The sequence below is a fragment of the Leptolyngbya sp. GB1-A1 genome, assembly GCF_039962475.1.
In the GTDB taxonomy this organism is placed as follows: Bacteria; Cyanobacteriota; Cyanobacteriia; order Elainellales; family Elainellaceae; genus Leptolyngbya_A.
Genome location: NZ_JAMPLI010000023.1, coordinates 1 through 91658 on the forward strand (window position 1 = coordinate 1; position 91658 = coordinate 91658).

96 protein-coding genes, 1 tRNA gene and 3 pseudogenes are annotated in these 91658 nt (G+C 49.3%); 52 read left to right on the plus strand and 48 right to left on the minus strand.

What is annotated here, in order from left to right; genetic code table 11:
- Positions 1-316: 316 nt before the first annotated feature.
- Positions 317-844, minus strand: a complete 528-nt coding sequence (infC, locus tag NDI45_RS19170) for a translation initiation factor IF-3 (RefSeq protein WP_190794191.1) — start codon at positions 842-844, stop codon at positions 317-319.
- 396 nt (positions 845-1240) lie between these two features.
- Between infC and NDI45_RS19175 the strand changes: the two genes are divergently transcribed.
- Entirely contained in the window at positions 1241-1978 is a 738-nt protein-coding gene (locus NDI45_RS19175; protein ID WP_348248316.1) for a ComF family protein, read from the plus strand.
- On the opposite strand, the gene NDI45_RS19180 is transcribed toward NDI45_RS19175, so the two are convergent.
- Entirely contained in the window at positions 1937-2299 is a 363-nt protein-coding gene (locus NDI45_RS19180) for a hypothetical protein (protein ID WP_190794193.1), read from the minus strand. The genes NDI45_RS19175 and NDI45_RS19180 overlap by 42 nt on opposite strands.
- A 420-nt stretch (positions 2300-2719) precedes the next feature.
- On the opposite strand from NDI45_RS19180, the gene NDI45_RS19185 reads away from it, so the two are divergent.
- Positions 2720-3034, plus strand: a complete 315-nt coding sequence (locus tag NDI45_RS19185; RefSeq protein ID WP_190794194.1) for a DUF3067 family protein — start codon at positions 2720-2722, stop codon at positions 3032-3034.
- Between the two features lie 11 nt (positions 3035-3045).
- Here NDI45_RS19185 and tatC read toward each other — a convergent pair whose 3' ends face one another.
- Together tatC and hslO are read right to left on the minus strand one after the other, a co-directional pair.
- Positions 3046-3879, minus strand: a complete 834-nt coding sequence (tatC, locus tag NDI45_RS19190; protein WP_190794195.1) for a twin-arginine translocase subunit TatC — start codon at positions 3877-3879, stop codon at positions 3046-3048.
- A gap of 127 nt (positions 3880-4006) precedes the next feature.
- The gene (gene hslO / locus NDI45_RS19195) at positions 4007-4912 is read right to left on the minus strand and encodes an Hsp33 family molecular chaperone HslO (protein ID WP_348248317.1); all 906 of its coding nucleotides are present in this window, start codon (positions 4910-4912) and stop codon (positions 4007-4009) included.
- A 247-nt stretch (positions 4913-5159) separates the two neighbouring features.
- Here hslO and NDI45_RS19200 point away from each other — a divergent pair, with 247 nt between their 5' ends.
- Positions 5160-5567: a ChuX/HutX family heme-like substrate-binding protein gene (locus NDI45_RS19200; protein WP_190794197.1), complete on the plus strand. Its 408-nt coding sequence runs from the start codon at positions 5160-5162 to the stop codon at positions 5565-5567.
- Positions 5568-6440 (plus strand): DUF6816 family protein, encoded by an 873-nt coding sequence (locus tag NDI45_RS19205; RefSeq protein WP_348248318.1) that lies wholly within the window; start codon positions 5568-5570, stop codon positions 6438-6440. It abuts the gene before it with no gap.
- On the opposite strand, the gene NDI45_RS19210 is transcribed toward NDI45_RS19205, so the two are convergent.
- The 3 genes from NDI45_RS19210 to NDI45_RS19220 form a co-directional block, all read right to left on the minus strand.
- Positions 6404-7291 (minus strand): methyltransferase domain-containing protein, encoded by an 888-nt coding sequence (locus NDI45_RS19210; protein ID WP_348248319.1) that lies wholly within the window; start codon positions 7289-7291, stop codon positions 6404-6406. The genes NDI45_RS19205 and NDI45_RS19210 overlap by 37 nt on opposite strands.
- A gap of 166 nt (positions 7292-7457) precedes the next feature.
- Positions 7458-8441, minus strand: coding sequence for a protein-methionine-sulfoxide reductase catalytic subunit MsrP (gene msrP / locus NDI45_RS19215; protein WP_190794200.1), 984 nt, complete (start codon positions 8439-8441; stop codon positions 7458-7460).
- A gap of 577 nt (positions 8442-9018) precedes the next feature.
- Complete coding sequence (locus NDI45_RS19220) at positions 9019-9336, minus strand: DUF3155 domain-containing protein (protein ID WP_190794201.1); 318 nt, start codon at positions 9334-9336, stop codon at positions 9019-9021.
- A 494-nt stretch (positions 9337-9830) separates the two neighbouring features.
- Here NDI45_RS19220 and NDI45_RS19225 point away from each other — a divergent pair, with 494 nt between their 5' ends.
- Entirely contained in the window at positions 9831-11216 is a 1386-nt protein-coding gene (locus tag NDI45_RS19225) for an ATP-binding protein (protein WP_348248320.1), read from the plus strand.
- Positions 11217-11273: 57 nt separating this feature from the next.
- On the opposite strand, the gene NDI45_RS19230 is transcribed toward NDI45_RS19225, so the two are convergent.
- Positions 11274-11435, minus strand: a complete 162-nt coding sequence (locus NDI45_RS19230) for a GMC oxidoreductase (protein ID WP_348248321.1) — start codon at positions 11433-11435, stop codon at positions 11274-11276.
- A 76-nt stretch (positions 11436-11511) separates the two neighbouring features.
- The gene (locus NDI45_RS19235) at positions 11512-12276 is read right to left on the minus strand and encodes a hypothetical protein (protein ID WP_348248322.1); all 765 of its coding nucleotides are present in this window, start codon (positions 12274-12276) and stop codon (positions 11512-11514) included.
- A gap of 1013 nt (positions 12277-13289) precedes the next feature.
- Between NDI45_RS19235 and NDI45_RS19240 the strand changes: the two genes are divergently transcribed.
- A complete protein-coding gene (locus NDI45_RS19240; RefSeq protein ID WP_348248323.1) occupies positions 13290-14390 on the plus strand; it encodes an ABC transporter ATP-binding protein in 1101 nt (366 codons plus the stop codon).
- A gap of 24 nt (positions 14391-14414) precedes the next feature.
- On the opposite strand, the gene NDI45_RS19245 is transcribed toward NDI45_RS19240, so the two are convergent.
- On the minus strand, positions 14415-15191 hold the full coding sequence (locus NDI45_RS19245; protein WP_190794205.1) for a winged helix-turn-helix domain-containing protein: 777 nt from the start codon (positions 15189-15191) through the stop codon (positions 14415-14417).
- Positions 15192-15830: 639 nt separating this feature from the next.
- On the opposite strand from NDI45_RS19245, the gene NDI45_RS19250 reads away from it, so the two are divergent.
- Positions 15831-16073 (plus strand): DUF6761 family protein, encoded by a 243-nt coding sequence (locus tag NDI45_RS19250; protein WP_190794630.1) that lies wholly within the window; start codon positions 15831-15833, stop codon positions 16071-16073.
- Between the two features lie 81 nt (positions 16074-16154).
- On the opposite strand, the gene grxD is transcribed toward NDI45_RS19250, so the two are convergent.
- The 3 genes from grxD to NDI45_RS19265 form a co-directional block, all read right to left on the minus strand.
- A complete protein-coding gene (grxD, locus tag NDI45_RS19255; protein ID WP_190794631.1) occupies positions 16155-16478 on the minus strand; it encodes a Grx4 family monothiol glutaredoxin in 324 nt (107 codons plus the stop codon).
- A 103-nt stretch (positions 16479-16581) separates the two neighbouring features.
- Positions 16582-16839, minus strand: a complete 258-nt coding sequence (locus tag NDI45_RS19260) for a BolA/IbaG family iron-sulfur metabolism protein (protein WP_190794632.1) — start codon at positions 16837-16839, stop codon at positions 16582-16584.
- A gap of 60 nt (positions 16840-16899) precedes the next feature.
- Positions 16900-17523 (minus strand): hypothetical protein, encoded by a 624-nt coding sequence (locus tag NDI45_RS19265; RefSeq protein WP_190794633.1) that lies wholly within the window; start codon positions 17521-17523, stop codon positions 16900-16902.
- Between the two features lie 167 nt (positions 17524-17690).
- Here NDI45_RS19265 and NDI45_RS19270 point away from each other — a divergent pair, with 167 nt between their 5' ends.
- Positions 17691-19829, plus strand: coding sequence for a proprotein convertase P-domain-containing protein (locus NDI45_RS19270; RefSeq protein WP_348248324.1), 2139 nt, complete (start codon positions 17691-17693; stop codon positions 19827-19829).
- Here the strand turns inward: NDI45_RS19270 and NDI45_RS19275 are convergent.
- The 3 genes from NDI45_RS19275 to NDI45_RS19285 form a co-directional block, all read right to left on the minus strand.
- Complete coding sequence (locus tag NDI45_RS19275; RefSeq protein ID WP_348248325.1) at positions 19797-20300, minus strand: MogA/MoaB family molybdenum cofactor biosynthesis protein; 504 nt, start codon at positions 20298-20300, stop codon at positions 19797-19799. The genes NDI45_RS19270 and NDI45_RS19275 overlap by 33 nt on opposite strands.
- A gap of 187 nt (positions 20301-20487) precedes the next feature.
- The gene (psb28, locus tag NDI45_RS19280; RefSeq protein WP_348248326.1) at positions 20488-20823 is read right to left on the minus strand and encodes a photosystem II reaction center protein Psb28; all 336 of its coding nucleotides are present in this window, start codon (positions 20821-20823) and stop codon (positions 20488-20490) included.
- A 127-nt stretch (positions 20824-20950) separates the two neighbouring features.
- The gene (locus NDI45_RS19285; protein WP_190791034.1) at positions 20951-23215 is read right to left on the minus strand and encodes a DUF1565 domain-containing protein; all 2265 of its coding nucleotides are present in this window, start codon (positions 23213-23215) and stop codon (positions 20951-20953) included.
- 337 nt (positions 23216-23552) lie between these two features.
- On the opposite strand from NDI45_RS19285, the gene NDI45_RS19290 reads away from it, so the two are divergent.
- From NDI45_RS19290 to NDI45_RS19300, 3 genes and pseudogenes are all read left to right on the plus strand, one after another.
- Complete coding sequence (locus NDI45_RS19290; protein ID WP_190791035.1) at positions 23553-23924, plus strand: hypothetical protein; 372 nt, start codon at positions 23553-23555, stop codon at positions 23922-23924.
- A 102-nt stretch (positions 23925-24026) separates the two neighbouring features.
- Positions 24027-24386 (plus strand): YtxH domain-containing protein, encoded by a 360-nt coding sequence (locus NDI45_RS19295; RefSeq protein WP_190791036.1) that lies wholly within the window; start codon positions 24027-24029, stop codon positions 24384-24386.
- A 72-nt stretch (positions 24387-24458) separates the two neighbouring features.
- Positions 24459-24800, plus strand: a pseudogene (locus tag NDI45_RS19300) (DUF948 domain-containing protein); the annotation flags it as partial.
- A 488-nt stretch (positions 24801-25288) separates the two neighbouring features.
- Here the strand turns inward: NDI45_RS19300 and NDI45_RS19305 are convergent.
- On the minus strand, positions 25289-26701 hold the full coding sequence (locus NDI45_RS19305) for an amidohydrolase family protein (protein WP_190791038.1): 1413 nt from the start codon (positions 26699-26701) through the stop codon (positions 25289-25291).
- Between the two features lie 568 nt (positions 26702-27269).
- On the opposite strand from NDI45_RS19305, the gene NDI45_RS19310 reads away from it, so the two are divergent.
- Positions 27270-27659, plus strand: coding sequence for a RidA family protein (locus NDI45_RS19310; RefSeq protein WP_348248327.1), 390 nt, complete (start codon positions 27270-27272; stop codon positions 27657-27659).
- A 46-nt stretch (positions 27660-27705) separates the two neighbouring features.
- On the opposite strand, the gene NDI45_RS19315 is transcribed toward NDI45_RS19310, so the two are convergent.
- Together NDI45_RS19315 and NDI45_RS19320 are read right to left on the minus strand one after the other, a co-directional pair.
- Positions 27706-28923 carry a diguanylate cyclase gene (locus tag NDI45_RS19315; RefSeq protein ID WP_348248328.1) on the minus strand — a complete coding sequence of 406 codons (1218 nt, stop codon included), beginning with the start codon at positions 28921-28923 and terminating at the stop codon, positions 27706-27708.
- Between the two features lie 193 nt (positions 28924-29116).
- Positions 29117-29752, minus strand: coding sequence for a peroxiredoxin (locus NDI45_RS19320; protein ID WP_348248329.1), 636 nt, complete (start codon positions 29750-29752; stop codon positions 29117-29119).
- 685 nt (positions 29753-30437) lie between these two features.
- On the opposite strand from NDI45_RS19320, the gene NDI45_RS19325 reads away from it, so the two are divergent.
- From NDI45_RS19325 to NDI45_RS19335, 3 genes are all read left to right on the plus strand, one after another.
- Positions 30438-30758, plus strand: a complete 321-nt coding sequence (locus NDI45_RS19325; RefSeq protein WP_242067473.1) for a hypothetical protein — start codon at positions 30438-30440, stop codon at positions 30756-30758.
- A 44-nt stretch (positions 30759-30802) separates the two neighbouring features.
- Positions 30803-31180, plus strand: coding sequence for a cupin domain-containing protein (locus NDI45_RS19330; RefSeq protein ID WP_190793300.1), 378 nt, complete (start codon positions 30803-30805; stop codon positions 31178-31180).
- 504 nt (positions 31181-31684) lie between these two features.
- The gene (locus NDI45_RS19335; protein ID WP_199296703.1) at positions 31685-33280 is read left to right on the plus strand and encodes an ammonium transporter; all 1596 of its coding nucleotides are present in this window, start codon (positions 31685-31687) and stop codon (positions 33278-33280) included.
- Between the two features lie 25 nt (positions 33281-33305).
- Here the strand turns inward: NDI45_RS19335 and NDI45_RS19340 are convergent, their stop codons facing one another.
- Entirely contained in the window at positions 33306-33533 is a 228-nt protein-coding gene (locus NDI45_RS19340; RefSeq protein ID WP_190793298.1) for a hypothetical protein, read from the minus strand.
- 58 nt (positions 33534-33591) lie between these two features.
- Here NDI45_RS19340 and NDI45_RS19345 point away from each other — a divergent pair, with 58 nt between their 5' ends.
- Positions 33592-33741: a hypothetical protein gene (locus tag NDI45_RS19345; RefSeq protein ID WP_348248330.1), complete on the plus strand. Its 150-nt coding sequence runs from the start codon at positions 33592-33594 to the stop codon at positions 33739-33741.
- Positions 33742-34109: 368 nt separating this feature from the next.
- Here the strand turns inward: NDI45_RS19345 and NDI45_RS19350 are convergent, their stop codons facing one another.
- Positions 34110-34244, minus strand: coding sequence for a hypothetical protein (locus NDI45_RS19350; protein ID WP_348248331.1), 135 nt, complete (start codon positions 34242-34244; stop codon positions 34110-34112).
- A gap of 68 nt (positions 34245-34312) precedes the next feature.
- On the opposite strand from NDI45_RS19350, the gene NDI45_RS19355 reads away from it, so the two are divergent.
- Positions 34313-36730: a Tex family protein gene (locus NDI45_RS19355; RefSeq protein ID WP_348248387.1), complete on the plus strand. Its 2418-nt coding sequence runs from the start codon at positions 34313-34315 to the stop codon at positions 36728-36730.
- A gap of 356 nt (positions 36731-37086) precedes the next feature.
- The gene (locus tag NDI45_RS19360; RefSeq protein ID WP_348248332.1) at positions 37087-37239 is read left to right on the plus strand and encodes an isochorismate synthase; all 153 of its coding nucleotides are present in this window, start codon (positions 37087-37089) and stop codon (positions 37237-37239) included.
- 368 nt (positions 37240-37607) lie between these two features.
- Here NDI45_RS19360 and NDI45_RS19365 read toward each other — a convergent pair whose 3' ends face one another.
- Entirely contained in the window at positions 37608-38504 is an 897-nt protein-coding gene (locus tag NDI45_RS19365) for an SMP-30/gluconolactonase/LRE family protein (protein WP_348248333.1), read from the minus strand.
- Positions 38505-38628: 124 nt separating this feature from the next.
- On the opposite strand from NDI45_RS19365, the gene NDI45_RS19370 reads away from it, so the two are divergent.
- A tRNA-Val gene (locus tag NDI45_RS19370) sits at positions 38629-38700 on the plus strand.
- A gap of 273 nt (positions 38701-38973) precedes the next feature.
- On the opposite strand, the gene NDI45_RS19375 is transcribed toward NDI45_RS19370, so the two are convergent.
- Entirely contained in the window at positions 38974-39180 is a 207-nt protein-coding gene (locus NDI45_RS19375) for a hypothetical protein (protein WP_348248334.1), read from the minus strand.
- Between the two features lie 11 nt (positions 39181-39191).
- Entirely contained in the window at positions 39192-39509 is a 318-nt protein-coding gene (locus tag NDI45_RS19380; RefSeq protein WP_348248335.1) for a hypothetical protein, read from the minus strand.
- 232 nt (positions 39510-39741) lie between these two features.
- Here NDI45_RS19380 and NDI45_RS19385 point away from each other — a divergent pair, with 232 nt between their 5' ends.
- A complete protein-coding gene (locus tag NDI45_RS19385) occupies positions 39742-39978 on the plus strand; it encodes a helix-turn-helix transcriptional regulator (RefSeq protein ID WP_348248336.1) in 237 nt (78 codons plus the stop codon).
- 69 nt (positions 39979-40047) lie between these two features.
- On the opposite strand, the gene NDI45_RS19390 is transcribed toward NDI45_RS19385, so the two are convergent.
- A complete protein-coding gene (locus tag NDI45_RS19390) occupies positions 40048-43380 on the minus strand; it encodes a tetratricopeptide repeat protein (protein ID WP_348248337.1) in 3333 nt (1110 codons plus the stop codon).
- A 293-nt stretch (positions 43381-43673) separates the two neighbouring features.
- Between NDI45_RS19390 and NDI45_RS19395 the strand changes: the two genes are divergently transcribed.
- The 3 genes from NDI45_RS19395 (at position 43674) to NDI45_RS19405 (ending at position 45301) form a co-directional block, all read left to right on the plus strand.
- Complete coding sequence (locus NDI45_RS19395) at positions 43674-44048, plus strand: hypothetical protein (protein ID WP_348248338.1); 375 nt, start codon at positions 43674-43676, stop codon at positions 44046-44048.
- A 719-nt stretch (positions 44049-44767) separates the two neighbouring features.
- Positions 44768-45073 carry a hypothetical protein gene (locus tag NDI45_RS19400; RefSeq protein ID WP_190790980.1) on the plus strand — a complete coding sequence of 102 codons (306 nt, stop codon included), beginning with the start codon at positions 44768-44770 and terminating at the stop codon, positions 45071-45073.
- A 54-nt stretch (positions 45074-45127) separates the two neighbouring features.
- On the plus strand, positions 45128-45301 hold the full coding sequence (locus NDI45_RS19405) for a hypothetical protein (protein WP_190790979.1): 174 nt from the start codon (positions 45128-45130) through the stop codon (positions 45299-45301).
- A gap of 885 nt (positions 45302-46186) precedes the next feature.
- Here NDI45_RS19405 and NDI45_RS19410 read toward each other — a convergent pair.
- Complete coding sequence (locus NDI45_RS19410) at positions 46187-47125, minus strand: pentapeptide repeat-containing protein (RefSeq protein ID WP_348248339.1); 939 nt, start codon at positions 47123-47125, stop codon at positions 46187-46189.
- A 315-nt stretch (positions 47126-47440) separates the two neighbouring features.
- Here NDI45_RS19410 and NDI45_RS19415 point away from each other — a divergent pair, with 315 nt between their 5' ends.
- The 8 genes from NDI45_RS19415 to NDI45_RS19450 all read left to right on the plus strand — a co-directional run bounded on the left by NDI45_RS19415 (position 47441) and on the right by NDI45_RS19450 (position 53881).
- Entirely contained in the window at positions 47441-48064 is a 624-nt protein-coding gene (locus NDI45_RS19415; protein WP_348248340.1) for a hypothetical protein, read from the plus strand.
- A gap of 176 nt (positions 48065-48240) precedes the next feature.
- A complete protein-coding gene (locus NDI45_RS19420) occupies positions 48241-48474 on the plus strand; it encodes a hypothetical protein (RefSeq protein WP_348248341.1) in 234 nt (77 codons plus the stop codon).
- Between the two features lie 65 nt (positions 48475-48539).
- Positions 48540-49034, plus strand: a complete 495-nt coding sequence (locus NDI45_RS19425; protein WP_348248342.1) for a hypothetical protein — start codon at positions 48540-48542, stop codon at positions 49032-49034.
- Positions 49031-49843, plus strand: coding sequence for an ATP-binding protein (locus NDI45_RS19430; RefSeq protein WP_348248343.1), 813 nt, complete (start codon positions 49031-49033; stop codon positions 49841-49843). The genes NDI45_RS19425 and NDI45_RS19430 overlap by 4 nt, the downstream gene beginning before the upstream one ends.
- Entirely contained in the window at positions 49843-50874 is a 1032-nt protein-coding gene (locus tag NDI45_RS19435; RefSeq protein ID WP_348248344.1) for a metal-dependent hydrolase, read from the plus strand. The genes NDI45_RS19430 and NDI45_RS19435 overlap by 1 nt, the downstream gene beginning before the upstream one ends.
- A complete protein-coding gene (locus tag NDI45_RS19440; RefSeq protein ID WP_348248345.1) occupies positions 50864-51976 on the plus strand; it encodes an ATP-binding protein in 1113 nt (370 codons plus the stop codon). Before NDI45_RS19435 ends, NDI45_RS19440 begins: the two co-directional genes overlap by 11 nt.
- Positions 51973-52914, plus strand: a complete 942-nt coding sequence (locus NDI45_RS19445) for a hypothetical protein (RefSeq protein ID WP_348248346.1) — start codon at positions 51973-51975, stop codon at positions 52912-52914. Before NDI45_RS19440 ends, NDI45_RS19445 begins: the two co-directional genes overlap by 4 nt.
- On the plus strand, positions 52847-53881 hold the full coding sequence (locus NDI45_RS19450; RefSeq protein ID WP_348248347.1) for a hypothetical protein: 1035 nt from the start codon (positions 52847-52849) through the stop codon (positions 53879-53881). The genes NDI45_RS19445 and NDI45_RS19450 overlap by 68 nt, the downstream gene beginning before the upstream one ends.
- On the opposite strand, the gene NDI45_RS19455 is transcribed toward NDI45_RS19450, so the two are convergent.
- Positions 53855-54706, minus strand: a complete 852-nt coding sequence (locus tag NDI45_RS19455; RefSeq protein WP_348248388.1) for a glycosyltransferase family A protein — start codon at positions 54704-54706, stop codon at positions 53855-53857. The genes NDI45_RS19450 and NDI45_RS19455 overlap by 27 nt on opposite strands.
- Positions 54707-54786: 80 nt before the next feature.
- Positions 54787-55425 (minus strand): hypothetical protein, encoded by a 639-nt coding sequence (locus NDI45_RS19460; protein ID WP_348248348.1) that lies wholly within the window; start codon positions 55423-55425, stop codon positions 54787-54789.
- Between the two features lie 81 nt (positions 55426-55506).
- Here NDI45_RS19460 and NDI45_RS19465 point away from each other — a divergent pair, with 81 nt between their 5' ends.
- On the plus strand, positions 55507-56097 hold the full coding sequence (locus tag NDI45_RS19465; protein ID WP_348248349.1) for a thermonuclease family protein: 591 nt from the start codon (positions 55507-55509) through the stop codon (positions 56095-56097).
- A gap of 61 nt (positions 56098-56158) precedes the next feature.
- On the opposite strand, the gene NDI45_RS19470 is transcribed toward NDI45_RS19465, so the two are convergent.
- A complete protein-coding gene (locus NDI45_RS19470) occupies positions 56159-57295 on the minus strand; it encodes a hypothetical protein (protein WP_348248350.1) in 1137 nt (378 codons plus the stop codon).
- A 1022-nt stretch (positions 57296-58317) separates the two neighbouring features.
- Between NDI45_RS19470 and NDI45_RS19475 the strand changes: the two genes are divergently transcribed.
- From NDI45_RS19475 to NDI45_RS19485, 3 genes are all read left to right on the plus strand, one after another.
- Entirely contained in the window at positions 58318-58554 is a 237-nt protein-coding gene (locus tag NDI45_RS19475) for a helix-turn-helix transcriptional regulator (protein WP_348248351.1), read from the plus strand.
- 262 nt (positions 58555-58816) lie between these two features.
- Positions 58817-59878: a type IV pilin-like G/H family protein gene (locus NDI45_RS19480; RefSeq protein ID WP_348248352.1), complete on the plus strand. Its 1062-nt coding sequence runs from the start codon at positions 58817-58819 to the stop codon at positions 59876-59878.
- A gap of 329 nt (positions 59879-60207) precedes the next feature.
- Positions 60208-60630 carry a DUF6884 domain-containing protein gene (locus NDI45_RS19485; RefSeq protein WP_348248353.1) on the plus strand — a complete coding sequence of 141 codons (423 nt, stop codon included), beginning with the start codon at positions 60208-60210 and terminating at the stop codon, positions 60628-60630.
- 77 nt (positions 60631-60707) lie between these two features.
- On the opposite strand, the gene NDI45_RS19490 is transcribed toward NDI45_RS19485, so the two are convergent.
- The 7 genes from NDI45_RS19490 to NDI45_RS19520 all read right to left on the minus strand — a co-directional run bounded on the left by NDI45_RS19490 (position 60708) and on the right by NDI45_RS19520 (position 65953).
- Positions 60708-61688: an HNH endonuclease gene (locus NDI45_RS19490; protein WP_348248354.1), complete on the minus strand. Its 981-nt coding sequence runs from the start codon at positions 61686-61688 to the stop codon at positions 60708-60710.
- 162 nt (positions 61689-61850) lie between these two features.
- Positions 61851-63017 carry an HNH endonuclease domain-containing protein gene (locus NDI45_RS19495; protein WP_348248355.1) on the minus strand — a complete coding sequence of 389 codons (1167 nt, stop codon included), beginning with the start codon at positions 63015-63017 and terminating at the stop codon, positions 61851-61853.
- Positions 63018-63092: 75 nt separating this feature from the next.
- Positions 63093-63338, minus strand: a complete 246-nt coding sequence (locus tag NDI45_RS19500; RefSeq protein ID WP_348248356.1) for a hypothetical protein — start codon at positions 63336-63338, stop codon at positions 63093-63095.
- Between the two features lie 101 nt (positions 63339-63439).
- On the minus strand, positions 63440-63652 hold the full coding sequence (locus NDI45_RS19505) for a hypothetical protein (protein WP_348248357.1): 213 nt from the start codon (positions 63650-63652) through the stop codon (positions 63440-63442).
- A 25-nt stretch (positions 63653-63677) separates the two neighbouring features.
- A complete protein-coding gene (locus NDI45_RS19510; RefSeq protein WP_348248358.1) occupies positions 63678-65474 on the minus strand; it encodes a 3'-5' exonuclease in 1797 nt (598 codons plus the stop codon).
- A gap of 12 nt (positions 65475-65486) precedes the next feature.
- Entirely contained in the window at positions 65487-65723 is a 237-nt protein-coding gene (locus tag NDI45_RS19515; RefSeq protein WP_348248359.1) for a hypothetical protein, read from the minus strand.
- Positions 65724-65734: 11 nt separating this feature from the next.
- Complete coding sequence (locus tag NDI45_RS19520; protein WP_348248360.1) at positions 65735-65953, minus strand: ribbon-helix-helix protein, CopG family; 219 nt, start codon at positions 65951-65953, stop codon at positions 65735-65737.
- A 282-nt stretch (positions 65954-66235) separates the two neighbouring features.
- On the opposite strand from NDI45_RS19520, the gene NDI45_RS19525 reads away from it, so the two are divergent.
- Both NDI45_RS19525 and NDI45_RS19530 read left to right on the plus strand, forming a co-directional pair.
- A complete protein-coding gene (locus tag NDI45_RS19525) occupies positions 66236-66826 on the plus strand; it encodes a site-specific integrase (RefSeq protein WP_348248361.1) in 591 nt (196 codons plus the stop codon).
- A gap of 186 nt (positions 66827-67012) precedes the next feature.
- Positions 67013-67838, plus strand: a pseudogene (locus tag NDI45_RS19530) (IS5 family transposase).
- Positions 67839-67955: 117 nt separating this feature from the next.
- On the opposite strand, the gene NDI45_RS19535 reads toward NDI45_RS19530, so the two are convergent.
- From NDI45_RS19535 to NDI45_RS19565, 7 genes and pseudogenes are all read right to left on the minus strand, one after another.
- On the minus strand, positions 67956-68819 hold the full coding sequence (locus NDI45_RS19535; protein WP_348248362.1) for a hypothetical protein: 864 nt from the start codon (positions 68817-68819) through the stop codon (positions 67956-67958).
- Between the two features lie 654 nt (positions 68820-69473).
- Positions 69474-70115 (minus strand): annotated as a pseudogene (locus tag NDI45_RS19540) (IS1 family transposase); the annotation flags it as partial.
- 155 nt (positions 70116-70270) lie between these two features.
- Positions 70271-70513 carry a pentapeptide repeat-containing protein gene (locus NDI45_RS19545; RefSeq protein WP_348248389.1) on the minus strand — a complete coding sequence of 81 codons (243 nt, stop codon included), beginning with the start codon at positions 70511-70513 and terminating at the stop codon, positions 70271-70273.
- Positions 70514-70689: 176 nt separating this feature from the next.
- Entirely contained in the window at positions 70690-71220 is a 531-nt protein-coding gene (locus tag NDI45_RS19550) for a DUF2934 domain-containing protein (protein ID WP_348248363.1), read from the minus strand.
- 170 nt (positions 71221-71390) lie between these two features.
- Positions 71391-71960: a hypothetical protein gene (locus NDI45_RS19555; RefSeq protein ID WP_348248364.1), complete on the minus strand. Its 570-nt coding sequence runs from the start codon at positions 71958-71960 to the stop codon at positions 71391-71393.
- A gap of 71 nt (positions 71961-72031) precedes the next feature.
- The gene (locus NDI45_RS19560; protein ID WP_348248365.1) at positions 72032-72583 is read right to left on the minus strand and encodes a Uma2 family endonuclease; all 552 of its coding nucleotides are present in this window, start codon (positions 72581-72583) and stop codon (positions 72032-72034) included.
- Between the two features lie 156 nt (positions 72584-72739).
- Positions 72740-73021 (minus strand): hypothetical protein, encoded by a 282-nt coding sequence (locus NDI45_RS19565; protein ID WP_348248366.1) that lies wholly within the window; start codon positions 73019-73021, stop codon positions 72740-72742.
- A gap of 88 nt (positions 73022-73109) precedes the next feature.
- Between NDI45_RS19565 and NDI45_RS19570 the strand changes: the two genes are divergently transcribed.
- The 6 genes from NDI45_RS19570 to NDI45_RS19595 all read left to right on the plus strand — a co-directional run bounded on the left by NDI45_RS19570 (position 73110) and on the right by NDI45_RS19595 (position 76165).
- Positions 73110-73736, plus strand: coding sequence for a hypothetical protein (locus tag NDI45_RS19570; protein WP_348248367.1), 627 nt, complete (start codon positions 73110-73112; stop codon positions 73734-73736).
- A gap of 110 nt (positions 73737-73846) precedes the next feature.
- A complete protein-coding gene (locus tag NDI45_RS19575; protein WP_348248368.1) occupies positions 73847-74215 on the plus strand; it encodes a hypothetical protein in 369 nt (122 codons plus the stop codon).
- Positions 74216-74223: 8 nt separating this feature from the next.
- A complete protein-coding gene (locus NDI45_RS19580; protein ID WP_348248369.1) occupies positions 74224-74580 on the plus strand; it encodes a hypothetical protein in 357 nt (118 codons plus the stop codon).
- Positions 74564-74956 carry a hypothetical protein gene (locus tag NDI45_RS19585; RefSeq protein ID WP_348248370.1) on the plus strand — a complete coding sequence of 131 codons (393 nt, stop codon included), beginning with the start codon at positions 74564-74566 and terminating at the stop codon, positions 74954-74956. Before NDI45_RS19580 ends, NDI45_RS19585 begins: the two co-directional genes overlap by 17 nt.
- Positions 74925-75263: an acyl carrier protein gene (locus NDI45_RS19590; protein WP_348248371.1), complete on the plus strand. Its 339-nt coding sequence runs from the start codon at positions 74925-74927 to the stop codon at positions 75261-75263. Before NDI45_RS19585 ends, NDI45_RS19590 begins: the two co-directional genes overlap by 32 nt.
- Positions 75264-75583: 320 nt before the next feature.
- A complete protein-coding gene (locus NDI45_RS19595) occupies positions 75584-76165 on the plus strand; it encodes an RICIN domain-containing protein (RefSeq protein ID WP_348248372.1) in 582 nt (193 codons plus the stop codon).
- Positions 76166-76195: 30 nt separating this feature from the next.
- Here NDI45_RS19595 and NDI45_RS19600 read toward each other — a convergent pair whose 3' ends face one another.
- Entirely contained in the window at positions 76196-76564 is a 369-nt protein-coding gene (locus NDI45_RS19600) for a hypothetical protein (protein ID WP_348248373.1), read from the minus strand.
- An 863-nt stretch (positions 76565-77427) separates the two neighbouring features.
- Between NDI45_RS19600 and NDI45_RS19605 the strand changes: the two genes are divergently transcribed.
- The 3 genes from NDI45_RS19605 to NDI45_RS19615 all read left to right on the plus strand — a co-directional run bounded on the left by NDI45_RS19605 (position 77428) and on the right by NDI45_RS19615 (position 79455).
- Positions 77428-77919 carry a PH domain-containing protein gene (locus NDI45_RS19605; RefSeq protein ID WP_348248374.1) on the plus strand — a complete coding sequence of 164 codons (492 nt, stop codon included), beginning with the start codon at positions 77428-77430 and terminating at the stop codon, positions 77917-77919.
- Positions 77920-78165: 246 nt separating this feature from the next.
- Positions 78166-78807 carry a YdcF family protein gene (locus NDI45_RS19610; protein WP_348248375.1) on the plus strand — a complete coding sequence of 214 codons (642 nt, stop codon included), beginning with the start codon at positions 78166-78168 and terminating at the stop codon, positions 78805-78807.
- A 204-nt stretch (positions 78808-79011) separates the two neighbouring features.
- Positions 79012-79455: a GNAT family N-acetyltransferase gene (locus tag NDI45_RS19615; RefSeq protein ID WP_348248376.1), complete on the plus strand. Its 444-nt coding sequence runs from the start codon at positions 79012-79014 to the stop codon at positions 79453-79455.
- A gap of 160 nt (positions 79456-79615) precedes the next feature.
- On the opposite strand, the gene NDI45_RS19620 is transcribed toward NDI45_RS19615, so the two are convergent.
- A protein-coding gene (locus NDI45_RS19620) for an IS6 family transposase (RefSeq protein WP_348248377.1) occupies positions 79616-80325 on the minus strand; the annotation gives its coding sequence in 2 pieces (ribosomal slippage) (positions 79616-80148 and positions 80148-80325; 711 coding nt in all).
- Positions 80326-80920: 595 nt separating this feature from the next.
- Positions 80921-82555 carry an iron uptake porin gene (locus tag NDI45_RS19625; protein ID WP_348248378.1) on the minus strand — a complete coding sequence of 545 codons (1635 nt, stop codon included), beginning with the start codon at positions 82553-82555 and terminating at the stop codon, positions 80921-80923.
- Between the two features lie 547 nt (positions 82556-83102).
- Between NDI45_RS19625 and NDI45_RS19630 the strand changes: the two genes are divergently transcribed.
- From NDI45_RS19630 to NDI45_RS19645, 4 genes are all read left to right on the plus strand, one after another.
- Entirely contained in the window at positions 83103-84362 is a 1260-nt protein-coding gene (locus NDI45_RS19630; protein WP_348248379.1) for a Na/Pi symporter, read from the plus strand.
- A 941-nt stretch (positions 84363-85303) separates the two neighbouring features.
- Positions 85304-86293, plus strand: coding sequence for a DNA/RNA non-specific endonuclease (locus tag NDI45_RS19635; RefSeq protein ID WP_348248380.1), 990 nt, complete (start codon positions 85304-85306; stop codon positions 86291-86293).
- Positions 86294-86359: 66 nt separating this feature from the next.
- The gene (locus NDI45_RS19640) at positions 86360-87547 is read left to right on the plus strand and encodes a serine protease (RefSeq protein ID WP_348248381.1); all 1188 of its coding nucleotides are present in this window, start codon (positions 86360-86362) and stop codon (positions 87545-87547) included.
- Positions 87548-88067: 520 nt separating this feature from the next.
- Positions 88068-88808 (plus strand): response regulator transcription factor, encoded by a 741-nt coding sequence (locus tag NDI45_RS19645; protein WP_348248382.1) that lies wholly within the window; start codon positions 88068-88070, stop codon positions 88806-88808.
- 46 nt (positions 88809-88854) lie between these two features.
- Here NDI45_RS19645 and NDI45_RS19650 read toward each other — a convergent pair whose 3' ends face one another.
- The gene (locus NDI45_RS19650) at positions 88855-89172 is read right to left on the minus strand and encodes an antibiotic biosynthesis monooxygenase (RefSeq protein WP_348248383.1); all 318 of its coding nucleotides are present in this window, start codon (positions 89170-89172) and stop codon (positions 88855-88857) included.
- A gap of 235 nt (positions 89173-89407) precedes the next feature.
- Between NDI45_RS19650 and NDI45_RS19655 the strand changes: the two genes are divergently transcribed.
- Both NDI45_RS19655 and NDI45_RS19660 read left to right on the plus strand, forming a co-directional pair.
- The gene (locus NDI45_RS19655) at positions 89408-90376 is read left to right on the plus strand and encodes a CHAD domain-containing protein (protein ID WP_348248384.1); all 969 of its coding nucleotides are present in this window, start codon (positions 89408-89410) and stop codon (positions 90374-90376) included.
- Positions 90377-90821: 445 nt separating this feature from the next.
- On the plus strand, positions 90822-91136 hold the full coding sequence (locus NDI45_RS19660) for a hypothetical protein (protein WP_348248385.1): 315 nt from the start codon (positions 90822-90824) through the stop codon (positions 91134-91136).
- 122 nt (positions 91137-91258) lie between these two features.
- On the opposite strand, the gene NDI45_RS19665 is transcribed toward NDI45_RS19660, so the two are convergent.
- The coding region (locus tag NDI45_RS19665; RefSeq protein ID WP_348248386.1) for an IS630 family transposase at positions 91259-91658 on the minus strand (400 nt) is incomplete at its 5' end.

Consider the following 91658-nt stretch of genomic DNA (forward strand, 5'->3'; position numbering starts at 1 on the left):
TTACGAACGTTTACCTGCCTCCTCAGAAACCTTCATCTACCTTGCGATGATTCGATTGATGTTACGCAAGCTAGCCTGAGTCTTTTGCAACCTCTTCCGTATTTCTAAACATCCTCTTACAGGCTATCTTGCAAAATCTCTGATCTTGCCTACGTTGTATGGCAATGCATGACTCTGCCCCCTTTCCCGGCTGACCAGTTCTTCTTCCAGAGCCATATTAAAAAAGCCCTGCCTCAGTGAGACAGAGCCTTCGATCGCTTTATTGAAAGCCTTATCGATCAAGCAAAACAAGGCAATATTAGCCGCGATGGTAGGGTTATCGCTTTGGTGAGAGCATCATCATCATGTTGCGTCCTTCGCGCTTGGGAGCCTGCTGCACTTCAGCTACGCTGTCCAAATCTTTTGCCATGCGCTTGAGCAGTTCTTCAGCCAGGTCGCTGTGCTGAATTTCTCGCCCGCGAAACATAATTGTTGCTTTAACCTTGTCGCCGGCTTTGAGGAACTTCTCCGCCTGGTTTACCCGCACCTGATAATCGTGATCCTCGATCTTGTAGCGCATCTTCACTTCTTTCACATCAGAAGTATGCTGCTTTTTGCGAGCTTCACGCGCTTTCTTTTCCTGCTCAAACTTAAACTTGCCATAGTCCATGATGCGGCAGACTGGCGGATCTGCTTTGTCGCTAACTAGTACAAGGTCAAGCTCTTTTTCTTCGGCAAGGCGCAGGGCATCGCGGGGGACCATAATTCCGAGCTGTCCACCATCGCTGTCAATCACACGGATCTTGGGGAATCGAATTCGTTCGTTGATTGTCGGTAAATCTCGACTGGGTTTGGTCAAAGCCATGTGTAGTTGATGTAAGTCCTCAGATTCAGTAGAGTTCGTTTCAGTTACAAAGGTTTAATCAGTTCCAGATCTATTTATTCCAGATCTATGCTCGAATCGAGCAGGTCTTTAAGATCTTTCTCAGCCATTGCAACTGCAATCTAGCGATCGATGATACCAACTATCCTTCCACGCAAACAGGGGAAGATAACAACCTATAGTAAATCCCCTAACTAAAAGTGGAACTATAGATTTGTGAACTATATTCTAGCCATCTCAATCACCCCTCTGTCTACTGTCGATCGAGTGATTTAACATTTAAGCCCTGGTTATCAAATGCGATCGATCGCGCCCGGAACAGAGCATTAGTCCAGTTGGTCAAGCCGTTGATCAGGCAAGTCAATCCCACAAGTCAGCATGAAAAAACTGTTTCGCACCGGGCTAAACCAGGGAGCAACCCTGCTCGACTGGCTGCTGCAAAAGCCCTGTCCCTTATGCGATCGGCTTACCGCGTCTGCGCTTTGTCCGGACTGCTGGCATCAGGTCGATCGGTGCCAGGTGGGTTGTTCAGCGCATGTTTCCTTAGGCTGTCAGCCAACCGGGCAACTTCAAGAAATTTCGGTATTCGCCTGGGGAAACTATGGCGGTGCGTTAAAACGGACGATCGCTGCCTTGAAATATCACAACCAGCCACAGTTGGCCCGTCCGCTCGGCGATCGACTCGCCCAAGCCTGGCTCAAGACTTTGCCGGACGTTGAGCCGCTTTCGATCGTTCCGATTCCGCTTCATGCCGAGAAACAGCGGCAGCGTGGGTTTAATCAGGCAGAGCGACTAGCAGAGGCATTTTGCGATCGAACCGGGCTGCCCTTGCAGCGAGAAGGCTTAATCCGAGTGCGATTGACCGAAGCCCAGTTTCGGCTGACTTCCACAGCCCGGGAACAAAACTTGAGCAACGCTTTTCGAGCAGGACGATTTTCGCGATCGGCTCCGTCCAGGGTTTTGCTCATTGATGACATTTACACCACGGGAGCCACGGCGAGAGCGGCGGTTCAAGCCCTGCAACAGCAGCAGATCTCTGTATGGGGAATTGCAGTCGTTGCCAGATCGCAAATTTCAGCTCGGTCGCACGATCGGGCAGGTCGGCGGATACTCTGAAGAACCAAAAATCGGAGTGGGATCAAGTCCGGCGATCTGATGAAACTGTTCGGGCGTGATCGTGCTGACGATCGGCTGACTTTCCCAGTCTTTGAGTTTCTGGTGCGCCTGAGTTAAAAACTCAATGCCTCTGACCAGGGGAACGGTAAGCCAGCGATCGATCAGGGTTTCGATCAGGGCGAGTTCAATCAAAGGTCGCGGATACTGTTCCAGCAGGTCGTTCAAATAGCTTTCAAACCCATTTGTTTCTGCTCCATCCAGGTGATAACTATTGACAATATGTCTAATGCGCTGCTTGCTAATCTGTTCCCAGAGTTCCATTGCTACTTAACGATTCAAATTGAAGATTCACACTGCTATTTCATACTGCTGATCCAAACTGCATTAAACGCACTTGGTTCAGGATTGTGGATACGCTTCGAGTCCGACTGATCTTTACCTTTTATACCTGATGTTCCGCAGGAATAGACGAACTGATGCGGATAAAAGCTACAGATCTTACGACTTTAAGCAACTTTGATGAATGGCTTGCTCGTTCTACAGAAGATGATCTGATTCAATTCGCGTAAAAAAAAGCGTAAGAAAATTGGGAATCAGCGTCGCGAACGCAGCGAAAAGCCACGATTATTTCTTGCAGGTGATTTATCTATACAAGGCTTCAACCTTACAATGCAAAGGAAGAACAATGCAAAGGAAAAACAAGGACAGGCTGCAACTTAACAAGCATCTTGAACAAGCCCTATGACCGGAGACGACCTACACCAACTGCTACTCACAAAATGGGGACGCTCCTTTGACGTGCAGCTCAGGCGCGTCCAGGGTAAAGTATTTTTTCAGGTAATGTGGAAATATCTGGAGCAAGCCTCTTTTCCCATGACAGAAGCCGAATATTTAGCGCATCTGGAGGAGATTGCAGGTTATCTCAATGCCTGGGGTGGGGTGGAGCAGGTTGAAAGCTACGTGGAACAAACTAAAGAACGCCCCCGCCTTGGTAAAGCCGTCAGTATCCCGATCGACTTAGGGGAGCGCGCCTCAGAATGGCTATTGGAGCAGTAGGGTAATCCTTATTAACGTCCCGACAGCTTCACCATTGCAATGCCGCCAAAGTAAAGCCCTAAAACAGCTCCCCCTAAGAGGCTTTGCGTCACGGGATCGGTCGAAGGCGTGAGCACAGCCCCCAGCACCGCCGCCGCCAACACCACATATCGCCAATTTGCGGTCATTTGCTTAGAGTTCACAATGCCAAGCAGCCCCAACAAAAGCTGAATCACCGGAATTTGAAACGCCAGTCCGGTACTAAACAGCAGCAGCAGCACAAATTCAAAATATCGATCGATCGACCAAAGCTGTTCAACTACGCCCTCACCATAGGTAATAAAGAAGTTGAGCGCAGCAGGGATCAGTAGATAGTAAGAAAAGGCTAAACCCGCAGCAAACAAAATGCTAGAGCCAAAGACGATCGGGGCAAGCAGACGGCGTTCTTTGCGAGTCAAGCCCGGCAGCACAAACTGCACAATCTGATACATGATCATGGGACTAGAAACCAGCAAGCCGCTATAGCCTGCCACTTTCAGCGACACAAAGAAATATTCGCCCGGTGCAAGCTGAAGGAATTTGACTCCCTTTGCCGGAACCTCAAGCAGTTCGACGATCGGATTGACGAAGAGAAAGCAACCCACAATCCCGATCACTGCCGCAATCAGCGCATAAAAGATTCGCTGGCGCAGTTCCTCCAGGTGGTCAAACAAAGACATCTCCACGTCATCGAGAAGATCGTCGTCTGGATCAAGATCAGCATCGCGGTCAGGGGCGATCGTGCCGATCGAAGACGGGGCAGTGGATTCATCCAGGGAATCTGAGGGAAATGCTGTCGCCGTTTCGAGTTCTGAGGGAGGAGTCATGGGCAAATCCGTTGAACCATCAAGCGAGATGCGGACAGGGGTTTCAGATAATACTAGCCTATCGCCGCTCTAGATAGATTTGCAGATTCACCCTGACCCCCTCCTAGAATTTTCTTGATCGGCTGCATCAGGAGTGGGCCTGCTCTAGCCGCAGTTCTTCAATGAGCTGCTGAAGCTGCTGCTGATTTGCTTTGTACACTTCGCCACAAAAATGGCAGGTGGCTTCTGCCCCTTCGTCTTTGACAATCATGTCTTGCAGTTCGGTTTCGCCCAAAATCTTGAGTGCGCCCAAAACACGATCGAATGAGCAGCCGCAGTGGAAATGAAGCATCTGGGTTTCCGGGAAGATTTGCAGCCCTTCATCGCCCAGCAGGTCTTCAAAGATTTGGGGCAGCGATTTGCCCGCCTGAAGTAGGGGAGTAAAGCCAGCCAGCGCACCCAGCCGTGATTCTAGCTTTTCCACCAGAGCCTCATCGTTTGCTGCCTTGGGAAGCACCTGAATCAGAATGCCGCCTGATGCTGTCACGCCTTCCGCCCCGACAAACACACCTACAATTAGCGCAGAGGGAGTTTGCTCCGATCGCACTAGATAATGCGTAACGTCATCGCCAATCTCGCCAGAAACAAGCTGCACCGTACTGGAATAGGGATAGCCATAGCCAATATCGCGCACCACATACAGGTAGCCATCGCTGCCCACTGCACCGCCCACATCTAACTTGCCTCTCGCATTCGGTGGCAATTCAATATCAGGGTTATCTACATAGCCGCGCACTGTCCCATTTCTGCCTGCATCAACCATGACCCCGCTCAACGGACCATTGCCCTTGACGCGGATATTCACCCTTGCTTCTTCCTGCTTCATGCTCGATGCCAGCATCAGCGCCGATGACATCGTTCTTCCCAGGGCTGCGGTCGCCACATAGGACAACCCGTGCCGCTGACGGGCTTCTTCTGTCAGACGAGTCGTAATCACCCCGACCACCCGAATTCCACCGTCGGCAGCTGTTGCTCGAATTAGTTGATCTGCCATGAAAACCCTATACACTTCTTAACGGTTTCTTTCTATATTTTAAGGGGCTGGATCGATCATCGCTGCCGCAAACGCTGCGGATCTCCCCCTTCCGCACTACGGAAAGCACCTCCTCCCGGCCTCAAAGCCTAGCCGACCTCCCCTCATCCCCTTTCCCCCTCCACCCCTCTCCTTATCTCCCCACCGATTGCAGTTTGGTTTAAAGTGCAAAAAAGGAACCTCGATCGCCAACAAACAGGAAATCAAAATGGCTGGGACGCTGAAAGAATTTTTAGAAGCCTGTGAATCGCTGGGACTACTGCGAATGATCGTGACCAGTCGAGCAGCAGTGCTAGAAGTGCGGGGGACGATCGAAAAATTGTTTTACGCCGAGTTGCCCAAAGGCAAATACGCCAATATGCACCAGGATTTATTTGAGTTTCACCTGAACATGGATTTGATTACCCAGGTGAAGTTTGAAACTGGGGAAGCCAAGCGCGGTAACTTTACGACCTATGCCATTCGCTTTGTCGATGAGCAGGGCGACAACATGCTGAGTCTCTTTTTGCAGTGGGGCAAGCCCGGAGAATACGCACCCGGACAGGTCGAAGCCTGGGAAGCGTTGCGAAATCAGTACGGGGATGTATGGCAACCGGAGCCAGTAGGAAGTTTGTAAATGCTAAAGCAGTGGAGAGGACGACTGATTTGGCTGGGTCTGCTGGTGCTATTGTGGCTGCTTTGTAGCGGTACGGTTTTGGCAGACCCGTTGGGCGATCGCTTAACTCAGTTTCCCAATTGGCAGGGTAAACCGATCGTAGAACCTGCGCAGGGCGATTTAGCTTATCCCGATTGGTTTGCAGGCGAATGGACTGTAACGACAACGCTGGTTGATCTGGTAGCTCCGTTGGCTCCTGATTTGGTTACGCCTGGTTTTGAGAGTAATCGTCAGTTTCTCAATCAGCCTGTCACGTTTCCGGTGCGCTTTGTTTCGGCTCAGCCCCGAGGTTGGTCTGCCTTTTTACCCATCGTTTCTCGAAGTCCTGAAATTGTCTCCGATCGTGCCTTTAACGGGCTCAGCCTTGCCAGAGCCTATCTGGGCGATCGATCGGTGCTGTCCGTGAAGGTTGATCCACAAAACCCCAATCGCCAGATCACCTTACTGCGAGGCGATGCAAAGCACTTCCCTCTTCAGGGTAATCGTCAGCTCGTTTCCACCGTGACCAGACGATCGATCGAGCAGCCTGCTCCCGATCGCTTTGTCACCACAGAACTGTTTCAGCAGGAGTTTCGCGGCATGCCCCAGCCTTACTTTAATGAAGTAGAAAATACGACTGCCTACACTCGCCAATCCACAGCCTTGTCTGATGAGCCGCTGATCACCGCCGATCAGGTCACTGCGGTCTATCTGTCGCCGCAAGACCCCAACTATTTCAAGACACTGCCCTCTGCTAATCCGCTTGGAACCTCGCGCCCGGTTGCACTGTATCGCTACCGCATGGAGTTTCGCCAACCTCAGGACCCTGCTGCCCAAACTCCGTTTTCCTCGTGAGCCTGCGCTGCTTCGCGAGTTGCTGCCTCAGCCCCAAATGTGACTTTCTGATAGGGCAAGGGTTTCACGCCTCGCGTCACCTGATGAATCCACCAGTGAGTATCTGTCCGTACCTCCTGAAAGCCTGCCCTGTGCATCCAGTCATCAACACTGCCCCGAGCAAAAGCTTGAATATAAGGCTCTTCAAAGATTTGCATTAGCCATTCAGTTTGGCGCAGCGTTTCCTGATTACCGTCCAAGATCAGCACCTCACCGCCTGGTTTCAGCAGACGGAAGCATTCTTGCAAAATGGCACAAGAGACGATCGGCGGCGTTTCGTGAAACAGCAGCGATGCAGTCACTAGATCAAAGCTGGTGTCAGGAAATCCGGTGTGTTCGGCGTTGCCCTGCTGATAGGTAATCTTCAGTCCGGCTTGCTGGGTGCGATCGTCTGCCACGACGAGCATATAGGGTGACAAATCCAGTCCAATCACGTCGGCTTGCGGAAATGCTTGTTTGAGCAGCAGTGTAGTGGAACCAGTGCCACAGCCCAAATCCAGAATCCGGTGGGGACGACAGCACACGCGATCGATTAAACCCTGACGCACCCATTCCTCATTCGGCGGCAAAACGTAATGCGTAATCGGGTCATAGGTCACGGCTGCCCCAACCGTTAGATAACCACCTTTAATCCCGTGGAAGTTCTGCGACTGGTAATAGTCGGGATACGCTACAGCGGGCTGGCGAAACCGATCGCACTCCTGCTCCCAGTTTTTACTTTGCTGATAGCGCAGCAGTGCCTCGCGATCGATCAGAAAGTTACGAAAAATCGGCGCGAGAAATCGCTCAAAAATTGTGTCTTGTTGCGTCATTCAAGCCTCCTGAGGTAGTGAAATTTGCAACCTGAATGGCGTAAGGCGTCCTGATGTAGTGCGTACTACGTGCTAGGATGCGCCCTAAAATGCGTACTCAATCAATGCATACTTAATTAATGGAGGAGCAATGGAGGAATCTCTGAGCCCAGTGGCGCACTGCTGATCAGGCATACAGTGAGGCGACATATTCTCCATAGCCGTTATATTTTAGCGTTGGCTTCTCAGTCCAGCTAAATTCTGCCTCTGCACCGACAAACCGTTCCTGCGACTGCGACCAGCGCGGATGAGGCACAGCCGGGTCAACGTTGGATTCAAACTTGTACTCACTCGGACTCAGTGTGTTCCAGAAGGTAGCAGGCTGACGGTCTACAAACTCAATTTTGACGATCGACTTCGCGCCCTTAAAGCCATACTTCCAGGGAAGCACTGCCCGCAGGGGTGCGCCGTGCTGTTTCGGCAGCGTATGCCCGTAAACCCCGACTGCAAAAAACGCTAGCTCGTTTGCCATCTCGTCGAGCCGCATTCCTTCAGTATAAGGAAAGGGAAGAAACTGATTTGGCGGAAAGAGGGGACCGTAAGTGACCTTCGGGTTGTAGTAGGAAGTAAAGCGCACAAACTTTGCCGCAGCGGTGGGTTCTACGGCTTGAATCAGCAGATTCATCGGAAAGCCTACCCAGGGAATTACCATGGACCAGGCTTCCACACAGCGAAAGCGATAAATGCGCTCCTCTAAGGGAAACCTGCGGGTCAGGTCGTCCAAATCAAATGTCTGGGGCTTGCTGACCAATCCAGTGACTTCAACCTTCCAGTCATCGATCGGCAACGCTCGTGCATTTTGCCAGACTGCAGTTTTCGTGCTGCCAAACTCATAAAAATTGTTGTACGTTGCGGCAACCAGTTCATTGGTCAGTGGACGATCGACCTGAGCAAAAGCTGGATTCAGCGTTACAGCAAGCGACTGGGTTCCGGCAATGGCAGCCTGGTCGAGCACTTTTTGTTTCTGACAGCCAATCAAGGGCAGCGCAGCCCCCGCAATTCCCGCACCTGCCAGCCCTTTCAAAAAACGCCGTCGATTAAAGAAAGCAGATTCGGGAGTGACGGTGCGCTCCGGCAACTGCCAGCTAGGAGGAATCCGAATCAAAGCCATAGCAACGTGCCGATTAGAAAGACTTTACATTCCTCAATATAGACTGATTTTTCAACAGATTTCCTGCCTTCCTCTATAAAAACGTTTGGAAAGGATCCCTCAAGCTGGGTCAAAGCCTATCTATCGTAAAGCAGGTTTAGACGGTATATCTTGAGATAGTTTTCCGCAAAAAAATATTCAGTAATATTGATAGCAAAGCAGTGGAAGAAAATATAAAAAAGAACAAAGAGCAACACAAAAGGAAGGAGCACCAAAGGAAGTGCAGCAAAAAAGCGAGATCGATATAGACCCCGCTTGCTTGCCTGGATAGCTTTCTCCAGAAATAGAGTAATGCTAGATTACCTTGCTTGCACCATCTTGTGGTTCAATAGTGTTCAATCCCAACCTGATTTAAGGAATTACAGTTCACCTGATTCAGATTTACGATCACCCAGCCTATACAGGCAATTACCAAACAACCGCCTCGATTAAGCTGAACAGGAGCGATTATCTTGCTTCAAGCTGTAGAGATTGAATTCTTAAGCCAGGTGATTGAGATTGCCAGCAAACCCAAAGATAGGCTCTCACTTGGACTATGCTAGTGAGTCCCAGCACCAACCGGAATGTTTTCACCGTCCTCTTCCAGAACCCGAAGGCTTGGAAACAGGAAGTGGTTTTCCTCCACATATTGGGCACCGAAAAGACCTTTCTCTGCCCAGAAGTAGCGATCGGTGGTATGCTCATTACGCTTAACCAGAAGCAGGGCAGGAGGCAGAATACCCTCAGCCTGAATAAACTTCCGAGCCGCAGTAACGGGCTTTTCTTCGCCGCTTTCAATGCTGTACTGAGGCACTAACTCAAGGATTCTCCGTCCTTCCAGGCGACGGCGACTTTTACGCTTACGTCTTCTTGCCAACCTCTCTACCTCCTCTCTTCTCGACGCAGTAGGATTTTGTGTAGTCAGGGTTTAATGTAACTAGGTTAATGTAACCAGGATTACAAAATACTAAGACCCTGCAAAGTATATCCGCTTAAGTTTGAAATTTCAACTTTTTTAAGCGATTGATACAGAATCTAAAGAGAATCTATACCTCACATATGCTCTCATAATCACCCAGGGATTTCAAGGGAGCCGTTACCGTCCGCAAGATTTCTGAATAAAATAGTTGAAAAGCTGATGTTTCCAGGCTTTAGGCTTTATTGTGGATAGCTACAGGATAAATTTCCCGGAAACCAGGCTTGGTTGAGGAACTGCGTCATTTTGATCAGTTTTTAATCTTTTTAGACAATTTCTTTGTTTCGGTCAGATTCATCTTGATGTAGTGACTCTCGCTTCTCTAAAGTTTTGTAAACAATCGTTTTGTGAAAGTTTTGTGAACAGCCGTTTTGTGAATAATTGTCGAGACATTCATGCTGTCGCCTGCTAGCCCCGAATTTATTGCCCTCTGTCGATCGCAAATTCAACTGCTGACCGAGGGGTTGGGGGCAGTGCTGAGTATTGTTTACTTAACTGAAGAACTTACTGAACTTGCAGATGCGCCGCTTGTTCCGATTGCTGCTTACCCGGAAGGCGTCATGCAGTGGAGTAATGAGCAAACCCTCAGCCTGATGCGAGGAAACCGAGTTAATTTGGAACAGCCGAAACTTGCGTCTGAAATTTCCTCAACTCGTGCCCCGGTCACAATCGATGAAACTGCTCTGCTGCCGCTTCAAATTGCGGAACGCGCCCTACTCCGTCAGCAGCAGTCTGTTTTGCCGCTGATGCACGAAAATGTGGTGATGGGGCTACTGATTACGGCTCGGCTCGATCGCCCCTGGACCGAAAATGAACAGGAGCAAATTGAACAAATTGCCCATACCCTGGCGATCGGCTGTCTGCTCGACCAGCGGGCACAGTGGGCAGCGCAGGATATGCGGCAGCTCCGTCAATTGCATCATCAGCGGCAGGATGTATTTGATACTTTGCTGCATCAGTTTCGCAATCCGCTCACGGCCCTTCGCACGTTTGGTAAGCTGCTGCTAAAGCGACTCCGCCCCGAAGACAGCAATTACTCCGTTGCAGAAGGCATTATCCGTGAAAGCGAACGTCTGCAAGACTTGCTGCAACAGTTTGAAGTCGCTCTGGACTGGGAGCAGCCCAGTTTACCACCAGCAAAAATTGCGCCTGGGGTGACTCCATCCCCGAATGCCTCAGACCCCTCTCCCCCTGCTCTGACCAGCAGCAAGTCGCCGCTTTTGCTTCCAGGAACCAACTGGGTCACGGGAGCTTTGCTTCAGGTCACACCCCACGCGCTGACCGAAGTGCTGTCACCGCTACTGAGTTCTGCCGATGCGATCGCTCAAGATCGACAGTTAATGCTGCATTCCTCGATCGCTACGCCGCTGCCGCCCGCTTTGGTAGACCCGAAGGCACTGCGCGAAGTGCTGACTAATCTGATCGACAACGCCCTAAAATACACGCCAGTAGGCGGAGCTGTTTATGTGGGAGTGCTTGCCTACGCGAATCATCAGCAGGCAATCGTGATTGCTGATACGGGACCGGGTATTCCGCCGGAAGATCAGGCGCATCTGTTTGAACGGCACTATCGCGGCGTCCAGGCAAAAACCGACATTCCCGGAACCGGGCTGGGACTCGCGATCGCCCGTGACCTGGTGCGGCAAATGCAGGGCGATATCGAAGTGTTTAGTCCAATGAAGCAGTGCGATTTTATTCCAGCCGCCATGCTTGCCCAGACCGATGCTGCTCATTTGGGAACGGCGATCGTGGTGCGTCTACGGCAGGCGGAGCAAAACTGAGTTACTTCATAATGGCTTTCACTCGATCGGCAATCCGAATCGCCAGCGCAATAATTGTCAGCGTTGGATTTGCATAACCGCTGGTTGGAAAGACTGAACTGCTGGAATGTGCAGATTAGAAACCCCGTGAACGCGACAGGTAGCATCGACTATGCCCTGCTTTGGACCGTCGTGCATCCACGTTGTGCCCATATGGTGGTGGACGCTGGGTAAAAACATTTGGGGTGTGCCGTGATCGAGTTCAAGCCGCAGTTTGCCGTGCCCCGCTAAGCTGAACCCTGATCTAGAGCAGGAGCTAAATCAGGTTGAATCGCTGAAGTTGGGACTCGATCGCTCCCGGTAAAAATTTATGCAGCTCTGTTTTATTGCGATACACCAGACGGTTGCCGCTGGGTAAATCGAAAGGAAACTGTCCAGTGATGTCGGGGCGTTCCATCTGGGTCAGGAGGACTTGCTCGGTGCGTTTGCATTGCAGTGCGTAGCCTATCTCCACGCAGACTTTGGGACTGGGGACAGGTTGGGGCGGCGTGCTGTCGAGCTGAAAAATGGGGGTGCCGTCTGCGATAAAAATCAGGCTCTTCCGAATTTTTCGCATCAGGGTACTGTTTAAGCGAGCAGGCCCATCCGTCAAACGATGAGACTCCTCTAACATGAGAGGAAAGCGCGATCGACGGTTGGTTTTTTCAAGAATGCTGTTAAGCTCATCGCGGAGCAACTCGCCCGACTCGGCAAATTCGGTTTGATAGCAAAGAAAGACGATCGGCTCTAGAGAAGCCATGACATCTTGCTTTGTAAAGTAGATTTCATGGCTAATCAAGTCAATATTAGAAATAGCGTATCCACCACTGCCTTCAATATAAAACTCAACGGTTTCGCCATCTAAATACCGCTGAAACCACTCGGCTTGTTTGACTTCTTCGCTGTCTTCTAAAAAATCAGCTCGCAGTGCAGACTTTAACAAACTATTTTTGCTTAGGCGCAAATCGTGAGGACGTTTTTCCAGCTCTCGCGCTGGCTCATACTTTTGCAGATACCAAGCCTTGACAGCAATAATTGCCATGTGTTTTCCCTGTGTCTCTCGTTAAACCCCTGAAGGCAGAGCTTGTCTTTAAGCGTGCCTTTAAAGTGGTAACAGCACCCGCGCTATAGAATTGCTGAGTGATTTCCCCCCTTCATATAATTCTATCCAGAGTTGTCCTGATCGAACCATGAATGCCAACACTTAAACGGTGCAGACTCAATGGAAGCCAGAGACATTACTCTCTGATATTTACTAGAGGAAATATCAACAAACTGCCGGATGCTGTTACGGTTAAACGAGACAGATTCAATAGATACAGAGTTTTTACCTCTTTGTATTTGACTTGTCTAGCTGATTGGATCTGCCAGGGAAGCTTGGCTGCTTCGATTTCTAATATAGTCTCTTTTTCAGGCGGCTTCCTGCTCTGATATTAAAGTTTACTTTTAATAGAAAACAGCCGCATTGTTTGTAAACGCGATCGGGCAGGTTAGGGAAACCTCTCGCTTGCTGATGTCAGCTTATTGAGTGAATTATGGGCTCTAGCAAAACAGTTTCCGCCTGTCGTTCAACACAAACACACAGCAGTCACCGATCGATCTAACGCTGGGGTTTACCGTTTCAAAAGACTTCCTTAAGACGCTGGTTACAGGAGAAGAAATGCCAAACTGTGGGGTAGCAAACGAATTGACGAGAAGAATTGTAAGCTGCAATATTTATCACTGTTTCTTTACGATCGGCGTTAGCATTTACTTCCTGAATTAATACAGATTTGAAAAAGAACTGATAAAAATGACTTGGATTCACGCTAGGTTAACGTTAGAGGCAGTTTGAAGAGCCGCAAAGCTCCTGCATTTCCCCCCTAAATTCCGCATTCTTGGGGGCTTTGAGCCGGAAGAAAGCCAAAAGTCTCCTAGGGCTGAGGAACTTTGAATCAAACCCGAATCGGCAAGTCCCCCACTGGTGGAGGTTGGGAGGCGAATGCAGGACGGCTGCTCCGGCTGAAACAACTTCTTGTACCAACTGCAACGCAAACGATCGACTGAATTCTAACCGTGGCACGAGTTTTCCTGCATCAAATTAGCCGCCGCTTTCGTACGGCAACCGCGATCGAGCAAATTACCTTTGAAGTTCCCGACGGGCAGTTTTGGGTGCTGGTGGGTCCATCGGGCTGCGGCAAGTCAACCATTCTTCGGACAATCGCCGGATTAGAGGCTGTCACCGAGGGCAGTTTGTATATTGGCGATCGACTGATGAATCAGGTTCCGGCTCGCGATCGTGATGTGGCAATGGTGTTTCAAAACTATGCACTGTATCCACACATGACCGTGGCGGACAATTTAGCGTTTGGCTTAAAAATGCGGGGCAGTCCGTCGCATCAGATTCGTCTTCAAATTGAAACCGTAGCGCGATCGCTTCAGATAGAGCACTTGCTCGATCGCAAGCCAGGTCAGCTTTCGGGCGGACAGCAGCAGCGAGTGGCACTAGGACGGGCGATCGTGCGGCAGCCGCAGGTATTTTTGCTAGATGAGCCGCTTTCCAATCTAGATGCCCAACTCCGGGATGAAACCCGCGCCGAGCTAAAACAGCTTCATCAGCAGTTTGGCATTACCAGTCTCTACGTGACTCACGATCAGGTTGAAGCCATGACTCTTGCCGATCAGATTGTGGTGCTGAAGCAGGGCAAAATTCAGCAGATTGGTACGCCGCAGCAGGTTTATAGCCAGCCAGCGAATCAAATGGTCGCGACCTTCCTGGGGAATCCGCCAATGAATCTTTTGCTTGCCACTTATGCGGAGGGACGGCTTCATTTGGAGAATCAAATCCTTTCCTGTCCCAATCGCTGGCGATCTCTCTGGAAATCTGGACAGCAGATTAACCTGGGAATTCGTCCAGAGCATTTGTCTTTATGCTCAGCTGATGAGGCAAATTCTCTCTGGGTCGAGGTGCAGCTTGTGGAACCGTTGGGACGCGAAATTCTGGTGCGATCGATTTTGCCAGATGCTCAAACCACTGCCCCAACAGATGCCCCAGCCCCAATTCAGTTTCAGGTAATGCCCTCGGTGCAGATTCGACCGGGCGATCGGGTGTCACTCCAGCTGGATTTTGATCATCTCCTGGTCTTTGAGCCAGAGACGGGCAAGCGATATTGTTAGAGCAACATTGTTAGAGCAATATTGTTAGGACGATAGAGGCGTCATCATCGGACTTCTGGAGTTTGCTCTCTGACCGTTTTGCCTGCCGTTTTGCTTGGCGTTGGCACGGTTGGCATCCAGTAACTCGACGTTAAAGCGATAGCCAACATTACGAACCGTTTGGATCAAATTCGGTTGGCGGGGATCAATTTCAATTTTTTTCCGCAGTGCCAGGATATGGGTATCGACCGTGCGGTGATTGTCGATCTCGTCGGGCCAGGCTCTTCGCAGCAGCTCCGATCGCGACAGGGGCATTCCGTCTGCTTGAGCCAGAACGTAGAGCAGGCTAAACTCCTGGGGAGTCAGGTCGATTAATTCTCCCTTAAACTGAACTCGTCGCTGCACTAAATCGATCTTGAGGTCGCCATAATCTAGAGAGGCAGGAGCGGCAATCGTCCGACTGCGACGGGTTAAGGCTTCGACCCTGGCAAGAAACTCCTGCATTCCGAAGGGCTTTGTCAAATAATCATCTGCGCCCGCCCGTAGCCCTCTGACAATATCGGCTTCGCTAGTTCGCGCCGAAAGCATCATCACCAAGACCTGGTGCTCCTGATGCAGCCATCGACAAAACTCAACACCATCTCCTTCAGCCAGATCGGCATCAAGAATTACAAGCTGGGGCTGGCGGCTCAAAAACACCTCTCTTGCCTGCTGAAGGTCTGCCGACTGGTGCACACCAAAGCCGACCTGCTGCAAATGCCAACCTAGCAGTGATCGAAGATGAGGATTGCCTTCAACGATTTGGATATAAACCAATCCCACGGCAGCGTTTTCTCAAGAGGGGACTGAGAAGCTTCATAAATCCTTTAAAATCAGATCAGGGTTGAAGCAACTTTCCTCAAAGCTAACAAAGCCTTTGTCAGGGTTTTGTAACGGTGGTTACTTAGCCTCAATGAATCCGAGCGGTTGGACAATGAATCTTCTCAGGGGCTGATCTTTTGAAGTCCTTTTATAGCAGAACCGCGTATCAAACCAAATCGCAAAACATTCTGAGCGAATGGTTAACCGACAAAAATGAATATCGCAGACCGTAAAGCAGGATAACTTTATTTTTAGCCCAGTTTCAATCAGTTAGCGCAATTCAACACAGGAATAAAATCACCCAATTGAGGGAAGCAACTGGAAAAAACTTTAATAAAATAAAGGAAGTCGGTATAAATCTAGGCTGTGGTTTTTTATCTGGTATATCAGTAGATAGGGCTTGAACTTAGTGTGCATTCGGCGTTGATTCTGAAGATCGCTTCTGTGCCTACCTCATGGCAAATTTGCGGTCGACCTCTAACCCAGTAGAGTACATCTTGCTCAATGTCGCAATTCGCACTAAACTAAGCGTCTAATCGAAATTTTACTGATCGTGTTTTTTGTCTTTATTATCGTAGGATTCTGGATCATCTTTAACTTATGCTTCAGGATACTCAAACGATCCGCTATTACCAGCGACTCACCGACGCCCTCGTCGAGCAGTGGAATCGCGGCTATCGGTTCGATGAACTTCGGCTCTTTGTTGATGGCTATTTAGCGGCACTTCGGCACGCAAACGCGATCGAACCCTTTATGATTCATCGCCTTGAAGAAGAAGTCACCCGTTACTTGTATGACCCTTCCAATTTTGAAATGCCCCAATCTGAACCCGATTACCGATAAGCAAAGCAAAACCCTCTGACCTTGAGACCGCTCAAACATCAGAGGGTTTTGTGTTAGGGCTTGTTCTGTTCAGGGACTCAATCAGGAGGCGAGAGCTACTTCAACCATTTGCTGAAGTTCGCCTTTCTGATATAGCTCGATGAGAATGTCTGACCCGCCGACAAACTCACCGTTAATGTAAACTTGCGGAATCGTGGGCCAGCTTGAATATTCCTTAATGCCCTGACGGATTTCGGAGTCTGCTAGCACATCACAGGTTTCAAAGGGAACGCCAAGCACGTTCAAAATTTGCACGACGTTATTGGAGAAACCGCACTGAGGCATCAGTTTGTTTCCCTTCATAAACACCATGATCTTGTTCGATCGAATCAAATCTTCAATGCGTTGCTGTGCTTCGGGTGTCATAGAGCAATTGGGGTTTGGTTCTTACGCTTTTATGCTACGAAAAATTGGCGTGAACAGGTCAGACCGTTAATCAATCTCACCAATTCACGTCAGCAGGCTCAGATCAGGCAGTTGCCTGGGATGCCCAGTCTTGGGGCGTGAACGTCTTCATGCTCAGAGCGTGAATTGCCTCCGAGGACATGGCTTGGTTGAGCGCACGGTAAACGAGCTGATGCCGCTGCACTAAACTTTTGCCTTCAAATAGCGAAGAGACGACGACGACCTGATAGTGATCGCCACCGCCCGTCAGATCCTGAACCTGAACTTGGGCATCGGGTAATCCCCCTTTGATCATTACTTCAACCTGATCTGGGCTAACCATGAACGCTCCTGCAATCAAACGCGCAAACGAATCTAAACCACCCTATTTTACTGTTGATTTCTATTGCTGATTGCCCTGGTTTGGTTGGGGAGCCGCTGAGGTAGACTGACCGCCCGATCGCGGAAACGGCGAACTGACAAAGCCCAATTCATAAAGTTGCTGATAGGCTTGTTGCCCTAGCTCACGGGTAGGGTTCTGGCTGCGGACAATCTGAATCAGCAGGGGAACGGCTAGCTCTGGCTGGTTTTGTGCCCGGTGGACGAGCGCAAGCTGATAAGTTGCCTGGTCGCGCATTTGGGCAGATGCGATCGCCTGCTGCCGCTGGTCATCAGCAATTCGGGTATCAATTCCGGCAAAGCTTCCGGCGAGTTCCTGATGAAAGTTCGAGAGCTGATTAAAGAGCTGACGCGCATCTTGCAGCTTTTGGGTCGCGAGGGCATAGTTCTGAGCAGAGACCGCGCTGCTGGCCTCTTCCATCAAACGTCTGCCGCCGTTAAGACTAAGCAGCGTTCCGTCCTGTGCCAGGGGACGAAGATCCGATTCGCTGCTGGGTTCAGCATTGAGGTCTGAAGGACTGGCAGGCGTTTGTGCCTTTGCGGGAACTGCCTGAATCAGCGCGATCGCACTTGCCAGGGAAACCAGCGTAGCCAGAGAAACGGAGCGAAAGCTGTGAAACAATAGCATGAAATTGTTATAGGAGATGGTTCGGTAGCAAGCGAATACAGTCTTAGGGGATTTTACCATTGCCGTTCTCGCTCGATTCAATCTTCATGAAGGTCGCTAGAGTAAATGAATTGCCTTGAAGCAGTTTAAGCTATGGCTGACGAGTGTTTTATGGTGTGGGTTCCCCGATGACAGGCTCAACTCGATTACCCCATAGGGGAAACAGCGAAGCCTCGCCCCTGTGGATATTTCCTTTGCCCGATGGCTATTCGAGCGGCCTGGAAGGACAAATCCTGCTGCGGGGTGGGGCAAAAATTAGGCTAGAACAATGTCCCAATCGCTTTACGGTTGGCTTAATTCGACCGATTGACAATCTGGCGCAGTGGGTGAGAAACCAGGGCTGTGAACTCGATCGTGAACTGCCTGCGATCAAACAAATTTCCCTGCAAGTGGAGTCGGCTCGGCTCGAATCGGTCATGGCAAAACTGCGACGATCGTCCTTTCAGGGAACTGCAGAGCAATCGACTGAGGTTGCTTTTGTGAGTCACGTCTATTGCTTGCTCCAGCCCGAATCCGCGCTGTTTGAATCAAGAGATCCCGAATTAAAAGAGCCAAACCACTTCCAGGCACAACCCATCTTCTATTTGACCAATGAGTATTTAACCAATGAAATCTATTTAACCAATGAGATCGCTCTACAATTTCAGCCCCAGGTCACGATCGAGCAAATCGCAGCCATCACCCGTGCCGTAGGGCTGGAGATCGTAAAGCTGATTCCTGGAATTCCGAAGGCGTTTGTTTATCGGCTGACTCGTGGGGCGATCGTCAATCCGCTCAAGCTGGCAAACCGCCTGATCCACCACCCTGACGTGCTGTTGGCAGAACCGAACGTCGCCGTTGCCTCATTTCTGGGTGATGTGTCCCTTGGTGATGCGTCTCCTGATGATATGTCTGATGATTCATTCCTGCCCGCGTATCCGTTAGAAACCTCTGCCAATGCTCCTGTCAATGCCCCTGTCATCGCGCTGAACAATCGTTCAAACCTGACGTCACCAGGGACAAATGCGATAGCAGGAACTCGATCGATCGGGGTTGCGATAGTCGATCGGGTAGGGCAAAGCCATTCTTTCACAGGGGGAATCAATCTCAGTCATCCTGCATTTGCCGGAATGGGCAAAATCGTTGCGCCACTGAATTTATCCGCATCTCCCTCTTCGGAATTTTCTGTGGCATTCGAGCAAGCAGAAATGAGCAAAACCACAGAATTGTCCTGGGGAACGATTTGTGCTCAGGCTGCGATCGGAGAAGAAGTACCCTCTCTGGAACCGATGCTTTCCACGGGAAAGACTGGCATTGCGCCGGGCTGTAGCCTGATGCCGATCGCGATCGATCCCTTTATAGACGACAGCACGATCGAGCAAATTTTTGATTGGGGAATACGGCAGGGCGTAGCAGTGATTTGTGGGGCAATCCTGAATCGCGATCTACTCCTTCCTTCCCTCCGGCAGCGAGTGGCAGTATATCGGGCTGCAACCCAGGGGCGGAACGGTAAGGGCTGCGTAGTGCTCGTGCAGGCAGGTTCGACATGGGACGCTTTCCCCGATGTTTTACCCGTGGTGATGCAAGGCAGTTTCCCTAAAGGAGTTGACCCCGCTGAGGACGATCGACTTCAAGCGGTTGCAATGGGAATCGAGGCAGGGATCGCGGCACGAGTGCTGTCTGTAAACCCGGATCTTGCCGCCGAGGAAGTGCTGCAAATTGTGCAGACAATTCGTGTCCACCGTGAGAACTCTTTTGATACCAAAAGCAGCGATCTCCTTGGTAGAAATGTCCTTGCTAGAAATGTTGCTGCTGAAGTGAATTTAGCGGTTGATTTGGCGCGGCGTTATGTCTCTCGATCGGTATCCACACGCCAGATCGATACATCAGATCTACAGTCGCTTGTCTTTGAAAATCGATCGCCCCAAACAATTCCAGACGGAGACGATCGAGGAATGATTTGCTCGATTACCGTTCAGCAGGTCGGGATGATTCGCGATGTCGAAGTCAGTCTGACGATCGACCATCTGGCTATGGGGGACGTGAAAATCTGGTTGATTCCGCCTGTGGGTGATGCAATTCTCCTGCAAGACCGCACGCTTGGATTATTACCTCAACTCAACCTTCGCAAGGGACTGGAGACCACCCCTCATCTCAGAAGTTTGCTGGGGCGATCGGCTCAGGGAATCTGGCAGCTCCAGATCTGTGACTCTGTCCCTGGTCACCAGGGCACTTTAAGAGAATGGCAGCTTCGACTAGGAATTCAGCAGCCGCACCAGATGTCCTAGCTCCGGCAGGATCAGCTTTTCCATCGCCAGTTTCACCGCATTTGTCGAGCCAGGGAGCGAAAAAATGAGCTGAGAGCCACAAACGCCTGCTACCGCCCGCGATGCCATTGCTCGTGAGCCAATCTCTTGATAGCTGAGAAAGCGAAACAGTTCACCAAAGCCGGGCAAAATTTTGTCAAGCTGCTGTTCGATCGCGTCGTAGGTCGTGTCTCTGGGTGCGATCCCTGTGCCGCCGCTAAAAATAATTGCCTGAATTTCCGATCGCTGGCTCAATCGCTGCAAATGGGTCTGAATCTGATCAGGCTCGTCGGGGATCAGAATGTAATCGGCGATCGAGTGTCCTGCCTGCTGCAAGAGTTCCTGAATGAGCTGCCCGCTGCGATCGGTTTCAGGCGTGCGCGTATCGCTAACCGTGATAACTGCACAGGTGACGGCAATGGGCTGTTTATCAGGATGGGGCAAATGAGTCATTGCAGCAGAAAAGGTTCAAGGGTTCTTGTATCAAACGGTTCTCGTATTAAACGGTTTTCAGATCAATTTTTCAGACCGATAAAGACGAGGGGCAGATTCTCGAATTGCTCATGCCCACTCGCCCAAGAGTTTTTGAATTTAGAATGTCTGAATCTAGCGTTTTTGAATCTAAAGTTTTTATGTCTGGCTATGACTTGTCTAGCCCCAAGCCGTGCTCCTCGGCATAGCGATCCATAAAGCGAATAAATCGCTCCCACTCTTCAGCACTTCTGATAATGTAGGTGGCTTCAATCGCGTCCGGCTGACCGTTGACAAACTTTGCATTCACTTCGCGAGTCGCCAGCTCACCTTCTTCGTCAATCAGATACATTCCGGTGATATCAGCGGTGCTGTCCTGCGCTAATGCTCTGGGGTTTTGAAAATAGAAGGTTGCCTTGCCGTTACTGCCATCGCGGGATCGGGTCACTCGCACATCAGGAATTACGTCTTCGGTGATTCCTCTTGAGAATTGAATTTCAGCCATGCCAGTTGTTTTTACTTCAATCGATCGTCAATAATTTATCTTCCCATTATTTGGCTCACGGGTAGAGGTTAACTGCGATTCCCAATTCTGCCGCGACGCTCAAATTAAGACGCTCAAATTAAGACGTTCAAACTAAAAGGAATTCGAGTAGCCCTTGGTGGATCGCGATCGCTACATAGGTGCAAAAGCTGCGATTGATTCCGTCTGGGTGATTCAACATTGCTTCCAGCAAGCCTAACTCGACTTTTAGCATCGGTACGGCAAGCGGATAAGGTAGCTCTGGCAGGGGAACGACTTCGCGATCGGGCAAATCTAGCGAGCCCAAAAGCTTGTGGTGCAGCAGCGAAGCATATGGCTGGCTTTCTGACGGCGCGTACTGCGTCTGAACCCCCATTGCGCCCCTCTCAGGAGACACTGCAACCAGACAAATCTGAAGCAGCAGATCGGGCTTTGTTTGCTGTAGCCTTGTCAACCGTTCTGCAAAATCGATCGAGTGATCCCGGCTCTGAATGAGGTCGGCTGCAACTCCCACCTGTTCGAGGTGTTCTGCCACCTGTACGCCCACCCATAACCCTGCCTGCACAAGGGGCGATTCTTCCTGCGCGGAGTACAGGTCGGAACTCATCTCAAGGGGGATCTGAATGGGGATCTCAATGTGGATTGCCACTCGTAGCCCTTCACCTGAAGCCGTTAGACGGGGAACCTGAAGCAAAGAACTTGTTGGAACAGCCAGGTTCTGCATCCAATCTTGGGCTCTGGTAGGCTCTACGATCGCAGGACTCTCTCTGGCTTCTGCCTCATCTTGTAAAATCAGGGCTTGATAAATCCAGGTAGCTAGCTCTGCTCTAGTAATTGGCAACAGCGGAGCTAACCGATCGCGCTGCGGCAAAATCAGCAGCTGATGTGCCACTGCCGTCGCTACTGCCGACACTGCAATGCTGGGAATCTCAGCTCGATCGCGAAAGATCCGCAGCAGTTCAGCCCGACCGCCACTTAGCCCCCGCCCCCGAACCAATCCCACGATCGCCTGCCATCGGGGAAGTGGCTGTTCTGGAGAAAAGTGCAAATCTGCCTCACGTTCGACAAATCCCAGTCGCTCTGCCTGGGCGATCACCCCGTCGGGAAACGGCGAAGCAATCGGCGCGGCTGCCTCCTGCTCGGTAGGCACATCTCGAACGCCGCGATTTGGAGAGCGATCGGACTGCTGAAATGCCCGTACCACTACAGCCGCAAACTGGGCACGCGAAACCGGTCGATCGGGCTGAAACGTGCGATCGGCAAAACAGCCCATAATTCGCCTGTCGAGAATGGTCAGCACAAAGGGTAGCGACCAGTGATTCACCAGATCGGGCGGAGTCTCTGGCAAATTGATCGCAGTCGGATCGGAAGTGAGTCTGGATTGCGGCTGAACGATCGCTGTAAAACTTTCTGCGTCCCAGCCTCCCGTTTGCACGGGTTGAAGGGCACGAAATTCAATCGCCCCTCGCACAGACAAAGGATGCAATAGGTTTCCCGCTGCAATGACAAGCTGCGCTCCCACGTTGCGAATTGCGAAATCTCCGTTGTCCTGAAAGTAATTTCCTCCGGGCGACTGTCGATCGCCTAAATCAGGCATCGCCTGACTAAAAATGACCAATCCTTCTCCGGTGTTGGCAGCAATCCGGTTTTCCCGCAGTACGGGACGACTCGCTCCCGATAGCACCATGCCAACCTGGTTATCGGTGATTTCGGTTTGATAAACGATCGGAGATGCAAAGTCGCTCAGCGTTACACCAAAACGATTTTGGCAAAACAAACTGCGCTGAATTTCTCCTTTGGCATAGCGCGTGAAGGCAATCCCACTTGCCCGATTTTGCAGAAGCCAGCAGTTGAGAATCGTGGGCGTGGCTTCTCCAGTGACAAAAATTCCCTCTCTGCCGCAGCCGCTCAACCGACAGTGGGCGATCGTTGCCGTAGCCGCTTCGATCCAAATTCCAGTTCCTTTCTCATGGGGATTGGTGATGGTCACTCCCCGCACCTGTGCCTGCTCCGCGATTACCAGAGCCACATTTTGCCTGCCAAAGATTGAGCTTTCCCAGTCGCCACCCCCAACGATCGTCGTCCTCTCGCCCCGCGTTGGCACATCCCCCACCACCACCACCCCAACCGGAATCTGCAGCGGAAACTGTTCACCCTGTACGGTGTCATAGCGACCGGGCTGAAGGTAGATGATTGTGCCCGAAGTCGCCTGGCTGAGCGCGTGAGATAAGGTCTTGAACGGCTGAGACTGTGTGCCGATCGCCGCTGAGGGCGAATTGCTGTCTCTCGACGCATCTGATCCGGCAATGGGGTCAACAAATAACTCTGAGACAAATAGCTCTAATAAGTGTTCAGAAGGCTGCGGATCTTCCATGAATCAAATCAGGCAGGTGAATAAAGCAAAACCCAAAAAGCAAAACTTAAAAAGTAAAACTTAAAAAGTAAAACTCAGAGAAGCTTAACGCCTTATTGAAATTAAAGGTCTCTCTCGCGGTTGATTTCCGATCGATACTGTTTGAGACCGCAAATCTATCGGTATGATTGGTCATAGCTGTCTGGCCATCAAGTTGTCCGAGCATTAATTATCTGGGCATCAGGTTGTCTGGACATTCATAGTCTGGATATCAGGTTGTCTGGGTATTAATTACCTGGGCATTAATTATCTAGACATCAAGTTTAGGCATGACATTTGTGCGATCGAGCCAGTAGACATGGTAATAACAGTTCTGGTCTTCAATGTTTTGATTGCTTCGCTAGGGTTTTATGTTGCCTGGCGGCTCTGGCAACTCCGCCGAACCCTTGCCAAGGCAGCCGATGCTCTCATTGCTGCCGAACACAGTACACATAAGGTTCTGCACGGTGCGCCCAGGAATATCTCCAAGGGACAGAGCGGTGTAGCGCAGGCGCGTCAGCAGTATCGCAAAGCCGCAATTCAGCTTGAGAAAGCGCAGAAACTGCTTGCCCTGCTTGGCTTAGGACAAATCGTTTGGAACCAGTATCGATCGATCATTCCTGCCCAACGCAATCAGCGACTGACTCTTTTTGCCCGTATGATTCGGTCTAGCGTTCGAGGGGCATCATGACAACAGCGCGAACCGTCTGGAAATTGTCTAATCTTGAGATAGAGCGATTCTGAACCGGAGATTCGATTCAGTCGATCGATGCAGTAGAAAGGTGAAATGACCATGACAGAAAACCGTGGCGGAGGATCTGGGGTATTTGTAGGGGGATTGCTGGTTGGAGCAGTCGTTGGGGTCGTGAGTGGGCTACTGGTGGCTCCACGATCGGGTCGAGAAACCCGGCAGTTTTTGAAAAAATCGGCAGATGCCCTGCCGGAACTGGCAGAAGATCTCTCAACTAGCGTCCAAATTCAAGCCGATCGCCTATCAGAAACGGCATTACGCAAATGGGATAAAACGCTGACTCGTTTACAGGAGGCGATTTCCGCCGGACTTGAAGCCAGCCAGCGCGAACGGCAACTTTTGGAGCAGCAGGAAACGCGAGCGGTCGTCGAAGCCCGTCCTTCTGTTCGTGATTCGGCATAAAGGTACAGGCTGAGTGAAGTGAATTCTTGATAGTAAAGCCTTATAGAAGTATTGGTGAGATAGGGAAACAGTGTGGTAGACCCTTTGTTTTGGCTAGGACTCTCGATTTTGCTAGTTGCGGTTAGCATTACCGCCGTGCTGATGGCTGCGCTGCCTGCTTTTCAGGAGCTATCGCGGGCAGCTCGTAGTGCTGAGAAGCTATTCGACACCCTCAACCGAGAACTGCCGCCCACCCTGGAAGCAATCCGCCTTACAAGCCTGGAAATTACCGAACTCACTGACGATATGACTGAGGGAGTGCAAAACGTGGGTCGGATGACTCAGCAAGTGGATCAGGGTGTGGGCGGGGTAAAGCAGCAGGCAAAGCAGGCGCAGATCACGACACGCAGCGTCGTCGCTGGCTTCAAAGCAGCCCTAGGAGCCTTCACCCGTCCTTCGGGTCGGCGGGCAGCTCCAGTACCAACCCGTCCCCGTTTGCCTGCCTCACAAGCTGAGGAATTTGAAGAAATAGAAGAGATTGAGAGAGTGGAGGGAATTGAGGGAGTCGAGGAAGTCGAGGTTTTTGAGCAGTTTGAAGTTGAAGTTGCCCCGATCGCGGATCATCAACAGTCCGCTCGTGCAGCCAGCCGTCGGGTTGAGGAACCATCACCAATCAATGCCGGTGAAATCGGTGCAAATCAAGCCGCGATCGCTTCAATGGAAGCAGATACCCCCAATCTACCGCCGCAAAATGGCAATTTCTACGCCCCCCAGCTGCGCTCGCCTGGTTCTTCCTCGCTTAACCTGCCGCCTTCTACCTCGCCCCAAATGCCTCCTCATCAAATCGAGGCGTATCGGGAACGTCAGGGCTAGTGCTTGAGCAGGTGGGTTGATTGTTAAGTTTGAGCGTTAATCATTCATTATCAGGATTCATCATCCAAGAGGCCCATCACCGATCGATAGTGTGCCTCAACCTGCTGCACCATTGCAGACTGGCGATTTGTCTGCCACTGACTGCGATCGAAAATCTCCTGCCGCAGCAGATCAACGTCGATTGTCTGAACTTTTCCTTTTGCCACCACAGTCTGACCGTTGACCCACACCTGAGCCACTGCACTTGCAGGTCTGCCCATCACCAGTAAACCGATCGGATCAGTGCGCGGCAGCAGTGATAAGTTGGTCAGGTCATACAGCACCAGATCTGCTTTTTTGCCCACGGTTAGCGAACCCGTCTGCTCAGCCAGATTTAACCCCGTCGCTCCGCCCAACGATGCCATCTCGATCGCCTCACGCGGACTGATCCAGTGGCGATAATCGGTATCTGTCACATTGTGCAGCAGCGTGCCTATCTTAATCGCCTCCAGCAAATCCTGCCCGTCGTTGCTAGCCGAGCCATCACAGCCAAAAGTGACATTCACGCCCGCCTGTCGATATTTTAAAATGGGGGCAACGCCGCTGCCCAGGCGCAAATTGCTCAGGGGATTGTGTACAACGGTCGATCGCGTTTCTGACAGGATTTCAATGTCGGCATCATCGAGCCAGACACAGTGTGCCAGCGAAGTGTGAGGCGTGAGAAATCCCAGATGCTTTAAGTGCTGAACTGCGCTATATCCATATTTCTCCTGGGCAAGCAATTGCTGTGCTCTGGTTTCGAGCAGGTGAGTATGGCAGCAAAGCTGATACCGATCGCTCAACGTCACACAGCCCTCAAACAGCGCGTCTGAGCAGAGCTGCATTCCCGTTGGAGCCAGCATGAGATGAATTCCGGCTTCTGGTCGGTGAAAGCGATCGATCGCCCGCTCCATTAGCGATAGCGTCTCTTGGGTTGTTCGAGCATAGGGCTGATGCTCAAGCAATTTCCCCCCCGAAGGAATGCTCTCGGTCAGCGAAGCATCCTGAATCAGCGGACCAATGAACGCCCGAATGCCAATTTCTTCATAGGCACGGGCGGCAGCAGCGATCGTCTCTTCCTCCTGTCCGGGGATCAGCACCAGATGATCAACTACGCAGGTTCCGCCCGACAGCAGTGTCTCGGCTGCCGTTGCCAGCGCACTGAGATAAATTTGCTCTGGACTGAACAGCGTAAAGTCGTAGAGTTCTGCCAGCCACAGTTCGAGCGGATAAGGCGGAATCATGCCGCGCTGCCAAAATTCTGAAGAGTGAGTATGAGCATTGAAAAATCCCGGCAGGAGCAGCTTGTTTTGTCCATCAATTACTGTTCCGACAGGCTCTAGATGGGGCGCAATAGCAGCAATGCGATCGGCTTCAATGCGGACATCAACGGTTGCATAGCCTGATGCGAGCGGGATCAATGCGTTTTGAATCGTGAAACTCACAGCGAGTCCTCAAAAACTGCGAAAAGAAGTTACGAGAAGAAATTGCGAAAAGAAACTTAGCAATGGGATTGCGAAAAAGTGAGAAGCGTTGGTTTAATTTAACTTCCGCTAGTGGGTCACTGCCTAACTGGGCACAGCAGCCTTAGAACTGGTTTGAGAAGGATTAAAAGTGCTGCCGCTCCCTGAACAGGTCAACTTTTGGGAATTTTGAAGCTGAGTGATGGTGCTGTGCCATGGTTCGGTTTCCCCCGACTTGGGGGGCGAGGAGAGCTAGGGTTCTCCTATATCAGGACGAGTATCAGGACGAGGAGGTGGGTTAGAAGTTTGGCTCTTTCAACATCTTGAATCGTCAAACTCATCATAAGCGATCGATTTTTATTTCTAAGTTGGGCGCTGCAATCAATTCAAGCAAAATCGCGGCTTTATTTCCTGCTTTATTTCCTGGCTAAAGTACGATAATTGCAAGGCAAAGGGTTTGGAGGCGAAGGGAGCATCCTGGATCTTCCCAGAACATCCTCTCTGGTAAACCCTCTCCTGTAACTTGAGCAGATTACTAAAGCAGACGACTATGTTTGAACGAATTAATCTACCCGACAATGTACTGCCGCCTGTTTCGCCCTACTGTCATGCGGTACGTGCAGGGGATTTTTTGTTTGTCACCGGGCAGCTTGCCCAAAACCCAGAAACAGGTCAGGTTGATCGCGGCTCCATCGAAGACCAGACCCACCGTGTGATGCAAAACTTAAAACTGGTGCTGGATCAGGCAGGCAGCAGCTTCGATCGGGTGGTAATGGCGCGGGTGTTTCTCACGGATTTTCGTCATCTGCCTACCGTGAATGAAATCTATGCATCTTACTTTCCCAGCGGCAATTTTCCCGGCAGAACGGCGATCGGTGTAACTGCCCTTGCCGGATTTGGCGATGTAGAAATTGACCTGATTGCCTATTGTGGAGCTTAGCAAATTGGGCAAGTTGACAGCTTGTGAAATTCAGCAGAAGTTCCTGCTAGTCGTTCTGATAGAAATGAACCCCGCCCCGATTTTGCGTCTTCGCGATCGCACAGGCTTTATCTGCTGCTCTGATTGCGCTTGCGGCATCTGACTTTGCAGCAAGGCTGACTAAACCGATGCTGACTCCCACCGAAAACTTCTGCCCTTCCCATTCAAACCAGAACTTTTCGATGGCTTCGCAGAGCGAGTGCGCGACATACATTGCCTGTTCGGTAGGGCACCGATACAGTAGAACTGCAAACTCATCTCCTCCCAAACGGGCGATCGTATCGGCTCTTCGCACTTTGTTTTGCAGCAGGCGGCTCACCTGACGCAGCAGCTCATCTCCCGCTGTATAGCCGCAGGCTTGATTGATTTCGCGAAAGCGATCGAGATCGAGAAAACACAGGCTATGTTCCTGGTCATTTGCCTGAGTCAGGGCGATCGCCTGCTGAAGACAATGCTCAAATTCTTGTCGGTTCACCAGCCCGGTCAGCGCGTCATAGCGGTCTTGCCAGGTCGATACGACATCATCAGCAGAAACTGCAGCAGCTTCGCGCAAAACTACCACGCTGCTAGTGACTTGTCCCGTTGGAGCGTGAATTTCAACCTGCGTACTGTTCACTCGTCTTTCAGAGTGATCCCGGGTTTGCAGCAGGGCAGCGCAGTCAACATTGCTGAGAGAACGCTGTTCGTAGGAATCCGCTATCAGGTTGGGCAAAGGCTGCCCGGTGTTGCAGTCCCGAAGCGGAAGAATTTCTGAAAGCGATCGTCCCTGGGCTTCCTGGGTGTGCCATCCAGTGATTTGCTCCGCAACGGGGTTGAGCAGTTCTACCCGTCCTTGAGCATTGGCAGTAATCACGCCGTCGCGAATGGTGTGCAGCATCACCTGGGTTTGCTCGATCGCCTGAGATAGACTGTCCCTCAATCGATCGCGTTCTTTGCGGTAAGCTTTCAGGCGCATCCAGAGTAGCGCGATCGTGCCAGCAAGAATGGCGATGAGGAAGGCAATCATGAGCGTCATTGCGGTTGAGGCTTCACCGATCACAGCAAAATACAACGGAAACACGAGAATAGAAGTCAGGGAAAACACAAGCTGCACCGGGTAGAGAAACTGTGAGGAGATCTGTTGCCTGCTCGGTTGGGGAGACAGTTTGAACGAAAACGTTGTGCGGCGAGGTTTGAGCAGGAACATTGGGAGCGAGGTCTTGAGCGGACATTTAAGGAAAATCATGCCGCAAGCTAAGTCAGGAAACTGCTGATTTAGGGCAATGTTACCCAAGACGTACCAAAAAACTGCCTGGAGCAGACATATCAAAAAACGATACAAAAAAGGAGCATGGATTTCCACACTCCTGATTACACTAAAGTTTTATCGAGCCAGTTTCTCAGGAAAACCGATCGCTCAAGTCATTTACTCAAGCCATTTATTTATTAGGCTGAGGGGTCATCCGCAGATAAGGCTTTACTTCAGTCACGCCTTTCGGGAATTTTTGTTTTGCTTCTTCGGTGGGAATCGAAGGCACGACTACGCAATCGCCGCCGTCTTTCCAGTCTGCCGGAGTCGCAACGCTGTAATTATCGGTTAATTGCAGCGAGTCGATCACGCGCAGGATTTCATCGAAGTTCCGTCCGGTGCTGGCAGGATAGGTCAGGGTGAGCCGCAGCTTTTTCTGGGGGTCGATGATGAACACCGATCGCACCGTCAGCGTGTTGTTGGCGTTGGGGTGGATCATGCCATACAGGTCAGACACCTTACGATCGGAGTCAGCCAAGATGGGGTAGTTCATGCGGGCGTTTTGGGTTTCTTCGATGTCGCCTACCCAGCTACGATGCGAGTCAGCATCATCTACGCTGAGGGCAATTACTTTAACGTTGCGCTTGTCAAACTCAGGCTTCAGCCGTGCGACCGTACCCAGCTCTGTTGTGCAAACGGGCGTGAAATCTTTGGGGTGAGAAAAGAGGACAACCCAGCCATCCCCTGCCCATTCATGGAAATTGATAACTCCTTCAGTGGAGTCTTGCGTAAAGTCGGGAACGATATCACCAAGTTGGAGTGCCATATTGCGCTACCTGTCTGTCAATTCAACAACAATCCATAGATACTTATCCATCATCCCACAGAACTCCGGTATTCCGATGGGACTTTGGATCTTTATTCTATTCTGTCGCATTCTATTCTGTCGCAAAATGCAGCTTTCTATTATGGATTAATCTTTGCCGATCACGTGGGAGGGATTTAGGAAATCTCCTGAAAATACTCTCGCTTGAGATGACGCTTGAGCAGCCGTAACTGCAACCCGATCGCCCTCTTTCAAACTGCCAATTCTGAGAAGAACCTCGCGCTCCTTCAGATTTCAACCCGATTACAACTCGTTTTAACTCGATACTAATGTTGTCAAGGCTTGAAAAGCAAAGCAGGAAAAAGAGCGAAGCGGATAGAACTGTAGATGCCTTGAGAACAGATTAATGGCTCACCCTGGATTTTACCTGATTCCTTGCCTCAACTGCTCTTCTTGCGTTCTCACTTAGGTTAGAGCGGCGAGTTCCGCCTTTAGCGGCAGGAAGAATATTAATAAAAGTTACAAAATGAGAATGAGATCGATGAAAAGTTGGTGCGTTAATTTTTAGATTGATTTTGATTCATCAATTTGAATCGAATAATCTAGATTAAACAATAGATTCACTCCAATCTCTTTGTTCGATTTGTTGGTCATCCACTCGTTACTCACCGTCTTTTTTTACGTTATGCTTCACTACTATTTTCTGACCCTGTCTCAGATGCATCAGTTAATTCAACCTATCCTTGTGCCGATCTGTTTTGTGCTTGCCTGGGGGCTGGTTGCGCTTCTGGGCTGGAGCCTCTGGGCAGCCGCAAGAGACAGCGTTAAAACGGCTCAGAGAATGCACCAAATTCCTTGCGCCAACTGTCAATTTTTTACTAACACTCACGTTCTAAAGTGTCCTGTTCATCCCAGTTCGGCAGGCACTGAAGAAGCGGTAAACTGCCTAGATTTTGAACCCTGTTCCTACGCTTCTGTGGGTAATGCCGATCGCGCTTACCGCTAATCAGAATTAAGATTGGCTCAGTGCTAATCGCAAATGGCGGTGAGATGCTAATCCAAAAACTTCAAAATTGCTCAGAATTCATTGCCGGAGATGGAACCAATCTCCGAGAGTTGCTTCATCCCGATAAGCAGTCGATCGACCTGCGCTACAGTTTGGCTCATGCGATCGTCTCCCCCGGACAGGTTTCAATTCCTCACTCGCTCAAAACGTCCGAGGTTTATTACATCTTGAGCGGGAATGGTGAAATGCACATTGATGACGAGGTGCAAGCTGTCGAGCCGGGGGATGCGATCTACATTCCTCCCGACGCAAAGCAGTACATCGCAAATCTTGGAACAGAAGACTTGATTTTTATCTGTATTGTTGACCCTGCTTGGCGGCAGCAGGATGAAACAATTTATCGGGAGCAGCTCGATCACTAGCAGGTTTGCGAGCAGACTTGCGAAAGTCTCCGAAAGTTTCCAAATTGCAGGCGATCGCCAGCAGATCTGAGGTAAACGGATTGAGCGTCTGCTTATTTTCTAGGGGAAGTCTAAGATTTCCTTTAGCTTCAAAAGCCTTGCGCTACATAGGCTGTGGGGCAACACGCTTAGCAATTGTATTCTCCTATACAGAATTACTTCAACAAGATTGGTGCAATTTGAAACATAGATTTTGCAGTTTCCGTGAAATCGCTGTGAATTGATTGCTGTGGGGTAACTCTAAAGTTCCCTGCCGTCTTCGTCTTGCGAATAACTGGTTTAGCTGCATCGGTAGAAATCAATGCCTCAGTCTGTGCCTCTACCCTTTCGAGGTTCAATTCGGGGCTAGGTTGCTCCCTTATCTGAATGAGTTGTGCCCTGTGAATCGCTCACAGAGTGCCGGATTTGATGCATTCACTTGCTGAAGGAACGTCCAGTAAAATGTCTAAATTAGCGCACAGGCGAATGAGAACTCGCAACAAGCGATCGATCGCTGATACTTTGGCTAGATCTTGGGCTAGATCTGAAGTCGCTTACTACGCCCAAAAATACTTCAAAAAGATTCGTCGGCTCCCGGTTTCCCTGCAAGCCTGCCTTCCCCTGGCTGGAATTCTGGTGTTGATGTCTTCTTTCTCTGCTTCGGCACAAACTCCCTCTGCTGCTCAGCTCACCGAACTCGAATCCTCGCTGCGAGTCGGCTTGGATACGATGTGGGTGATGATTGCGGGGATGCTGGTGTTCTTTATGAACGCTGGTTTCTGTATGCTGGAAACGGGCTTCTGCCGCCAAAAGAATGCTGTTAACGTGCTGGCAAAGAACCTGATTGTGTTCGCTCTCTCGACGATCGCCTTCTGGTTCATTGGCTTCGGTCTCATGTTCGGCGATGGCAACCCCTTCTTTGGCACAAGTGGGCTGTTCTTCCTCTCTGGTGCAGATAACAGCCCTGCAACCGCAGATGCTTACCAGGGCGTTTACACTTCGCTCAACTGGACGGGCGTGCCTTTAGCAGCTAAGTTCTTCTTCCAGCTTGTGTTTGCAGGGACGGCGGCAACGATCGTTTCCGGTGCAGTCGCAGAGCGCATCAAGTTTGTTGACTTCTTGATCTTCAGCTTGCTGCTAGTGGGAATTGCTTACCCGATCACAGGTCACTGGATCTGGGGCGGCGGCTGGCTTGCTGGTCTTGGCTTCTTCGACTTTGCGGGTTCAACGGTCGTTCACGCAGTTGGCGGCTGGGCAGCTCTCATGGGTGCAGCGTTCCTCGGTGCGCGGCTGGGCAAGTACAACGCTGACGGTTCGCCCAATGCGATTCCCGGTCACAACATGAGCATCGCCACCTTGGGAACTTTAATTCTCTGGTTGGGCTGGTTTGGCTTCAACCCGGGTTCAACCATGGCAGTGGGTGATGGTTCTCTGATTGCTCACATTGCTCTAACTACAAATACGGGCGGTGCGTTTGGTGGCGTGGCTGCAACGATCGTGGCTTGGCTGGTGCTGGGCAAACCCGACCTCTCCATGATCATCAACGGCATTTTGGCAGGTCTGGTAGCGGTTACAGCTTCCTGTGCTTTCATTACAATTCCTGCGGCTGCACTTATTGGCGCGATCGGCGGCATTCTGGTCGTGTTTGCAGTAATGTTCTTCGATCGCATCAAAATCGATGACCCCGTTGGTGCCATTGCAGTTCACCTGACCAATGGTATCTGGGGAACCCTGGCAGTCGGTTTGTTTGCAGTGGGTCCGAGCGATGCTCCCGGTGCGCTGTATGCTGCAGGTCCGGCTGCAGGCCTGTTTGCAGGGGGCGGTCTGGGACAGCTCTGGATTCAGTTCCTTGGCACGATCTCGGTTGGCGGTATGACGGTGCTGCTGTCTTCTATCTTCTGGATCGCGCTGAAGGCAATTCTGGGCATTCGAGTTTCTGAAGAAGAAGAACTCATGGGTCTGGACATTGGCGAGCACGGAATGGAGGCATATAGCGGCTTCGTCAAGGATGCAAGCGGCATGGCAGGCAGTCTGGGCACTGCGGGCACTTCCACCGGAGTCTCTAGAATGGATACGGTTTAGTGCGGTTTTGAGAATGCTGAATTCATTATTCTGAATCAGTTCCTAGGTTCATTTCTAAACCATTCCTGAACTTATAAACCAAGTTGGGGGCACAGTGTTGCCCTCTTTTTTTGCTTTTTTTGCCTCTTTTGGTTCTAATCTGCCCAAAATTAACGCGATCGACTTCCCGCCCTTGCACCCCGATAATCTGGTTGTCTTTCACGCTAATATCGAGCCTACAGCCGTAGGAACACAGTGCACAGGCAGGTTGCACCCAGCGATCCGGCTACCGCCAGCCTTCGTTCATCGGTTCGCCCATTCCACTGGCGAGAATGCGGCTTGCGATCGCCCCCGATATCCGCAACACTGTTACGGGTTTGTTTGACCTCGGTCGAGGATTGGGCTGCTTTTACTGGCTGGGACTGGCAAAGCTAGAGTTTATGCTCTACAACGGCTTATTGCTTCTATCAGGGAAAAGATGAGCTTGAATTGAACAGTCCTTGTCTCAAGCTCACTGTCTCAAGAGCGATCGTCAACGCTTCTCAAACATCTCAAAAATTCACAGCATTGAAACACGCTCGCCCGATCGCTGTCACATGAGGCGACTACCTTAGTTCTTAGACAAGGTTCACGATACACACACTCCTCACACCACAGAACTTCCCGGCCACAGTGCCGGGATTTTTAGTATCTTGATGCGAGTGTCTAACGCGAGGCTGTAGCAAACCCGAAGATGTGCCCTTGAAAATTGCTTAGCATTCCTGAAGGGATCTGAACCTTCTTAAAGAAGGATAAAATTTGCTGTTGTTCTTAACCAAATATTTTTTACAGCGTTTTTCACCCCCGTGCCTTACGGGAGTGTGGGGGCGATTTCTCCGTCTGTGGTCATTTCGATGCGTAAATCAGGGTTGGCGATGGCAAGCTGTTCGTATTGCTGGTGAGCCAGGCGCAGCGTCGGCGGCAGATAAAGGATCAGTGCGTCCATAGGCATCGGCAGGGGGATTCTCTACACTATCCTAGAAGAACTGTTTGATGGTTGGATCGATCGCAACGATGCTGAATATTCCTCAACTGCTGGCGCAAGAACTGTCTCTCAAACCCTTTCAAGTCGAGAGTGCCCTGGAACTGTTTGCAGAGGGGGCAACGATTCCGTTTATTGCTCGCTATCGCAAAGAGCGTACGGGTGAACTGAACGAAACGCAGTTGCGGGATCTGCTCGATCGCCACACTTACCTGACCGAACTCGAAGACCGCAAAGTTGTCATTCTCAAATCGATCGCCGAACAAGGCAAGCTCAGCGACGAATTGCAGCAGGCGATTCAAAACTGTCTGCTCAAAACGGAACTGGAAGATTTGTATTTGCCTTATCGTCCAAAGCGGCGTACCAGAGCCACGATCGCCCGTGAGAAGGGGTTGGAGCCTTTAGCTCAATGGATTAAATCCCTCAATCAGCCTGCTGCAAAGTCGGCAAGTCTGGAGCAGGAAGCCGCAAAGTATGTTTCGGAAGAAAAAGGCGTGAAGTCAGCGGCGGAAGCTCTGAAGGGCGCGTCGGATATTCTGGCGGAGGAAGTGGCGGATCAGGCGCATCTGCGATCGTATCTGCGCGATTTTTTGATGGAGACCGGGCTGTTTATTTCGCAGGTGAAAGCGGACTTTCCCGAAGGCACGACCAAGTTTGAGATGTATCGCCGCTATCAGTCAAAGGTAAAGACGATCGCGCCTCACAACCTGCTGGCACTGTATCGAGGTGAGACAGAAGGTGTGCTGGATGTGGAGCTTGCTTTTGATGCGGATGCAGTGCAGGGCTACTTGGAACGAGAAGAGATTCACACTCAGGCTGCCCCGATTCGTCAGTTTTATCGGGAAATGCTGAAAGATGCCTTCGATCGCCTGATGAAAACTTCCCTGATTGGCGAAGTGCGGGCTGAGAAAAAGCTGGAGGCAGATGTCGAATCAATCAAAACCTTTGAGGCAAATTTGCGCGAACTCTTGCTGTCTGCTCCGGCAGGAATGAAGCCCACTCTGGCGATCGATCCTGGATTCCGCACGGGCTGTAAGGTGTCGGTGCTCGATCAGACCGGGAAGTTTCTGGAGTACCAGACGGTTTTTCCGCATCAGGCAGAGGGGCAGCGCGTTCAGGCAGGCAAAACGCTGAAGACATTAATTGAGAAATATCAGATTGAACTGATTGCGATCGGCAACGGCACAGCAGGACGAGAAACCGATGAATTTGTCGCAGAGGTGCTGCAATTGCTGGAGCGCAAACCGATCAAGGTGATGGTCAATGAGTCGGGCGCGTCGATTTATTCTGCCAGCCCAACGGCGATCGAGGAATTTCCCGATCAGGATATTACGGTGCGCGGCGCGATCAGTATCGGGCGACGGCTGCAAGACCCACTGGCAGAACTAGTAAAAATTGACCCGAAATCGATCGGCGTTGGACAGTATCAGCATGACGTGGATCAAAAGCTGCTGAAAAAGAAATTAGATGAAACGGTAGAAAGCTGCGTGAACTATGTCGGGGTTGATTTAAACATGGCATCGAAACAGTTGCTGAGCTATGTATCCGGCATTTCTGCTGCTGTTGCAAACAATATTGTGACGTATCGCAATCAGAATGGGGCATTCCGCGATCGCAAAGAACTCCTCAAAGTCGCGAAACTTGGACCCAAGGCGTTTGAGCAGGCAGCAGGGTTTCTGCGAATTCGAGACGGCAAAAACCCCCTCGACAATACTGCCGTTCACCCGGAAAGCTACTCTGTGGTGGAACGCATTGCTGCCGATCTTCAGGTGACGCTCGGTGCGAAGCACGTTCCTGCGGGGGGTAATCAGATTACAGAAGTTGCTGCTCGCTTGAAGAAAACCGACCTGAAGAAATATGTGACGGAGACGATCGGAGAGCCAACCCTGCGCGATATTCTGGCAGAGCTGGAAAAGCCCGGACGTGACCCCCGCGCCGAGTTCAAATATGCCACCTTTAAAGAAGGCATCAAGGAAATCAGCGACCTGAAACCGGACATGGAGCTAGAAGGGATTGTCACCAACGTGGCGAACTTTGGCGCATTTGTCGATATTGGTGTGCATCAAGACGGACTGGTTCACGTTTCCCAGCTTGCCGATCGCTTTGTGAGTGACCCAAAGCAAATTGTCAAAGTCGGGCAGGTGGTGAAGGTGCGTGTGCTGGAGGTGAATGAGTCTCTGAAGCGGATTAGCCTTTCGATGAAATCAGGCGAAGCAGGCGAAACTTTCCGTGCAGAAGCGAACTCTCGAAATCAGCCTAAACCGCAAACGAAACCCCAGGATAAACCCTCAGTTAAATCTCAAGTTAAATCCCAAGTTAAATCCCAAGTTCAACCCCAAACGAAATCTCAAAATAAGTCGCAGTCCGGGCAGCAATCGGCATCCGAACCAAAAGCGGAAAAGCCGCCCAGCCTGGATGATCTGAAGGCGAGGTTCAATCGCAAAGTATAGGTAAACGATCGCCACCCTGTCAGTAAAAGGGTAAAGCAATGGGGATGTAAAGAATATTAGAGGGGCAGTCAATAATTTAGGCTGCTCTTTTATGATTGGGGTATGGGAGAACATTCCCTCAACGCTTCAATTGATTAATGCTCATTAACGTTCGTTAACGTTCCTCCGAGATTCATTTGCAGTTTATCTTCGCTTGCTTCAGTTTGCGCTCGACTGTTTGCAAATTTATTGCGCTACTGATTTACCATTGCTTCGCTCCAGGCAGTTGGGACAATCAAAATTCTGCAACAAGCTCCTGCAAAATGACGTGATCTGGTTGGTTTGCCGTCCACCCTATTCCTATTGAGGCCAAAACGATGAATATTTTCCAGTCATTCGGTAATGCAATCCAGTATTTGGCTGAAGGTGTGGCGCGCTTCTTTGATAAGAATGATTATCCTGAAATTGGAGTGCAGCCCTTTAGCGGCGACTACTATTCTGAAGTTAACTTTAAGCAAATTGAGAAATAGCTGATCTGCAACTAAGCGATACATCATTTGACTCAGGAACGGCCTCCAATCTGCCCTGAGTTAAATCAGGCAGATAACTGAGAATTGATTTCTGGATCGATCGCCTTAAAAAAGCGCATTAGATTCAGAAACCAAATTCTTGGTTGTCTGCTTTTATCTGCTTTACTGTGCGATCGCCTGCTCAGAAACAAGCGGAAAAAAGAATCAATTGAGTCAGATTAGGCGAATGCTCTACTGGAATAGAGCCATTGGGGTCGCTGTATTGCTTGCTGTATCACTCACTGTATCGCTCAGTATGATACGCATTTAGATCTGGCTTTCCACAGCCAAGTTAAGCAAATCAGACAAAGGTTTAACCGTCTTGTCTCTTAAGTGTTCCTCGAAGAATGTTGAAAGGAATAAATTAACCTTCCCGAAAACGGGGTCGAGCAGCGAAATAAATCTCCGGCATTGAAGCCCTGCTGAATCTCCTTCTGGCTTAGCCCCACCGATGCCGAGGTAATGTACAGGTCGGTCAACTGAAACCCCCCAAACGCAATGCTAGTGGGACATTGAACGGGCAGGCTGATGCGCTGAAGTTCCTGACCTTGTGGATCAAAGCAGACAATACACCTGCCGCCCCAGAGGGCAGACCACAAGTTTCCCTCAACATCGATCGCCAGCCCATCGGGTTCTACAGCTTCATCGGTGAGATCAATGAATACCCGTCGATTCCAAATCTTGCCCGCTTCTAAATCAAAGTCATAAGCATAGATTTTGTGCAGGGCAGAATCGGTTAGATAAAACGTTGATCCGTCAGGACTCCAGCCTAAGCCATTAGAAATTGTTAGTCCGGTTTCCATCACCTGCAGCGAACCATCGGGATCATAACGATAGAGTTCTGCCTGGGCAGGGGCTTCGCTCACTGAGCCGATCCAAAACCGTCCTTGAGCATCGCATTTGCCGTCATTAAAGCGCGTGTTGGGATGGGGAAATTGAATTTGATACAGCGTTGTGGTTTCGCCTGTTTCCGGGTCGAGCAGCGCAATTCGATCGCCCAATGCCATCAGGATCTGATTGTTGCTTGTGAGGACGATCGCACTCACCGGGGCATCCAGCTCAAAGAAGCGATCGTGACCTGTTGCCGGGTCGAACTGGTGAACTCGATAATTGTACACATCGACCCAGAAAAGCATCTGGCGATCGGCATCCCACAGCGGGCACTCACCCAGCCGGGCACGGGCAGACAGCACAATTTGAACGGTGTTTTGGATAGATTGGCTCATGCAGCAGTAAAATAACGTGACCTGTAGGGTTTAAAGGGAAATGCTTGTTTGCCGTTACTTCGATCGGCTATACTCATAGCAACTTCGGATTGGCTTTCCCAAAGTAAGCTAAGATGTAAAACGCGGGCGATTAGCACAGTGGTAGCGCACTTCCTTCACACGGAAGGGGTCACTGGTTCGAATCCAGTATCGCCCATTCAGTAAAAATTTCAAGCAAAAATTTCAGCGATTTGCTGATTGAAAAATTTAGGCTCACTCTAGGTAAGCGGATACTCGCCCGATCGTAAATTCGTTTTTGCGCTGTTAAACTCTGCCTTGAGAGAGATTCGTTTTTATCTTGGAGAACTGGAGTCGAGCCACGGAAGGTAACACCACCGTCAGCGATCGCAGCGAGGCGCAAAGCGATAGAATCTGCCGATAACGATGCCAGACTGAACGCGGGTTGCAGCCTGAGCTTGGCAGGAGATGCCTAAACCTGATTGCGTAGCTCTCGCACAATTTCCTGCGCTAAGTTCTTGCTCCACACCTGTTCAAATGGGCAGGAAACCCGATCGCCTTCTCGCTCAAACCATCCGATCGCTTCCTCAAGCTGGCTCACGGAGTAGGTATCGTTAATCAGCATCTTGGTCAGCAGGGTTTTGACGACGATCGCTTGAGCATCATTCAGCATCAGCATGGTGAATTCTCCTATAAGTTGTGATTGGGGGTGCTGGACATCACGGAAGTTGGGTCAGACGGGTGTTGCTGGCACTGGGCATCAATGCGATGCGCTTGAGGGCGATCGTCCTGCGACGGATGCTCCCGCACGTCGAACAGAATCCGATAGATGGCAGTAGGGCTGAGCTGCTGCAAAATTCGCAGATGGGCTTCGGCATCAGGACGGCGACGCAGACGAGCCACAATCAGAGTTTGGGCATTGGGTAGGCAACGAACGATGCACCAGGGATTGAGTTGGTTGTAATAAGACATGGGAAATGAGGACGATCGCAGCAAAGACGATCGCATAGGGTTTGCAGGCGAAACTGTGACCAATCGAAACCGATCGGGTTAGGACAAACGAAAATTACCCGTCGATCGACTGGTGCAAAGTGTCTGTGAGTGGTTGAAAGGATGAGAAACTATGAAGACGTAGGCGTTGCGACTACTTCACCTACGCTCTCGTTGACTCTTCAATCACTATAAACTGCTTATAGTTCTGAGTCAACTGCTTATATAAGCTGTTTATAAAGCCGTTGCAATGATCGAGGTACAAGAACCAGAAAAGGAGTCACCCCTCAAGAAGCGTCGAGATGAACTGGGCTTGACTCAACGAGATGTTGCAATAGCAATTAACGTATCTGTGCAGACGGTCAGCAATTGGGAAACGGGGCGATTCAAGGAGGTTCGCCTGACGCTACCTCAAGTTAAGGCACTTTGCCGAGTGTTGCAGTGGTCGATCGATGATTTGCCGGATGACTTTAGACCAGAAGACTAAAAGGACGATCGGCTCATCTCCCTAACCTTTCCCAAAATCGATCGCCTTTCCCGTTATTAATCCGCCTCCCTACACATTCCTTAACTCTGCTAATGTTTGCCGCAATTGATCGCGCAGCCATACCATATTCCTGTCATTCGGGGCAAGTTCGAGCGATCGAGAAACAAGCCGCAATGCTGTTTGCCAACAGTTTTGTGCTTCCTCATACTGCGAAAGTTGGGCTTGCAGGTTACCCAGACTTTGCAAAGCTAATCCCTTGTTGTTGAGGGCATTGATGTCATCAGGAGCACGATGCAGAGCTTCGTTGTATGCCTCAATCGACTCCTGGTAGTTGGAGAGAGCTGCCTCATACTGCGAAAGTCGGGCTTGCAGGTTACCCAGACTTTGCAAAGCTAATCCCTTGTTGTTGAGGATCTGGATGTCATCAGGAGCATGATGCAGAGCTTCGTTGTATGCCTCAATCGACTCCTGGTAGCTGGAGAGAGCTGCCTCATACTGCGAAAGTCGGGCTTGCAGGTTACCCAGACTTTGCAAAGCTAATCCCTTGTTGTTGAGGATCTGGATGTCATCAGGAGCACGATGCAGAGCTTCGTTGTATGCCTCGATCGACTCCTGGTAGTTGGAGAGAGCTGCCTCATGCTGCGAAAGTTGGGCTTGCAGGTTACCCAGACTTTGCAAAGCTAATCCCTTGTTGTTGAGGATCTGGATGTCATCAGGAGCACGATGCAGAGCTTCGTTGTATGCCTCGATCGACTCCTGGTAGTTGGAGAGAGCTGCCTCATGCTGCGAAAGTTGGGCTTGCAGGTTACCCAGACTTTGCAAAGCTAATCCCTTGTTGTTGAGGATCTGGATGTCATCAGGAGCACGATGCAGAGCTTCGTTGTATGCCTCGATCGACTCCTGGTAGCTGGAGAGAGCTGCCTCATACTGCGAAAGTTGGGCTTGCAGGTTACCCAACCTTTGCAAAGCTAATCCCTTGTTGTTGAGGGCATAGATGTAATCAGGAGCACGATGCAGAGCTTCGTTGTATGCCTCAATCGACTCCTGGTAGCTGGAGAGAGCTGCCTCATGCTGCGAAAGTTGGACTTTCAGGTTACCTAACCTTTGCAAAGCTAATCCCTTGTTGTTGAGGGCATAGATGTCATCAGGAGCACGATGCAGAGCTTTGTTGTATGCCTCGATCGACTCCTGGTAGTTGGAGAGAGCTGCCTCATACTGCGAAAGTTGGACTTTCAGGTTACCCAGCCTTTGCAAAGTGCTCCCCTTATTGTTGAGGGCATTGATGTCATCAGGAGCATGATGCAGAGCTTCGTTGTATGCCTCAATCGACTCCTGGTAGCTGGAGAGAGCTGCCTCATACTGCGAAAGTTGGGCTTGCAGGTTACCCAGACTTTGCAAAGTGTTTCCCTTATTGTTGAGGGCATTGATGTCATCAGGAGCATGATGCAGAGCTTCGTTGTATGCCTCAATCGACTCCTGGTAGCTGGAGAGAGCTGCCTCATACTGCGAAAGTTGGGCTTGCAGGTTACCCAGACTTTGCAAAGTGTTTCCCTTGTTATTGAGGGTATTGATGTCATCAGGAGCACGATGCAGAGCTTCGTTGTATGCCTCGATCGATTCTCGATATTCCTGCAGGGCTTCCTGATGTTTTGACAAATTAGCAAAGTATTGTCCTTCTAAGGTTGAGATATACCCCAAGTAAAAATCGCTGCGAATAAACAAGACGTTGCGAATTTCTAACAGCGCTCGGCACTGCTCATAGCGGCTGTAGCGCAGGGCATCGTCAAAAACCTGCCCCCACTTTTGGATGCCCTGTTCCCAGTTCAAGCGATTTAAGTGATAAATCTCCTCGGCGGGCTGGCTTTGCTGCTGATAGTGCTGCAATAAAATCTGATGCGCTGCCTGAGTTGTGGCTTCGGCTTCCTCGTCGTTTAGGCGGCGCAGCAAATCATGAATGCGATACAAATGCTGTCCGGCTTTTTCGCTCTGCCACACAAATGAGAAACTGGTCAATAGATCAAAGCCCGGTCGGGTTGGTCGAAACTTCAGCGCTTCACCCAGCATCAAGTACAGGTCAAAATCGAAGGAGCGACAGGCACTCAGAGCATGAACCGCATAGCGAATTTCCTGATCCACATACTTTAGCAGTCGTTCAATCAACGCCTTTGCCTGGTTACTCAAGTCCGGCAACGCGGGAAAATCGGCTGCCGTTAGCGTAATTCCCTGACTTTTGGCTTGCAGCACCGTATCTGCACTCAATCCCAAAAATAGGGGATGCACTTCATTCGGCTGCATACTTGCCGTAGCAATAATTGCCTGACACAGCAACTCATCCGTAATCCCAACTCGTTGCAAATATAAAGCCGCATCCGCTGCTGCAAAATGCCCCACCTGCTTCGCCGTTAAATATGGCTGGGGAATCTCTGTTCTTGGTTTTGCGGATCTTGCCTCTACCCAACGAGGTGGTTCTCGTCCCGCAACGACTACTACAATGCCGTCTTGCAAATTCAACGATCGCAGCAATCGCCGTAGCCACTCATCCCGTTCAAAAAACAGCGTATCTGCCAGATCCTTTTGTCGTCCCCAGAATGCTTCATGGGTATCAAACATCAGCACCAACCGCTTCGGCGCGTCCTTTTGCTGAATTGCTGCATTCAGATCATCTGCCAGCAACTTTGGTAACTCATAAATTAACTCGGTATCAACATCTTTGTGTTGAATGGCTTTGATCCTGTCCGCCGACAATCCAATCCTGGCAGAATAAACTGTCACTTTCTCTTCTAAGTCCTCTACCAGAAAGCCCAATACTGCGTTTGCGATCGATCCAAAGGGATTACCTGTGACCGCATCTACCAACGCTGACACTAACCCTGCCGCATCACTTAAGGGAAAGAGCGATTTAATCTCCTCTGAAGATTTTCCCTTTTGATGCAAATACCAGATGCAGGCAAAATCATACAAGGGAAACCGCAACCGATATTCCAACTTACTTGCTGCCTCTGCCAGATTCCGTCGCAGCATCAATAGTCCATAAAACGGATCTTGTGGACGCTCAATTCCCCCACTTTGCCCAAAATCGTGCAGCACCGCCGGAACTGCAATACACTCCGTCACGTTCAGATTCTCAATGTAATTAGCAAGATCCGCATCCGATCGGCGTTTCACCTGCTCCCAGGTCTGAGGCAAAAGCCATTTACAGCACTGCTGCCGCAAAAATTTCAGCAAGAGCGATTTGCCATTGCCGCCATCACCATAAAAAAACAAAATTTGCTTTCCCGGTGGCTCATCATTCAACGCTTGAGTAAAGAGACGAACAAACTCAATCCGATCGGTAAACAGCTTTAATGCCCGATCGCCCTCTGTCACCGAAGGAACCTGCCTCAGGTCATCGTCAATGCTCATCGCCCGCCACCCGCTGCTAGGAATTGCCGATGTTATTCTCCGATCCTAAGCATCTACCCTGCGATCGTCCACGTTACGACTTGCTGCTAAATTACTCCTAATGCAAAGAATCACACTTTAATTGCAAGCCTCCACACTGCCAATGCAACCGATCGCAATCCTTCTGTCACGCCTCGCAGTCTTAATGCGATCGATCACAATCCTTTTGCAACCCAACATATTCTCAGTGCGATCGTTAAACCTCTTGTTTTAATGGGCACATTAAATATGTAAACAATTACTGAGGGTGCACTATGCCTAGTCCAGATACCAATCGTCGCCTCACCCCTGCTGTGCTCAATCAAGATGTCGATGCCTTTAACGGTTATCGCACGATCGTGGGTTACAGCACCAAACGTTTCAACGCCACCCCCGAAGCCTTGCAGCAGGCATATCAATCCATGCTGGCACAGCAGCAAGCCGAAACCGAAAAGCTAGCCCTCTATCGAGCGGCTTCTGACGCAGCGCGATTGGCAGAATGGGAATTTCACAACGCAGTGCTGGCAATGAAGGAAGTCGTCAAAGGGCAGTTTGGGTCAGACAGCAACGAAGCGCAATCTGTCGGGCTGAAAAAGAAATCCGATCGCAAGCGTCCCACTCGTCAAAAAGTGGCACCAATCGCAAGCTAATACAGCCAAACCAAAGAAAGCGATCGCCCCTCAACTTCCCAATCCCGACTCTGCTTAATTGCCGCTCGATCTCCCAAGCTCCCTGCTCTGGATTCAGTTGATTACTATACTTCCAGGCAACACAGATAAGGGAATCAAAGCCGTTGCTGATCCGATTCGGGCGATCGCCTCCAACAATAGCAAGGGCAAACATCGCCAAGGGAGAAGCGATCGGGACAGCGAAACAAATTGCTCAGCACCAGAGTACGAGATGCCGATCGAAAACTGTTTGAGCTGCTTATGCTAGAAAACGGGAGCCAACTTATTCAGTCCGCTTCAGAAAGTGAGTGAGTTGTTCTACCAGTAATCAGCTAAGGCTCAATAAATAAAAGGTAAATCAAGACTGATGCGGAATGGCAAGAGATTGAACTGCTGCTCCCGCCTGAAAAGCCGTTGGAGGCTTTACCGTGTTTGTGAGGGGTGGGATGACCACAGAGCAGGCATTCCATAGGTCTTGCTTAAAAGTAGAGCCACTTTACCTAACCCACTACAGTCTGATGCACTACCTAGTATTCCAGTGCAGCATTCGGAAGAGAAATCAACTGTGCTTTGCCTGCTAGAATCTTGAAGGAATTACCATTATTGCCTGTCCTACAGTGAAGCAGAAACGCTCAAAATTCCTGCTGCTATCTCTACTGAATTCCTTAGCCGATTTTGATGGGGAGCTATCTGAGGAAGCAGTGAGACTATTGGAGGAGTTGAAAACCCGATCGCATAGCCTTCCTCCGCTCTATGCCGATGTTTTTGCCCTTCCTTATTCAGCAACCTGTGCTGACCTGGTTAATCGCATCATGTCTCTTTCCCAAGAGCAGATTGCCGTTGCCAGTTATGCATTTCAAGTTTTTCGCTACTATGAGCAGATTTTGAAGGCGAACCCTGGTGATGGGTCACCCCAACAGCAGGCGGCTTACGAGTCGCAGGTAGAGCGGATTCGCCTTTCAGTGGCTCGAACGAAAGCAGCGTTAGCGGAATCCCTTGGGAAATAGCTGGAAGAAACACTACAATAAACAGCTAGCAATCATCAGGAAGCAACTATTGCTATGCCCTCCCTTAGCCGTCAGCAATCCGATCGCCTTGTTCACAACGTTACAGCCATTGAGCAATTATTAGCCGAGGTGGATGACGAAGGAGCCGAGGAGATTCTAGATGAACTCTATATGCTCATCACCAAAATTCTCGAGCAGTTTCCGCAACTGGATAAAGATGAGGATTGAGGCTAGATCAGACTGGAAGGATTGATTTCTCGTTGGGACTCATCGGCTGGATTTTAGCTTTTGAGACCATAAGCTGAGCAATCGTGCAGTTATGAACCCATAAAGTGAGCAATCGTCCCATAGAGCTGAAAGGCGAGAAGCTGTCGCAATCGCCTGTCCCAAGTGAGGCAGGTTGAGACGCAAGAAACTTTTGGGATTTAGAAACGCTAGAAACAGAGCACTAGCAGAACAGCAACACTTCTCGTACTGAACTACGGTTCCGTACTGAAAAATCTTAATGCGGGTTGAAAGAGAGCACTACGTTGACATTCTCAGACGACACTAATTTGTCACCACCAACTAGACGACACTAATTCGTCTCAAAGACACTAATTTGTCATGAGCGACAACAATTTGTCACCGATGACATTTAATTAGTCACTGTACATTAGGCGATGGACACAACTGGACTCGAACCAGTGACCCCTACGATGTCAAGGTAGAAGCTAAAGACCTAAAACACTTGCTAAGCAAGGATTAGAAGTTTATTGGTAGCTGGTAGCGACCATCTATCTACCTGTAAGTCAAAAATCAGGAGCGTAGGTACGTTCTGAAAAAGCCAGAGTGCTCATGCCTAAAGTTTCTGAATTCGTTTAACTCGAAATGAACTGTTGACAGCATCCGGTCTGACCTATAACCACATGAGACGGCAAACTAAGAATTTGTGTATTGATGGGATGATTGAGTCTCGTTCTGATAAAACCGGTAGCGGTCGATATCTTGTGAAAACTCAATATCTTGTCAGAGCATTAAATTTCACCTAAGTCAATCAGTCGCTCGCAACCTCTAGTAGTTGTGTGAAGCAGGTCGTCAGCTTGTTGAAGAACTCCGATCGTTCTGGAATTCCTAGTATGAAGCGCGAATCATTCCTGCCACATCTGGGTTAAATCCCTCTGGGAAGCGAGTTTTCCTGTCGTAAATGGCATCTGTCAGAATGCTGTTGTGAAGGTTTTGGGCGTATGTCAAGACAGTACCAACCAAATAAGCTCCCCTCAAATCAGCTCCTTGCAGGTTGACTTCATCTAAATTCGCTGCGCTCAAGCTCGCTCCCTGGAGTACAGCAACTTGGAGATCAGCTCTCCGTAACTGTACATCTGTTAACACGGATCTTGTTAAGTTTGCCCCCCGAAGATTTGCTCCTTCTAGATCGGCTTCTGTGAGATCCGCACTCTGTAGATTTGCCCCTTGAAGCAGAGCAAGTCGGAGATCGGCTTTCCTCAAATCGGCTCCTCCCAGGTTTGCCTCTCGTAAATCAGCTTCGACCAGAACTGCTTCTCGTAGCTGAATCCGTTTCAAATCCGCTTGATAGCCATCCAGTCCATCGAGGGGTACTCCCTCTTCAGCCAGTTCTTCTAAGGCTTGAATCCGTGCATAGCTGGTAGACAGCCCTGCTGCTGAATCGATGACCTTCCAGGCTTCAAGATGTCTTTGCTGCCTGCGATCGGGTGCTTCCCGGAGGTACAGCATTACCCCTGAAACGAGGGCAATTACATCAGCGCGATCGAGGAGAGCGGCTAGAACGTCTCTTAGCGAGGTCAAAGGCTTATTGCCAGCTTCTATCCATAGGGTCAATCCAGCCAGTATCGCGACCGTTGATAGGACGACTGCCCAGGGTGGTAGTTCCTGAATCAAGACATCAGTGGGTCTTCGCTTGAGCCGCCGCCCATTAAGCCAGACGTAGTTCCGTTTGATGATTCCCTGCCACCTGTCGCGGTGACGATCGATCCAGAGTCGCAGCGATCTGGGCAGCAGTTGCTTGAGTCGATGAGCGAGCTGATGAAGCACTCTCGTTATCCTATGGGTACTGGCATTTCGATTATGGCTTTCCCGTAGCCTCACTCCAAAACATGAATAAGCCCCTCAACCAACGCGAGCTGAGGAGCAGTTTTGAATAGAGGAGAGATTTAAGTCTTTAGCTATATCCTGTTCTACATCTCGCCTGCTGGTCATTCCGGTAACGGTCATTGCTTTAGAGGAAGGAAGCGACCACCATTCTCAACCTTGCGTTGCCTGAAGCAATCGTGGGTCTGCTGTACTAATTTTTAGGGATTAATTCTTTGCCAGGTGTAGTCTAGCCTCACCCCTGTTGAAGTTGGTCTTATGAACATGGCTCTTCGCTTCAAGGTTTTGACAGTCCTTCTGCTTCCGATTCTGGCTACCCCGCTTCAAGCTGTCAAAACTGCTGCAAACCCTCCATCGGTTTTAGCCCAGGCTGTTAGCTTTCAACAAGCACCGGAGACAGAGTGGTATGAGGTCATGTCTAACGGATTTAGCGTTCTCATGCCCGGCAGACCAATGGACTCGGTAGACAGTCCGCCTCCTCCCAGTGACTCCCCGTTCGGTGACACTCACTTTTTCAGTCTTGATCAAGGAGATCTTGGAGGACTCTACTTCTTGATGGACATGCCTAGTTCTAATGTTTCAACTCAATACAGTGAATACCAGAGGGAAGCGTTTTTTAACAGAGTTCGAGACCAATTTATTGGCACAGACTATCGATTGCTGAATGAACAATCCCTCTCACAAAATGGCTATCCTGGTCGAGAACTAGAGTCAGAGCAAATAGAGCAATCAGGGCAAGTCGCAGTGGTGGCGAGAACGCGAGTGTATTTGACTGATCGGCGGGTGTATCTGTTGCAGGTTACTGGTTCGCCAGAAGTAGTGCATTCGCCAGAGGCGGAACGCTTCCTGAATTCTTTCAAGCGGGTGTCTTCAACCCCTTAAGCTTGCTCTCTGCTCCTCGATCGTCTTAAAGCACAGGAAGCACACAGCCTCATGAAGCAGTGATTAATTCCTAATGCAGCTTCAATGAACTCCTAGCTTTATCCGTGAGTTTCCGATTGTTTGCCCTAGCTTCAGTTCGTGAACACTGAGGGTAGTACAAAAAGCTTTCAAATCCGATGAACCTGTGTTTTTCAACCGATCGTGGTAAGCAGACCCGATCGCAGTTATTAGCAGCACTACGGACGCAAGACGGCTTAACTCGAAATGAATTAGTAGCAGCCTCTGGTCTGACCTATGACCAAGTGAGACGACAAACCAAGAACCTGTGTATCGATGGGGTGATTGAGTCTCGCCTTGATGGAATGGGTAGCCGTCGATATTTCATGAAATCTACAAGGTCTCGTCAGTAGTTTCTTGCTTGTGTTTTGGATGAGTTGGTCAGTACCAGTAGGGCATCCATTGGCTGAAACTCGTTATGACACTGCAACTGAAGAAACCGTTTAGTCGATTGGCTCCACTCATTCATCTGGTTCGCTCTGTCCTACAGATTGTCCGTCAGACAATTCAATCACGTTCACAGCGAACTCTCACTGCGGCAAGCATTCCCCTAGACCGTTCCATTTCTGCCTCTCCCCCAATCGAAGTACCAGCAGTGCCCGTTCCCGTTGAAGCAGAGCCATTCCCAGAAGTGATTGCCGTTCTCCCTACGCCGGAACTACAGCCGCCGCTCGATCGACCCACCGAGGGCAGTAGCGCAGAGCGACCCACCGAGGGTGGCAGCGCAGAGCGACCCACTGAGGGTGGCAGCGCAGAGCGATCGCGTCAGGTCTTAGAACTGCTAGAAGAAGCTGATCGCCTGGGACTGATTACCTATCCGCAGCTCATGGATTATGTGAAAGCGAAGACTGGGACAGCTTGTAGTCGCCGGACAATCGCAAACTGGAAGCGGGCACGGCAGCTTAGCGAATGAGAATTTATCGTGCTACGGAACAGCGGCGCATTGGGGCGGTACTGCGATCAGGGTCTAGCTTGCTGGTCGTGGCAGAGTCCGGCATGGGCAAATCGGTTTTAGGGGATGCGATCGCTCAGGAACTACAGGAGGAAGGCTATCTGCTGGCAATTGTCCAGCCTGCCTCGACGAAGCAACTGCTGCTGAGAATCGCGGATCAACTCGGTGTGGAAGTAACTGACCTGGAGGGCAAGAATCTGACGACTACGGGACTAAAGGGGGCAATTGTAGATTTCCTCTCAACTCAGACCGCTTTCCTCATCTGCGACGATGCCCACCACTTCACCCCAGAAATGCGCCGATTTTTAGAGGAACTGCATGAGCGTCACTGTCCAATGCTGCTGCTAGCAACGACTCCTCCGGCAAAAGATATCTTCCTGAAACTACCTCGAATCGAACTCAAGCCCCTTCAAGACGTAGCAATCCGTGACATCATGGCGGCTCATGCGCTGGAACTAGGACTCAATATCGGTACGGCACAGCTAGCAGCACTCCAGCAGCGATGCGGTGGAAATCCAATGCTAGCGAAACGAGTGATGCAGGAAGAGTACCTGGGGCTGGAGGATACTGCACCTGACCATACCCAGTGGATTGATGGCACTCCCTATCTCATTGCTGGACTCATGGTTTTTGGCATGGTGCGTGTGATTGGGATCGGTTTGAACTCCACGTCGCTTTACCTAATTGGCGGAATTCTCAGCGTTTTAGTTGGAATTCTGCGAATCATTTTTTATTCACTGCCTAAAAAGTCTTCTCGGCTTGGAAACTGATGCTTACCGCAACTCATGCAGCATTAGCGATCGCTTCAACTTCTCTTCTCACTGGCACGGCTGACCCGTGGGTACTGGGTACGGCTGCCCTTGCTTCACAGATTCCTGATGTCGATACCTCTGGTAGTGTCCCCGGCAGAATCTTCCATCCAGTCAGTAGATGGCTGGAAGAACGGTTCCCTCATCGTTCCGCAACCCATAGCTTCTTTGCGACTGGGCTAGTAGCGATCGCTGGCTTACCCCTACTCCTACTTAGATGGGACGGTCAATACTGGGGATTACTAATTGGCTACTGGATGGGCTGGTTTGGTGATGTCTTCAGTAAAAGCGGAGTGGCAGCATTCTTCCCCCACCAGGCAAGACTCGTGATCCCCGGCAATCCCAAACTCAGGCTATCGACGGGCAGCAAAGCAGAATCGATCGTTCTGGGGATAATCGTGCTGGTAGCGATCATTTCCTTCAACATCAACAGTTCTGGCGGCATCATGCGGAGCTTTGATCAGGTACTTGGCTCACAGAATGGGGCGATCGAAATCTACCAGCGCGAGAGTAGCCGACGACAGGTGACAGTTTCAGTCGAAGGCAGACATACTATCACACAGCAGGCAGTTTCCGGCAGCTACGAGGTAATAAGCACGATTGCTGGGGATTTACTTGTCCGGGATAGCCAGGGCAGGCTTTATCGCATTGGAGATAGCCCAGAGGCGCAAATTGCACCAGAGAAAATCAATGCCACTGTAGGCAAACCAATTGCCCTCACTACTAGGGAACTGCTACTGCAAGATCAACCTGTAAGGGAAGCGATCGCCCCCTTTGCTCAGCCGAATACGTTCGTTTCAGGCAGGCTAACGATTGACCCACTCGATCGAGATGCAGTGAACCTGCATGGCTCTAAGCAATACTTCCAGCCTATCCAAGAGTTTAATGGCAGCGTCGAACTGGAATCCGCTTCACCGATCGAAGTGCTGGCTGCTCTGGGCGAAGTCTACGCGACAGGCAATCTTATCGTGAGGTCAGTTCATGTTCAGTAGCAATCGACGAGAGAAACCATTGCCCCCGGCTGCGGTCGTTCCTTTGAGGCGGTCGGATAGTGTAGTTGGTGAGGATACAAGCGGCGTGCTGTTGGGTTCAGGGGTGCGGTGGAATCCAGAGAAGCTTCCCAATGCTCATATCGTGACGATCGGCGCGTCCGGCAGCGGAAAAACACAAACGCTCAAAGGAATTATTTTCGCGCTGCATTCTATATATCCGGCAATGAAAAAAATTGTGATCGACTTTCATGGCGATCAGGATATTGAGGGGGAGACGTGCTACCCGCTCCACATGGCCAGCCCTTATGGGGTCAACCCTTTGATGATTAACCTCGACCCTGAAGGAGGCGGACCCAGCTTGCAGGCAATCGCTGTGGTTGCAGTCCTAAAGAAGTCTCTTCAGCTTGGCTCTGTTCAGGAAGGAACGCTGCTTGATGTTCTGGGGATGTGCTATCAGCAACGGGGCATTAAGCAATCTGAACCAGCTACCTGGAATCGAGAACCGCCTAATTTTGCAGACGTACAGGCAGAGCTAGAAAGCCGTACCCGTGATGAGCAGCCTTGTAAGGAATCTCAAAAGCTACTGCTGAAACTAGCGGCAACGTTTCAGTATGGGGTGTTCTCGCGCCCACAGTTGCCACTGGACGAAACGCTGATTCGGATCGATATGTCGAAATTGCCCCCGGCACTGCAATCGATTGCAGCAGAGGCACTGGCTAAGCAACTGATGGACTCGCACCGTTTGGTGGGAGAAATCAAGGGCAAGCTTCCGAGAACGTTTCTCTCCATTGATGAAGCGAAGGAGATGCCGAGAACCAGTAACTCTGCCAGCGATCGGATTATTGCTGATGGTCGAAAGTACGGCTTGGCGTTGGGTCTTGCCTCACAGTCAGAACGGCATCTATCTGCCGATGTGATTGGGAACTCTAGCACCAAGATTGTGCTTCCTGTGGACCAAACCGAGGTGGTGAAGGTGGCGAAAAAGTTCCGATTTGCTGAGGGAAAGGTGGCGAACCTTCAGCCATTGCAAGCCTTAGTAAGGATGGGAACGGACGCGAAACAGGTTGATATTCTGCCTTACTACGCGAGGGTGGAAGAGTGAAACGGCAAGCATTAGTAGCGATCACCTTTCTGATAACGAGCTGTGCGGCGGTGGCTCAATCTCCGTCACCTGTTCCCTCAGCAGCTCCGAGCGTTCTGCCCAATATCGAAACCAGCACAAGGCAACGGCTCACACTGAAACTTACGCTCTCCAGCCCCGATGACCTACTGGTGAAGCAAGGTGATCGTGTTAAGGAAGGTCAGCCGCTCAGCGAGCGAGTTCGTGACCGAGTCCGGCTAGAGGGACAGAAGCGGCAGCTCCAGCTTCAGATCGATCGCCTCAATCGTCCGGTATCAGGTCCACCAGCAGCACAACCCGTTCCTGAAGTTGGAGGGCTTCCGCCAGCCAGTTTCTTAGATGAAGTGGCAGCCGTCGAGCGTCAGAAGGTCACGGTGGCTCAGGCGGAGATGGCAGTCGCAAACCAGCAACGAATGCTCGATATGTTTGAGTCAATGCCCGCTGCCAACCTTCCAGAGGCGACTATCCCTCACGAAACGGAACGGCTGAAGCAGAAGGAACAAGAGTTAGAGGCAGCACGGGCAGAGCTTCAGCTTACAGAAGCCAAACTCGCCCAGGCACAGCAAGAGCGGCAATATCAGGAGTACCAGCACAGCTTAGAGCTGTCCAAAAGGGCGATCGCTATCCAGCAGGCACAGCTTCAACGTGCTGAACAGTTTCAACGTCAGCAGGAGCAGGAACGAGAGCGATCGTTTCAGTTGGCACAGCTAGGGGTGCAGATGCAGCAATTAGAGACGCAGTTAGCCGCACTCTCAACGGTCAGGAGTCCGTATGCAGGCACAATTCAACGGGTTAAGTGGGAAGGGCAGAATGATCAGAATCTTGTGGTTCAGTTGGTGCTGGTTGCCGATAGTGCTGGTAGTTCCCCTGCTGGTGATGACTCCAACGATCGCCCTGTCACAGGAGACGGAACCGACTGAGGCAGTCGAAACGGAGCCATCTGAAGAAGTTGAAGCCGAGCCTGCTGAGGAGGAACTGATCGAAACAGAGTCATCTGAGGAACTGTCTGATGATGGGGAAGAGGAAGTAAGCCCGGAAACGGTTACGACTGACCCGAACCCTCTCAATCCCGCAGGCGAATCGCTAGAGCAGTTGATTCAGATGCAGGTGAATGAGGATTTATGGTCAGCCATGCAGGGAGAGCTGCCCTGCTTAGAGGCAACAGAACCTTGCGTGAAGCAGCTTCAGGAGATGGCGATCGGCAACAGTACCGCACTTCAGGCAATTGATGAGCGAATCGAGCTGGTGAACGAGAAGATCGACACCGCCAGAGCCAACAACCAGCAGACCGTCAATCTCGGTATCTTTGAACCCGCGCTGCAATACTTTCTCAAAATCGAAGATGTCCCTGCCGTTGCGGAAGTACGGGATGCTCAAGGCAATGTCACCACACCCGCTCAGCCTGCCCGTCGCCGGGGATTTCTTGATCGCATCGGCGATATTTTCACGGGCGGGGCACTGACAACGATTAACGATGTACTGTCACTCATTGGCGTACCGCTGTTTCAATCCATCGCCGGGGGAAGTCCTGAGCAGCAGCAGAGAGAGATAGCGATCGCAGACTTACAAGTGAAAATCGCTGAAATCGAAAACAAGCGAGGGGAACTAGCGACTCAGCTCCGCGAACAGGTGATGCTTCAAGCGTTGGAATTCGATACCATCCGGCGAGAGTTTCAGATCTCTCAGGAAGTGGCTAAACGCGAGACGTTGAGGCTTCAAATCGTAGAGCAGAATTATCGGTTCGCAGTTGGCACAATGGACACACCTCAATATCTGAGGGAGGTTTCATCGCTTGACCAACAGAGAGCTAGTACCCTTCGCGCCTGGTCTCGCTTGCGGACTCAATTAACGCGGGTGAAACTATTGGTGCTTGGGGCGGGTGATTGATAACTCCCATGCTGCAATCCACTTCATCCAGTGCATGATCCAGGCGAAAGTTAGTTTCTCTCGCCAGCCTGGTAGGTTGCGATCGTTCCACACATTTCTGAAGAACCTAACGCCGTAGGGAAGGAAACTGCACCGGGGGAGCTGTGTCCCTGTGAGTGCTGAGAGTTTGTGCTGTGCCCTAATTTGCCGTCTCAGTTTCGTCAGAAGTGCTTTAAGGTGAGGTCGCGCCGGGTGAAAGACGATCGCATCGGCAACATAAGCAAGAAGCCAACCAGACTCATAGACCCGTTGCCCAAATTCCTTGTCACCAAGATTCATCAGGCGATCGTCAAACCCTCCAACCTGCTCAAACACTTTGCGACGAACCAACAAATTAGCCCCAGCAGCGTAATGATCTCGCGTGATATAGGTTTCCTGCTGTAGGTAACAAATCGAATCAACGTATTCGGCTACTGTTGGTTTCTTGCCTTTGAAAAAGAATTGAATGTGCCCACCCATTAGCCCTACTTCGGGATGAGTTCCAAACACTTTCGCACCTTGTTTAAGCCAGTCTACATCAGGTACACAATCAGAGTCAGTGATTGCAATAACCTCTCCTGCTGCATATTGGATGCCACAGTTTCGAGCCGCATTATTGCCTGGAGTTGGCTCGAACAAATAGCAAACATTGGGGAATTTCTCACACACACTGTAAATATTTTCAGTTGAATTGTTATCAACGACGAGAATTTCAAAGTTGCTATAAGTTTGCGATTGTAATGCAGTGAGGCAAAGCTCAAGTCTGAGGCGATCGTTGTAAACCGGGACAATGACAGAGACAAGCATAGACACAAAAAAGGCAATTTGCAGCTTCTAGAGTGCCCATTGCCCAGTGAACTAAAGATTTGGTGTGAGGAGAAAGAAAATTAACTACCGCTCAGCCAGCTTGCAGGAACGTAGAGATTCCCACGACTACAAAGCGGTGGCTGCAAAGCGTCTAGATTGCTAATCGGCTGTGCAGCTTGAGGCTGTCCATCAAAAATGAATTGGATCATCGTTGCAGCCGTGTGCTGATAGGAAGTCGAGTTTGTAAACCTGGCGATTCCACAGGCGTTTGCGGTTGCGTTGCGGTTGCGATCCTGAGGGGTTTGGATCTCAGTGTAAGAGCCAGGAGTACGACCAACGATCACCACATCGCCCGACGCTGTTTTGAAGTTAGCGGGTCTGGCTTCCTGAAACTGTCCACTAGGAAGGCAATCTGGCAGCAGTTGAACGGGTAGCGTCGAGGTATTCACGTCAACCCCACCGACTTTGATCGTGCCGCTGATCGGCGAGGACGGTGAATTTCTGAGAACCAACGCCCCGCAAGCATTTGCTTTATAGTCGCGGCTCCGCAGCATTCCATCGTAAGTCAAGGACATTTGTGCTTGTGGTGATAGCCCTGTGAAGTAAACATTATTTTCAGCATCCCTGAAAAAGGCTGGAATATTTGCCATTGCCGGAGCCGCTGCACTTACAACGATCGCCGCCGCACTCATTAACGCACCAAACCGAGCAAGATTCATAACAACACTCCTCATGAGGGAAGTCTATTTACATGACTGATATTCACCACTTCACTGGGCTGACCATCGAGGAAATACGGAATGCGGTACATTCAAGGATTATTTGGCTCCGTTGCATTAGGGGTTCTGTTGTTGGCGATCGCCTTGATTTCCGTCACGCAACAAACCTCAGCCAATCGCCCGGACTACGACAATCCATCCCCTCGAACATCGCTCCCACCTGAACCAGGGCAGAGTCGAGCGTGGGAAGTTGTGCGGGTCAGCGATGGCGATACCCTCACCGTGCGGTCTAATGGACGTGAACAGAAGGTTCGATTCTGTGGGATTGATGCCCCCGAAAACGCTCAACCCCTGGGGCATGAGGCGAGAGTTTATCTGCAACAGCTTGTTGACCAGGCGGATGGGCGTGTGATTGTCATGGAGACGGACCGCGATCGCTATGGACGGCTAGTGGCGGAGGTGTTCACCCTGACTGAGAACTACGGGGAAGAACGATCGCTGCAAGCAGAGCTGCTCGCTGCTGGACTAGCTTACATATATCCGGCATACATCTCAGACTGTCCTAATGGCAGCGTATTCAAGGAGGCTGAGGCGATTGCTAAAGAGAAGCAGGTTGGGGTCTGGAATGGAAACTATCAGCGTCCGTGGGACTATCGGAAGGCGATTCGCTAATGATGTGGGGGCGATTCGCTTTAAACGTAGCTTAATTAGGGTTAAAGCTTACTTCAAATCATCAATGATTTTTATAGCTACCTAAAGGACGCAGCTCCTTTTTATTAATGACAAATTCTGGAGTTCTAGCTTGGTTGATGAATACAATCTTCTCAACTTCAGGAAGGACCAATCTCTCAAAGTTGGACTCTTCCCACTCTCCAGCTTCATCATAGCCACACCATAATAAGGTTGGATAATCGTAGTTTTTGATGTGATAAGTTTTCCTTGCAAAATTATAGAACGCAGATTCTCGGATTCTTTCTTCTGGGTCTTTAATAAAATGGAGAAAGTTTTGAAGGAGTATGTCGTATAAAGGATCATGAGGCAGGCCATACACGTATCCAACCTCAACCTGGCGAGCAATTCCTAAAAAGTCTTTAACCGATATTTCTCCTAGAACAGTAAATTTTACTTTTGAGGATAATTCATTCTCTGTTTGATTAGAATTAGTTTGAGTTGTTGCTGCTTTGTAGCCTACATCCATAAGGTCAACATCCCTGACAAGGGCTTTTAGTAATTCATCTCCTAAAAGTTTTTCAGCTGAGCATTTATAGATTTTCATAAGAGTCGATAGAGATTTGCCATACTTCTGCTTGAGGATCTCATTTAGTTTTTCTTTGTCTTGTGGTTCTTCAGTTTTGTATTGCTGTAGATTTTTGGGCAATTCTTCTTTCTTTTGTTTTGGTTTAATTTTAAGATTGACTTCTCCTTGAATTATTTTTTTCACTTCGCTGAGACTAGCTAAAGAAACTCCGAGGAAGACAAGATCATCTGGATTGCCATGAATATAATTTTCATTCTTGAAGTAATGAACTCCTAATCTAACTGCAGCCCAATAGTATCGATGAGACTTAACCTCTTTTTTTCTATTATTAATTACTAAGTCATGAAGAGAATTTTTTCTTGATTCATTCTTAGAAGAAAAGTTATAAACCTCAAAACTAGGTGGGTCAGTAAAATTACTTGATATTCTGTTATTTATGCAAAAATTATAGATAGTTAGTTCGGATAGTTTTCCCTGAAGAATGTCATACCATACTTCGACTGGCATTCGCTCTCTTAATCTATGGGGGGAGTGATAGATCCATGATTTATTAGCAAAATCGATACATTGCTTAATCTGCTCAGTATCGAGGTATGAATCCTGATTTGACATATCCTATCCTAATCTTAGAAATACACGATTACTAAAAAATTCTTAGGACTAGAGTTTTTTCAGGAAAATATACTTTACTCGGCAAATCACTTTACATTCGTGAAGTTTTCTATGGCTTCATTTACAACTGATAGGCGAACTACCGGAACACCGATGATAAAGAGTACAGATGGTTAGCTTCCTATAAATTGGGACCAAAAGGAGGATATCGACAAACGACTATACCGGTAGACTTCGGGGTAGCAGCCAATGCATTTGGGCTGCATGATATTGTGCATGGCAATGCTTGGGAACGGTGCTTAGATACCGGTTAACTCCCTTCTTAGGCTCCCAGGCGTAGTACGTGACATGACAGGAGCAGATTAAGGCTGGACGAGTTTCCCTTGCTCACGCACTTTCTTAGCCACCTTCTCAGCCCCTTAATGATGCCCTGAAAGCCGCCGCTAAGTGTGCAGACGTCCTTAACTTAAACCTCGCGAAGAGGCTTTATGGGACTTAGAGGAGAGAATGGATAACTAGGCATTATAAAGACGTCTAGGAGTCCAAAGGGCGGAATTACAAATTTAAGGGGTTGCCACCCTGGGATAAGTATGAGCTCCTGTGTTTTTCCCTGATTAAAGGCGAAGTAGTCCCCGGCAAACTGTTAGCCGATACACATTGTCATGGTTTTACTGCCAATCCTGCTAGACCTAAATGATGTGTTTCTAATAAGTAGCAACAATGATTAGGTGCGCTCGTCCTGCTTCGAGACACCAGGAAAAACAGTTATCCGCAGCATAGAAATTCCACTCAATTCTCTTATCAATATTATTGATTGCCGGTTGTGCAAAGCGATAGTTGAGTGCAGCGGTCGAGCGAAAGCATTTAGAGGGTCGCAAAGTTTACAGAAAATGCCACGTCTCCAGTAATTTGCACATAGTTCCTTTACCAAACTCAGAAAGCCGAAGATTACACTGGGGTCATCAGGGTTCATAAATTACTTTATTTGGTTTGATATATCGTTCTTTATGTCCCTGTGAGCCATGCCCCAATCATTAGACATTGCAGATCTAATAGTAGAACTTCGTCAAGAATTGCGGATGACTCAAGAACAGCTTGCTGCTGAATTGGGCGTAACTTTTCCAACTGTGAATCGCTGGGAAAATCGACGGGCTAAACCTTCCAGAATTGCCCTTCAATTGATTCAACAGCGTCTAGAGCAGATGGATAAACCTGGGCAGAGATTGCTGAAAAAATATTTTGGGAACGTAAAGAAATAGGTCGTAAAGAGTTGCGACTCAGTATTTAACCTAAGACACAGGTTATCCGTGTGTCGATAGTGTTTCGTGCTTAGAAATTGATTGTCATTGCAATTAGTAATTGGCAGCGAAGCTGAGAAGGGGCAGTACAGCCACTTATTGAGTTAACTGCCTCACGTTTTGAATTAAGGTCATAGATAGCTCATCGATGAAGCGATCGGGCAATACCTGTAGGCACAAGCAATGATAAATCGTACTGGATTGGACAAATTGAAGGTGAAATATGGTTACTAGCAATAGCCTGGACTTGGCCAAACAAGGCAATCCAGCAGCGATCGCTGCCCTAATGAATAAATCGCTTCAATCGAAGGGAATTACGATTACTGCAACCGCTTCAGGGCGTTGTTTAACTCTGATTGCTGAGGCAAATACTGCACCGGAAAAGTCAACTTTGATTGATTTTATTCGTCAGGGAGTTAGTAAGCTCAATCCTGAAGGAATCGATCGTGTTGTTGTTCAAGCTAAAGCGACAGGAAAAAAACAACCTGAATGGCGTGAAGGGTTTGGGCTTTCCTTTTCCAGTAATAGCTCAACACATTCCAAAACCAATACGCTCGTCCATAGCAGTACATCAACAAAACCAACTTCACTTTCCGTCAATCGGCTACCCCCGCTCTTAAACCTGGCAAATACCATCTTGCTAACAGGAATTTTTCTGGCTCTAGTGGCTGGGCTGTTGACTTCTAATCGTTCTAAACCCATGCTTTGGGAATATCGAGTCGAGGGAGTTGAAGATTCAGCCTTTGATTATACGATGCAGCAATTGGGAGCAGAGGGTTGGGAGCTGACCTCAGCACGAAGAGCAGTTTCAGGGGAAGGTGAGAGTAGTCGGGGCGTGTACGAGGTTATCCTTAAAAGGCAAATAACTGAAGCTCAAGCAAGGCAAAACCTCGAAGAACTAGAGAAAGAGATGCAAGCTCTGAAATTGCAGAGTAAGCAAATTTCTGCGAAAAGTTATCTCAGTTCTATCAATCGGGCACAGCAAGCCAACTATCTATTCAATGATCAGTTTTCGCCCACATTGGCAGGGCTAGATTTAGGTTTCACTGCTGATGAAGAAGATTACACCTTTGCCATTGCCCTTAACGGGACTGATCAAGCGATCGCCACAGCAACTTCCAAAAGCAACGAATTAAAGAGCTATACCGGAGCTGTCGCGTTTATCGATAACACGACAAAAACAATTATTTGTGAAACTGATTCCCCCGCGACTACTCCTCCTGCTACACCTGTTCTGAATGGCATTGACTTGCAATGCGCTGCGGATTCATCAGAAATAGACTGACTGAGCTTGCAGAAATTTTCTTTAGAGAACCTATCACTAGGCAAATTGTCAATCAACTGCTTATTGTAGTTGAAGACGTAGAGACGGCTGCTGCCTTCAAAACCCGTACTGGTAAACCCCAACGATCAGCACAGCAGATTCGAGATTTAATCTACAGGCTGCCGATGCAACGAGAAGCCAGTTGAAGGATAACGGCGTTATTAGGTGAATCAGTATGCTGAACCTACAAGCACAAACACCAACAGCTTGAGTTAGAGAATGATCTAATCGCTTCCACCTTTTGGTAACAGAAGAAATTCCAGATGCCCAGTTTTTGGGGTAGATCTCCCATGAAGTCTATTGCACTCGTTTCCTGCGTTAGCAAGAAGAGTTCTAAGCCTAGTCCGGCGAAAGAGCTATATCAATCCACCTGGTTTGTGAAAGCCAAAGCTTATGTTGAGCAGCAAGGCTTGGATTGGTACATTCTCTCAGCAAAATATGGACTGCTGCATCGCGATCGCATTATTGAACCCTACGAGCAAACCTTGCATGAAACTCCTGCAATGTTGCGTAAGCAATGGGCGGAGCAAGTTTTTCAGCAGTTGACTTCAGAGTTTCCTGACAGCATACAGATGCAGATCTTCGCGGGTAGGTACTATCGTCAATATCTTGTTCTGTTTTTGGAATCAGCCAACTACACTGTCATAACACCTTTATCTCAATTAGGTATTGGTCAACAACTTCAATGGTTTGATCAGCATCTCAAACGTTAAAGTGCTGATTATTTATAGGCTTTAACTTGCTTCTTCCATCTAGCCGCAATGAACCAAAGAATGATTTGACGCAGAGACTAGCAATTTAATAGATCTTTCAACTGCTGAATAGACAACCAAGGACGTTTCCGGTGCAGCATCCGATGACAGTTAGCACAGACTAGAGCAATATCGCTAATATTGGTCTTCTCGCCGTCTTTCAGTTCTGACACAGGCTTTGTATGATGGCATTCGATATAGTCAGAACCAATGCTTCCATAACACTGAAAGAAGTCAAAACCACAGACATCGCAATTTAGAACACCAACCTCTCTCTTACGCTTATCCTTGGCTTTCCTGATGAGTTCTCGATTCCGTTCGCGTGTACGATGAAGACGATAAAGCAGTTTACCTTCTGGAAATTCTTCCTCCTCCTGGCGATCGTCGGGTAAAGATAGGGTGGCTTCTAGATTACTGCTCAAGGCTGTTTCAGTAATGAGTTCAGCTAATTTCCTGAGTTCATCGCGGTTCGATGAAAACTCCCTCCATATTTCCTCGTCAGCCTTCCCACCAGCAGATAACCCTGTTCCTGAATACTCTGGATCAAACCTCAAAAAGTTGCATAACTTCATGTACACGCTATTGAGATTCCTAAACCTCTCTGCATCAGGGCGAGCGGTATGAATCGGCAGTTGATTTAGAATTTCACTAAGCCGAATCACTTCAGGATGAGTTTGGCTGATCGTTTTTGGGTGATGGCGGAAGTAAAGATCTAAAGCAAGAATTAATTCATCTCGTTGCCAAGCCGGGTTACGCTTCGCAGGCTCCTTTGGAACAATCTCAAATTCTAAAGCTGACAAAAAAGTATTTGATTCATCTCCACCAGAAAATTTACTTGGGTCAAGCTCCTCCCCGTTGGCATAGAAATTTGCTCGTGAGAGAACCAATTTTGGCGGAAAGGCTTTCTCCTGATAGATTAAATCAAACTTTGTTGAATCGCGTTTGTCAGAAATTCCCTCAACTGTAATATCCTCAATTGCTTTAAGGATATGGTGACGGCTAATGTTTTTAGGAATCATCGTCCCTTTGCTCTACTGACAGTTAAACTTAGGCTGCCCCGTTAAGTTTTCTCGATCGCATCTTCATTCGATCTACCTTCCCTTCTGCCACGCTTCACCTATAGTCTAAGCTAGGCCTGATAGCTGCGCTGCGTTAGGTCATTCCAACTAGATTGCTAAGTTTCAGCCAAACCTTGCTAAATTCCTCGATCGCCCAATCTGCTCAATCAAATCAACCACCCGATCGACGATCACGCCAGCCGCCACTCCTCGCCCTGACGATCGCACTGAAGCAAATCTGAGCCTCACATCTTCCTGTAACGCCTGAGACAGGGTAGCAGATAGCTCATACCGCTCATAGTCCCATTCCAACGCCGTTCGTGCTGCAAATAGCTTTTCCGCACTGGGCAGCCGATCGCGCTTGACATGACGATTAAAGCTAGGGTCAGCCGGAACGAGATTCCACAGCTCATTGATGGGATAAACCGACAAGGGCAGCAGATGATCCAGGTCGTAGGCTACCCCAGTCACAATCCGTTTAGCTGTCCAGGGACAGCGGAATTCTTGACCTTCCAGCAGCAAGATTTCGATCTGATTGTTCTCCCAGGTCAACGGTCGGCGATTATCGGGGCGATCGGTCAGCAGGTTGTAAATCTCGCCTCGGCTCACGGGCTGCTGGGACTGAGATACTCGCTCTGTAAACAGACACCACTCATGAATACACAGAGCCTCAACCCACAATGACATTGCCTGAAAGGTTTGCCAGAGGTCAGCCGAAATCACCAGGCACACATCCTGCGCCTCCGTTCCTGGCACTGCCACAACGCGATCACTTAAATCCCTGTAGGCAACAGGCTTCTCAAAGATTGTCCAATTCCCCGGACCCGCATACTGAATCGGCATCCGGATCGTTTTGGCGATCGTCGTCAGAGTCTTCTGATAAGCAGCTAGTAGCGCAGTGGGGTAGGTCGATCGCTTGCGTGGAATGCGGAGTTCATGAATCACCAGAAACCCATCGGCTGCCTGAGATAGCCCCCCGGTATGTTCTTCCCACTGCCGCCGAAATTCCGTTAAGGCAGGGCGAAACTCCATGTCATTGCGAAGCCTACCGTCTCGCTGCGCTCTTTGTCCTTGGGCAATCGCTTGATCCGAAGCGACAAAGCCCCAATAGTAAGCAACCCAATACTCAGCAAGGAGACGTAGGGGAACAGCTACATCCTGCCGATAGCTGCCCAGATCCGGAAATGACAGCACGACATCGTTGATAGCCCGGAGCAGCGCAATCTTATAGCTCGTGACCTTGCTATCATGCCGGAGAATAGTGCTGATAACTTGGCTGGAAGGTTCCATGAATGAGGCGTTCAACCCTTTGGCATGATGAATACTGCTCCTTTTGCACCGATGGCGATCGCCTTCCTTCTACCCCTAACAGCCTCCAATCCGCCCACGATACTGGCTTTTCAGGCTTGTATCAGGATTGACGAGCTTATCGTCCACAATAGAGTGCCCCCGACCGATATAAAAACAATGGGGAAGGCTCTGGTCTTCCGTAGGAACCGGAACGGTGTAGTCGGCAGTTTCTAAGGCAGGAGAATGAGGGGAGAGAATCGCTTCGATCGGAATGTTTTTGAGCGATTCTGGATCAACGGTATGGAATTCTGGGTCACTCATACAAGAGGGTTGACACTCGATTCTACTGACTACAACGGTTGAAGGGCTGGCTCCGGTTCATGAGCTTGAGGCATGAGTCAGTTTCTTCCAGTTGTGATCTGTTAATCGAACAAAGGGGGCAGGTATTCTTCTAAGCACTGTTGAATCTGATCGGGGTCATGCTGGTCGATCACCTGTTGCAGCACCTTTGCTGTAATCCTGCCCTGCTCAAAGTCCATCAGCAGGTGATAAAACTGCATCACCTCATTCCCCTCGATCGCCCCTATCAACAGGAGATGTTCAATCTCTTTGGCAAATTGGCTCACTGTCATCATTTGCGTTATCCCCAGAACACCCTTTTCAAGCTACTCGATCTAATGCCGCTTCAAGCCTTCTCACGAAGACCGATTTCTGATGACAGGTCATGATCAACTGCTCCATTGCCCTGGTCATTGCCACGTACAGCAGCCGTGTCTCGTTAATCAGTTCCGTATCCTGGTGAGGCACATAGCCTAATGCTGGAATACAAACCACACGGTATTCTAATCCTTTGCTGGAATGCATGGTAATGAGCTTGATTGAGTCTTCCTGGGGCTTATAATTCCGGCTCCTGCGGTCTTTTGTAACCCACTCTAGCGAGATCTGCGATCGCCCGAAGGCTTTCTCAATGGCTTCAGCCGTCCAGCGGTGACGGTAAATGATCGCCATCTGATTCCAGGAAACACCCTCGCTATGAAGCTTCTGGAGCCGATCGATCAGGTAGGTCATCTCCTGCCTGAAGCTGGATAGGTGGATCAGTTCAGGTTTTGCCCAATGCCTGCCTGCACTCTCTGGCAGAATCAGCATCGGCTCATCGTCGTTGCCAGCATCGGCAGTTGGAGTGAGAAAGTCTTTAGCAAACTCATAGGCAGCCGTTAGAACTTCGTAGGTGTTGCGGTAGTTGATTTTGAGAATGGTTGTTCGCCCTCTTGCCTGGATTCCCAAAGGGGCAAAGCTAACCTTCCTATGCTGCTGACCGCCCTTGAGATTCTGAGCATCGTCATACAGCAGGAGCAGTGAATTTGTTTCTGGATCAACCATCTGCACTGCCAGCTTTAACCATTCCGGGTCAAAGTCATGCCCTTCATCAATTAGTACGGCTCCATATTGCCCCGTAGGAATTTGCTCAGCCTCGATCGCCTCCATCACCTGCTGTACCTGCTGCTGAAAGAAGGCACTTCCAGCATACTGATTAGGGTCAGGCAACAGAATGCCATACTGCCTCAGTAGGTCCGCACACCATCCATGAAAATGGCGCACTCTTACCCGATCACCAATGCCCTTCTCACGCATCATCTGTCTGAGCCGAGCAGCAAGCGAAATGTTGTAGCACAGTACCAGAATCGGCTTTGTCATTTGTTCAGCAAGGAACTGACAGCGATAGACTAGCACTAGGGTTTTGCCAGACCCAGCCACACCATGCACAATTCGATGACCGCTTCCCAGCGATCGGGCAAGCTGCTCTTGTTTGAGATCCATCACCTGCTCTTGAGTCAGCCGAATCTCAGGAAATAGATGCCAGCGAATGCGATCGATCTGCTGCGAGGTTAGCCTGTAGTCAAAGTCATAGTGGCTCATATCCCACAGCCGTTGCTGAAACTGGAGCACATCCACGCTTTCGTAGAATTCGTCCTGGCAGATGACGAGCTGTGCCGGAAACACCCGATCTAAGCCTGCTCCTTCAAACTGTCTGCGCGTAATGCTGGTGAATACCACACCATAAGCGTATGGGCAGATCAAACTACCCTGATGTTTGCCTGATGGCTGCTGGAGCAGCGAATCACGTTCGAGGGCATTCTTAACGGCAAAGGCATATTTCCTGGCTTGTTCGAGGGGATGGTCAACAGACTGAAGGCCGTTGTCAGTCAGCAGAGTAATGGACGTGCGATCGGCTTGCTGAATCGTATCAAGCTTCCAGTCTTTAACTTCCAGGATGAACAATCCCCGGTCGGGCTGCAGAATAATGAAATCGGGATGCAGCCGCTTCTTACCGATCGGAATGTCGTACCACAGCAAATAATCGTCTTCTAGTTTTTGCTGAAGCCGTTCTGCAAAGCGTCGTTCTCCCGCAGTCATGCGCTGAGAACAGCTATTGAAGGCAGGAATCAGCGTTGCCATCTCCTCTCGCTCCTATCTTGCCTCACAGCCAATGCCGTCATTATCGCTATCAAACCGATGGGGATCATCACCTACGACTCTGAAGTTCCGGTGAGAGATGTTTTTGCAATCTAAGTCTGGCGGTGGCGGCGCGATACAGATGTCTGGATAAGACGGATCACAGTTCGATTGTGCTTGGATCGGCTGAGCATTGCCAACGAAGACAACGAGGGTGACGATCGCTAGAACAAAATACAGCAATGTTTTCATGATGTTTAGAGCTAAACCAATTGCACTAACTTGTTAACCTTTCGTTCCAGCGCGGCTACCCGCTTATCGAGAGAGTGGGCAGACTCTGGTGTATTGACGTTCAAATAGGCAGCCAGAGCTTCCCGCAACACATCACTCTGAGACTGTCCCGTTTCCTGACATAGAGTTTGTAGCTTGTCGAAGATCAGATGAGGAACACGACCCCCCACGACGGGTAACTCTCCCTTCATGCAGTTAACCTCTGTCAACGCTGTTAACGGTTATTACTCAGCATTCCCACTCCTTTCAGGAATTCACACTTCATAAACTGAGTTAACGCTGTTGACGGAATAGGGGCAAGTGATCCAGAACAATCACCTATTCGCAATTAGATGGGGGTCATTTGCAATAAGGGGGAGGAATTTTCTGATCTCTGGAGCGATCGACGGAAGAATGAGGGTTTTAGGGCTGTAATTGACGATTTACCATTTCGTCAAGTAGTTTTAGGGATAGTTAGTAATTCTGTACTCATAATGCTGACCTCCCTCAACTTTGAGATTGACCTGGGTAATGTGGAGCGATCGGGCAAGATCAGCGGGTATGGTCAAGCGAAGGTTTTAACCGATGAGGAATTAACTCTGCTGTTTCAGAATGGCTTTCAGACCGAGCGCGATCGTGCCTTGTTTGCCATTTGCTTTTTTACAGGCTGCCGAATCAGTGAAGCATTACAGCTCAGGGTTGAGAATCTGAAGGGTGGGCTGGTGACATTTCCGAAGCGGGTGGTGAAGGGAAAAGTGGCTACCAAGCAGGTTGAGATTACTCCGGTGCTGCAAGTATTCCTGGATGCTTATCGCTTGGGGGAGGAGGGCGATCGTTTGCCTCAGCAGGGGTATTTGTTTCCAGGGCGGCGCGGCTCTAAGTCTGGTTATCTGACGAGGGCGAGGGCAGATGAGATATTGGGGGAGGCTTGCGATCGTGTGGGACTGGAGGGAGTTTCGACCCACTCATTCCGGCGGACGTACATCACGAAGCTGCGGGATAAGGGATACTCGCCTGCTCAGATTCAGAAGCGGACGGGACATCGGCGACGAGAGAATTTGATGCACTATTTCGATCGGATTTGAGGGGGAGGGCGACCATCTGGGTTTAGGACTAGAACTTATCCGTCGGTATCGTAGGCATTGTTAGCCCATTCGATCGCTTCACTTCCTTATTCCGTGCCCCTTCCTATTTTCCTGCTTAGAGCCTATCCGAAAACCTATGGAAGTGTGAGAAGCTTGTAGAGCAAACATTCTAGCAACACGAGAACAATGTCCTGTACCGAGGTCGCTGCCGAGTTTCGCTTGCCCGATGAGGTTTGGGAGCAAGTCAAATCCGCAATTCCGCCTGAACCTGCTAAACCGAAAGGGGGACGACCACGCATGGATGACCGACTTGCGCTCGATGCGATCTTCTATGTGCTGCGAACAGGCTGCCAATGAAATGCTTTGCTCCGCAGTTTGGGGGCAAGTAGTACAGTGCATGATCGCTTTCAGTTGTGCCGTGAGCAAGGGGTGTTTTTAGCGATGTGGGAGTTAGGACTGGAGCAGTATGCCGAGGCCGTAGGCATCGACTGGGAATGGATGGCAATGGATGGGGCGATGGTCAAAGCGCCTTTGGGGGGAAAAAGAAACGGGAGCAAACCCCACTGACCGTGGGAAGTCAGGTACAAAGCGTAGTCTCTTGAGCGATGGTAACGGTGTGCCGCTAGCCGTGGTGATAGCCGGAGCGAATCGACATGATATGAAACTGATTGAAGCAACCCTTGAAGCCCAACGAATGATCCCTGTGGATTTAGCGGACAAGGAATTACGACATTTATGCTTAGACAAAGGGTATGACTATCAGGAAGTCCGAGACATTGTGAAAGCATGGGGATATGTCGGACATATTCCGCCCCGCAATGAACGAGATCGCATGATTGATGATATTCCGAACTATCGAGCGAGGCGATGGGTAGTTGAGCGGACACACTCGTGGATGAATCGATTTCGGCGTTTGCTGATCCGTTGGGAGAAGAAACCAGAGAACCACTTGGTATTTTTGCATCTGACCCGTGCTTGCATTGCTGTACGGGCAATTCGGGTTTTCGGATAGGTTCTTAGTGCTGGTCTTTTAATTTGCTACTTAGTAGTTTCCGCTATGGCAGGAATACAAACTGAATTGCTCGTGAAGAAGTAGGTGCAGATTTCTAAAAGTGCTTATGATGCCATTTTAGAAATCAGGGTTAACACAATACAGCGAGTATGGATCATTGTAATTATGATAACTAGCTTTCGTTAATTTTTCTTTTCCAAAGTTTTTCTTGCAGTATTTATTATCTAGATCAAGACCAACATTGATGGGAGGAATTTGTGGACCAGGTCTGTCCAGATTGTTAGAATCTTTCGGTGTTAACCCATATCTACATTTCCAACGAAATACAGGATAGACAGGATTGTCTGTAAGTACCAATCCCAGTTTCTCAATGTTGTATTTCTTTGAGTCATAGAAACCTGTAAGGTCTTGCGGCTGATAGTCCTCGCACATGCTTTTCAATTCCCCTATAGGTATTTTTTCCTCCTTATATTCCACTTGGAGCAATTCGTTAGGTACCGCACTGGCTTGTATAGAGAAGGTTGTTTGTGCTGAATTGCTTGATCTCGACTCAATTGAATACTCACAGGAGAACAAAATGTTTCGCTTGTCTTGAGGTTGCTCGTTAGGTTTGACAGTGATTTTAACCTCTGATACATCGTCATCTAACTTTTGCCTTGCATTCGTCACATACCGCTTACAGATGCTCTCTTGATTAATTCCAGGTGAATTTAGTATTTGAGGAACCTTTGTGCCAGTGACAACACCAAAAATAAGAAGAGCAAGGTTGATTGCTAGAGTATTCCTCTGGCTGAAGCCTATGACCCCTGATCTATCTAGCCATTCAATAAAGGGTTGAGAGATAGGACCAACAAATTGGTGCATCCAATTCTGTGAACCTCTGTTATTCGAATCGGAGCGTTGCTGTGCTCCATTATTTGCTTGTTTATCAGCTTGCTCATCCGGGTGTTTTTCTGGTTGAGAATTGGGTTCATCAGGCATAGTAGACCTCCTGTTTAATATTGCAGTAGTATTTTTGAGTTCGCTCCTTAAATTGAAACAAGCCCTTAGCAGGTTCTAAAAAGTGATTCCTTTAGAAACTTCACACTGGAAAAATCGCATAGGCTGAAGTATCTATGCTATCCATATATGATGAATCTAAAGGAAAGCTGATAGGTAAGCTATGATTCTACCTGTTCTGCAATGGACTTGTTTCTGCTAACTACTACGAGAACTTATCCACTAATTTCGGAAAAATAGGGGTTCAGTTTAGGGCACTAGAACCCTGTTACAGATGGTTCATTGAGGATAGTTTCATGTTATCTTTTCTACATTTAAAGCTATTGAGCTAAGGCTAATTGTTAAACTTCTTCATAATTCAAGAGAGCTTATTTAAGGTTCTAAAAGATACATTAGCAAGAGATTACTTAGGCTCAAATACTTTTATACGGCAGCACATTCTCCGTAGTTGAGTCTGCTCAAATTAATTAAAGATACTCTTATGATGAGAATCAGGAGATAGACTACAGAAGCCATTACTATTTTCTCTAATTGCAGCAATAGTTGAAGGTAATGAGAAACATATAATCTTTTAAGGCTAGAGCTTGCATAGGATCAGTTCTTCACCATGGTGGTGTTCTAGACCCGTGGAAGCTCCTAAACGGGAAGCCCAAATTTATAACGATTGATAAATAGCCCGACGACGATATCGTGCATCCACTCCGGCTTCGAAAAACAAATCGTCTTGCGTGCCAATCGCTTGATCCGAGTTCGTAACGTTAAGTGCTTCCGTTCAATCTTCTGAGTGTGATGCTTGCCGACTTCATGCTGGTTTTCATTCAGCAACCGAGCATAGCCACCCCAACCATCGGTATAGAACTGTTGAATCCCAAATGGTATCAGCAAATGCATCAACAATTTCAACGCTGCGTCAGGATGGTCAGCCAACACATAAGCCAGCACTTTACCACTTGCGTGATCAATTGCATGCCATAACCACCGTTGCTGTTTTTTCTTGCTCACAAAGCTCCACATCTCATTCATCTCTGCCTCATCCACTCGCTGCAGGAGGACTTCGACCGTTTCAGGTTCGGACAGCTGTTCCAGCAACGGTTGGTTCACCGACTTCAGAAGACGAGACTTTTTTAATTCTTCAATGACTGTTGTTGGGCTAATTCCCAACACCCGAGCGGTGTCTCTGATGCCACTGCCGTTGACTGCCGTGTCTGCAATTTGTTGTTTGACTTCGGGTAAGTAGCCCCGATAGGAATAGTGCTGGATAAAGGTGCTGTGGGAGCATTGAGGATTGCGGCACTTATAGCGTTGTTTGCCCTCAGAGGATTTACCATGTTTAACTACTTAGAACTGTGACAAGCAGGACAAAGAACGGGTTCTAGAACCATAGCAGTGTTTGGGGGGTAGTCATCACTCTATTCTCTCCCACTTCCACAGGTCTAGAACATTACCTTGGCATCGCTGAGGTTGGCACCACTAAGGTTTGCGTCGGAGAGGTTAGCACTGCTAAGGTCGGCATCGTTAAGGTTAGCACCACTCAAATTAGCACCGCCGAGGTTGGTACTGCTGAGGTCGGTACGAATGAGGTTGGCATAGCGAAGATTGGCACGAATGAGGTCGGCAAGGCTAAGGTTAGCATCGCCAAGATGAGCACTGCTAAGATTAGCATCTTCTAAAGAAATAACAGGCTCTTTCTGGGCTGGAGATTATGTATCATTTTGCAACTATTTAATCCCTTTTCCTTGAAGCATCTCCGCTTCTGATAAATATCTGATTACTTGTCCTTTTCGATCGGTTTTATAGTATTCAAAATGATTTTGTTTTGCATCTGGTTGTAAATCTGGGCTTTCCAATAAAGCTAGTTGCTTGCGCGAATGACGGTTTTCAGTCTTTCATTGCTTTCCAACTCTCCTTCTCTTAAAGTTGCTGATAGTTGATTGAGATAATTTTGTACTGCTGATTGCGCTCGAACTGCTTTTTCTTGACGCTCTTTTGATGCTTCTGATGTTTGAGTAAAATACAAAATTGCGAGTGGGATGACAATAACACCAATAACTTCGAAAAGAGGGCTTATCTTTTCAGAAATTCGAACGAGATTTGCCTTATCTAGCGAGTTTGCCCACGGTTCAATCGTTCTATCTATTCCAATTAGTGGTTGATTTAGCCAAGAGAGAACTCTTTGTATTCTCCTGAGGGATTTTCCTGCTTGCTCTTGCTCTATCAATCGCTTTGCTTTAAGCCAGTCTGATTCAGAAGTGCCAGGCATTCCCCTTGCATGACGGTCGAGCCAAATCTGATACGCCTTTTCCCTGATTTTGATATCAGTAGTATGCTGTGCAATCTGTTTCTGATTTTGAGGCTTATTGTTCCACGGATTCAACCTGGGCATTATTCAGAATCTTTTTATTTTTACCATCACTTAATACACGAAACCATAGAGCTTTTACGGCTTTCTTGCTGTTATATTGTATTAGGAAAATCTCTACTACGACTATATATGTATTCAATTGAGCAGCCTGGAACATTCTTCTTCATTAGTTCCTAAGTCACCTCCTAAAACTATGAGTCACTGCCTTCCACAGCCTGAATCTTGGTGATTCTCCAAGCAATCTCCGCCCCATTCCGTCCAGCGCGGGTAAAGCTAAACCCATAGCGATCGAACGACTTCCCCGACAATGACCTCAACCCCAGCAGTGAAGCCAATTGACTCGACGATAGTAGCCATCCCCGACAAGCAGCTTCCTCAATCGCCCTCAGATTAGCCAATGGATCACTCATTTGCTGGCTTGCCAACTTCTCAGCCAGAGCATCAATGATCAGCAGCAGCGGTGCCGAATCACTCAGGGCTAACTGTCCGGTCTGTTCGTCGGACTGTCCTACAGTCTGTCCGGTCTGTTCGTCGGATAGTCCGGCTGACGCTAGAAACTCGGCTGTACTTCCACCCTGCTGGATGTGGTTATGCAGGCGATCGAGCAAATCTAGTTGCTCCCTGCTGACATAAGATTTATTGCCACGCTGCTCAGGCTTGATTTTCAGAGCATTAATGCGTGTGTAGAGAACCGATCGGGAGATGCCATAGCGGTCGGGCAACTGGGAAACAGGAAGTTCATCTACGGTGGTTTTGGTCATTGTCCTGTCTTCTATCGGACTGTCTGTAGGACAGTGTAGGACAATGCAGGGAAAGGCGATCGCCTCTGTATTTAGCGTTTCATTAACCGAGCTACTTGAAGGGCGATGTTTGAGAACATCAAAGGGGAGATTGTGCCTGATGTGAGCGTGTTGCGCTGCTGGTACTCACCAAGGTCAGGAGAGCGAAAGACAATCAATCGCTGGTTTTTGAGATCCACTACCCAATAGTCTGCAATGCCTGCCCTGGCATAGATTTTGCTCTTGATCTCCAGGTCTTTGGTCAGGCCAGAGTCAGCGTATTCAATCAGCAGAAAAACGTTCTCTGGATAAGGATGATGGTCAAGATAAACGTCATCCAGTGGCTCAACGATCGCGATATCCGGTTCTGGCTCTGACGCATCCAGCAGGGTAATGGGTTTGGCTTCTCTGACTTGTGCCCGTCCTACAAGAGCCGTTCTGAGATCGTTTGCCAGACGATCACTAAAGTACGAATGCGGTGTGCCTTCTGGCGACATCTCGACAATGACTCCATCTAACAATTCAACACGACGATCCGCCAGGATACCCGCAGCAATCATCTGGTGATAGTCGTCTATTGTCCAGCGACATGGGGTGATGGTCATGCAGCTTCCTCCGGTTTCTGGGATGGATGTTCTGGGGATAGCTAGAACTTCAGTTCTGATACTCCTCTCGTCTCAGCGATCGCCTTTCACCCATCATCCTGCTTCAAATTCTAGTCTGACTTAATCTTCGTCACTCTGAAGCTGACGGATTCACAGCTATTCCTCGCCATCTACTTCTGTTGATTCAATGGAAACCTTGCGGAGCTTACCATCTACTAACTTAAAGCCTTGCTGATCGATTAGCTCTAATGCTGCCTTAACCAATAGCGTGATCTGACGAGCGACGGGGCGCTCCTCTTGGTTAGCCATCGCCTCAACTCGTTCCAATGTTTCCCGATCGAAGGGAACTGTTACCCGCTCGTCTTTTCGCGCCACATCTGTCGTTACGTTCTGCATCAGGATTTTACCCAATAAAACTCTTGTTGCTGAGTATGACATTATTTGGCATCCATTGACATCCATTGGATGGCACACTAGATTTTCATTAGAACTTACAGAATTTCTGGAATTTCCAGAAGGAGCAAATATGGTGCAAACCAAGCAAATCAAGGGATCGGGCGATAATCTCACGCCGATCGAAGACTTCGCTACTGCATGGGGCGTTAACGCAAAGACTGTTCAGAACTGGTCAGAGTTCGTTTACCAAGCATTTGAAATCGTGCTACCTGCCAACGGTCCCTTTTCGGACTGGCAGATTCAGCTACTCACCCTCTGCGCCAAGCACGTTTCAACCAAAGCCAGCCTCTACCATGCTGAAACCGGGGAACGCCGGAGACTTAAAGGGTCTGAATTCGTGGAGAAAATGCGGCGACTGCGGAAGGAAGGACATTTCCAGGAGTTCCAGAAATTCCAGAGTTTCCAGAATTCTCAAACTCTCGCACCTGCCGAAGATCTGGAAGATGAACTGCTGGCAGAGGTGGGGGCACTCACCCGCGAAGGGGATGAACGAGTTGCAAAACTCAAGCAGGCGATCGAACGCAAAGAAGATCAGCAGGTGAGCGAGATTCTGAACTTTGTAGACGACTCTGACCACCGGATGCTGAGCAAACTCACCAGCGGACTCCATGCCCGTAAAGCCCTGCGATCGGCTGATGATGATGCTTCACCCTGCATTGATGACGCAATCGAGGCAGCTTACGAACGAATCGACTGAATTTCTAGAACTTCCAGAATTTCACTCACTTGTTTTCTTTCACAGTTGCCCAGAGGGGACAGCTTGAGACCCTTCCCCCCTGGCGACTCCCAACAGGAGCTATTTCAAGCATGACGTACAAAGCTTTCATTCTGCTAGCAACCGTCTCGCTGGCTGTTTTTCTCATTCCCAAAACTGCAAAAGCGCAATGGTGGAACCCCTTCCCGCAGGAGCAGCAAGCATCAGCCCCTTACCAATACTTTCGCGGCGGCATCGATCGCGAGAGCTTTAGCTATCTCCATCAGCTCGGCGGAGGGCAGGACGATAACGGCTACTATCAGCAACCTGTGTCAGTAGAGCAAGCCTGGGGCAGCGGTGTCCCTGACGGAGTGCATGGCTATCGGGCAAAGTGGGACGACCAGATTCACATCTTGTATGAGGTGCAAAACGGTCAGATTGTCCGCCAGGACTACTTCTTTAATCGCCCAGTACAGCAGTAGGAGGAGCCATGCAACCTTTAAGCATTGCCCTCACGTCACTGATCATTCTCATTCCCGCAGCGGCTCAGGCTCAACAATGGCAGACGCCCTGGCACCAACAGCAGCAGTATCCCGGCGAGCATTGGCAATCACTTCCCCCGCGTCCGCCTGTCAGCAGAGAGCATCTAAACCAACTGAATCAGCTTGGAGGTGGACAAGACCAATACGGCACATATAACCAGCCTGTACCTGTTCGCAGCGTTTTCGACGGTGATATCCCTGATGGAAGCTATCGATTTCCAATGCAGTGGGACCCAGACCGCAGCATCATCCTCCAGATTCAAGACGGACAGATTAGGAGACAGGATTATGTTTTACCGCGTTAATGCCTTACTCATTGCTGGCGCGATCGTCTCCTGCCAGGTCATCACGACCACGACAACAGCAGCTCAGGCTCAAACGGCAGCGGCAGCGGCTTGTGCGGCGAATCCTTACTGCATTGGTACAGTTGTAGTGGGAGGAATCCTTTATCTCGTTCTATCCAACGGTACACAAATTCCGTATAGCGGCACAGGTGGCTATCTCGAAGACCCTGAAGGCAGCAGCGAGGATTGGTCTGATTATGTTTGGGCAGATAGCCCAGAACAGGCACAGGCACAATGCCAGCAATACGCGATCAATGCAGGCGCAGTTTTAGTTCAAGTTGTCCAAAGAGGAAACGGAAAACGCTATGAATGCAAATTCAGAACTTACCGCTCATGACTTTGAAATGCCAAGTCTCCCACCGCAGCGGGGCGAAGTTTGGCTCAGCGTCGAACTGTCTGCGATTCACGATCGCCCGATCGCTAATGTAATGAAGTCGCTGATTGAAGCAGGCTATCAGCCCCAATTGCGCTACCGTCAGTTACCCGATCGCCTCGCTGTGTTCGCCTTGCTGAAGCATGAACAGCATGAATCGCTGCCGGAAGGCTATCTGGAAGATGAGCTAGAGACATTGGCAGAGCTTGTTCCACCGGAGGCAATTAGTTCACCTCGGAACTATGGAAAACGTCCGGTTACGATGGTTTAAGCCTCTCCAGTAAGAACTTCAATCCCCCTATGAGTCCGTTCAGCGTGTCTGGGCGGATTTTTGTTTGGGAGCGATCGTTGCCTATTGGAATCTCTAACACAGATCATTCCTATCCTCTAACGGTTCCTCTAACGACTGTGAGGAGATTGCAGAATTCAGCCTGAGTAGGGTGGGAGTTGAATCAGTCTCCTGCTGTAGTTTGACATCTGCTGCGTAGGTGAAGCCTGGCAACAGCGATCGCCTAAAAGTTCTCCTTCAGAAGATGCAACAGCCTCAACTTCGCTGGAACTGAGAACCAACTAGAACAGAGGATATTTGTAATGAAAGGCTTTGCAAAAGCTGTGTCTGGTTCACTGGTTGTTGGTCTAAGCTTGACTGCTCTAGCAGTTCTTAATCAACCGAGTGAAGCCCAGATTACCAGTGGACAATTTTTGAACAATACACTGTCTGGTAAATGTATTGACGTTGCAGGTGGACCAGGGCAATCGAATGGATCTCCGCTGCAACTGTGGGACTGTGAACTTTCTGGGGTCAACCCTGACAATGGTTCACCAACAGACCAACAGTGGGTTTTAACTCGCGGTGGTTTTATCCAAAATACTTTGTCCGGCAAATGTATTGATGTCGGGGGCGCACCAGGGCGGTCGAATGGGGCACGTCTGATACTTTGGGATTGTGAATTCTCTGGACGGAATTCTGACAATGGCTCTGTAACCGACCAGCGATGGACTATTACGAGCAACGGTTTTATTCGCAATACTCTATCTGGGAAGTGCATTGATGTTGCAGGCGCACCAGGGCGATCAAATGGAGCACCTCTGCAATTGTGGGACTGCGAACTATCCGGTCGCAATCTAGATAATGGATCTACGACTGATCAAGGTTGGAGCTTTACAAATTAAGCCTTTTCGTTGAGCAGGGGTGATGATCGCCTATACAGAGTCATCTATCCATCCACAATTCCGGCAATCCCAATGAACCTGAGCTGGCTGTACTGGGGCGATCGGTATCTCGCATGCAGGACATCGCCCCGTAAAAAGAGGATGGGTATCCAGTAGCTCCATCTGCTCTGCCGGAGTACGTTGCTTGGGCTGCAAGATTAGCTCTCCGTTGTAATAGGCTGCTCCTTCTGGCTGCCATTGTTCCTCTAGTTCAGGGAGTTGGGCGATCGCCCTAAAATCGGGACAGTTATCTGACTCCAGCCCTAGAGGATGCAGGGTACAGCGCAGATGCGGGTTATGGGTATAGAACTGGCAGAGCTGGCACTGAGGCGGGTAGTCGGGGTCTGGTGAGCTGGACATAGGCTTTTAGGGCTAGGGATGTGTAGTGTGCCCTGTTATGGCTGCCAGAGGATAAGCAGTTGAGGAAAAGCGATCGCATGTTTCAGCGGTACACGAAGGGTGTGTTTAAGCAGGCGGCTGAGGCGTATCTCAAGGCGATCGGAGAAGACAACGACCAGCAGCCTTAGGGTGAGAAGATTGGTCAGCCAAAGAGATGTGAATAAGCCATGTCACATTGAAGGTGTAAATCAAATCCTGGTTTATTTTACTAGCGGCATGGGGATAGTCGATAACTCTAGAAAACAAAGCTGGAAGGCGTTTTCGCTAAATTTTATATGTCTCATAATGACTCAGCTTGACGAGTTCTGAGACACGAGTTTTGCGACAGAATTTTTACATGGATGTGCTCAAATTCTTGGTTCAAAATCTCTCTATTTCGGCAATACCACTGCGTAGGTAGGTCCTGGAATTGCTAAGCCTAAATGGTTCCTCACAGGTTCAGTAGATCTCTTGCTCCTTGCCCCCTCGTAGCATCTCGCACTTGCTCCAACAGCTTCTTCGGAGATTACTGCATAAAAATGGGGAATAAGGAGGATTAAATTGTAGGAAATGATACTCGTCAGTCCATCAGTACCCTATATGAAGATATACGGAGAGATTCTGCCGATCCACTCCAAAAAGCCTATTATGCGGAAAAATTCCGTCGATCTACCTGATTTGGGTGGATCAGTAGAACGATTCTGCCGATCCATCCAGTACTGGAGGATCAGCAGAATTATTCTCTCCAATAATAGTTATGCTTCTAGTGTTCGAGTATGTGGAATGAACAGAAAAGGTTATTAGAATCTCAACTTGCCCCTAGCGAACGGCTTTTATGGTCGGGGATGCCGCGTCAAGGCCTAATTCTCCGGGCAGAAGATGTCTATCTCATCCCCTTCAGTTTGCTATGGGGCGGCTTTGTGATCTTCTGGGAAGTCAGCGTGCTCTCTACCGACGCCCCCTTTTTCTTCAAGCTGTGGGGCGTTCCCTTCGTCCTAGTCGGCTTATACATCATGGTCGGGAGGTTCTTCGCCGACGCGAGGCAACGGGGCAAGACTTACTACGGTGTCACGAACGAGCGCGTCATAATTGTTTCGGGGTTACTTAGCCGGAAGGTGAAGTCGCTCAATCTCCGAACACTGATAGATATTTCTCTGGATGAGAAGTCGGACGGGAGCGGGACAATCACGTTCGGTGCTACAAATCCGATGTCATGGTGGTCTGGCGGCATGTCATTTCCCAGGTGGGGGCCACAACCTACGCCAAGCTTCGAGTTAATACGGGAAGCTAGGAAGGTTTATGAGATTATAAGGAGTGTGCAGCGTCAACCAGCGTAGGGCGAAGCATAACAATGGCATGCAGCGGACGCGCAAATGAGCAGCCTTCTCAAGATAAAGTTCTGTGCGCGCCGCTGATGCCTGGCGTTAGCTAGCTCCGCAGAGAGTTAGCACTCTGAATTTTTGGGCAGGCATCAGGAGAAAGCCAGAAATCCTTCCAGTGATGGCTGAACGAGAGGCAAGTGACGAGCTAACCAATCGTTGCAGCAAATCGATAACAAGCTGATTCTATTTCAGGTGTTAGTCATGCGTTCCAAACTCAGAAAAATTCGCTGCCTGAAACTCCTATTTATCCTGGTTAGCGTGGTGAGTCTGTCCGCCATTGGTTTAGCGATCGACATCTACAGCTTTTCATTCACCAGAGATCACATTCCCTCGGATGCTGCGATTGTCCTAGGAGCGGCTGTCTGGAATGATAAACCCTCACCCGTCTTTGAGGAACGCATCAAACATGGAATCAACCTCTACAACACTAAACAGGTCAAATTTCTTATATTCACTGGTGGCGTGGGTGAGAACGATGAGCTGGCAGAATCGGTAATTGCTCAACGGTACGCGATTCAGAACGGAGTCCATCCGAAAGATATCTTCTGTGAAACGACTTCCAAGATCACGCTAGAGAATCTGCAAGGGGCGAAAGTCATTATCCAGCAGCAGGGGTTCGATCGCATTTTGATTGTAAGTGATCCGCTTCATATGCGACGCTCCTTACTGATGGCGAGAGATTTGGGCATCAATGCCTATTCCTCTCCCACTCCAACCACACGATACAGGGGATTGCAAAGTCAGTCCGAGTTTCTGTCACGGGAAGTGTTCTTCTACGGACTGTACTTTATAGAAAGACCGTTTCGATCACAGCTTTTAACAGGTAGAGATATCGCATTGTAGTAGTAACAGCTAGTGAGCGATCGCCGAAAAATGCTGGCTAACAAATCAAATGCACCAGCAGAATAAAATCTGGTCGCTGAGAACGAAAAGTTAGGACTGCTGATGATTTGAGCCGTACGCCTCACATAGTTTTGTGCCTTTATGATCCGCCCTTGTACCAGCAGCGAATTTCAAACCGTCCGCGAGGTAATAAACGATGCTGCTATGGCATACAAAGACACCATCCCACCGCAATTGTACAGAGAACCGTGGATGTCGGAACAATATTTTGAAGAGGAAATCTCAAGAGGGGTTCAGTTCCTAGGTTTCGAAGAAAATCAAAGCCTTGTTGGAGTGATGGGAGTACAAGATGTAAAAGACGTTACGTTAATACGCCACTCCTACGTCCGAACTAGTCAACGTGGCAAAGGAATTGGCGGAGCCCTTTTGAACCACCATATTGCTCACTCAAGTCGTCCAATATTAGTTGGTTGTTTGAAAGCGATGACCTGGGCCATCTCTTTTTATCAAAAACATGGTTTCACGCTTGTTTCGGATGCGCAGCGAGATGAACTTCGTGCAAGGTATTGGAACTTATCGTCGGAACATGTCAAAAATTCCGTGGTCCTTGCAGACAGGAAATGGCTTGCCGGTTACGAGGTCGTATAACAAAGCAATCGACGTGACATCCGACCGTGTTATTGTGTGCCGAGGCTTTGATTAGTTGCACGTCGGCTGCCCGTCATCGCCGCCGTTACCGGCGCATGAATAGGGGGGTTGTGTCGCAAAAATTGTTTAAGGAGAACCGATCGGTCTCGCTTGCATTCCCTTAAGCAGCAATTCCAAAAATTGCTTCAATAAATCTAACTTGAGAGACACTATTCCCTTGATCGATTTCTTTTACTTGTCCTTTTCTCATCATATTCATCGCTTCGATTCCGCTCAACGTTCTTCTTGCCGTGTTGGACGTCTTAAATCCCATCATCGGCTTTACGATGCGCTTGATGTGCCGATGGTCTTGCTCAATTATATTATTCAAATATTTGTCCTGCCTTAATTCAGTCTCTTTTTCAATCGTTTCATCTGCTTTGAGAGCGTCTATTGCCACTGGATAAGCGGCGTTCTTGTCTACTGTAATCACGCGTGGCGCTTGAGTGTGCTGACCCTTGAGTACTTTGCGAAAGAATCTTGCTGCTGCTTTGCCATCCCGCTTGGCGCTCAACATAAAGTCAAGGGTATTACCCTCCGAATCCACAGCACGATACAGATACTTCCACAAACCCCTGACTTTGAGATAAGTTTCGTCCACCCTCCACGAGTCGTTAGTCAGCTTCAGGTGCGATCGAATTCGTTTGTCCATTCTGGCGAGTACTTCAGCACCCATCGGTTGAGTGTGGAATAGTCCACTTCCACCCCTCGCTCCTGCATCATCTCCTCTAAGTCTCGGTAGCTTAAGGCGTAACGGCAATACCAGCGGACGTTGAGCAGGATGATTTCAGGCAAAAAGTGCCGCCACTTAAATAGAGAAGCAGTAGACATCGGAGGAGGAGAAGGCAAGATTAGGTCTATTTACCTTACTATCCACCAGTTTTTGCGACACAACCGTTTCGACTCACTCAAGCAACAAGTCCGAAAATTTGAGACACAAATTCTAGGCGTTGCTGAATCAGGATATGAACGGTGTAAATTTAGCTTCTGCATCGCCCCCTAAATCCCCCAGCATTGGGGGACTTTGAATTCTGGTTCCCCCCAAAGTTGGGGGGCTAGGGGGGCGTATCATACGCTTATTCAGCAACGCCAAATTCTACTTGTGCTCGCCCATCACCTCTCTCAACCCCCTGAAGCTGTCCTTTACGAATCATGTTCATCGCTTCAATTCCTCTCAATGTCTGTCTAGCACTATGGAAAGACTTCAATCCCCTCGCTAACGGCCAAGAAGTACTGGCAATCTTGTCCGGGTTACAGGTAAGCCCAATCAGCAAAGCGGACTTACCGGTCTAGCAATTGACATTGGCATGATGAAATCAGGGGGTATAGGGGCGAATTCCCTGTATCCCATCCTCATCCGGCGACGATCGCTATAAAAACGAATGCTCATCCTGGAGAGCTATCGAGTCGTGAAGTCGATAATGATTTAGAAGGAAAACGTCGTCCGGATTGTCCCCAAAACAACATCTTCATTGTCATTATCGTGATTTGGCGCAGTTAACCACAGGATTCCAGGGGTAACGCTAATGTTGTCATTGAGTTGATAGCGATAGAAAGCTTCTAGGTGTAAACCTGTATCCGGATCTCTGCGTCGTCCCTCAACCCGTAGCCCGGACGTCCCTGTCAATCGCGGCTGTATCCCGACGACAAGTCCACCCAAATTTCCATCTCCGCCTAAATCGGGAAAGCCCAGCGTGAGCGCATAGTTCCATACATCTGCGTCGCCTTGTCCCAAAACTCGCACCGCCGAAAAGCCAGCCCAGCCTCCAATTTCGATGCCCTCGGTAATTTGAAAATTTGCTTCTACCCCATAGGAGTTGATAGAAACAGGGCGACCGACTGCAACTACAGACCGCTCACTTCCGGTTCCCGTATCAAAGCCAACTGCTTCTCCCTCATCGTCAAATCCGGCGTAAGAATTGATGTAAGTCAGACCGAGCGAAAGCCGATCGTCAAAGGGTGTGAACGTGAGTTGACCGAGTGCCGCGTAATCTCCATTGAACAATCCTGCTCCACCACTGGTGCGATAAGCCTCTGCTGCAAGATAGCCGACCTGAAGCGCAACAGCATCGTTTAATTCCAAACTCACTCCGGCTCCAGTCCCCGATCCCAAGCGGTAGATGGGATTGAAGCGACCAAACCGAGAGATCGCCCCACTGCCGCTACTGGCGAAAGGGCTGATCACATCTACCAAGTCAGAATCATAATAATTATCAATTTGAGCAATGGCAAAGGCAGTAATGCGATCGCCCATCGGGAACTGGTAGGACAAAATATCAATGTCAAAGGCTCCGTCGGTGTCTGTATCAAAGCCTAAGCGAGCCTCATTGCCCAGTACCATTTTATCTGCATCATTCGTCGTTTCAAACCGTCCGAAGTTTCCTGCCTGCAATCTTGCGGTCAGAAGGTCTTCCCCCGTAAAACTGGTCTCAAAGATGAGACGCGCCCGAGTTCCTAAAATGGTGTTGTTGGTTTCCTCGATACCGCCAAATACGTCTGCAAGCCCTAAGACCACCTCTCCGGTGAGTTTAGTTGTAGTGGAAAACTGATTTGCTTCTATCTCAGAGACGCGTGCTTCTAAGACATCGACTCGATTGCGTAGGGTGGCTAACTCAGCAGCAAATTCCTGCTGAAGACGCTCTAAAGTTGCCAAATCCTCACGAGTCGCGGCATTGGCTGTGGCAGTGGAGAGAACTTCCGTAATGCGATCGAGGCAAGCATTCAAACCTGCCGCAAACTCGAAGCGAGTCAGGGCACGCTGTCCTCGAAAGGTACTGTCAGGATAGCCCACGATACAGCCATATCGCTCCACAAGGGACTGCAATGCCTGAAAGGCCCAATCAGTCGGCTGGACATCTGAAAGCTGCGAGACAGAGGTGACCTGTGCCATTGCATCGGGTTGAACCAGCGGCGATTGGCTAGGTTGCTCCGGGGCAATTGATGCATGATTCAAGCTGATGTCAGAAGTGTCTGCCAGAACGATCGGACATAAAGCGACTGCAAGGGTCGTGCTAGCCAGAACAGTAAATAGAGTACGCAAATTGGGAATGAATGAATGCATCTCGTCCTCACACCTGAGTATTACTATTGAGCTCGGAGGCTGTAACTGATAAACCTTTTGTGTCGGGAGGTTAGCATATTACACCTGAAATAATATGTTTTACAAACAACATTCATGCCATTGAAGCTCAAGCGTAGTTTGATGATACGGGTGCACATTAACTTCAGCGACTAAAACTGCTGTGGGATGTCTCAGAACGGTGTTAGAAAATCAGCAAGATAGAAATTAATTTATGCAGGCAGGCAAAGAGTTCAGAAGAATAGCACGGATTTTAAGTACTTTTGCTGCTAAATTTTGCAGTCTGAATGAGATATGAAACGAAGAAATAAACAATTGAGTTTAAGAGCGGATTTAGAAAAAGTTAAGGTTAGTTAGCCTGAAAATTTTCTTTGGCTAATTGTGCTAAATAAAAACCGATATCTCCCTTTCAGAAGAGATAAAAATCGAACTATCAAAATTATTCTTGTTCATAGCGAACTCAGCTCCGTCTTTGCTCATTTTTAGTTTTAGATCCCCTGAGCAATAAAACTTTTTTGTGAGAAGTAAAATGTTTATTCTGAAGCGGTTGAATTCCAAGTTGCTCACCTATCTGAGCGTCGCATTATTTACGATTACGCTGTTCGCTAGTCCGCCTACATGCATTCAGCAGTTTCCGGCTTTCAACCAATTGCCTGCTGTTTATGCCAACGCTCAAACTTCCCCCGCAAGCAACACGCAAGAGACAGAGCAAGCTGCTGAACCATCCGAACCTCCGTTAACTGAAGAAGAACAAGAACAGGAAGCAATCGACTTCTTTCGGATTGCAATGGGCGCGATCGCCGGATTAGTCTTGTTTATCTACGGCGTTACTCGACTCGCCGAAGGATTGGAAGATGTTGGTGAAGTAAGAATGAAAAACCTGCTCAGTAAGTTCACCAGCAATCGCTTTGCCGGAGTTGCAACAGGAATTGTGGCAACCACGTTTTTAGAATCTTCGTCGGTAACGATTATTCTTGTCATTGCAATGGTGAGTGCAGGAGTTCTTACGTTTGTGCAGTCCCTAGGGGTCGTCTTAGGTTCCAATATTGGCACTGCGGTTGGTGCACAGATTATCTCGCTCAACATCGAGCTATACGTTCCGATTTTGATGTTCGCTGGTTTACTCACGTTCTTCCTAGGCAGAAACGCTCGAATCAAATCGATTGGCATTGTCCTACTAGGCTTTGGACTAATGTTTTATGGGCTAGAAGCAATCGATTCAGCCATGGAGCCGTTTCGAGAATATGAGCCGTTCCTTAACCTGATGAAGCGATTGGGGGAGAATCCCTTGCTCGGTGCATTATTAGGGGCAATCTTCACGGTGATTGTGCAGTCTTCCTCTGCAACGGTTGCAATTGTAGTAACGCTTGCTAGTTCTGGGTTGATTGGCTTGGCTGCCGGAATCGCGATTATGCTGGGTGCAGAAATTGGCACTTGTGCCGACACGTTGGTTGCCATGATTGGGCGAGGCAGTTACGCACTCAGAACGGGATTGTTCCACTTCTTGTTTAACGTTGTTAGTGCCGTCCTGGGTATTCTGTTTGCACCTCAGCTTGCCCAGCTTGCCCAGTCGATTTCTGGTGACGATGTGGGACGACAAGTTGCTAATGCTCAAATGCTTTTCAACATTATCGGTGTGGTTGCAGTCATTGGATTTCTGCCGATCGTAGCTCGACTGCTGACCAAGCTGGTTCCGGAAACGCAAGCCGATCGCGATCGTGCCCAGCGACAAGCAGAAAAACATGGAACCAATCCAGAAGCATTACAGCCCAGTTCTGTTTCTCGTTAGCTCGAGCTTCGGCACGGACTCAATCTAGCGCTTCCTTTTCCAGTTGTCGCGTCTCTCGCTTTTCGGGTTCTTACGCAGATTTAGTGAAAAGGGATGCGATCGCTGAGGGTTGTTGTCACTTAACAAATTACTTACGTCGTTAACAAATTAACTGCGTGAACCTAAAAATTGCTGTAATCCTTGTACAGCTATGCTTTCTATCATTAGGACGAGCTTGCGACAAACAATTATCAATTTAACAAATTAACTGCTTCAACTTTGGAGCAGCTTGAGATCCAAGCAGAAACACGCCTTTAGATATCTGCTGCTTTGAGCAACTGCCTCTCTACAATTATCCTTCTACAATAGAAAACACAGTGAAGCTGAACGATTGCTGCCATCCCTATTCCCAGGAAATATAGCCTCAATGCCTGTTCTCTTCCGGCTTCACGCCGTGCCTATCCTAATTCAACAACGCACGTAATTTGTTAATCCTATCCCCGAAAAAGTAACGCACGTAATCTGTTATCTTCGCAATCGATCGTCTCATCCCTGTCTCATCGCTGGAATATTTTGCTTCTACTAGCTTTCAGCTTCTTCTCCTTCAACGCAGTTAATTTGTTAACGACTCAGATAATTCGTTAAGCGACAGCTATTTTATGAAGCCTACGTTGAGCATGAAAAACTCGCACCAATGGTGCGATAAGTTGCTGGAGCCATAACATCGCCAGTCTAGAGAAATGCAAAGATGACCTGGAGCGGGAATACTACATTCTCATGAGCCGGAAACCTTCCTGCGTCTGAAGGGTGGCAGCAATGCGTCAAGCAATGCCATGATAGCTGCTGTGCCTTTGTATGCTCATCTAAAAAAGCCCTCTTCTTGAAAGGCTGCGCCGCAATTTTCTCGTGAATGTTTTGTCAGCTTGTTAGAAACCAGATAGTGCATTCCTTAAGGAGTCTTTATGAACTCGCAAGAAGTGACGTTAACAATTCCTCTAAGCATTACAGTACGTATCGGAGACAGTCCAGCAGCTTCCGCACCTTCCGAGAGGCTAGTTTCCGAAAGTCCACTACTCGAATTTGAGCAAGAGGCAGCTCGTCCTCGTTCTTACTACCAGGAGTACAAAGGCTACGATCCCGATTTTCTGGGTACTACCGTTCCCTTACCAGTATTGACCGACGAGCAGCGACGGAACGCTGCCAAGAACAGTGACGCTGCCGAGGGTGACGACCCAACCGTCTTGCCCTACACCCACTTCAGCATCGTTATGAATCGTCGCCGCCAGCTTGCCTATTACACTGTTGTCAACATTGACGGCAATCAGAGCACTGACTTAGAGCGCGGAAGAGACCGCTGGTATTTCGATTCCCGGATTGCCGAATCTGAGCAAATTGGCGAGGCGCTCTACAGCCGCAATAAGCTAGACCGCGGCCATTTGGTGCGGCGGCTTGATCCAGTTTGGGGATCGCAAGCTAGGCGCGCTAACGATGATTCCTTCCACTTTACAAACTGCTCTCCCCAGCATGCGAAATTCAATCAAGGACAAGACCTGTGGCAGGGATTGGAGAACTACATCCTAGACAACGCGGATGCACGCAACCGCAAGGTTACGGTGTTTACGGGTCCCGTGATGGATGATCAAGATCCCATTTATAGAGGCGTTCGTCTTCCCCTCGCCTTTTGGAAGATCATTGCTTACGTCAAAGCGGACGGCACACTAGCGACGGCGGCGTACATGCTGGAGCAGGAAGAATTGGTTCAAGATCTGGTGCGATTTGAAGCCGCTTTTGATCCTGGTATCTATCGGGTCGAACTGTCCCATCTCAAAGAACGCACTGGCCTCGACTTCGACTATCTCATTGAACATGAACTGTCGTTGTCCGCAGACGGGCTGGAAGCGGGTCGAACCCGTGTGCGCATTAAGAACAACTACGAGAATCTAAGCCTGTAAACGCTTCGATTCGACCGTGACTTCGGTCATTTTCACCCTGTCTTTATCACATCAGCAAAGATAATCATGGAACTTGATCCTAAGGTGCAGCAGGAAGCCGCCCAGCGACTGGCAGCGTCAGAAAAGGAACGCGAAAAGACCCGTCAATATCTGAACAAGGGTGAGCTTCTGAAAGCGGACACCCCGGAGCGGATTGAGAAGCGGAAGGTGAAGCTGCTAGCCAATCAAAGCCTGACTCCTATGCTCAGCAAAGAGAATCGGGAGGCTCTAGCCAGTGGACCCGTTCGTGAAGCCCCGGCGGAGGCGCGATTTGCCCTTGAAATTCAGATCGAAGGACTTGATACACAGCCCTGTTGGTTCCTGTCTCTAGGCGCGCAGATTCGTCGAACCATCGGGCGTATTCACATTCGTGATGCAACCCGGCGTATCGGCTGGGGAACCGGGTTTCTGGTCGCCCCCAACCTTCTGTTGACCAACCAGCATGTCCTAAATTCGTTGCAAACGGCTCGGTTGAGCCGGGTCGAGTTTGATTATGAGGAAACGTTCGCCGGAGAGTTTCTGCCCTCTGCCACCTTTGATCTCGCTCCGGACACTTTTTTCGTCTCCCATCCGGCCTACGAAGGGATGGACTATGCTCTCGTCGCTGTCGCCTCCCGCGCCCGTCCTGATAGCCAAAGACCGGAGGCGACCCTTGCTGAGTTCGGTTACAACGTTCTGATTCGGGACGAGGGGAAGGTGATCAAGGGCGAGTTAATTAACTCCATTCATCACCCCGAGGGACAGCCACGGCAGGTAAGCCTGCGTGAGAACCGGCTCATGGCGCTGCTGGACCTGTGGCTGCACTATGAGACAGACACCGCAAAGGGATCTTCTGGTGCCCCGTTGTACAACAACCAGTGGCAGATCGTCGGCATCCATCACTCTGCTGCTGAAAAGCGCGATGATGCGGGTAATATCCTGGCGATCGGAGGCGGGCAATGGCGACCCGAAATGGGGGAGCGCCAGAAGTGGTGGTACGCCAATGAAGGGCTGCGTATCAGTCGTTTCATCGCTGATGTTGAAACGCAGGTAGCAGCAGCCCTTGACTCCAGTGCCCCACCAGTAGCTGAACGGATCGTTACCGAAGCAGGATACGCGCTCTTCCAAGCCATGCTAAACCCTGTACAGAATCGCTTCAACCCACCTCTATCGGTGGTGACGAATAACAATCCCTCCATCCCTACTCCCCACCGCAGGAGATTCAACCCTGATTAACCTTATCTCACAGCAGAGAGGCAATTCTCTTAAAGACGCTTATTGAGATGGAAAGACTGTTGTCGCGTCTCTCGCTTTTCTGGCTCTTTCCTGATTTTGGTGATCCAGGTTTATCGAGGTTTTTGAAATAGCCCAAAACTTCAGTATCTCGTTGAGTCGGTCTATCGTTTTGCAAGCCCTTAACGTTCATCCCACTCCAGATCACCAAAATCAGGAAAGAGCCAAAATAAACGAAGTTTAATCTGAGATGAGGCAGAGCGATGAAATGAGCTGTACTACTTTAGCCTTAAAAGCAATCTCTTCAATCGTTTCAGGCTTTTGAGAGCGAAAACTAATTTGAGACGAGACGAAAAAGAATTTGACACGCGACACCTATAAAGCGGGTTAAACAACACCAGCTTCTACAAATCAGAGGGATCTATCTGAAGGCGAATGCTTAAGCCTTTATTTGTATAGAAGCAATGTGCCTCACTCTCCCTTATGCATAGGAGATGTAATAAGTCTTGGTCGCCCTAGTACGATGACTTACCTTGCTCACCCTAGCCAGCTTGCCTCTCCTAGTTCTGCCGCCACCACGATTCTGCTGGCTGAACCTGATATTCAAATTCGCGAGATTGTTACTGATGCACTAGAGCGTGAAAACTATGGAGTCGTATCAGTCAGGGATGGGCAAAAGGTTTTAGACTTATTGCCTCGTACCTCCCTTAATCCAGACCTCCACCTGCTAATCCTCGAAGCGACGCTACCTCAAGTCAACGGGTTAGAGCTTTGTCGATTACTGCGGAGCCGAGGATACAATCTCCCTATCCTGATGATTAGCCCGAAGGACAGCGAAACCGATCGCGTGGTGGGATTGGAGATGGGGGCAGATGACTACTTGGTCAAACCGTTCGGAATTCAGGAATTCGTTGCTCGCTGTCGAGCCTTGCTGCGCCACCGATCGCGTTCTGTTTCGACACAGCCTACGACCCTTAATTGTCGAGATCTGGTGCTTGACTGGAGCACGTGCATTGTCACACTGCGTGGGCAACCCCTTGCCCTGAGCCCGAAGGAATTTTGCCTACTGAAGCTATTCCTGCAGTCTCCTAAACAGGTGTGGACCCGAGAGCAGTTGATCGATCGCATTTGGGGCACGGACTACATCGGGGACTTCAAAACGGTGGATGTGCACATTCGCTGGCTGCGGGAAAAGATAGAGCCCAACCCAGGAAAACCTGAGTACATCAAGACGGTGCGCGGCTTTGGCTATCGCTTAGGGTAACCGCAAGTAGATGGCAGTTGCTCCTGATGCCCTGAGCATCGACAAGCTACTCGGCACGGGATTGCGGCGTTGTCACATCGTACCAATGAATTTGAAGGGGTTCGATAAATAATTCTGCGGCTGCCTCACCTAACTTTGCAAAAAGCTGAGAGTCCAGTTCTGACCTTAATCGCGCTTCAGCGTCCCATTCTTCGACCAGAATGAACTGGGTTGCATCAACTCGCTGGTGCAGCAATTCGCAACTGTGACAGCCCACTTGCTGGCAGCGCTCCTCCATAAATTGAATCAGAACGTTTTTCAACTCTCGCTCTCGCTCAGGACGAGCCATGACGCGCGTTAAAATTCGGATCTTTAAGTTTGTCATTATTTTTGTATAAGAAGAAATAAATTGGCTTGTTTTGATCAAAGTCATACAGTTGGGGGATTAACTGAAGGTTAATCCTTAGTTAAGCTCTCCCTTTAACCTCACGTCCCATCTAATCACCGCGTTTCTCTTTCAATTCAAGGATAAAGATTGAGAGCTTTGCCCCTATGGGAGGTGTAGCTTCTGTCTTGCTTCCATGTAGTCCTTCACTCGATTGAAACAGTCCTCGCATCCTATGACTAAAGCACAACAGGGTAGAGCATCAAACTCAGCAACTCCCCCTCCCCAGACTCTGGAAGCCTATGCTTATCAGGTCATTGAAGAACAATATCGCCGCATTGTTAAGCAGGAGAAGAGGGTACTTGCTGACAAAGACCCAGAAGCATTACATCAAATGCGGGTGGGAACTCGCCGCCTCCGGACTGCCCTGCAAGTCTTTGGCAGTGCGATCGACATTCCCAAAGCCGGCAGTGCTCAGCGTCTGCGAGATTTGGCAAGAGTCCTGGGGGAAGTGAGAGACCTGGATGTGCAACTGGCGAGTTTAGAGCAGGAATATCGTCCGAACCTCAATCAAAAAGAGCAAAAACAGTTAGACAAAGTGTCTGAGGCGTTGAAAAAGCAGCGGGTGAAAGCTTTTGCTCGAATGAAGGCAGTGCTGTCTCAGCCGCTGTATCAAGAGTTGAAAACCACCTATGCGGATTGGTTAAAGCGTCCCCGCTATACCTCGATTGCCCAGCTACCCCTCTCGGTTCTCCTGCCCGACTTGTTAGGTCCCCTGCTGTCTCATTTGCTGGTGCATCCGGGCTGGTTAATTTCTAGCAAAGAAACTTCAGGCGAAAAGGGCATTATGTTGCACGAGCTGCGAAAAGCCTGCAAACACGCTCGCTATCAAGCCGAATTCTTCATGCCATTCTATGGAGAGCAATTTCAAGACTGGGTTGCAGAAATCAAAGCGTTGCAAGCTCAATTGGGAGATTTTCAGGACACCCAGGTTTTCCTGGAGCTTGCCACAAAAACCCTCGGTCGTGAACTTCGCTTACCCGATCTCCAAGCGGCGATCGAGCAAAAGCAGCAGGGAGCGTTAGTTAACTGGGAGGAGATTCGGCAGAAGTATCTCGATGAGGGATTTCGTTATCACCTGCATCAAATGCTGCTCCAGCCCACCGTCAAGGCGGGGCAGGTGCATCCTGAGCTAGTTAGGTAAGGTCGGTTAGTGAACAGAAGTGTCCTCCGGCTGTCTGCGGTAATGCACGATCGCAGGCTGACCGGGAGGACAAGTTAGCTGGATCTGCTGGAGGCGGCAGAGTCTCAGGTGAGAGCGAGGAATAAACTCACCTTCACTAGTGAAGGAACCCGGGGAATGATACTCGCTAGGCGTGAAACAAGAGTTCAGACGCATATGTGGGAGGAATCTTCAATCCACAAAACAGAGTTAAATTCTGTATCAGTTTTTACAAATCTTGGATTATCGTAACGAACTGAATCAGAATAAGGGTTAAGTGTGGATAGGACTGTCTTTAAGCCTGAATTAAGCTTTCGACTGCTCCCTCTCCGGAAGAGATATTGCTGTTCCATTCACTCTCGCCTTAGATGACTTAAGATCGCGAATTGGTAACTTTTAGCTGCGCTTTGACTTAGGAAATAACACAATGGGAAACAAGAAAAAGGACAAGAAAAAAGACGGCAAGAAAGAGAAAGGAATTGCCGCTACTGTTGGGTCGGTAGGGACAGCAATTGCTAGCGTTCCCTCTGCCCTGACAAAGGTAGCTGGTACCGCTGCTCACACCACTGGTCAAGTTGTTGAAGATGCGAGTGGGAAAGCTGGACAGCTTGTAGCGGATGCGACAGAGAACACAGTTAACACAGCACAAGCTGTAATTGAAAAACTACAGCTTGATTATTCCGATGATGGAAAAAGCAAGAAAAAAGATAAGAAGGATAAAAAGAAGAATAAGAAGAAATAGCTTTCAGTCGACCTATTTTGATAACATAATCGCCTTTCCTGTTCTTGATTTCGTTGGCGAAGTACTGAGGAGTGATATGACAGTTGCGAGTGTAAATAAAATGGCCAATTGCTTATATAGCTTTACGGAAAAACGTTCGGACAATGTTTGAAGGCAGCATCGACACAAACGCGAAAACTGTCAAACTCGTCCCAGCGTTGGCGCATCCAATTCTTGAGCACGAACCACCAGCGCTCGATCTTGTTCAAGTCCGGCGAGTAGGGCGGCAGATACCAGAGTTCACAACCTGCCTCAGCCACCATTTCCGTAATCACTTGCGAATGATGGAAACTGGCATTGTCAATCACAATGACATCGCCAGGCTGCAATTGTGGAATTAAGCCTTGCTCCAACCACTGCTCGAACAAGTCGCGATTACAAGAACCTGCATAAGTCATGGGTGCAAACAACTTGTCTAATTTAAGGGCAGCAATCCAACTGACACGCTCGGTGCGTTTGCCGGACTTCAGTGCAGGAAAGCGT

Excerpts from the sequence above, each read along its gene's own strand:
- infC (WP_190794191.1), bottom strand. The coding sequence starts at position 844 with ATGGCTTTGACCAAACCCAGTCGAGATTTACCGACAATCAACGAACGA.
- NDI45_RS19175 (WP_348248316.1), top strand. The coding sequence starts at position 1,241 with ATGAAAAAACTGTTTCGCACCGGGCTAAACCAGGGAGCAACCCTGCTC.
- NDI45_RS19180 (WP_190794193.1), bottom strand. The coding sequence starts at position 2,299 with ATGGAACTCTGGGAACAGATTAGCAAGCAGCGCATTAGACATATTGTC.
- NDI45_RS19185 (WP_190794194.1), top strand. The coding sequence starts at position 2,720 with ATGACCGGAGACGACCTACACCAACTGCTACTCACAAAATGGGGACGC.
- tatC (WP_190794195.1), bottom strand. The coding sequence starts at position 3,879 with ATGACTCCTCCCTCAGAACTCGAAACGGCGACAGCATTTCCCTCAGAT.
- hslO (WP_348248317.1), bottom strand. The coding sequence starts at position 4,912 with ATGGCAGATCAACTAATTCGAGCAACAGCTGCCGACGGTGGAATTCGG.
- NDI45_RS19200 (WP_190794197.1), top strand. The coding sequence starts at position 5,160 with ATGGCTGGGACGCTGAAAGAATTTTTAGAAGCCTGTGAATCGCTGGGA.
- NDI45_RS19205 (WP_348248318.1), top strand. The coding sequence starts at position 5,568 with ATGCTAAAGCAGTGGAGAGGACGACTGATTTGGCTGGGTCTGCTGGTG.
- NDI45_RS19210 (WP_348248319.1), bottom strand. The coding sequence starts at position 7,291 with ATGACGCAACAAGACACAATTTTTGAGCGATTTCTCGCGCCGATTTTT.
- msrP (WP_190794200.1), bottom strand. The coding sequence starts at position 8,441 with ATGGCTTTGATTCGGATTCCTCCTAGCTGGCAGTTGCCGGAGCGCACC.
- NDI45_RS19225 (WP_348248320.1), top strand. The coding sequence starts at position 9,831 with ATGCTGTCGCCTGCTAGCCCCGAATTTATTGCCCTCTGTCGATCGCAA.
- NDI45_RS19230 (WP_348248321.1), bottom strand. The coding sequence starts at position 11,435 with ATGTTTTTACCCAGCGTCCACCACCATATGGGCACAACGTGGATGCAC.
- NDI45_RS19235 (WP_348248322.1), bottom strand. The coding sequence starts at position 12,276 with ATGGCAATTATTGCTGTCAAGGCTTGGTATCTGCAAAAGTATGAGCCA.
- NDI45_RS19250 (WP_190794630.1), top strand. The coding sequence starts at position 15,831 with ATGCTTCAGGATACTCAAACGATCCGCTATTACCAGCGACTCACCGAC.
- grxD (WP_190794631.1), bottom strand. The coding sequence starts at position 16,478 with ATGACACCCGAAGCACAGCAACGCATTGAAGATTTGATTCGATCGAAC.
- NDI45_RS19260 (WP_190794632.1), bottom strand. The coding sequence starts at position 16,839 with ATGGTTAGCCCAGATCAGGTTGAAGTAATGATCAAAGGGGGATTACCC.
- NDI45_RS19265 (WP_190794633.1), bottom strand. The coding sequence starts at position 17,523 with ATGCTATTGTTTCACAGCTTTCGCTCCGTTTCTCTGGCTACGCTGGTT.
- NDI45_RS19270 (WP_348248324.1), top strand. The coding sequence starts at position 17,691 with ATGACAGGCTCAACTCGATTACCCCATAGGGGAAACAGCGAAGCCTCG.
- NDI45_RS19275 (WP_348248325.1), bottom strand. The coding sequence starts at position 20,300 with ATGACTCATTTGCCCCATCCTGATAAACAGCCCATTGCCGTCACCTGT.
- psb28 (WP_348248326.1), bottom strand. The coding sequence starts at position 20,823 with ATGGCTGAAATTCAATTCTCAAGAGGAATCACCGAAGACGTAATTCCT.
- NDI45_RS19285 (WP_190791034.1), bottom strand. The coding sequence starts at position 23,215 with ATGGAAGATCCGCAGCCTTCTGAACACTTATTAGAGCTATTTGTCTCA.
- NDI45_RS19290 (WP_190791035.1), top strand. The coding sequence starts at position 23,553 with ATGGTAATAACAGTTCTGGTCTTCAATGTTTTGATTGCTTCGCTAGGG.
- NDI45_RS19295 (WP_190791036.1), top strand. The coding sequence starts at position 24,027 with ATGACAGAAAACCGTGGCGGAGGATCTGGGGTATTTGTAGGGGGATTG.
- NDI45_RS19310 (WP_348248327.1), top strand. The coding sequence starts at position 27,270 with ATGTTTGAACGAATTAATCTACCCGACAATGTACTGCCGCCTGTTTCG.
- NDI45_RS19315 (WP_348248328.1), bottom strand. The coding sequence starts at position 28,923 with ATGATTTTCCTTAAATGTCCGCTCAAGACCTCGCTCCCAATGTTCCTG.
- NDI45_RS19320 (WP_348248329.1), bottom strand. The coding sequence starts at position 29,752 with ATGGCACTCCAACTTGGTGATATCGTTCCCGACTTTACGCAAGACTCC.
- NDI45_RS19325 (WP_242067473.1), top strand. The coding sequence starts at position 30,438 with ATGCTTCACTACTATTTTCTGACCCTGTCTCAGATGCATCAGTTAATT.
- NDI45_RS19330 (WP_190793300.1), top strand. The coding sequence starts at position 30,803 with ATGCTAATCCAAAAACTTCAAAATTGCTCAGAATTCATTGCCGGAGAT.
- NDI45_RS19335 (WP_199296703.1), top strand. The coding sequence starts at position 31,685 with ATGAGAACTCGCAACAAGCGATCGATCGCTGATACTTTGGCTAGATCT.
- NDI45_RS19345 (WP_348248330.1), top strand. The coding sequence starts at position 33,592 with ATGCGGCTTGCGATCGCCCCCGATATCCGCAACACTGTTACGGGTTTG.
- NDI45_RS19350 (WP_348248331.1), bottom strand. The coding sequence starts at position 34,244 with ATGGACGCACTGATCCTTTATCTGCCGCCGACGCTGCGCCTGGCTCAC.
- NDI45_RS19355 (WP_348248387.1), top strand. The coding sequence starts at position 34,313 with ATGCTGAATATTCCTCAACTGCTGGCGCAAGAACTGTCTCTCAAACCC.
- NDI45_RS19360 (WP_348248332.1), top strand. The coding sequence starts at position 37,087 with ATGAATATTTTCCAGTCATTCGGTAATGCAATCCAGTATTTGGCTGAA.
- NDI45_RS19365 (WP_348248333.1), bottom strand. The coding sequence starts at position 38,504 with ATGAGCCAATCTATCCAAAACACCGTTCAAATTGTGCTGTCTGCCCGT.
- NDI45_RS19375 (WP_348248334.1), bottom strand. The coding sequence starts at position 39,180 with ATGCTGATGCTGAATGATGCTCAAGCGATCGTCGTCAAAACCCTGCTG.
- NDI45_RS19380 (WP_348248335.1), bottom strand. The coding sequence starts at position 39,509 with ATGCGATCGTCTTTGCTGCGATCGTCCTCATTTCCCATGTCTTATTAC.
- NDI45_RS19385 (WP_348248336.1), top strand. The coding sequence starts at position 39,742 with ATGATCGAGGTACAAGAACCAGAAAAGGAGTCACCCCTCAAGAAGCGT.
- NDI45_RS19390 (WP_348248337.1), bottom strand. The coding sequence starts at position 43,380 with ATGAGCATTGACGATGACCTGAGGCAGGTTCCTTCGGTGACAGAGGGC.
- NDI45_RS19395 (WP_348248338.1), top strand. The coding sequence starts at position 43,674 with ATGCCTAGTCCAGATACCAATCGTCGCCTCACCCCTGCTGTGCTCAAT.
- NDI45_RS19405 (WP_190790979.1), top strand. The coding sequence starts at position 45,128 with ATGCCCTCCCTTAGCCGTCAGCAATCCGATCGCCTTGTTCACAACGTT.
- NDI45_RS19415 (WP_348248340.1), top strand. The coding sequence starts at position 47,441 with ATGAACATGGCTCTTCGCTTCAAGGTTTTGACAGTCCTTCTGCTTCCG.
- NDI45_RS19420 (WP_348248341.1), top strand. The coding sequence starts at position 48,241 with ATGAACCTGTGTTTTTCAACCGATCGTGGTAAGCAGACCCGATCGCAG.
- NDI45_RS19425 (WP_348248342.1), top strand. The coding sequence starts at position 48,540 with ATGACACTGCAACTGAAGAAACCGTTTAGTCGATTGGCTCCACTCATT.
- NDI45_RS19430 (WP_348248343.1), top strand. The coding sequence starts at position 49,031 with ATGAGAATTTATCGTGCTACGGAACAGCGGCGCATTGGGGCGGTACTG.
- NDI45_RS19435 (WP_348248344.1), top strand. The coding sequence starts at position 49,843 with ATGCTTACCGCAACTCATGCAGCATTAGCGATCGCTTCAACTTCTCTT.
- NDI45_RS19440 (WP_348248345.1), top strand. The coding sequence starts at position 50,864 with ATGTTCAGTAGCAATCGACGAGAGAAACCATTGCCCCCGGCTGCGGTC.
- NDI45_RS19455 (WP_348248388.1), bottom strand. The coding sequence starts at position 54,706 with ATGCTTGTCTCTGTCATTGTCCCGGTTTACAACGATCGCCTCAGACTT.
- NDI45_RS19460 (WP_348248348.1), bottom strand. The coding sequence starts at position 55,425 with ATGAATCTTGCTCGGTTTGGTGCGTTAATGAGTGCGGCGGCGATCGTT.
- NDI45_RS19465 (WP_348248349.1), top strand. The coding sequence starts at position 55,507 with ATGCGGTACATTCAAGGATTATTTGGCTCCGTTGCATTAGGGGTTCTG.
- NDI45_RS19470 (WP_348248350.1), bottom strand. The coding sequence starts at position 57,295 with ATGTCAAATCAGGATTCATACCTCGATACTGAGCAGATTAAGCAATGT.
- NDI45_RS19475 (WP_348248351.1), top strand. The coding sequence starts at position 58,318 with ATGCCCCAATCATTAGACATTGCAGATCTAATAGTAGAACTTCGTCAA.
- NDI45_RS19480 (WP_348248352.1), top strand. The coding sequence starts at position 58,817 with ATGGTTACTAGCAATAGCCTGGACTTGGCCAAACAAGGCAATCCAGCA.
- NDI45_RS19485 (WP_348248353.1), top strand. The coding sequence starts at position 60,208 with ATGAAGTCTATTGCACTCGTTTCCTGCGTTAGCAAGAAGAGTTCTAAG.
- NDI45_RS19490 (WP_348248354.1), bottom strand. The coding sequence starts at position 61,688 with ATGATTCCTAAAAACATTAGCCGTCACCATATCCTTAAAGCAATTGAG.
- NDI45_RS19495 (WP_348248355.1), bottom strand. The coding sequence starts at position 63,017 with ATGGAACCTTCCAGCCAAGTTATCAGCACTATTCTCCGGCATGATAGC.
- NDI45_RS19500 (WP_348248356.1), bottom strand. The coding sequence starts at position 63,338 with ATGAGTGACCCAGAATTCCATACCGTTGATCCAGAATCGCTCAAAAAC.
- NDI45_RS19505 (WP_348248357.1), bottom strand. The coding sequence starts at position 63,652 with ATGATGACAGTGAGCCAATTTGCCAAAGAGATTGAACATCTCCTGTTG.
- NDI45_RS19510 (WP_348248358.1), bottom strand. The coding sequence starts at position 65,474 with ATGGCAACGCTGATTCCTGCCTTCAATAGCTGTTCTCAGCGCATGACT.
- NDI45_RS19515 (WP_348248359.1), bottom strand. The coding sequence starts at position 65,723 with ATGAAAACATTGCTGTATTTTGTTCTAGCGATCGTCACCCTCGTTGTC.
- NDI45_RS19520 (WP_348248360.1), bottom strand. The coding sequence starts at position 65,953 with ATGAAGGGAGAGTTACCCGTCGTGGGGGGTCGTGTTCCTCATCTGATC.
- NDI45_RS19525 (WP_348248361.1), top strand. The coding sequence starts at position 66,236 with ATGCTGACCTCCCTCAACTTTGAGATTGACCTGGGTAATGTGGAGCGA.
- NDI45_RS19535 (WP_348248362.1), bottom strand. The coding sequence starts at position 68,819 with ATGCCTGATGAACCCAATTCTCAACCAGAAAAACACCCGGATGAGCAA.
- NDI45_RS19550 (WP_348248363.1), bottom strand. The coding sequence starts at position 71,220 with ATGCCCAGGTTGAATCCGTGGAACAATAAGCCTCAAAATCAGAAACAG.
- NDI45_RS19555 (WP_348248364.1), bottom strand. The coding sequence starts at position 71,960 with ATGACCAAAACCACCGTAGATGAACTTCCTGTTTCCCAGTTGCCCGAC.
- NDI45_RS19560 (WP_348248365.1), bottom strand. The coding sequence starts at position 72,583 with ATGACCATCACCCCATGTCGCTGGACAATAGACGACTATCACCAGATG.
- NDI45_RS19565 (WP_348248366.1), bottom strand. The coding sequence starts at position 73,021 with ATGTCATACTCAGCAACAAGAGTTTTATTGGGTAAAATCCTGATGCAG.
- NDI45_RS19570 (WP_348248367.1), top strand. The coding sequence starts at position 73,110 with ATGGTGCAAACCAAGCAAATCAAGGGATCGGGCGATAATCTCACGCCG.
- NDI45_RS19575 (WP_348248368.1), top strand. The coding sequence starts at position 73,847 with ATGACGTACAAAGCTTTCATTCTGCTAGCAACCGTCTCGCTGGCTGTT.
- NDI45_RS19580 (WP_348248369.1), top strand. The coding sequence starts at position 74,224 with ATGCAACCTTTAAGCATTGCCCTCACGTCACTGATCATTCTCATTCCC.
- NDI45_RS19585 (WP_348248370.1), top strand. The coding sequence starts at position 74,564 with ATGTTTTACCGCGTTAATGCCTTACTCATTGCTGGCGCGATCGTCTCC.
- NDI45_RS19590 (WP_348248371.1), top strand. The coding sequence starts at position 74,925 with ATGAATGCAAATTCAGAACTTACCGCTCATGACTTTGAAATGCCAAGT.
- NDI45_RS19595 (WP_348248372.1), top strand. The coding sequence starts at position 75,584 with ATGAAAGGCTTTGCAAAAGCTGTGTCTGGTTCACTGGTTGTTGGTCTA.
- NDI45_RS19600 (WP_348248373.1), bottom strand. The coding sequence starts at position 76,564 with ATGTCCAGCTCACCAGACCCCGACTACCCGCCTCAGTGCCAGCTCTGC.
- NDI45_RS19605 (WP_348248374.1), top strand. The coding sequence starts at position 77,428 with ATGCCGCGTCAAGGCCTAATTCTCCGGGCAGAAGATGTCTATCTCATC.
- NDI45_RS19610 (WP_348248375.1), top strand. The coding sequence starts at position 78,166 with ATGCGTTCCAAACTCAGAAAAATTCGCTGCCTGAAACTCCTATTTATC.
- NDI45_RS19615 (WP_348248376.1), top strand. The coding sequence starts at position 79,012 with ATGGCATACAAAGACACCATCCCACCGCAATTGTACAGAGAACCGTGG.
- NDI45_RS19625 (WP_348248378.1), bottom strand. The coding sequence starts at position 82,555 with ATGCATTCATTCATTCCCAATTTGCGTACTCTATTTACTGTTCTGGCT.
- NDI45_RS19630 (WP_348248379.1), top strand. The coding sequence starts at position 83,103 with ATGTTTATTCTGAAGCGGTTGAATTCCAAGTTGCTCACCTATCTGAGC.
- NDI45_RS19635 (WP_348248380.1), top strand. The coding sequence starts at position 85,304 with ATGAACTCGCAAGAAGTGACGTTAACAATTCCTCTAAGCATTACAGTA.
- NDI45_RS19640 (WP_348248381.1), top strand. The coding sequence starts at position 86,360 with ATGGAACTTGATCCTAAGGTGCAGCAGGAAGCCGCCCAGCGACTGGCA.
- NDI45_RS19645 (WP_348248382.1), top strand. The coding sequence starts at position 88,068 with ATGACTTACCTTGCTCACCCTAGCCAGCTTGCCTCTCCTAGTTCTGCC.
- NDI45_RS19650 (WP_348248383.1), bottom strand. The coding sequence starts at position 89,172 with ATGACAAACTTAAAGATCCGAATTTTAACGCGCGTCATGGCTCGTCCT.
- NDI45_RS19655 (WP_348248384.1), top strand. The coding sequence starts at position 89,408 with ATGACTAAAGCACAACAGGGTAGAGCATCAAACTCAGCAACTCCCCCT.
- NDI45_RS19660 (WP_348248385.1), top strand. The coding sequence starts at position 90,822 with ATGGGAAACAAGAAAAAGGACAAGAAAAAAGACGGCAAGAAAGAGAAA.